This is a genomic window from Citrobacter freundii complex sp. CFNIH2 (assembly GCF_002880615.1).
Classification (GTDB): Bacteria; Pseudomonadota; Gammaproteobacteria; order Enterobacterales; family Enterobacteriaceae; genus Citrobacter_A; species Citrobacter_A amalonaticus_F.
In genome coordinates, this window is record NZ_CP025757.1 from 632,787 (window position 1) to 739,910 (window position 107,124).

The window sequence follows — 107,124 nt, forward strand, 5'->3', positions numbered from 1 at the left end:
ACAACTTGTATCCGTCGCGTATTGTCATCGGCGAGCGTTCTGAACGAGCAGAGCGGTTTGCCGCTTTGCTTCAGGAAGGGGCGGTGAAGCAAGATATCCCTACGCTGTTTACGGACTCTACCGAAGCGGAAGCGATAAAGCTTTTTGCCAACACCTATCTGGCGATGCGCGTGGCCTATTTTAACGAACTCGATAGTTACGCTGAAAGTTTAGGTTTAAATACCCGCCAGATCATCGAGGGGGTTTGTCTGGATCCACGTATTGGCAATCACTATAACAATCCCTCATTTGGCTACGGCGGTTATTGTCTGCCAAAAGATACCAAGCAGCTTCTGGCTAATTATCAGTCAGTCCCGAATAATATTATTTCAGCAATCGTTGATGCCAACCGCACTCGCAAGGACTTTATCGCTGATGCCATTCTCGCCAGAAAACCAAAGGTCGTGGGGATCTATCGTCTGATCATGAAAAGCGGCTCGGATAACTTCCGCGCATCTTCCATTCAGGGGATCATGAAGCGCATTAAGGCGAAAGGTGTGGAAGTGGTGATTTATGAACCCGTGATGCAGGACGAGACGTTTTTCAACTCGCGAATCGAACGTGATTTGACGCAGTTTAAACAACAGGCTGACGTCATTATCTCAAACCGCATGGCTGAAGAGCTCAAAGATGTCGCCGAAAAAGTCTATACCCGAGACCTTTTTGGCAGTGATTGATTAGTCAACTGAGGGGAAGGGAGTCCCTGATAATGGGTTAAAAACCTACCAGAATTTTCGCAATCCTACCAAATTTCCTATGGAATAAATTAAGTTTCCCGATAAACTGTGGCGAGTTTAGAGATTTCTTGTTTAGGGCAATGATGACAGTGGAAAATAACAACCTATCCGGGCGCAGCAACGAACCGGAACAGATTGATTTAATTGACTTAGTGATTCAGATTTGGCGCGGTAAAGTGACAATAATCATCTGCATTATTGTGGCTATCGCTCTGGCCGTGGGTTACCTGGCAGTGGCGAAAGAGAAATGGACCTCGACAGCGATTATTACTCAACCTGACGCAGGCCAGTTGGCGACGTATACCAATGCCATGAGTATCCTTTACGGTCAGGATGCGCCAAAAGTGAACGATGTTCAGTCCGGTGTGATTGGGCGTTTTAACTCGGCCTTTGCCGCGCTTTCTGAAACGCTCGATAATCAGGAAGAGCCAGAGAAATTGACCATTGATGCGTCTGTAAAAGGCCAGCCATTGCCATTGAAAGTTACCTATCAGGCAACATCCGCTGAAGCTGCGCAAAAAACGCTGGCGCAGTACATTCAACAGGTTGATGAAGCGGTCTCCAAAGAAATTAATACTGACCTCGCGATGAGCATTAAAACACGTGCATCTGACTTAGAGCATTCGCTCGTAGCGCAGGAAAAGGTCGCTCAGGAGCAAAAAGCACTGCGCATTGCGCAGATCACCCAGGCGCTTTCGGTCGCTAAACAGGCCAATATCAAGCTGCCGCAGGTCCAGCAGGCCGATCAGGTCTCTCAGGACACCATGTTTATGTTGGGTAGCGATGCGCTTTCATCAATGGTTAATAACGAAGCGACCCGCCCGTTAACGTTTTCGGATAACTACTACCAGACCCGTCAGAATCTGTTAGCCGTTAAGGCGCTGAAAGTGCAGCCTGACAGTATTCATGCCTATCGCTACGTGATGAAGCCGACGTTGCCGATTCGTCGCGATAGCCCGAAAAAAGCGATTACTCTGATACTGGCGACACTGCTTGGTGGAATGATTGGTGCAGGCGTAGTGCTGGGACGTAATGCACTGCGTAACTACAAACCAAAAGCGCAGTAACCTGATCCATGCAATAAAAAAACCGGGCCTCGCCCGGTTTTTTTACGCCTTACGATCACTGATGACGTTTGCGCAGATTCTCAATGACCGTCGTCAGGTCGAGATCCTGATCCTGCAGCAGGACCAACAGGTGATACATCAAATCCGACGCCTCGTTGGTCAGTTCGAAGCGGTCATGCACTGTGGCTGCCAGCGCGGTTTCGACACCTTCTTCACCCACTTTCTGCGCGATACGCTTGGTGCCGCTGGCATACAGTTTCGCGGTATAGGAACTTGCCGGGTCAGCCGTTTTGCGCCCGGCTAACAGTTGCTCAAGCTGATACAAGAACAGCCACTGATGACTGGTTTCGCCAAAGCAGCTACTGGTGCCTTTGTGACAGGTGGGCCCGATGGGATCCACCAGTACCAGCAAGGTATCGTTATCACAGTCTGGTGCAATGCTGACCACGTTCAGAAAGTTGCCCGACGTCTCGCCTTTGGTCCACAGACGCTGTTTGGTGCGCGAGAAGAAGGTGACTTTGCCGGTTGCCAGGGTTTTATCCAGCGCGTCTGGGTTCATATATCCCAGCATCAACACTTCACCGGACACCGCGTGCTGTACGACGACTGGCATCAGTCCGTCGGTTTTTTCCCAGTCCAGTTGGCTGCGTTGTTGCTCTGTTAACATATCCTGATCTCCACGCCCTGTGCTGCCAGGTACGCTTTTAATTCACCAATATTAATGATTTGTTTGTGGAAGACGGAGGCGGCAAGCGCACCGTCGACATCGGCATCGCGGAAAGCCTCGAAAAAGTGTTCCATGGTGCCCGCGCCACCGGAGGCGATCAGCGGTACGCGGCACACCGCACGTACCTTTTTCAACTGTTCGAGGTCGTAACCGTTACGCACGCCGTCCTGGTTCATCATGTTAAGGACGATTTCTCCGGCACCGCGCTTTTGCACTTCCTGTACCCAGTCGAGGGTTTCCCAGGTGGTGACGCGGGTGCGGCTTTCGTCGCCGGTATATTGATTGACATGATACTTGCCGGTTTCAGAGTCGTACCAGGTATCAATCCCCACCACAATACACTGTACGCCAAAACGGTCAGCCAGACGGGTAATCAGCGTCGGGTCAGCCAGCGCCGGCGAGTTGATGGAGATTTTGTCTGCGCCAAACGAGAGAATTTTGGCCGCGTCGTCAACTGACTTAATCCCGCCCGCCACGCAGAATGGAATGTCGATCACTTCCGCGACGCGCGAAACCCAGCTTTTATCGACCACACGACCGTCGCTGGACGCGGTGATATCGTAAAACACCAGTTCATCGGCACCTTCATCGGCGTAGCGTTTCGCCAGCGGGACGATGTCGCCGATGATTTCGTGATTACGGAACTGCACGCCTTTCACGACCTGACCATCGCGAACGTCGAGGCACGGGATTATACGTTTTGCCAGCATTGGATCGCCTCCTTAACGGTGAATTTGCCTTCCAGCAGCGCACGCCCGACGATCACGCCGCGCACACCGGTTCCGCGCAGTGCGGCGACGTCGTTGATATCACCGATCCCGCCAGAGGACTGGAAAGCCACCTGTGGATATTTCTCACACACTTCTTCATACAAAGAGACGTTTGAGCCCGCCAGCGTGCCGTCGCGAGAAATATCCGTGCAGAGTACATGTTTCAGTCCCACTGGCAGATAGGTTTCGACCAGTTCTTCGAGCGACACGCCGGAGTTCTCCTGCCAGCCGCTCACCGCCACCTGTTTGTTTCCCTGCTCATCAATACGCACATCCAGCGCGAGGACCAGTGCGTCGGCGCCAAAACGCGTGAACCAGCCTTTCACCATTTCTGGCGACTTTACCGCCGTGGAGCCAACCACCACGCGGGCGACACCCGCCGCCAGCAGGGCCGCAACGTCGTCTTCAGTGCGTACGCCGCCGCCGACCTGGACCGGCACGTTCACGCCAGCCACCAGGGTTTTAATCAGCGGGATCTGCCGTTTCGCCGGATCTTTCGCGCCGGTTAAGTCAACCAGGTGTAACACCTCGGCCCCCTGGGCGGCATAATCCTGCAGGCGTGGCAGCGGGTCGGTGCCGTAATCGCGCTGTTGTGCATAATCGCCCTGATGGAGACGCACGACGGTGCCGTCGATTAAATCTAAAGCCGGAATAATCATCACATCTCCAGAAAGTTTTTCAGCAACTGCGCGCCAGCGGCACCCGAACGTTCCGGGTGGAACTGTACGCCGAAGAAGTTATCTTTTTGTACGGCGGCGGTGAACGGCTCGCCGTAGTGGCACTGGGCGATGGTCCACGGATTGACCGGCATCGCATAGCTGTGCACAAAGTAGAAATACGCGCCGTCCTCAATGCCCTGAAAAAGACGATTCCCGGCCTGCGGATAAACGCGGTTCCAGCCCATATGCGGCAGCGGTAAACCGAAATCTGTCATCTTCGGTACGTCCTGATCGACAATACCCAACAGGTCGACGCCGTTCGTCTCCTCACTTCGCCGTCCGAGGATCTGCATTCCGAGGCAGATGCCGAGCACCGGTTGGGTGCAGGCTTTAATCAGATCGATCAGTTCGCGCTCGCGTAACTGGTCCATTGCCGCCTGCGCCGTGCCGACGCCGGGCAGAAACAGTTTATCCGCGCGTAAGACCACATCCGGGTCACGACTGACTGTCGGATCATAACCGTGACGTGCGACGGCGGATTTCACCGAGTTCAGGTTGGCGCAGCCGGTGTCGAGGATCACCACGTTCATCACAGCACTCCTTTGGAAGAGGGAAGGGTCTCACCCTCAACGCGAATGGCCTGGCGCAGCGTACGGCCGAAGGCTTTGAACAGGCTTTCCACGCGATGATGGTCGTTTTTGCCTTTGGTCTTCAGGTGCAGCGTCACACCCATGGTGTAGGAGAGTGAACGGAAAAAGTGTTCGATCATCTCGGTACTCAGATCGCCGACGCGCTGATAGGTGAACTCGGCGCGGTATTCGAGGTGCGGGCGCCCGGAGATATCCAGCGCGCAGCGCGCCAGGCATTCGTCCATCGGCAACACAAAGCCAAAACGGTTGATGCCGCGCTTATCGCCGAGCGCCAGTTTCAACGCCTCGCCCAGCGCCAGACCGGTGTCTTCCACGGTGTGGTGATCGTCGATATAGAGATCGCCTTTGACGGTAATCTCCATGCGGAACCCGCCGTGTGTCGCAATTTGATCGAGCATATGGTCGAAGAAGCCGACGCCGGTGTTAATTTTGCTGCCGCCTTCACGGTCCAGCCACACTTTGACGTCAATCTGCGTCTCTTTGGTGACGCGCTCGACGTGGGCGTAGCGGTCGCGTTTCGTCAGTTGCTCGCCAATCGCCGTCCAGTTCAGCGTCTCGCGATGGTAACGCAGCCCGGTAATCCCCATATTTTCAGCCAACTGGATATCGGTAGCGCGATCGCCAATGACGTAGCTGTTGGCGCTGTCCATCGCCTGCTCAGCGAGGTAGCGCTCGACCAGCTTCACTTTCGGCTTACGGCAGTCGCACTCCTCTGCGGGCAGGTGCGGACAGATCAGCACTTCATCAAACCGCACGCCCTGCGAGGTCAGGATTTGCATCATCAGATTATGCGGGCCGTCGAAATCCGCCTGCGGGAAGCTCTGCGTTCCCAGACCGTCCTGATTCGTGATCATCACCAGCTTAAAGCCCGCTTTTTGCAACTTCAGCAGCACCGGCACGACGTCCGGCTCGAAGGCCAGTTTGTCAAAGCGATCCACCTGGAAATCGCTCGGCGGCTCGGAAATCAGGGTTCCATCACGATCGATAAAGAGATACTTCTGGCTCATACTTGCTCCGCACGTAAAGCGTCAATGACGCGCTGGCTTTCTTCACGGGTACCAACAGTAATACGCAGACAGCCGCTTAAAGACGGTTGCTTGTTCTGGTCTCGTAAGATAATGCCCTGATCCCACAAAGATTTAAATACGCTACTGGAGGCGGTGAAGCGCGCCAGAATGTAGTTGGTTTCGGAGTCAAAAACCTGTTCAACGCAGGCAATCTCTTTAAGCGCTTTCACCAGGTATTGACGCTCAAGCAGGATCTGCGCCACGCGTTCGCGCATAGCAGTGATGCCCTGTGGGCTCAGCGCCTGTTCGGCAATGTCGGCAACGGGGGTAGAAAGCGGGTAGGGAGCGATCACTTTCAGCAGCAGGTTAATCACCTCCTCATTCGCCAGCGTAAAGCCGCAGCGCAGACCGGCGAGGGCAAACGCCTTGGACAACGTGCGCAGAATGACGAGATTAGGATATTCAGCAAGCCAACCCGCCAGCGTCGCCTGCGGACAAAACTCGATATAGGCCTCGTCGGCGACCACAATGGCTTTGCCGCGCGTCAGTTCCAACAACGTCCGCAGATCCTGCGGATGAATCAGCTGTCCGGTGGGGTTATTGGGACTGCACACGTAAACGACCTTTACGCCATCCAGATTGTCTGAAATGGCCTGCATATCCAGCTGCCAGTCGGCGAGCACCGGTACAGTACGGCATTCGACGCCAATGGTTTCGGCGCTGACGCTATACATCCCATAGGTGGGCGGGCAGAAGAGAATCGCGTCTTTCCCCGGTTCACAGAAGGCGCGGATAAGCAGTTCAATGCCTTCATCTGCGCCACGACTGACCAGCACCTGCTCCGGTTTGACCCCGGCGTACTGCGCATAATTTTCAATCACCGCTTTCGGCTGGCACTCCGGGTAGCGGTTCAGCGTTTGTCGGGTGAGTTGATATTCAACCGCCGTCGGGAATTCGTTGGCATTGAGCCAGACGTCGCCGTTGCCGCCCAGACGACGAGCAGATTGATACGGCGTCAGATTACGGACGTTTTCACGGGCTAAGTCGGTGACGCTGAACGTGTTTTCAGTGCTCATGCTTGCTCCTTCAGGGCGTTAACGCGCAGGGTGACGGCATTTTTGTGAGCGGTCAGGCGTTCCGCCGCCGCCAGTGTCTCGATGGTTGAAGCCAGCGCGGAGAATCCCGCTTTAGACAGTTCCTGAACCGTCATGCGCTTCTGAAAATCCGCCAGCCCGAGGCTGGAACAGGTGGCGGTATAGCCGTAGGTCGGCAGCACGTGGTTAGTCCCGGAGGCGTAATCGCCCGCTGATTCCGGCGACCAGTCGCCGAGGAACACCGAACCGGCACTGGTGATGTCATCAACCATGTCGCGGGCATTACGGGTTTGAATAATCAGGTGCTCAGGACCATAGAGGTTAGAGATGGCAATGCACTGCGCCAAATCTTTCGTCACGATTAATCGACTGGCGCTGAGCGCCTGACGCGCCGTTTCTGCACGCGGGAGTTCAGCCAGTTGACGTGCAACGGCTTCGGCAACGCGACGGGCGATATCGGCATCCGGGGTCAGCAGGATGACCTGCGAATCCGGACCGTGTTCCGCTTGCGAAAGCAGATCGGAGGCGACGAAATCCGGCGTGGCGCCGCTGTCGGCAATCACCAATACTTCGGACGGTCCGGCTGGCATGTCAATCGCTGCGCCGTCGAGACGCTGACTGACCTGACGCTTCGCTTCGGTCACAAACGCGTTTCCAGGGCCAAAAATTTTGTCCACTTTCGGCACGGATTCGCTGCCAAACGCCAGGGCGGCAATGGCCTGTGCGCCGCCAACGTTAAAGACTTCCTGCACACCGCACAGCTGCGCCGCGTAGAGAATTTCATCGGCAATCGGCGGCGGGGAACACAGCACCACCTTCTTACAGCCCGCAATACGCGCCGGCGTGGCGAGCATCAGTACGGTAGAAAAGAGCGGGGCGGATCCGCCGGGAATATACAAACCGACGGACGCCACCGGACGTGTCACCTGCTGGCAGCGTACGCCTGGCTGGGTTTCCACATCAACGGTCGGTAATTTCTGCGCGTTGTGGAAGGTTTCAATGTTTTGCACCGCGACAGCCATCGCTTGCTTGAGATCGTCGCTCAGTCGTGCGCTGGCGGCGGCTATCTCTTCCGCGGTCACCTTCAGCGCCGCAACCTCGGTTTTATCAAACTTCGCGCTGTACTCGCGCAGGGCGTCATCGCCACGGGCTTTGACGTTATCCAGAATCTCGCTCACGGTGCGGGTGATGCTGTCAGACGCGGAAATCGCCGGGCGCATCAGTAATTCACGCTGCTGTTCAGGGGAACACGTGTTCCAGTTAATGATTGTGCTAAAGCTCATGTCACTTTCCTTCTTATGCCGGATGACGCCTTGCTTATCCGGCCTACGGGTCCAGTAGGCCCGGTAAGCGAATGCGCCACCGGGCGCCGTCGCGCGCAATTATTCCATCATCTTCTCAATCGGCAGCACCAGAATTGAGCTGGCACCGAGCGCTTTCAGTTTTTCCATCGTCTCCCAGAACAGGGTTTCGCTGCTGACCATGTGCATCGCCACGCGCTGCTGATCGCCAGCCAGCGGCAGAATAGTTGGGCGTTCGGCGCCTGGCAGCAGCGCGATGACCTCTTCCAGACGCTCGCTTGGCGCGTGCATCATGATGTATTTCGATTCGCGAGCCTGGATAACCCCCTGAATACGGGTCAGCAGCTTATCGACCAGTTGCTGCTTGGCGTCTGTCATCTCACCGTCACGCTGGATCAGACAGGCTTTAGAACGGTAAATCACTTCCACTTCGCGCAGACCGTTGGCTTCCAGTGTCGCACCGGTCGAAACCAGATCGCAGATGGCGTCGGCGAGGCCCGCGCGCGGAGCCACTTCCACAGAACCGTTCAGCAAACAGGATTTAAAGGAAACGCCTTTCTGATCGAGATAACGTTTGAGCAGGTGGGGATAAGAGGTGGCGATGCGTTTGCCATCCAGCGCGGCGGGGCCATCCCAGGTTTCATCGACCGGCGTTGCCAGGGAAAGGCGGCAACCGCCGAAATCGAGGCGACGCAGCGTAAAGTAGCGCGGGTCTTCGCCCTGGGCACGGCGGTTCAGCAGTTCTTCTTCCAGAACGTTCTCGCCGATGATGCCCAGGTCAACGACGCCGTCCATCACCAGACCGGGGATATCGTCGTCACGCACACGCAGAATATCAATCGGCATATTCTCTGCCATCGCAATCAGACGCTGGGTGTGTAAGTTAATTTTAATCCCGCAGCGGGCGAGTAATTCACGTGAGTCATCGCTCAAACGACCTGATTTCTGAATAGCTATGCGTAAACGGCTGTTGTCTAACATTCTCTTTTCCTCTTTATCCTGTCTGAACCTGTCTGAATTTTGCGCCAAAAAAAAGCCCCCGGAAGAAATCTTCCGGGGGCTTTCTCATGCGTTCATGCACCACTGGAAGATCTGAATGTCTCCCAGCACACATCGCCTGAAAGACTAGTCAGGATGATGGTGATGATGGTGGTGTTTAAATTGAACGCGTGTCATAAAATTCTCGATGAATGCTTATTCATTTGATGCCTTTTAACCTAAACCACTTTAACGCCTTAAAGCAAGCGCTTTTTTTAATTCCTATTTATAGTATGAATTGTCAGTCTTAAAACGCTGGCGTAGCCTTATAGACATAGTGCTGGAGTCAGGAGAAAACGGATGAAAAAGGTCGCAGTTGTCGGTTTAGGATGGTTAGGCATGCCGCTGGCGATGTCGCTCACTGCCAGAGGCTGGCAGGTGACGGGGAGCAAAACCACCCAGGATGGCGTGGAAGCGGCCAGAATGAGCGGGATCGAAGGATATCCGCTACGGCTCGAGCCTGAGTTGGTGTGTGAAACAGATGATCTGGATGCGCTGATGGATGTCGATGCGCTGGTGATTACCTTACCGGCTCGTCGTAGCGGTCCGGGAGAAGACTTCTATTTACAGGCGATGCAGGAGCTGGTCGACAGCGCGCTGGCGTATCGTATTCCGCGCATTATCTTTACCAGTTCGACCTCCGTCTATGGTGACGTGCAGGGGACGGTCAAAGAGGGAACCGCGCGTAATCCGGTCACCGCCAGCGGGCGCGTATTAAAAGAGCTGGAAGACTGGCTGCATAATTTACCGGGTACTTCGGTCGATATCCTGCGACTGGCCGGGCTGGTGGGACCAGGGCGTCATCCAGGCCGTTTCTTCGCGGGCAAAACCGCCCCTGACGGCGAACACGGCGTCAATCTGGTCCATCTGGAAGATGTGATTGCCGCCATCACGCTGCTGTTACAGGCACCGAAAGGGGGACACATCTATAATATATGTGCGCCTTCGCATCCTGCCCGTAATGTGTTCTATCCGCAGATGGCGCGTCTGCTGGGAATGGAGCCGCCGCAGTTCCGTGATTCCGCGGCTAACAACAAAGGTAAAATTATAGATGGCAGCCGGATCTGTAATGAGCTTGGGTTTGAATACCAATATCCCGATCCGCTGGTGATGCCGTTGGAGTAATGCATGCCGCCAGCAGCTAGTCGCCATACACCGCAAGGGGGCGTGTATGAAACCACTGCTGGACGTGCTCATCATCCTTGATGCCCTTGAGAAAGAGGGCAGCTTCGCGGCGGCGTCCGCCAAACTGTATAAGACGCCGTCTGCCCTCAGCTATACCGTCCACCGTCTGGAAAGCGATCTCAACATTCAAATCCTCGATCGCAGCGGTCATCGCGCCCGGTTCACGCGCACGGGTCAAATGCTGTTAGAGAAAGGGCGGGAAGTCCTGCACACCGTGCGGGAGCTGGAAAAGCAGGCGATAAAACTCCACGAAGGTTGGGAAAATGAACTGGTGATCGGCGTGGACGATACCTTTCCTTTTTCCCTGCTCGCCCCTCTGATCGAATCCTTTTATCAGCATCACAGCGTCACGCGCCTGAAATTCATTAACGGCGTGTTGGGGGGATCGTGGGATGCGCTGATCCAGGGCCGGGCGGATATTATTGTCGGCGCGATGCATGAACCCCCTTCATCCAGCGACTTTAGCGTTGCGCGCCTGGGCGAACTGGAACAGATTTTTGCCGTTGCGCCACACCATCCGCTGGCTGAGGAAGCTGAGCCGCTGAGCCGCAGTACCATCAAACGCTATCGCGCGATTGTGGTCGGCGACAGTTCGCCTCTCGCTGCTGCAACGGCGACGCAACTGCTTGACGATCAGGAGGCGATCACCGTCTTCGATTTTAAGACCAAACTGGAACTGCAAATCAGTGGTCTGGGATGCGGTTATCTTCCGCGTTATCTGGCGCAGCGCTTCCTGGACAGTGGGGCGTTAATCGAAAAAAAAGTGGCTGCGCAAATCCTCTTTGAACCGGTATGGATGGGGTGGAATGAGCAGACGGCGGGGCTCGCCAGCGCCTGGTGGCGGGATGCGATTTTAGCAAATAGTGCTATCGCGGGGATCTACAAAAAAGACGATAGCGAAAAATCAAACATTTAAGAAAAAATAGTTCGCGACAACCCTCTCATTCTCTTGTCTTTTCGCCTCATTTTAGTGCACAATGCGCCGCTTGCAAAAAATGACATTAACCGACGTTTTCATACGCGTCGGTTATTTTTTTGCATCAAACCAATCATTCATACAAAGAGGCCGGGCTTCGTACCGGATAGATATTTACTAAAAACCGACAGTTGTTGTCGCTGAGGAATCCAGAAAATGGGGCAATTTTTTGCTTACGCGACGGCATTCGCCGTAAAGGGGAATGACCATGTCGCATAACGCTACTCCAAAAACCTCTCGCGTGGAATTACGTAAAACGCTTACGTTGATTCCGGTTGTCATGATGGGTCTTGCCTATATGCAGCCGATGACGCTGTTCGATACGTTTGGTATCGTTTCAGGCCTCACTGACGGTCACGTTGCAACGGCGTATGCCTTTGCGCTGATCGCTATTCTCTTTACTGCGTTGAGCTACGGTAAACTGGTTCGCCGTTTCCCGTCTGCTGGCTCGGCGTATACCTATGCCCAGAAATCCATTAGCCCGACCGTTGGCTTTATGGTGGGGTGGTCATCCCTGCTGGACTACCTGTTCATGCCGATGATCAACATCCTGCTGGCAAAAATTTACTTTGAAGCGCTGGTGCCGTCCGTACCGTCGTGGATCTTTGTTGTCGCGCTGGTGGCCTTTATGACCATCTCCAACCTGCGCAGCATCAAGACCGTGGCAAACTTCAATACCCTGATTGTGATCCTGCAGATGGGCATTGTGGCGGTGATTGTGGGTCTGATCATCTACGGCGTGTCGAACGGTGAGGGCGCCGGTACGCTGACCAGCACGCGTCCGTTCTGGTCGGAAGGCGCGCACGTCGTGCCAATGATTACCGGAGCAACGATTCTGTGCTTCTCGTTCCTGGGCTTTGACGGTATCTCTTCGCTGTCTGAAGAGACCAAAGATGCAGAGCGCGTGATCCCGAAGGCTATCTTCCTGACGGCGCTGATTGGCGGCCTGGTATTCATCGGCGCCTCTTACTTCCTGCAACTGTACTTCCCGGATATCTCTCGCTTTAAGGATCCGGATGCGTCTCAGCCTGAAATCATGCTGTACGTGGCAGGTAAAACCTTCCAGTGGGGCGTGCTGATTTTCTCCAGCGTGACCGTTCTGGCGTCCGGTATGGCGGCACACGCAGGCGTCTCTCGTCTGATGTACGTAATGGGCCGTGACGGCGTATTCCCGACGCGCTTCTTTGGTTACATTCATCCGAAGTGGCGTACCCCGGCATGGAACGTGCTGCTGGTGGGGGCAATTGCGCTGATGGCGATTAAATTTGACCTGGTGACGGCGACGGCGTTGATTAACTTCGGTGCGCTGGTGGCGTTTACCTTCGTGAACCTGTCTGTAATTTCACAGTTCTGGATCCGTGAAAAACGCAACAAGACGCTGAAAGACCACTTCAACTATCTGGTGCTGCCAGTATGTGGCGCGCTGACTGTTGGCGCGCTGTGGATCAACCTGGAAGAGAGCTCTATGGTTCTGGGTCTGATCTGGGCCGGTATCGGTCTGGTGTATCTGGCCTGCGTGACCAAAAGCTTCCGCAACCCGGTTCCGCAGTACGAAGATATCGCACAGTAATTCATAAGGTTTGTAGACCCGGTAAGCGAAGCGCCGCCGGGCAGGAAGCCGGAGTTAACCACTCCGGCTTTTTTTATGTCACTGGTTTATTTCCAGTCATTATTCATAACCATTCGTTCTAAATTAGAGAATTTGGTTATTGGTTCCCAGCCGCATGCTCAGGAATAATTTCCTGATTGATATTCTTCAGGCTAACGAATTTATGTTTTCAATGATTTTAAGCGGGGTTATCTGCGGCGCGCTGCTGGGCTTTGTGATGCAACGTGGACGATTCTGCCTGACCGGCGGTTTTCGCGATATGTATATCGCCAAAAACAACCGCATGTTTTATGCGCTGCTGATCGCGATCTCCGTGCAGAGCGTCGGTGCTTTTGCGCTGATTCAGGCGGGGGTGATTCGCTACGATGCGGGCGCGTTCCCGTGGCTCGGTACCGTTGTCGGCGGTTATATTTTCGGGATTGGGATTGTCTATGCGGGCGGATGTGCTACCGGAACCTGGTATCGTGCGGGTGAGGGGCTGATCGGCAGCTGGATTGCGCTGGCGACCTACATGGTGATGAGCGCGGTGATGCGTTCGCCTCATGCCAGCGGTTTAAATCAGACGCTAAAAACGTACAGCACGGAGCACAACTCCATGGCTGACACGCTGAACCTCTCCGTCTGGCCGCTGATTGCCGTTCTGCTGGTAGTGACGCTCTGGGTAGTCAGTAAAGAACTGAAAAAGCCAAAGCTGAAAGTCGCCTCTTTGCCGCCGCGTCGTACCGGGCTTGCGCATATTCTGTTTGAAAAACGCTGGCACCCGTTTGTGACGGCGGTGCTGATTGGTCTTATCGCGCTGCTGGCCTGGCCGCTGAGCGAAGCCACCGGGCGTATGTTTGGGCTCGGGATCACCTCGCCGACGGCTAACATTTTGCAGTTCCTGGTGGCGGGAGACAGCAAGTTCCTCAACTGGGGCGTTTTCCTGGTACTGGGGATTTTCCTCGGTTCGTTCATCGCGGCGAAAGCCAGTCGTGAATTCCGCGTGCGGGCTGCCGATGCGGCAACCACGCTACGCAGCGGCTTCGGCGGGATCCTGATGGGATTTGGCGCCAGTATTGCCGGCGGCTGCTCTATCGGTAACGGTCTGGTGATGACGGCGATGATGACCTGGCAGGGCTGGATTGGCCTGGTATTTATGATCCTTGGCGTCTGGACCGCGTCGTGGATTGTGTTTGTTCGACCGCAGCGTAAAGCCCGTCTGGCAACCGCTGCGGCAAATTAAGCGTAAGGATTAATGATGGCGATTAAAAAACTGGACGTGGTCACGCAGGTTTGCCCGTTCCCACTGATTGAAGCAAAAGCCGCGTTGGCTGAAATGGCGAGCGGTGACGAGCTGGTGATTGAGTTTGACTGCACCCAGGCGACCGAAGCGATCCCACAGTGGGCGGCTGAAGAAGGGCATGCGATTACGGACTATCAGCAGGTTGGCGATGCCGCCTGGAGCATCACCGTCCAGAAAGCGTGATAACAGGCCCTCCGCCGTGGCGCGGAGGGCGAATTTCAGACGATCTCTTCAGCGTATTGCCACAGCGCCTTCAGCAGTACCTGCTTCTCTTTATCATCTGCATATTCCTGATACAACATCTGCAACTCGTCGGCGTAGCGCTGCAAATATTCCGGGGTAAAGACCTGGCGACGATGCTCCAGCCAGCGCTGTTGCTCCGCTTCATCCAGCGTGCCGGGGAAATTACGCGCCCGATAGTTGAACAGCAGTTTCTCAATCCGCGGATCGACAAAGGTGATATCCAGCGCCGGCAGGTTCTGTGGATCGGTTTCCAGCACAATCTTCATTGCCGCCCGGTCAGCATCGCTGAAGAAACCATTATAAAGCTGGGCATCAACGTTGTCGGACGGCGTGAACGGTTCCGCTTCCGCAAAGATGGCGACCACTTTGTCACGCACCTGCGGATGTTCACGCAGGACTTTCAGATTATCGAGACAATGCTGGCGATTAATCCCCAGACGATCGGCATCTTCCGGGCGCAGCGTGTTCGCTTGCGCCAGTACCGGGCATTTGTTGATGTGCACCAGCTTCAGCGGCACGGCGGCGTTATCGCCCAGATCGGCTTTGGCGGTGTACAGACGTTCGCGCAGAGTATCGCTGTCCAGTTCCAGCAACGGTGAAATATCACCGGCCAGATCGACCATAATCACGGCATTACGGTTATCCGGATGCCAGGCCAGCGGCGCAACCCAACTGGTGTTGCCGCGCCATGCGCCAAACATGCCGGAAACATGCACCAGCGGTTTCATTTGCGGCACGTCAATCAGCGCGGCCAGCTTGTGTTTGTTACGGTGCGTGTAGAGATACTCAAACAGACGCGGCTGACGTGACTTCACCAGTTGCGCCATCGCAATGGTGGCATAGACATCCGCCATCGCATCGTGTGCGTTGCTGTGCTCGATGCCGTTCGCTTTCGTCAGATGCTCCAGGCGAAAACTGGGGAGGCCGTCGTCATTTTCCGGCCAGTTGATGCCTTCCGGGCGCAGGGCGTAGCAAGCGCGCATCACGTCCAGCAGATCCCAGCGCGAATTATCATGCTGCCAGCTCCAGGCGTAAGGATCGTAGAAGTTGCGGTAAAGCACGTTGCGCGTGACCTCGTCGTCGAAGCGCACGTTGTTATAGCCAATGATGCAGGTTTTCGGCACCGTAAACAGTGCGTGGATCCGCGCGGCAAACGCAGCCTCATTATCACCTTTTTCTCGCGCTTCCTGAGGGGTGATCCCGGTGACCATCACGGCGCCCGGCTGGGGCAAATAGTCATCCGATGGTTTGCAGTAAAAAACCTCAGGCTCACCGATGACGTTGAATTCGCTATCGGTACGCAGCGCGGCAAATTGCGCAGGCCTGTCGAGCGCCGGATGAATGCCAAAGGTTTCGTAATCGTGGAAGAGGAATGTGCTCTGTATGCTATCGTTTTTAACTGTCACCTGATGTACACGCCTGATGTTATATGTAGCTGATTTAAAGTGTTTTTATCGCTATGTTTGTCACTGGTTGATTATGACTGTACACGATTAGATATTGTTGTTTATGTTCGTACATGACATATTGAGTACAGATTAAGTACATAAACCTTAAAATCATTGAGTACAGAAAATTAAAATGGCGATCAGTGACACTAAGCTTCGCTCCATCTATGGTAAACCATATTCCGGCCCATCTGAAATTACTGATTCTGACGGGCTCGGTATACGCATTACGCCAAAAGGCATTATCAGCTTTCAGTTCCGTTTCCGCTGGGACGGGAAGCAGCATCGACTTGGACTTGGACGTTATCCTGCAATAATGCTTCGCGATGCCCGCAACATGGTTGCAGATTTAAGGGAGTCGGTCGACAAAGGAATTGATCCGCGTACTCTGTCCGGTGGCAGTAAGGCACAAAAAAAACCAACGGTAAAAGACTGCCTCGACTATTGGGAGAAGAACTACGTTGACATCGCGCTTCGTGAAAAAACGCAAGCGCTCTACAGGTCGACTGTCATCAAGCACATGAGCAATGCCTTCTCTGGAGTTCCGATTGAGGATATTTCCGTCAGGCTATGGGTTGAACGCTTCACAGAAGAAGAGCGCATTAACCCACGACGTGCGCGTCAGTTGCTGGTACAGCTTCGTTCCGCTATTGGCTGGTGCACCAGAAGGCAGTTCATCCGCCCTGTTGAGCTTATGATGCTGCAGCCGAAAGATGTCGGGATAAAATCCGCGGTCGGTGAGGTCACTCTCAGTTATAACCAACTTGCGAAGATATGGCTGGCAATAGAACGGAGTAGGGGATCAACATCTAACAAGCTTCTTCACCAGTTGCTGATGCTTTACGCCGCCAGAAACAGCGAACTTCGCCTGGCTGTTACTGATGAGTTTGATCGCGAGGAAGGCGTTTGGACTGTGCCGACAGAGAAAAGCAAAACCAACAGGATTATCCGGCGTCCAATATTCGGCGCGGCTGATGATTTGCTTAAGAAGGCGGAAATGACATACGGGAATATTCTTTTCCCGGGACCAGATCTGAAAAAATCCATGACTATTGCCGGCGCTAACAGATATCTCGGCAGGATTGAGGCGTCACTGGGTATTGGTGAATTTTCCGCACATGATTTCAGACGCACTCTGGCGACGAGGCTATCAGAGGAAGGTGTGGCCCCGCACGTTATTGAAAAAATGCTGGGGCATGAGTTGGGCGGCGTGCTTTCTGTTTACAACAAACATGACTGGATCGCCGAACAGAAAGCCGCCTATGACCTGTACGCCGAAAAAATATTCTGGCACATCAAAAAGATTTCTGGTTAATTCCGCCGTTTAAAATCCACGCTTCCACCTCAGATTGCAAGTACTGCTTGGGGTGGGTGCGGATCGGCTTCGGAAAGTTATGATGCTTCGTGTATTTCCAGATGGTCATACGAGACGAAACCCGGATCATTCGCATCACTTCTTTTTCGTTAATCATTTCAATATCACTCATACCCACCTCACGCTACGCTCAGGCCACGACAGTGGCACCACGTCTCAAACATTCGCTTAACCACTTCCCGGCAGTAGAATCCTTCCTGATCCCTCGAGAGGTCGTAGCGGTTTCCGTACCGCTGGCGCACCCACAATTCAAATGCTTTATTCACGGCCACCCCACATCAACATCACAGTGATACAGATGCACACAACGCAAATCACAATAGCTGTCGGCCAGTCCATCACTTCATCTCCACTCTGATCCCGGCTGAAATTAGCGCGGCTGTGCATTCCTCGCGCATGCTTCCGGCGCCGGCGGCAAATCCCTGATACCATTCCTCTTGAGAGCCGAGAACGGGAAGGGCAGGAAGGGTGATGGTCAGGCATTTCTTCTCGATGCCTCCAGAGCTTTCGCAAAAAGTCAATGCGTCGCGTAGCTCTTTAACGCACGCATAGTTTTCTGCTTTGTTTGGATCGCCAGTACGGTGTTCAGCTTCTTGCCTGCACCATTTGATGACCTTCTCAGCGGCTGCATGGAGGCGCTGGCGCTGCCAGTCGAAATCGTCGACAAGGCACTGCAGGTGAAGGTGTTTTGCTTCAGCCTGCTCCAGTTTTGCACGCAAACTTTCGATCTCCGCCGCCATGTAGTAGCCTGTTTTGCTCCAGGTATCGACATCATCGCCGATCATGTCAGGTTCCATGGTCGCCATCAGAACAGCGTCGTGATAGTCCTGGCTTCCATCGGTGATCGCGACAGCGTAGGTATCACTGTTTTCGCGTTTATGAATAAGCACAATCGGGTTTTTAATCTTGCTCACTGTGAAGTCTCCTTTTCGGCTTCAATGATGCTGTCGACCATCAACATCAGAGAGCCCGCCATGTCGTCGTAATCAGACCATGTACTACTTTCGAAGAACTGCGCAGCGACTACGGGGGCAAGCTGGCTAACCAGGTGCTGGCGATAAGTCATGCCGCGCGGTGTATCGAGACGCGGACATGGGTAAGCTGAATGCTGGCCTTTTTTCATTGTTAGCCTCAGTAATTCATCAAAAATTTATATTCAATCAACGCGCCGAAAACGACGGCCACCAGCAGCAGTCCAAACAGCATGGACAGGAGAAATGGTTTCATCGCTTAGCCTCCCGCCGTACGGTTTTGTAGGCCCGCAACATATCGCGGGATTTGCCGGACAAAACTGACTTCATGAAAAGCACTCCGCTGCGGGTTGCAATGATGCCTGGCGTGCAGAGCAAGGTGGCATCCACCACCCGGTTATGTTTACGGAACTCAAACACAGTGCTGGTGATCACGATGTTCGCCGCGGCGCCGTAGTCCTGGTATTGGATTTTCATGCCAGATGCTCCCCAGCAACTTTGAACGCATCATCACGGCATGGCATCACAACGAGCTCAGGGTTGCCGTATGTGGCGTTGATGGCCGGATCGAACTGAATGCGTACCGCGCCATGTTCGATGGAAGGACGTAACTGAACGGGAATAAACTTCCTCTCGCGACCAAACATCTTCTCCGGATAACCGAGGTATTCAGCCTGGATAACCGGATTGATGCCGAAATCCACTTCTTTCGGAATGACGCGCTCCAGGTCTGGAAACCGACCATCAACCAGCCGGATACCGGTGATCGAAATCCGGCGCTCGAATGCGTCACGGTGAATGGCAAAGGCTTCTTTGTTGAATACCAGCTCCGTAGTTTCCGCCTTCACCGGAACCGGCCCTTCAAACTGGATGATGATGTTTTTCTTCGTCCGGATGCCGTGCTCCATGCGCAACGCGACATGCCCGTTAGTTGCTTCAATATATTTCGGAGTGATATGCACCCCGTTCAGGTAGTAACGGACATCGTTTTTGGCAGCGCACACCAGGGCGGCACGGATAAGTTTTGACTGGATGATCATGCGTCTGCCTCCACGAAGACCTCTTTCGGATCTTTACGCAGAATGAAGCCGCCAAACTCAGGATGCTGCCAGCGCTTGCGCTTACCACTCGGACGGGACGATTCCTTCAGCAGCACCTGAAAGGCATGCAGGAATGATTCACGATGCACACACAGACCACGGACGCCAGGTAACTGTCTGGATGGCAGATTTGCGAACCGAACAAGGCGACGACAGGAAGGATCGGACAGACCGGTTTCCCACGAGATTTTATGCACCGGAACGAACTCAGTATCGGTATTCACGAATTCAGTCGAACCGATGCACTGTTGCGGTACTGTCGGGGATGCAGGCGCAGCAGTAATCAGGTTCGCACCGCTGACTTCCATTACCGCTTTCATCGTCGCTGATGCGGTAGCTTCGGCAACCACTCGGGCCAGCGAAAGAATATCGTTATTCATGCTGAGCTCCTGCTTGTGTGATTTAGTTACCGGCACTTCTTTGCTGTATGTGCCCGTGGTCATGATGGCCGGGAGTACATCCTCACAAACCCAGTCCTGCACACGTTCAGCGGACGGGAGCTGGCTGCGCAGGATCAGGCGGAACAAATCAGCCTGTCCGGCAAGTTGAGTGCCACGTGGTTTTTCACCAAAACCCAATTCTAACGATTCGTTATAATCAAGTTTAATCAGAGACTTGCAATGGTCTTTCAGCGCTTTGGCTGGATTTGTGTATCCGAGGGATTTAGCAAGTTCGACAGCATCAAATGCTGGCTTTCCCTCATAAAGAATTCCACTCATCGAGAAATTGAGCTCTTCTGAACTAAATGTCATCAGTTGGTTATTCATCATCAGTTCCCTCAGTGCATAACTGGCATTTCTGGCGTGCCGCTGGTTTTAATCATTCCGATGTAGTCATCGTGAAGCATCTCAAGCCCTTCTCGCCCAAAGGGTGACATCCTGAATCCGTCTCCGGGATCTGCAATCACCATGTCCTGATACATGCGAAGGGCCATCTTTGAACCCTTCTCCACGCCGTATTTCTCAATCGCGATACTTTCTACGTGGTTGGCGAGAGAAAAGCGCAGTGGGCCCGGATAGATACTAAGATCGCCTTTCTTACCCGAATAAATAACTGCGGTGTCGACTCCTCCGGACTCGTTAGGGATATCGATAGTGCCGTTCCTGTCCCTCTCTTCGTTGATGAACACTGTTGCCACAAGCCAGCGCCACAGGGTGAGTTCCTTCTTGACGTTCAAATCCACCCAGCCAGAAGCCTCGGCATCCATAATGCAGGCCAACCAACGCAACCCTTCCGATGGTCGGGAGTCAAAACGCGGACCATCGAACTGTTTAACCGCGCCAGACCAGCCAGTTACACGATTCCCGATTTTGATGCCGTTTGGCGTAGCTTCTGGAATTTCGTATTTACTGCTCATCGAATACCCTCCGGTTTGCTGGCTTGTAGCTCTGCCTGTTCTTTCACAACGCGATCATGAAAGGCGTCCCATTTCTCGCACCACTTCTGCATATCGCGCTTACGAGCAAGGATGCGGCGAAGACGTCGAACGCAGCGCTGGTGGGCGAAGTGATACTCTTTCGTGGCGCCACCGCGTTCCCATGCTTCACCGTGTACCGGATGAGAGACCTTTACGTCAGGATGGCGGCACATAAAGCCCGATGCCTCGAATGCCCATGTGGTCATGAAGAACGCCAGATAGCGGATCGCGGTATCGCGGCTGAAGCAGCGCTTCATGCGTCCATGCCGCATAGCGACGAACAAGTTGCCCACAGGCGTATGGTGAATCTGAAATGCCAGGTCAATGGCGCTGGCGGTGCGGTTGTCCTTCATCGTTTTATTTCCCCGTTATAAGTTTCATGACTCATTAATTCCCAGTTCCGGCCATCGTCTTTCGATAACAGTCTCCAGCGCGGATTAACCTTCAGGCTGAGATACCCGGTCCGTCGCATACGTCGTGCATATACTCGCTTCCGCCGGTATCGCAGCAGGACCTGCGTCGCCTGCAGGTGAACGCGCTCAGGTATTCGAATTGCTGTCAGTGCCACCGGTAACCTCTTCAATGCGTAGCTCCATTTCGCGAGCCATTTCGATAAAAGTGTCCAGAGCGCAAATGTGCTCATCTTCAAAAAGCCGGCGATCGCATGTAACACGGCCGTTTTCGATATAAAGAACAACACGCCCGGTGAAGTCCGGAAGGACGTGCAGATCCACGTTGAGGACTGGGGGGGGGGATCTGAATCCCGTGCATAATTGTTTGTTGTGAGGTCATCAGTTAATTCCTCCACATACGTATTTCTCTTTCGCGTGTTTAATTAATTCCGCAAAAATCTCGTCAACAATCATCTTCCCGGTTTCGGTCAGATATTCAGTGTGTCCATTGATATCGACACTTTTCATATACGTCTGGCGAATAAATGTTTCCGCCTCTGCTGCAAATTCAGTCCGTGCCTGTTTTTCGAAACGTTGCAAAAGTTTCAGCATTGATTCTTCGTCAATATCGATAAACTGGATATTGTCATCCGGCAATGAAACGGTAAGGCGATAAGCGCCTGTCTTGCGCTTCATTCGGTTTAACGCCGCAATGGCAATACGACGGCGATAAATTTCAATGGTGTTATTTTTCATTATTATTACCGTCCGTAAGCCTTGCGCAGAAAGAGGGTTGCAATATGCAGGTAGCTATTGCCATAAGAGGCAAGCAGCTTTGCTGTTGTATGTGCGGCTTTATCTTTCAGAAATGTCATTATTGCCCCCCCCTTCGAGGTGTTCTCCATTGTCATTTTGGTCATGAAACAAAGCTCATTAAGTAACGAGGTGAATCGTCCCGCCACCTTCACATCAGTGCGAGTGATTGCTGGCATCAGTAACTGGATAAACTCTGCACGAAGTTCATGCGCGTATTTATTGGCGCACTCTGCTGTTTTATGCGCCTTGTTTATATAAAGGAGGTCATCATCCTGGTTAACGGAATGAACCTTGCTATTTACGAGTTCACTTTTTACGATAATATTCATCTTCATTTCCTCAGGGTGAGCGATTCCCCCGCCAGTTAAGGCGTTAATTTTTTGTGTGTTAATTAAGGTTCTATTTTGTCGGCTTTCTTGCTGATTATTTCTTGTAGCTCGTCGAGTTTTTCAAAAACGATAGTCATAGTTCCGATTGCAGATAATTCTTGTGGCATGCAATCCATAGCATTGCAAAGTGCCATTTTGCAGTTTCCGGCATCAGTAGCCCAGGAATTAAGCATGTCAGATGTTAACCCCTTGTTTGCTTCTGAGGATGAATTATTAATGCTGGCGTTCACGACAATCATTTTCGGTGGTAGCTGTGAAATATATTCATTCACACCATCCAGCGTTTTCTGCATTGAGCGAATCAGGCATGCAATTGCATTATCGGCTTCTGGTGGAAATTCGTAATTGCGATAAATAACCTCAAGTAACGAGGTGTTTTCCACAATATCAGCCGCGACACTTTCGACTATTTCGACGGGAGTTTTCATTTGAGTTTCTCCAGTTCGTTCTTGTGAGCCTCATCGGCATAATTGCAAACAAATGCAAAGAGAACGTCACTGATTTCACTATACTCGTCACCGTCAACAGCAGATAACAAACTGGCAGCTTCAGTGATTAAGGATATATTCTTGAAGGCATCACATGGGCGGATGGACAACCCCTTGAATGTTTTTATCGGTTCAACCATTTTTTGTCACCTCAACGTTAACTTGATAGTTTGATGATAGAGGATGCTATTGGTTATTGCAATAGGTAATTCTATTTATAATGCTATTATTTTTTATGTGATTGATATAAAAATAAAAAAACAGCTATTAATGCTTTATGAATTTAGGTGGCGGACAATGCTGTGAAAGTGCAGGGGATCAGTCCTGATAACTAAAGGGAGGGGAATTAGGTGTTATGCGATTATGAGTTGCCTGGATTCCACGTATAGATCCGCTGGCTATACTATTCAAAAGCAATGCCCGCGGGATGCTGAAGAGGATGCGATGGAGGTAAATAAAAACCCGGAACGGTGGCCGGGTTGGTAACTATTCACTTTTGTTGCTGAAAACTTCATTGTCTTTGCACTGGTTTACCCATGCTTTCTGTACGTCTGTGGCATGCTACCGATCACCTTTCCAAATATGAATATTTTGTTCATCTCCTCTTTCTCGATCGGGTCCCATGGGCGATAGGTATGATTGTCGGAGATGACCAAAAGCTTATCTTTCATCTTTTGTAAACGCTTAACATGCGACGTATCGTCGTATATGAACGCGTAAATGCCGTCACCATCAAAGTGCTGAACGCTTATATCGACGAAAAGCAGGTCTCCAGGCTCAATTGTTCCAGACATGCTATCGCCACGAACGTTGATGATGCGTATCTGTTCCTGTTTTCGGCCATTAAACATTTGACGCGCATCTTCAACTGAGTACTCCACGGAGCGTAATACTTCCACGAATTCGCTGTTAATTATTCCTGGCCCCGCACTAACCGTGAGATCTAGTACGTCAACTCTGAAGATGTCTGGGTCTGTTTTGTTGGTAGTTATGGAAGTTGGTTGTTGGGCGTCAGCCCTCATCGGCCCAGTTCCGGTTGACAACCACTCCGAGCGAACACCCAGAGCATTCGCTATTTCAACGATTTTTGTTGTTCCTCTGGCATTGCCTGATGTTATGCGCCATATAGTTGGTTGCGCCATATCTGCTGCTTTGGCTAATTGCCCTTGGCTCATCCCCATCTCACTCATCGCATAGTTAAGTCTGTCAGCTAGCGTCTTAAGTTTACTCTCTTGCATTTTTATAGCCTCCGCTATCGCATTTTAGCCTCGCATGATAAACAAGTCTATTGCTCATTCAAATAGCAATTGCTATTATTTATCGATAGCAATCAAATGAAGCGGGTAAAAAAAAATGAAATCAGCAATTGAACGAGCTATTGATGCTGCTGGCGGGGTTAATGCTTTAGCCCGCGCAATAGGTGTCAAACAACCATCTGTTTCTCGCTGGAGAAAGGTTGGTGTTGTTGGGGTGGATCATGTCCCTGATGTTGCAGCTTTGACTGGGATTCCTGCCCATGAGTTGAGACCAGATAAACCAAAGCTTTTCCCACACCCAAGCGCAGAGGTGTGACATGTCACAGCAATTAACGATGTTTCGCGTATTTAAGCAGTCTTTCCACGGCATCAATAGCGGCGGGAATGTCAGGAATTCTGGTAACGGCTCCTGTCGTTTTGTCCTGCTTAACGTTGGCATGAAGGGCATCAAGATAGTCATCAACTGCCTGTTTATAGGGCTGGCGATGTCGATTTGGGAGGTGAGGGCTCAGTGCATTGAAGTCAAATTGCCGTTGCACAATAACAACTTTACCTTGCCTCAATCTCTCCAGTTCGGCGGTAAGGAAAAGTTCAATCGGGTCGGAAATCGCATTGAATTTATCAAGCCGGTACCGGGAGAGAGCTCGCTTATCGCCGTACCACAACCCAAAGCTGAAAGACACCAGTGTCCACATGAAAGTAATGAGTGCCGGGTTGGTGTTAAACATAAACACAAGCTCAATCCAGATATTTCCCATAAATTCTGGCAACTCCTTTTGATTCAGTTATCTGCTTTTGCGGTTGTTTTTCACTCAGGGGCTTATCTCTGTATGCGCGCAAATATTCGCCGCGACTGGCGTCAGCATATCCCGAAAGGGCGACTACCGAAAGCGCCTGTTATGGGAATGTTATCCATTTTGTGCTTGCCGAGGAGGATTAAGCCTCTTCAGTGGCAGTTGTGGGAACAGCGTTCGTGGTTTCTGGATATGAAGATTCGCCATGGCTTTGAGGTCGCATACCGGGATGCCTGGTATTGGAAAAAACTTATCGCGGAGAGGTGGTAAACGTGAACCCAACTCATTTCATACAGAAACATATCGCCGCGCAGCTGGCGGTGGAGGGATTTCCCGAGCAGGTGTGTCAGGGGGGTGCCCCTATAAAGTTGTCAAGCATGTTTATGATGCCGCAGGGGTATAAAAAGTACCGTCACGCATCATGGCGAACAGAACGTCACAGCGTCGTCTTGCCAGGGCGATAAGTGCCTGATTGTGTCGCTTTCCCTGCCTCATTTTGCGTGTGTAGTAAGCCCTGGAGAGCGGATCTCTTAGCGCCGCGAAGGCCGACAGGAACAGCGCCCGTTTGAGGGTTTTATTGCCTCGCCTTGATGGGTGTTCGCCACGTATTGACGAACCGGAGCGCCGGGTTACCGGCGCAAGGCCAGCATAAGCAGCGAGATGTGCGGCAGAGGCGAAGGCGCGGCAGGCGACCTCTGTGAGGAGTCTGGCTGCGGTCCTGACACCGACTCCGGGCATGCTGGTCAGGACCGGGTAAAGAGGGTGAGCAAGAACCCGCTGTTCCACCTCAAGGGCCACCTCGTCTCTTTGCTTACGCAGCGTGATGAGCTGGAGTGCCAGGCGTGGCAGAACGACGACAGCGGCATTCGTGCCGGGAACGACGACGGTTTGCTGTGTTAGTGCCTGGGTGATATCTGTAGCAAGGCGCTTTCCCAGACGGGGCGCGAGTTTGCAGAGCTGGGTTGCCAGTTTCTTCTCACCCAGCGAAGCAAGTTTATCGGGTGAGGGATATCTCTGGAGAAGATCGAGTACTGCCGGGTGATCCAGTCGCGGACCGATAACGCGCTCCAGTGCCGGATGTATCTGTGTCAGGAGACCGCGGATACGGTTGCTGGCCTGCGTTGTCTGTGCAGCAAGATCATCATCGAAGCCACAGAGCATGGAGAGCTCGGCGATTTGCTCGTCAGCCAGCTTCAGAGTGCGTAGCGCGTGAGGCAGAGTACGGGCAGCTTCGGCGATGATGGCTGCATCACGAGCATCGGTTTTGGCTTCACCGGCATGTAAGTCGGCGATACGGCGCATTGCCAGCCCGGGGAGGTATCCGACAAGGACACCTTCAGAACGGGCAACGGCGACGGGTAACGCACCGATGGTGGCAGGCTGGTCAACAACCAGCAGTATCTGACCATGTTGTTTCAGGTCAGATACCAGCGCTCTGAGTTTGTTTTCGTCGTTGGGTAATGCTTTGTCGAACAGGCGTTTACCTGAACGATTAACGGCAACGGCGTGATGGGTATCTTTACCGACATCAACGCCAATAAAGACCTGGACTGATTCGTAATCGCTGGATTCGGTCATTCTGTCTCCCTGTTTATACGGGTTAACCAGATAACCTCGGGGAGCAGGTACCGGCATCCACGTTACAGACGGTCCCGGCATAAAGTGCCTGACCTAGCCCCTATTAGCGGTTACCAGCGCCCCACCAGACCCGGTGACATCACCCCCCGGATCATGGACGACTGGGGGCAGTAATCATGCCGGGTCTGGCTGGCTAACACCCCTAGTATAAGGGGTTCGAATAAAGTAACGGGGCTGGTCGGCGTTGACCACTACCGCCAGGTGTCGCAGGCAACCCGCAAAGGCAGGGTGTATGACGACTGTCTTTACTACGCGCGCCAATGGGCTAAAGGACAGACGACTACAGCAGAGCAGAGAGCCGCAAAGAAAAAGCCCGGATGAGGGCGTGCTCAACCGGGCCTGTTCTTGCCTTGCTTGCATATCTGCGGAATAACACTGCGAGGAATCATTCCATGCAAAACAATACCAATAAACATCCGAACGTTTCAAGTGTTAATGTTGAAAGCCTACCTGTTATTGCAGGTGTTGAAATCACTACGGATGCCGCTGGGCGATTCAGTCTGAACTGCCTGCACCGGGCAAGTGGTGAAAGTGACAACAAGGCTCCGAATCAGTGGTTACGCACCAAGCAAGCTAAAGAGCTTATTGCGGAGCTTGAGTCTAAGTTATTGAAAAAGTTTCAGACTGCATATTTGCAGTCTGCTCAGAAAGTGATCGACGTGGTTAACGGCGGCACTAGTCCTGGCACCTACGCGCACGAGCTGATTGCAGTGTCCTATGCCGGATGGATTAGTGCTGATTTTCAGCTTGACGTTAACCAAACCTTTATCGATTTCCGCTCCGGTAAGCTGATACCAAACCCCGCCGGACTGCCAAACTTCGACGATCCTATTGCTGCCGCTGAGGCTTGGATTGAAGCAAGAAAAGCTGAGCGTCTTGCTATTGGTTACGTCGAGCGTCAGGCGCGCTATATCAATAAGCTCGAAAACCACCTTGCTGAAGGCATTACACCAGTGCAGTTCTGTAAGCAGCTTAACGGTGTCAATACACGCAAGATTAACGCCTTTCTGGAAGACCGGAACTGGCTATTTGACGATCGCCCGGAAGCTAAAAACCCGCGCTGGCGCGTCAAGCATTACGCCCGCGATCAGTACCTCACCGAGCGCTCGGGTCAGGTTGAGCAGGAAGACGGCGAGATGCGTGATATCTACAGACCGATCCTGAAACGCAAAGGCGCAGCCTGGCTTTACCGTCATTACCTGAACGGCGAGCTTCCAATGAAAAAATCATGGGACGGTCAGTATACCCACGAAACTGACCTGATGAACCTTCTGCAGGAGAAGAAATAATGCGCCCCTCCGATCTGTTACTGGATTTTGGCCGCCCGGTAGCCTATTACCCCGGACTCGTGAAAGTCATGGGTAGCCCGCACGCAGTGATTTTTTTCAGCCAGATATTCTACTGGCAGGACAAAGCGCATGCCGAAGAAGGGGTTCACAAGACCCGTGAGGCTATCGAATCCGAGACCGGTCTGACGTTTGACCAGCAGGCTACAGCCCGTAAGCAGCTTGTTTCTCGTGGCATTCTTAAAGAGACGCACAAGCGCCTTGAGCACAAAGTGTACTTCCTTGTCGATTGCGATCGCCTTGATGAAATTATCAATGAAAACAACAGTCTTTCCCGAAGTGGGAAATCCCGATTTCGGGAAGAGGGAAAAGCCGATTTCGGGAAACAGGAAAACCCTTCGCCGCGAACTCGGGAAAACCCTCGCCGCGAGTCGGGAGAATCCCATTTCGATCCTACAGAGATTACAACAGAGATTACTTCAGAGAATACAAACACTGGTGCATCCGCTGACGCTCCTGCACCAAAGCGCTCTTCCAGGGATGTTTATTCACCAGAGTTTGAAGAAGCCTGGCAGGCATACCCCAAACGCGCTGGTGGAAATTCAAAAGCAGCGGCCTACAAAGCCTGGAAAGCCCGCCTGAAAGAGGACGCTAAACCTGGAGACATGCTGGCAGGCGTTAAGCGCTATGCGGCCTACGTCAAAGTAACGGGCAGTGCTGGCACGCAGTACGTCAAGCAGGCGGCAACGTTCTTTGGACCCGATCGCCATTTCGAAGAAGCCTGGCAAACTCCATCCGCTCCCGGAGGTGGGCGTTGCAGTGCGCTTCCGGTATCTGGCTTCAGTGAACAGGATTACGGCCAATCAGACTGCAACTGGTGACAAGGGGAAATACAATGCTGAACATCAAACAACGCGAAGAAAGGGATTCACTGCTGGCGAAACGTGAAGGACTTCGTGAAGAACTGGCGTTTGCTGTAGAACATAAAAAACCGTGGCAGTGGGGAAACTGGGAGTCAGGCGAAGTCCGTACCGTCTCCTGCGAAAAGCATGGCGAATATGAGCGCATGTCGCTCACTGGAAAAGCGTTTCGTGGCGCCGAAAATGTTAAACATTCCCGGTGCCCGGAGTGCGTGAAAGAGGAACTTGCTGACATCGAATCTGGTCTGCGTGAATTACGCGTGGCTGATCTGATGGACAATGCCGGGATTGCGCGACGCTTTGAAGCATGTGAATTTGCTAACTACCAGGCTGTCAATCAGGATGCTGCCAAAAATCTCGCGGCCTGTCAGCGGTACACTACCAGTTGGCCAGATCGCCTGAAGGCTGGAACCGGGCTCGTCATGACGGGAAATTGTGGCACCGGGAAAAATCATCTGGCCATATCCATGGCAAAAAGCATCATCCGCAATCACCTTGCAAGTGTGGAAATCACCGACGTTATGCGTCTGACCCGGGCCGTGAAAAACACGTGGCGCCACGGTGCTGAAAGTACCGAAGAAGACGTTATTGAGCGTTTTGCATCACTGGATCTGCTGATTATCGATGAGGTGGGCGTTCAGTTTGGTAGTCCGACCGAAATGACTATCCTGCAGGAGGTTGTCAACGCCCGATATGAGAGCGTACTTCCTACAATCCTGATAAGTAACCTGACCTTTGAGCAACTCAAAGAGTCAATTGGCGAACGTATCGTGGATCGTGTGACTGATGGCGGACGTAACCGTCTCGCATTTGGCTGGGGAAGCTATCGTGCGATTGCTGGTGGAGTGGCTGCCTGATGATGCCGGTATGGAAAAACGATGATCTGGAAGGTGCGGTAATTGGCGCTATTTTTCTGCGAAATACCGATCCTGAGGTTCTGGGCATTCTTTCCCGCCTGCCGGCGAGCGCATTCTCGGTCCGTCAGTACCGTGAAATTTATTCCGGCATCTGTCGGCAGGCTCGCGGTACCGGAGTGACAGACCCATTGCTGCTTTGCGAAACCATGCCAGAGCACAGCGCAACCATCCTTGAATCCAGCCGTATCACCTGGGCAAAGTCAGCTCTGACTTATTACGTTTCCACACTGGAGCGTAATGCCGCCGTCCGGGATGCTGAGATGGTGATTGAAAAGGCACTGGCGGGGATCCGCAATGCGTCCAACGGTGATTGCGCTGTCGAGGCCCTGAAAAGTGCCCAGGATGCCATGGCCGCAATTTCTCTTACTCCCGATACCGTTCAGCCCGTACACATCGACGAGGTACTCACGGCCGTTGTCGAGCGTGCAGATGCCAGACACCAGGGGCTGGATGCAGCAAAACCCTTGCTTACCGGGATTGACGAACTGGACGCGAAAACCGGAGGGATTGAGCCAACCGATCTGGTCTTCATTGCCGCACGACCATCGATGGGAAAAACAGAACTGGCGCTGGATATTATCGACAAGGTTTCAGAGCAGGGACATGGCGTACTGTTTTTTAGTATGGAAATGGCAAATATCCAGATTGGTGAGCGCATGGTGTCAGCTGCTGGTGGTATGTCGGTATCCCGACTCAAAGAGGTAGCAAAATTCCAGGATGAAGACTGGGCGCGACTTTCAACCGGTGTTGGTCGCCTGACGGGCAGAAGTGTGTGGATGGTAGATGCCACAGATCTGACGCTTGAGCAGATCCAGCAAACGGCAACCAACCACCAGATAGCTCATCCGGAAATCGCGCTGGTGGTTATCGATTATCTGTTGCTCATCAAGATTCAGAGTTCGGCGCGCTATGACCTGGCTGTGGGTGAGTTGTCGAAGGGGCTAAAGCGACTCGCCAAAACAAACCGGACACCTGTTTTAGCTTTGAGTCAGCTTTCGCGTGGGGTTGAATCCAGACCGAACAAGCGCCCTATGAACTCAGACCTGAAGAACTCCGGCGAAATCGAGCAGGACGCTGACATTATCATGATGCTCTATCGCGACGAAGTCTATAACCCTGAATCTCCTGCAAAGGGGATTGCGGAAATCAACATCACCAAACAGCGCAACGGTGTTCTTGGGACGGTATATCGGCGCTTCTACAACGGGCATTTCCTGCCAATCGACCAGGAAGAAGCAAAACGAAAATCAGCACCGATGCCTAAATCACAACCGCGACGCTATTCAAAAGGTAATCAGACTGGCCATGCAGATTTTTAATATTACCCCGATGGGCAAGCCCCGAATGACCCGGGCCGACAAATGGAAATCGCGACCAGCAGTTATGCGTTACCGGGCGTTCTGTGATGAAGTCAGGATGAACAAGGTTGTTATGCCGGAAGCGGGTAGCCACATCATATTCGTATTACCAATGCCAAAAAGCTGGAGCCAGAAGAAACGCACCGCCATGAAAGGACAGGCCCACCAGCAGAAACCAGATGCCGACAACATGATTAAAGCGCTGATGGATGCCTTATTCGGTGATGATGCGCATATCTGGGACTTTCGCGTCACTAAGGTCTGGGGTGAAACCGGGCAGATTTTAATTTCTTCAATCGAGAGGGCCGCATAATGAAACTGGAAACATCACTCAAACATTTCAGCCCTCAGGGTATGCACATCAGCGACAACGTGAAAGGCACCTCTCCGGATCGGATAACCGGCACTGATGTTATGGCGGCCATCGGCACCACCAGCAGCCGTGCACGATTCGGCCTGGCTGCTTTCTTCGGTAAGGCGGGGATCAGTAAGGCGGATGAGCAGCTGGCGGTTCAGGCGCTGGCGCGTCACGCGATGGACGTTGCACCGAAAAATGTGCGCAAAGCAGCGGGTACTGAGTTTGGCTGGTGCATGCTGGTACTGGCGCAGTTTGCCTTTGCTGAATATTCCCGCTCGGCGGCCACCAGCGCGACGTGTCACAATTGTAATGGTTCCGGGCGCGTCACGGCGACCAGGACAATCCGCAAAGTGTCTTACCCATGGGGTAAAGCGCCATACTGGGCCAGTCGCTCTCGCGCCGTTCGTCCGTCAGACTGGGAGCAATGGACAGAGGTTACAGAGATTGTGCCAGTAGTATGTGAGGCGTGCGACGGCAAGGGAACTATAAGCGCTCGTTGTCGTTGCGGCGGTAAAGGTGAAGTGCTCGACCGTATTGCTACAAAAGAGCGTGGTGCGCCGGTGTTTAAAATCTGTGAGCGTTGCAGTGGTGAGGGGTATTCAAGGGTGTCTTCTGCCGCCGTTCACCGGGCTATCGTTAAACGTCTGCCGGACCTCCACCAATCATCCTGGTCTCGCAACTGGAAGCCATTCTATGAAATGCTGGTGGACGTGTTGCACAAAGGAGAGCGCCATGCAGCATCAGAATTTGAGAAGGCTACCAGTTATTAACACGATCGGAAAAGATAGCGACGATTTTTTGCACGTTAGCATTGACTTTGCATAAAACCGTCCTGTATGCTTCTAATCATGGATACGTACATCCAAATGAAACTGATTATGAACCCTGCCATTCGGCGGGGTTTTTCTTATACACGTCTCACTGGCGGCGGCTCATTACCCAACCTGCAGGCGCTTGCGCAGAGGCCGCTTTCTTTGGTTGCTAGCCCGTTCCCTCAACTGGCCTTGTCGTGAATGTTCCGGCGGTCAAAGCAACGGCATCGACGTGGTTGAGGTGAAGCGGGTTAATTGCATTTACCACTTGGTTTTTTTAGTGGCCCACATGAACTGTGATCAAAAATCTTGTAACCTTTTGCCTCCATACAATTTTCAAGTTTGAAAATGCGTTCATCATGTTGTTCCATGCTCTCTCCATCCAGGCTATTTCTTCGGAATGTTTCATCCCAGGAGTGAAGCGGGTGTGATTTCGATACTCCGCAGGCATACAAGTCTTTCCTGCGCTGCTGGACATCGGTATGCCCCATGCTTTGAGGTTTCTGGAACGTCTGGACGTAGGGTGGATACCTGTAATTACTTGAATCCATATCCGCAACTACGCAACCGTAGAGCGCAAAACTTAAAATCAGACTCATTTTTTTTATTTTATTCATTTGATTACTCGATCTTTTTTAAAATGATGTTGCTTTAAGTTTATGTGAAATCTTTCATTCTGAGCCAGTTTTTGATGTTAAAACCTTGCCATCGTGCAATGATGTACAACGCTCTTATGAAATTGTCCTAAACTTTATTTGAATATTTTGTTAGTGAAACAATAAAACTCAGCAAATGATGACCCCCTGTGCAGAGTGGTATAACTGGTGGTTCTTAAGCTGGAGAAGCATGCGGAACTTTGAGCCAAGTCGACGTTTCACCGGGAGGCACCCGGCACCACAATCTTAACCGCCACAGGCACATCGGGCAAACCATCAATAGCTCATCTGATAGCGCTGGTGGGTTAATCCCAGTCCTGACTGTACGGAAAGCACATTCGCATGAGCACTGGATGTTAGATATTTAACTGAATCGCACAATCAGTCCTGTCGACCGCACATCCAGTGCTCAGCCGAATGTTGCTGCTGCTCCCCTATGAAGGCTGTCTTATTGATGGAACGTAACAAAAGAACTCGCAGGTTGAAATCATAATGATGAATGCCTCCTGCCTCCTGCCTTCTGTGTAAAAGAACGTCAACTAAATCTTGCCTTACAGCCTCACATTGGGAATAATCTTGTAGCTTTTAGGATTTTTACGAAAATACAGATAAGGATGCGCTATGTATGCCCTGGCGTTAATTTTCACTCTTACGGCTAACGAAGTAAGCAGTGAGGTCATAGGTGTTTTCAAAACCCTTTCAGGATGTGAAGCTGCCTCTGAAGCGCAGTCATCAAGAACGAAATGCTTTTTCATCGATCCAGAAAAAGGTTTGGTTGATATAGAAAACCATGGCACTAGTGACGCATATAAAGAAGCGACAACGGTTGTTAACTAAGTAAAAAGTAGATATTCATCATATACAGGCTGCCATCCGGCGGCCTTTTTCATTTCAGGCTCACGGCTATCACTCACTGCGTGCTTTGTTGATAAATCCAGCCAGTGAAGCCTGACCCTACAACACACAGCTCCCGCATTTACCGCGAGGAGAGAGACTATGAAGATGGACGAAAGATACAGCAACGCGACATACGGCAGCGCTGGTCTTGCGGCTTTCTTTGCCAGCCTGTCATTGCAGGACTGGGGCTTCATCATTGGCGTCGCGTTCAGCATTATCCTCGGCGTCCTGACGTACAGGCTCAATAAGCGTGAGCAAATGAAGCGCACGAAGATACTGCAGGACATTCTGAACAAGACCGACTCAAGCAACCCATCGGCTACAGCTAAAGTCCTCGCCGATCTCGGACAGAAGGCCCCGAAGGAAATCTGATGAACAGCACCTTGCGAAATAAAATTGCTGCCAGTATCGGTGGCGGGGCGATCGCAATTGCCACCATGATGCTATCCGGAAATGATGGGATCGAGGGGCGCGAGTATGTGGCCTACCGAGATGTTGTCGGAGTGCTGACTGTCTGCGATGGCCACACCGGATCCGACATAATCCCCGGAAAGCGGTATACCGATAAGGAATGCGATGCTCTAACCCGGAGAGATTTAACGCGTATTGCCGCGCAGGTTGATCCACATATCAAAGTGCCGACTACTGAAACTCAACGAGCAGCGATTTACTCTTTCGCGTACAACGTTGGCGCTTCTGCGGCCATCAACTCAACACTGCTGAAAAAACTCAATACCAAAGAATACGCAGCGGCATGCGCAGAATTAAAGCGTTGGGTGTATGCCGGCGGTAAGAAGTGGAAAGGCCTGATGAATCGTCGCGATGTCGAGTATGAGGTTTGCACCTGGAGCCAGAAATGAGCAGGTTAACCGCAATCATCATCGCTTTTGTAGTCTGCATCATCGTATCTCTTGGCTGGGCTGTTAATCACTACCGCGGCAACGCCATCGCCTATAAAGACCAGCTCGATAAAGCCACTGAGAAACTCGCCCTGGCGAATGCCACCATCACCGACATGACAACCCGGCAACGCGATGTTGCCGCGCTGGATGCCAAATACACGAAGGAGTTGGCAGATGCAAAAACTGAAAATGATGCTCTGCAGCGCAAGCTTGATAATGGTGGCCGGGTGCTCGTCAAAGGCAAGTGTCCAGTGTCAGCCGCAACCAAGACCGCCGTCACCTCCAGCATGGGCGATGATGCCACCGTCGAACTCTCTGACATTGCTGGACGAAACGTTCTCGGTATCAGATCCGGCATCAAGCAAGACCAAACAGCCCTGAGAGCACTTCAGGAGTACATCAACACGCAGTGCCTCAAATAATTGCCTCGCAATAGCGGGGTTTTTTATTACCTCAGAGAAATCTCAATGTCAGATATCCATCTTCACCACGGCGACTGCCTTAATGTCCTTCGCGGTCTGGCTGACAACTCTGTGGACAGCATCGTCACTGACCCGCCATATGGACTGAGCTTCATGGGTAAAAAGTGGGACTACGACGTGCCATCACAGGACATCTGGGAAGAGTGTTTTCGTGTACTCAAACCCGGCAGTCATCTGCTGGCTTTCGCCGGAACCAGAACCCAGCACCGCATGGCAGTTCGTATTGAGGATGCGGGCTTTGAAATCCGCGACATGATTGCGTGGGTTTACGGGAGTGGCTTCCCGAAGTCTCATAACCTTAAAGGTGAACGGGAAGGCTGGGGCACAGCTCTGAAGCCTGCACTGGAGCCGATAACCGTTGCCCGTAAGCCATTCAAAGGCACCGTAGCGGCTAACGTGCTGGCGCATGGCACCGGCGCACTGAATATTGACGGGTGTCGGGTGGGGGCAGAGGGTTCGTGGACAAACAGCAGCCAGCCACGGGCTGAACGAAATGGGTTTGTGAAGGGTTTTGTTGAGGGTACTGAAACCGTTATTCGTGACCAGGGACGCTGGCCATCCAATCTTATTCATGATGGCAGCGATGAAGTGGTTTCTATGCTTCCGGGGAATTCGGTCCGGTTCTTTTATTGTGCCAAAGCCAGCCGCAAAGACCGCAATGAAGGACTGGAAGGCATGCCGTTACATCGCAGCGTTGATGATGACTGGGTCAGTGAAAGCCGCAAAAACACCGATGGCGGCGGCATTCCGTCACCACAGCAGAATCATCACCCCACAGTAAAACCCACCGACCTGATGCGTTACCTGTGCCGTCTCGTTACACCGCCCGGTGGCACTGTGCTTGACCCGTTCATGGGCAGTGGCAGCACAGGTAAAGCCGCTGTACTGGAAGGATTTCGGTTTATCGGCATTGAGCGAGAAGCGGAATATGTAGCAATAGCTGGAAACCGAATTGACAAAGCGTGTTGGCAGAACACATCCCGGACAGCGACCGCCAGACAATGTGGCGATTTTCTTCACAAACATCCGGAAAGCTTCTGAATGACAATAGGCGATGGCCCGGCATAACGGCACTCTGTCACTCTCGCACTCGCGGGGTTTTAACTAATGAGGCAACTAAATGAGCGAAGCAAAACCGCAGGACGGCAGCACCAGTGATATTGAGCGCATGAACCGCCTCAAGGGCGTCAGCCGTCACTTCTGCAATCTTATCGATACTGAGCGCGAAGTAGCTGCGGCTGAAGTTGTCGAGCGTGGCAGCCAGGCCGAAACAGATAGAGTAGAAGCTTTGCGTTGTTTAGCTATTGCGCGCACAAAAATGCAGGAAGCCTGCATGTGGGCATGTCGCGCTGTATCGCGTCCCGATGCTGACTGCTGAGGCATTACAGCAGGCATTCACTGAGTGCCTGTGATAAGGATTTTTCATCGCAACTAAAAGGTAAATAAATCATGAAAGTTATCATTGAACAAAACGGTGAAACTATCTGGATGCGTGATTCAGAGACGCTTGGAGGTATTGCCTGTACCAATTATGTAAAGGACGGCACGCAGAAACAAATTATTGCTGTCCTTGAAGATGCTCTATATCAGGCAAAGGCTCAATTACTGCTACCCGATTATGTTAATTGAGTAGTTGATGTTTGCTCTATGTCCTGGAGGCAGGGCCAGAATAATATTCCAGTTTCCTGAATTAGGAACTGAAATATTCGCAGGAAAGTGAGTGTAAAATCCACCATAAACCCGTGCACTCTGTCCATGCTTGTATTTGCTGAAGTTTGTATCATCCATGACTAATACGTTGATTTGGTGTGAGCACTGCACTGATACAATGCTCCCGGAATCGACCCACTTACGGCTATGAATGTAAGACATTTCCATTCCTTACCAGAGGTAATCAGCCATCCCCCTTTATCGATGGTGCACCAGCGTCCCACCACTGGTGGGCTGAATTGTTACATTACCAAGGATTAACGAGAAGTAAAAACCCAATATCTAGGTAGTAACTGATATGGCAACACTAAAAGATTTATCCAGTCAACTACGGCAACTACAAAAGCAGATCCCGTTTGCGACAGCGCAGGCCATGACAAAGGTTGTACGTCAGATTGAGGCGGCGCAGAGAACGGCTTTCGATCGTCACCTTGAAAACCCAACGCCATTCACTGTGAAATCAGTTGGTTCAGTCGGCGCAAAGAAAAATAATCTTCGGGCGAAGGTATTCGTCCGTGATACTGCCGCTGGATACCTGGAACCGTTTGAGTTCGGTGGTGAACACAAACTCAGTGGTAGCGTTTTGCTCAACCCTAAAAACATTAAGCTGAATAAATACGGCAACCTGCCACGCAATAAACTCTCGCAGCTCAAAGCAAAGCCAAATACCTTCATCGGTGATGTTGGCGGTGTTAATGCTGTCTGGCAGCGCAGAAAAGCAAAAACAAAAAAAGGGAAAAAGAGGGCGAAGCGTTCACCGAATGGATCGCGCAGGGATAGAGTCAAACAGCGGGCGCCAAAACTTCTCATCCGGTTTGGTGATGCGCTTCCGGTCAAACCTACGTTGGGCTATATGGACCGTGCTAACACTATGGCGAATGCACTGCTACCGTCTGCTCTTAATCAGGCGATAGCAGAAGCCATCAGAACAGCAAAATGAAAAGGGGAATTACTTCCCCAGTTGACCGGAGAGATTACAGGGTGATTTCGCAGGCTTTAATAAAATTGTTCACAGCTGCGGTTGAACCGGAAACATCGGCAGAAAATGAACTCTGGTTACCCCCATCTTTTGTCTGTACACCAACCAACACCTTCGATTTTGCGCCCTGAAGTTGTTTAAGTAGTTGAGTAATGTTTTCTGAGTCCTCAGATTTAATCTGGAGGCTTTGGGCGTTTCTTCTCGAAAGACTGGCATCCAGTTTTGTTGCTGCGTTTCCATCTACTTTAATGATTAGGTCCGTTGATAGATTGGGAACTTCATCAGATGATTTATCCTCCTCTACGTAGGACGCAGTTAATTTTTCCTTTGTGCAATCAAAAATAATTGCACCACTGGACGATGTAAGCGATCCGAGCATCATTGCTTTTTTACCGCCAGAGAAGAGGTCATCCTCGGTATTTGTGATCCATTGAGCATGCGCAATCGGTGATGCCAGCGATGCCACAATGAGAGAGATTTTAATTAAGTTGTTAGTCATTACATTCTCCTTGTATTGAACCGGAATAATCATAGACGGAGCTCATGGCAGAGGCCATACAAAAATGGGTCCTTCCTGTGGCTTTTGTAAAGCACGGGCATTGCGCGCCGCGGTGTTTTCCTAGCTACAAATTTTTATTTTGTGTCCCATGTCCCACCTCTGGCGATCATTACGGACACCGCGCCAGCTCTAGCTATTCCAGTTTATTCCAGTGGGACATTCTGGTGGGACATTGCAAAAATGTCCCAGGCAAATGTCCCACCCCTGAAAATGTCCCAGGTGATATGTCCCATGACCACGATGAATCAGAGTCAGTATGCGCAGCACTCGGGTGTCGATCGCAAGACTATTGGCCGCTGGATTAAGGCTGGTCGGTTTATCGTCATGGATGGTGACCTGATTGATGTTGAAGCGAGTGATGCAGCGCTGAAGAAAAACCGCGATGGAAAAGATCCGCGTGCATCAAATGCAAAGAAAAAGAAGGCGCAGACTGTACGCGATGACAGCAATGACATTGAAGACGCGGCCAGAAACATCATTCTTACTGAAGGTGCAAACCTTTCCAGGGAAGAAGCTGCGCGGATACGTGAAAACTATATGGCGCTGTTGGCAAAGCTTCAGTATGAAAAAGACAGCGGCCAGACAATTGAACTGGTCGCCGCTGAGGAGGTCCTGTTCAACGCTTTTCGCCAGCAGCGTGATGCCTGGCTGAACTGGCCTTCGCGCGTGGCTCCGCTGATAGCTGCCGATCTGGATGTGCCGGCAGACAGGATGACAGAGGTACTGATTGAACATGTCCACAAACATATCTCAGTCCTCGGAGAGCCAGAGTTCAACCCAACGGAAGATTGAGCGTCTTCTGCTGAGTGTCCGTAAGGGATGGACACCACCACCACGCATCAGTGTCCCACGATGGGCTGATGAATTTCGGAAGCTGGCAAAAGAAGCGGGGAGTACTTCCGGGAACTGGGAAACATCGACGGTAGAAATTGCCCGTGGACCGATGCTAGCCGCGACGGAGTCCGGGGTTCATATCATCACTGTAATGTGTTGCACCCAGTTGATGAAGACAGCGCTGTTGGAAAACCTGTTTGGTTATTTTGCCCACCTCGATCCCTGTCCCATTCTCCTTTTACAGCCCAAAGAGGAAGCCGCCGAGCAATTCTCGAAAGAGCGTATCAGCCCGTTGGTTCGCGTGACCCCGGTGTTACGTAACATCATCGGTGACTCAAAGCAGAAAAGTTCGAAAGAAACGATTCTGTATAAAGCTTTTACCGGTGGATTTCTTGCCCTTGCCGGTGCTGGAAGTCCAGATAACCTTGCGCGCCGGCCTATCCGTGTTTTGCTGGCGGATGAAGTGGATAAGTACCCTATAACGCGTGAGGGTGACCCCATTGCGCTTGCGGAAGAGCGAACTGCGACATTCGGCCTGAACTGGCTCTCTGTGCGAGCGTGTTCACCCACGGTAGAAGATGAAAGTCGTATTGCTGACAGCTACGCTGATTCCGATCAGCGGCGGGCGTCGGTAGTTTGTCCTCATTGCGGACATCGTCAGTTTCTGGATTTCTTTAAACATGTTCAGTGGCCGAAAGACGGGGATAAACATCTGACCAAATCAGCGATGCTCTATTGCGAATGCTGTGGGGCTGGCTGGTCAGAGGGACAGCGTCTCCGGGCACTACAGACCATCCGCTGGCATCAGACCCGTCCATTCGAGTGCTGCGGAGAGCGACATTCACCGCTGATGGACTATGACCTGGCCTGGCGGGTTGCTGACAATGGCAGCATTGAAAAGGTCTGGCAATGGTCCGAATCAGAACGCCATGCGGTATATCGGGCTGTTTGTCCGGACTGTGGAAAGGAGCCGGTCGATAACCACCATGCCGGATACCAGGCATCCAAACTGTTCAGTCCCTGGCAGAAAGACAAACCGTCTGATATCGCGAAAAAATATATCGATGCAAAGGGCGATCCGGATAAGGAACAGGCGTGGTGGAATACCCAGATGGGGCTACCACACCGACCCAACCACGGCAAGCAATTGCCGGTGGATATCCTGCTGGCACGTAGGGAGATATTTTCCGCGCCAGTTGATGACGGTGTGGCGGTGTTAACCGCAGGTGTTGATACGCAGGATGATCGCTTCGAAATCACGATCACCGGCTGGGGGAGAGATGAAGAATCGTGGTCGGTAGCACATGACGTTATCTATGGTGATCTGGAGACAGCGGAGCCATGGAAACGACTGGATGCTTACCTGAAACAAATCTGGCGTCGTAGTGATGGCTGTGGCCTGAACATTATGGCGACATGCATGGACTCCGGTGGACACCACACGCAAAAGGTTTATGAGTTTGCAAAAGAACGCCTGGGGCGTCGAATCTGGGCCATCAAGGGTGAATCGGCACAGCAAGGTAAGCGAAATCCGGTCTGGCCGACTAAACGTCTGACGTCGAAAAGTAAAGCCAGTTTCAGGCCGATTATTATCGGCGTGAACTCAGCTAAAGATATTGTACGTGGACGCCTCCATCTGGATCAGCCTTCTCCGGGAGTCGCTGCCGCAGGTTATATGCATTTCCCTGATGATCGGGACCTTGGGTATTTCAATCAGTTACTGGCTGAAAGACTGGTTTATAAAGTGGTGTCCGGACAGCGTTACAGTATCTGGGAGCAGATACCAGGAAGAGCGAACGAAGCTCTTGACTGCCTCGTTTACAGTTACGCCGCGTTGTGTGGACTGAAGCACATGGGGTTAAAACTCAACGTTCGGGCCGCCAACCTGAAAGCCAACCCAGATAAATTTCTGCCTGCGCCAGCCGAACCTGAAGAGAAAACCAGTTACGAATTGCCGGGTGCTGTCATTGTTGATCAGCCAGACGAAAAACCAAGGCGGAAGCCAATATCACAACTTTTGCCGTAAGGAGTCCCAGTGTCACAAATCACAACATTACTGACCGGAATGAGCGTGGAACAATTACAGCAGGCGCTTAACCAGGCACAGCAGGCATATATCGACCTGTCAACAGGTTCGAAAGGAGTCTCTTTTTCGTATACGCAAGGCGATGGAACCCGAACCGTAACCTATCAGCAGACAAGCCTTGGGGATTTGCTGGCTCTGATTCAAACGATACAGGCCATGCTTGGGATATCCAGACGGCGTCCAATACGCGTGAGGTACTGATGAGTGTACAAATCTTAGGAGCGGATGGTCGCCCTTTGCCTCCAGTGACGCCGAAGATGAAGTTTGGGGCACTGTCAGGTAGCGGCAGAGTCCCATACGATGCCGCTGACTCTTTCAGTGATCAAATGGCTAACTGGCAGCCTGCACTGTGGTCACCTGATAATGAAATTAATATCTATCGTGATCGCATTGTTTCCCGTATGCGGGACCTGGCGCGCAATGATGGCTGGGCGGCAGGAACGATAACCCGTGTATTAGATAATGCCATTGGTGCGAATTACCGCCCTATTTTTAAACCCGATTATCGGATGTTAAGGCTTATCACAGGCAATAAAGCTTTTGACGCCACCTGGGCGGATGAATACGGGAAAGTTATTGAAGCACACTGGCGATCATGGGCCAATGACCCGGGGCGATATTGTGACGTGGAGCGAAAGCAAACGGTGTCTCAGATGCTGCGGTTAGGTTTCCGTCATAAGTTGCTCGATGGCGATTCGCTACTGGTCCTACAGTACCGACCTGATCGTCTGGGACCCGGGAGAGGACAATACGCAACGACGGTACAAATTGTCGATCCTGATCGTCTGAGTAACCCCCAGCAAAATTTTGACATGCCAAATGTTCGCGGCGGTGTTGAGATTGATAATGATGGGGCGCCGGTCGCTTACTACATTCGTGAAGCGCATATTGGTGACTGGTGGAGTGGCGCTAAAACAATGACGTGGCAGCGCATCCCTCGGGAAACATCGTGGGGAAGACCAGTAGTGATCCATGATTTTGATATGGAGCGCGGGGCCCAGCACAGGGGGATTGGAATTCTGGCACCTATCGTACAGCGCCTGAAAATGCTGATTAAATACGATGAGTCAGAACTTGAAGCTGCAATCCTGAATTCCATCTTCGGTGCTTATATCGAATCGCCTTATGATGCTCAGATGGTGTCTTCAGCGCTTGGCGATACAGGGTTTGGTGATGGTGAAGAACTCAGTGCCTATCAAACGCAACGAACTGAATATTACCAGGATAAACGGCTGAATCTCCAGAATGGGGCCCGAATCCCCCATCTTTTCCCGAACGAAAAAATAGTCACCCTGGATGCAGCCCGACCGACGAGCAATTTTGATGGTTTCGAGAGCGCGGTATTGCGCAACATCGCCGCCGCGACGGGTTTATCAACCCAACAGGTTACGCAGGACTGGTCTGATGTTAACTACTCATCTGCACGTGCAGCCATGCTGGAAGCCTGGAAGACGCTTACCCGCCGTAGAGACGATTATGCCACCGGAACTGCTCAGCCAGTTGCCTCTGCATTTGTAGAAGAAATTCATAGTATCGAGTCGTTGCCCCTGCCTGCCGGTGCACCAGATTTTCTGGAGGCAAAGGCTGCGTATTGCCGTGCTCGCTGGATGGGACCTGGCCGGGGATGGATTGATCCTGTAGCAGAGAAAAAAGGCTCGATTCTCGGAATGAATGCAGGCCTTTCCACACTGGAAATGGAGGCTGCAGAAAATGCCGGGGAAGACTGGGAAGAAATGCTTGATCAGCGCGCGAGGGAAATCGAAGCATTTAAAGATCGTGATATCCCTCTACCTGAATGGGCTGAGTCATCTCCCGCGCCACAGTCTTTAAATAATACGGAGGCGAAGTGAATCTACCCCATTTGGCCCAGCGGCTGTTCAATACCCCGCTGGCTATTCACCCGAAAAAAGCCGAAGTCATCATGGCATCCGTTATGGACAGGTTTGGCATTTCCAGAATTGAATCCTCGCTGGCGATGGAGGATGACTTCGGCTATGACGACAGCCGGGCACGGGAAACACGGCGTGATCCCGGTTATGACACGGTAGCCGGAATTGCGGTCATCCCCATTTGCGGAACACTGGTGCAGAAGCTTGGCAGCCTGCGTCCCTACAGTGGCATGACCGGCTATGACGGCATACGTCAGGCATTTTTGTCAGCGCTGGCCGATCCAGAGGTGACAGGTATCTGCCTTGATATTGACTCTCCCGGCGGCGAAGTGGCGGGGTGTTTTGATCTGGTGGATGAGATCTATAACGCTCGTGGAGAAAAGCCAATTCACGCCATTCTTACTGAAAATGCCTACTCAGCCGCATATGCCATTGCCAGTGCTGCGGATCGGATTTCTGTTCCCCGTACAGGTGGTGTGGGGTCCGTCGGGGTGATTACCATGCACCTTGACTGGACACAGCGCATTAAAGAAGAAGGTCTGAAGGTAACGATCATTACTTTTGGTAGCAGAAAGGCAGAGGGGTCTCCTTACCGAGAGTTGTCAGAGGAGGCGTTTGCAGCTATCCAGCACGATATTAATACTATGGGAGAGATTTTCGTTAATACCGTAGCCCGCAACCGGGGTATTAGCCCAAAGATCATCAAAAATACGCAGGCTGCCTGTTTTATGGCGGCTGATGGTGTGGAACTTGGACTGGCGGATGAGGTATGTCCTCCTGATGCTGCGTTCAGACATTTACTTCAAGTAACAGGAGCCTGATATGGCGAAGAAACCCTTTATTTTTGCTCACCTCTTAGGCCGTGGCGCGACAGCAGCTTCCGAAGAGGAAGAGGATAAAAAAGCGAAAGGCCGTCGTGCAGAAGAAGAGGAGGAGGAAAACGCAGAGGAGGAGGAAGAGGAAACCACCGAAGAGGAAGAAGAAACGACCTCCGAAGAAGATAAAGAAGATGCGGCAGATGATGACGAAGATGATCGTAAAGAAAGTAAATCAGCTCGCCAGGCGCGCATTTCGGAGCGTAAACGTTGTGCCCGCATTTTTAGCAGCCCTCACGCTGCCGCGAATCCCGCACTTGCTGCATCGCTTGCTTTTAATACCGGCATGAGTTCCGCCGCGGCAATCAATGTCATGGCCTCTCAGGCTCCTGCTGTACCGCCCAAACGTGGACGTTCTCTGGATGAACGCATGCAGGACAGTCAACAGGTTCGTCTCAATCCAGATGGTGGACAGAAAGAAAGCGGTAAATCGACGCTGGTAAGCAAAATGACCGGCCTCTATAACTCTACCAGAGGAGATAAATAATGGATCAGTTTGGTCAAAATGCGTTTGCACCTGGTATGAAGAGCGCGTTGTTTGTTCCGGATCAGCTTGTCGCTGGCACGCTCCAACTGGTGACTGATGCCGGTATCATTACCGGCGGTGCCTTTAAGCGCGGCACGGTACTGGGCCTGGTAGCTGCCAGCGGGAAATATACGCAATGTGTGAAAACTGCTGACGATGGCAGCCAGGTACCCGTTGCTATTCTGGTTGATGATGTTGATGCCTCTTCTGCCGATCAGAATGGCGGTCTGTATCTGATGGGTGAATTCAACCAGAATCGCGTCATCATTGATGCATCATGGTCTATTGCTGATATTAAGTCTGCCCTTCGCCCGATGGCTATTTTCCTCAAAGACAGCGACCAGGCTCCTGTTACCACAGCCTGATTAATCCTTCACATCTCCTGACCATATGCTTTAACCGGCAGGGGCTGACACATTTCAATTAGTGCCAGCGAATAGCTGGCATCATCAAGAGACTGAATATGGAAAATATTTTTGATACCAGTGTGCTGGTGCAGGTCGTTCCTAACCTGAAAACCAGTCAGAACTGGCTGCTCGATCGCTTCTTCCCGAATGTCGTGACTTACGAGACTGAAGAAGTGGCGATTGATGTTGATGTCGGCCTGCGTCGTATGGCGCCGTTCGTCTCCCCGCTGGTTGAAGGTAAGCTGGTCGAATCCCGTAAATACCAGACCAACACCTTCAAACCGGCCTACATCAAAGATAAGCGCGCGCCGGACCTGCGCAAACCTATCCGCCGCCAGATTGGTGAGCGTCTTGGTGGGGAATATACTGCTGCCGAGCGCGAAATGTTGAACCTTCAGTTTGAAATGGCTGATCAGATTGACATGATCAACCGTCGCCTGGAATGGATGGCGGCCAGCGCGCTGGTGTCCGGCACCGTTACCGTAGCCGGGGATGGCTATGAAACTAAAGTGGTGGATTTCGGGCGTGCTTCGGACCTGACCATCACTCTTAGCGGCTCGGATAAATGGCCACTGACTGTTGCTGCTGGCGCTACCAATACCCAGCCATCAGATGACATTGAAATCTGGCAGACTACTTTCCTGAAAGAGTCCGGCTCTGTCGCCACGGATCTGGTCTTCACGAATAAGTCATGGCGTGCATTCCGACTGGATACCACCATCAAGGATAACGCCATTACGTTCCCGGCGCTGAGCCCGTTTGGTAACCAGATTAACGCCGGCCCACAGGCGATGAAGGGCGCAATTTATAAAGGGCGCTGGGGTAACTTTGACCTCTGGTTATATAACGACTGGTTTATTGACCCGCTGGACAACGTCGAGAAGCCAATGATCCCCGATGGCGCTGTCATTATGAGTGGTGCCGATCTGATGGGTACCCGCGCTTTTGGGGTTATCCTGGACCCGGCTTTCAACTACGGCCCGCTGGCCTATGCACCAAAATCCTGGGTGAAAGAAGATCCGGCCCAGCGTCTTATCCTGATGCAATCCTCCCCGCTGGTTATTCCGAGCCGGGTAAATGCCTCCCTTTGCGCAACGGTGGTCTGATATGGCTAAAAAACCTAATACAGGGCTGGCTGATGATCTGAATGCAGAAGGGTCTGCCAAAGACGAACTGAGCGTTGACGACCTGAATGCGGGCGCTAACACCCAGGACAAGCAGCAGTTAAACGAAACTGAGGATGCCGATTCATCCGTTGATGGCGATGATGGTGACGAAAAAACCGAAGACACTGAATCACAGGAGTACGTGGTGTTGAAAGGGAATTGTATTCGTCATGACGGGGAGATATACCGCGAAAATATGCGTATCCCTGTAACTGGCAAAGATGCTGATCGTCTTCTGCAGTCCGGCGTTATTGCTGATGTCGATGTGCTTCGTAATCGTGCTCTTGCTACTCAACCATCAGTTTCCGTAAAGGCAGGGTAATGACATGGGCGTGGACTGGGATTCACATCTTCTGAGCCCGCTGCACGATGTCTTTGGCGATGAGCACGAGTACCGTCCACGTAACGGTACTCCTTTTACAATTAACGGGATTTTTGACCGTGGCTACGCGCAGGTCGCCGAAAACCTTGATGGCGATTCAGAAATTAACACCTCCAGCCCGATGCTGGGGGTGCGCGATGCTGAATTTCGCAAGCTGGGTAAATCGCAACCTGCTGTATCTGACCGGGTATTTATAAAGGCGGTCGGTGGTCATGTCATCAATCAGTTATTTGTTGTGTCAAACGTAGAACCCGACAGTCATGGCGGCTCTCGTCTTGTCCTCAATGTGGTAAAACCGCGATGAATGCAGCAGCGATACGGCAAATGGTTGTCACTGCACTAACCGGGGCAACCAGCGCGGGCGACCGCGTTTTCTCACCACGCGACTGGTCAACTTCACCTGATATGTATCCTGTGTTGTTGGTTCAGACGCCTTTTGAACAGAAAAAATCACAGGGGCGTAATACCCCGGCCTTTACCACCCTCACTACTGTCAGGATCACCGGGCGCGTTCAGGAGTACGACGGAGATACAGTGGATGATGGAGCTATGCAGGCAGAGCTGGCGCTTGAAAGCCTTCGAGAGCAGGTGGAACGTGCGGTGATCAACAGCTACGAACTGACGCGGAACATTCAAAAATACGCGGAAGTTCGTTCAACCATCAATGTTGATTCAGAAGGAGATGCCCATATGGGGCAGCTTCTTTTTGAGATCGACATAGAGCATTACCAGGGGCCGGAAGATTTTTATCCTGTCCAGTCGGTTCCCCTTGAGGGCATAGATATTGCGGTCGACATGCCAGACGGCACAGTTAAACCGGGTATCAGCCTCAATCTTCAGGAGTAATCCATGTTTGTAAAGCCTAACAACGGACTCAGCGTTCGCTGCCCCGTCAAGGGTGCCCCATTACCTAAAGAGGGTGCTGAGGTACCTGACAATATTTTCTGGCGTCGCCGTCTGAGTGATGGCGATGTGATCCTCTCTAAAAAGGATGATGGTGTGCCAGAGAAACAATCCTTACCTAAAAAAGCGGGAGAAAATAAATGACCGTACCTTTCGCTCGAGTTCCTGATAACCTGCGGGTAGGGCTTTTCTTCGTTGAGTTTGATAACTCAATGGCGAATAACGCCACTGCCACGCAGCGCACCCTGCTTATCGGTGGGATGCTCAATACCGGCTCAACCCTTCCAGGTATTCCGCAGCGTGTTTCCTCTTCGGATACCGTCGGTGAGCTGGCCGGAAAAGGGGGAATTCTGCAGGCCATGATGGCGGCGTATCAGAAAAATGATACCTCAGCCGAAGTCTGGATCCTGCCGCTGGAGGAAGACTCCGATTCCATGGTGGCTGCAACCGGCACCATTAAAGTGAGCAGCGCACCGACGGCAACCGGAGTGATCTCCCTTTATATTGCTGGTGAACGCATTCAGTTGACCGTTGTAGCAACAGATACGGTGGCAGCGATCGCCACCTCTCTGGCCTCGGCGATTAACGCAAAAACCACGCTACCTGTAACCGCCAGCGCGGCTACGGATACCGTAACCCTGACCGCGAAGAACCTTGGTGCTACGGGTAACGGGATCGACATTCGCCTGAACTTCCTCGACTTACCGGGAGGCGAGTCGACACCTGCAGGCCTGGAACTGACGATTACTGCTATGTCTAACGGAGTCGGGGCTCCGGATATTACCGGCGCGCTGGCTAACCTGCAGGATCGGACATTCGATTTCATCATCAACCCTTACGACGATACAACCTCGTTGAATGTGATGAAGGAGTTCCTGTCAGACACGGGCGGTCGCTGGGCATGGGATAAGCAGCTTTATGGCCATTCCTTTGGTACCACCACAGGGACTTACGCCCAGCTTGGTACCAAAGGTGAGTTGCGCAATAACCAGCATGAGACCCTGCTGGGCGTAAATAAATCGCCGTCCCCTTCCTGGGCATGGTCTGCCGCTTACACCGGCGCAGCGGCGGTGAGTCTGCGTAATGACCCCGGCCGTCCGCTACAGTCGCTGGCTGTTCAGGGAGTACTTGCGCCAGAACTGCAGGATCGTTTTGAGCTGGCCGAGCGTAATAATCTGCTGTACAGCGGTATTTCGACATTTACGGTCGATGACGATGGCACGGTGCGTATTGAAAACCTGATCACCACCTACCAGAAAAACAGCTATGGCGATGCAGATGACAGTTATCTGGAAGTGGAGACGCTGTTCAGCCTGATGTTTGTGACCCGCTACTTGCGCACGGCAGTGACCAGCAAGTTTGGACGTATGAAGCTTGCTGCTGACGGGACCCGATTTGCACCTGGCGCGGCGATCGTCACGCCAAACATCATCAAGGCCGATCAGATTGCCGAGTACCAGACTCTGGTATGGAACGGTTATGCGCAGGATGCGGAGGCATTTGCAAAAAACATCATCGTCGAGCAGAACGCCAAAAATCCGAACCGCGTCGATGTGCTGTGGCCGGGAACCCTCATGAACCAGTTGCGCATTTTCGCGCTGCTCAATCAGTTCCGCACGCGGGCTGAATCAACAGGAGCTTAAACGATGGCAGGAGATACCTCTAACCGCCTGGCGGGAACCGCGTATGTCACTGTGAATGGTGTGACGGTAATGGTGGAGGGCTCGTTTAAATACCAGGCTGCCACCGTAAACCGCACCACCCTGACAGGGATGGATGGTGTGCACGGATATAAGGAAAAGCCTGTGGCGCCATACATTTCTGCCCGACTGCGTGACAGTGGCGGAACGAATGTGCAGGGCTTTAACCAGCAGACGAACGTCAACGTGATCGCCGAGCTGGCTAACGGGAAAACTATCATTGGCCGTTCACTCTGGACGGTGAATGTCCAGGAAGTGGAAAGCGAAGATGCTGTTTTTGATGTTCGCTGGGAAGGCCGCGACGTAACGGAGAATTAAGATGGCAGAAATTGAACGTGTAAAAATCATTCATCTCACGGTTCCGCTGGAAGATCAGGCAGAGAAAACCCGTTATGAGCAACTGGAGCTGAAGGCACCAACGCTCAGCCAGGCAGAGCAGTTTTATGAAAAACAGGCTGCATCCACGTCGCTGGCGGCAATGCGATTGCTTATTGCTCTGGTCTCCGGCACCCGCGAAAGTGTGCTTCAGCCGATGGATTTTATCGATTTTCGCAAATGTGAGGAGTACCTGCTCGGTTTTTTGACCTGGAAGTCCTGACCACGTGGCAGGAAATGGCTGCTGATGTGACATTTTATTTTAGGTGGTCTGAAGACAGGGCGTGGGGTATGACTCGCGCCCGCCTGAAATGGTGGGTAACACAGGCATCCCGTATCAATAAGCTCAGGAACCCTGACGACGATGAGTAACTCTTTTGATTTTGAGCTGGTGGCCAGCGACCAGGTCAGTGAGGCCATTGAACGGATCAATGAAGCCGTTCGTGATCTGGAACCTAAGCTGGAGAAAACCAAAGCGGGTCTCCAGTTAGGTGGTCAGGAGACAACTGACGGTCTGAATGGTTTCATCTCCCGCCTTGAGAATATGTCAAAAGGTGCTCGGGATAATGTGCAGTATATCGGTGATATGGTTCCCCCACTGAAAATGGTGGGGGAACTATCCGGAAAACTGAGCGCGCTGGGCATGGTTGGCGCAGCAGGTTACGGGCTAAAACAGGTAGCGTACAGTTTTCGTGAGGCCTCGCGTGAAGCCTATAATCTTGATGTATCTGCTAAAAATGCCGGGATGCGTATTGATGATTTCTCACGTCTTTCCGGTGCGATGCGTATTCTCGGTGCAGACAGTGAAAGTGCTCACACCTCAATTGAAGGAATGGCAAAAACACTGAAGGAGGCTAACAGCGGTTCAAATAGTCAGGTTCTGGGAGCGCTGGCACAGATTGGTGTGCAGATACAGAAAAATAATGATGGTTCCGTTGATACGCTGAAAACCTTGCAGGAGATTGCCAGGGTATTCCCGACATTGCGGCCAGAGCAACAGAAGTCCGTTGCGGATGCGATGGGGTTTACTCCAGAAATGCTGGCTCTGATGCGCGAAGGTGAGCGCATGAAAACGTTACTGGCAAAATCAGATGAGTTTGGTCTGACGGTAGACCCTGAGCTGAATAATCAGCTTTCAGACATCAATGGTACAATGAATGAGCTCAGTGCCGCATGGGACGGGCTGTGGCAGCGATCTAAAAATAAAACGATGGATTTTCTGCTTTCTGATGGCTCGGTGAAGGACGGGCTCGAAGGTGTGGCAGACTTGTTTACCAACGGCGATTTCACCGGGCTTTCTCACGCACTCGGTTTTGTCAGTAGCGATAATGCGAAAAAGCTGCGACGCATTCAGGGAGATAAGGAACTTTATAACAGCCTGACGCGAAGTGAGCGTGGCGCGGTGGATGCTGGCTTTTACACTGATGCTGTCAGTAAACGGTACGACGCTAATTACCGCGCGACAGATACTGCTTTTCAGTTGCAAAATGATCTGTTGGCGATCAACAGCCCCCCTTCTGGCGCAGCTCGTGGCAATGTACCTTACAGCCAGGAGAGAAATAATGCGATTGGTTTCAGAAACCATAACCCTGGTAATCTGAGGGAATCATCAAATTCGACAGGAAAGAATGGTGGGTTTTCTACATTTTCCAGTGACGAAGATGGACTGGAGGCAATGGCGAGGCAACTGATGCTGTACGGTGATCGTGGCAAGGACACGCTCGATCGTGTTATACACACCTACGCGCCAAACAATGAGAATAACACCCGTGCATATATTGATTCCGTCTCAGGGGCCACCGGATATGGGGCTGAAGAGCGAGTAAATCTGCACGATCCGGAAACATTAAAAACGATAATGGCAGCCATGATTAAACATGAGAATGGCGCACAACCTTATACTGAGGAACAACTGCTAAACGCCATCCAGACCGCCATTACTGATGATCGGTGGTCAGGAAAAAGAAATCCGGATGTGCTGGCCCAGCAGCGGTATGACATTATCTCTGGATCACGCGGCGTGGATCAAGAACCCACGATACTCAGAACACAACAAGGAAAAAGTGATGAAGCTGCCCTTAGTGAAAATCTGGCGCGGTCGTTTAAGGAGGCCATGTCCGATCAGTCTCTCAAGCTTGAAATTACGATGATTAATGATAAAGGTGAACGTAATGTTTATAACGTTGAGAATAATGGTAGGATTACCACACCTATGTCTTATTGACATTCTGGCGATACTGAAAAATTAATCTAAGGTAGCATTAAATGAACGAAAAGGTATTTGGCACAAAATCGACGCTAACCCCTAAGATATTTGGGGTTGTATATCTTGTTCTTGTGTTGTTTCTTTTTTATACACTCTTTCTTTTTAATATTGTAGCCTCTGTTTCTGTTATCGTTATTCTGCTTCTCTTGCGAGTGCTGTATGAGTTCCTGATGTCATCATTTAAGTCAACCGAACATCTATACCGGATTGCAGAATTACTGGACAAAAGAAATTCCTGATTCTGTAAAATAGTTACAGGTACAGACCCGCTTAATGGCGGGTTTTTTTATTTTGGGGGATCGTAATGCCAATTATTCAGGATGTGATTACATCCCTGATGGGCGGTGCTGCAAGCGATGACTGGCAGGGACTGATACGCGCCAGTTCTTTTCGTGGTGTTCCATTCGCCATGGTGATGGAAGAGGGGAGTCACGGAAGGCGCCAGGCTGTGCATGAATATCCTTATCGTGATACAGCATGGATTGAAGATCTTGGTCGGGGAACCCGGCGCTTCGTTCTTCGCGGTTTTCTCATTCAGAACAGTCAGGTTTACGGTGGTGGTGATGTTATCACCCAGCGCCAGTCGCTAATTGCTGCCTGTGAAGAAAAGGGCAGCGGTACGCTGATTCATCCAACGCTGGGTGAGTTAACAGTATCCGTTCCTGAAAATGGTCTCCGTATTACCGGGGCGATGGATAGCGGTCGGGTATTTGAATTTACCCTGATGGTCATTGAATCAGGTCTAAAAGTGTTTGCTGTGACAGACAGCACCACTGCTGGCGATTCGGTTGGTACAAATTATCTGAAACTTGTGAGTACAGCTGTGACCAGCACGCTTGCGCGAATCAAGGGTGAAATTCGGGGAGTCACGCAGGCTATTAATACCATTAAGGGAACAGTGACCTTCTGGACAAATATGGTGGATAACACCATCAGCGAAGTTACAAACGTAAGCAATGTTCTGAAGTCCACTTTTGGCAACAGTCGGTATGGGCGTTACAACAAAGGTGGTGTTGGGGGGAGCTCATCCGCTATTTCCGGTAATACCTCAACCACTGATATCGATAATGATCGGGACCTGACCGACTTAGTGACCGCACAATCAGTGATGGATCGCAAAAACATAACCGATACAGTTGGCATTCTGAATAATTCGTCAACTCCGGACTCGTTTGTTCAGGGAGTTGCTGATGTTGTAAATGCGATACTCAACAGCGCTGGCAGCGTCAATGATCGCATTTCTGCACTTGAGAAACTGGCTAAATCTGTCAGCACTGAGTACCAGCAATCAGACAGTAGCAAAGCCATTTCAGAAAGCATGAATACACTGATTGTCGTATTGTGTTCAGGCGCTATGGTTTGTGCAGCAGCTGATGCTAACCCGACAAGTCGTGAAGAGGCTGAACAGATAACACAGCGCGCAGCCAGGCAACTGGATACAGCACTGGTTCTTGCCGGTGACCGTGGTGATGATGATATGTACGTTTTGCTGCTTGGAGTAAGGGCATCATTTTTATCCACCATGAATGCTCGTTCATCCGGACTGAGTGAATTGATGCAGGTCACCACTATCAAGCCGCTTCCCGCTCTTACACTGGCAAATCGATTTTATCAGGATGTCTCCCGTGCTGATGAGCTGGTGCAGGAAGCTCGTGTTCCGCATCCGGCGTTTATGCCGATCACCATGAAGGTGTTAAAGCAATGAGTGCTGACAGCGATCAGGAAGCCGTCACGCTGACGGTGGGAGGGAAAGTGATTGAAGGGTGGGATTCTGTCCGTATCACTCGTGGTATTGAACGCTTTCCTTCCGATTTCGATCTTGGTCTGATGGATTACTTTCCCGGTAGTGATGAAAAACAACTCGTCGAAGAAGGGATGCCCTGCACCGTTCGAATTGGTAATGACCTGACAGTAACGGGATATGTGGATGACTGGGAGCCTGCAATATCGCGTTCCCGTCATGAGGTGCGTGCGACGGGAAGAAGCAAATGCCAGGACCTGGTAGATTGCTCCGCCGAGTGGCCAAACAATGTCATAAATGCCAGCAATGCACTGGATATCACATCCAGGCTGGCATCGTACTATGGTATTAGCGTTTCAACGGATGTTGATGACCTGGTGAAAGTTCCCCAGTTCACCATCAACTGGGGTGAGTCTCCGCAGGAAATTATTGATCGTGTGGCCCGCTGGTCAGCTCTACTTTATTACGATAAGCCAGACGGTAGCCTGTTATTAACTCGTGTCGGAACGCACCGCGCTGCCAGTGGTATATCTGAAGGTATAAACGTCGAGCAGGCTTATTTCCGCACATCTATGGCGGACAGATTTTCTGACTACGTTGGTGTCTCGATGAGTGTGTCACCGATTGCCGGATATTCCCCGGATAGTGCCTATGATGCAGTGACGCTGGCAACAGCCAGAGACCCGGAAGCGGCCAGAATGCGTTACAGGAAACACATTTCAATTGTGGAAAGTACGTTGATGGCCACGCAACAGGCGCAACGTGCGATTGACTGGGAAATGAATCGCCGGTATGGACGTTCAAAACAACTTACCGTGACAATTGATTCGTGGCGGGATAAAGACGGGAAGTTGTGGAAACCGAATACTCTGATCCCTGTCAACCTCCCGACACTCCGCCTCCCGGATACCGAAATGTTGTTGGCCGAAGTCACTTATATGCGGGATGACAATGGCACGCATGCGCGCATGACACTGATGCCGCCGGCGGCGTTTGCCGTCCAGCCATACGCATTTTACCAGCAGCTTGCGGGGTTCAATACATGAAGCAACTACTCAGGCATGCAGCGACCCGTATTGCAGGAATGCTGGGGATTGGGCGGATCACATCACAGAAAGACGGTGGTGTGGTACAGACGGTTCAGTACCAGACGCCACTGGAAGTGTCCATTTCGCCACGAATGGCGGAGTTTGGTTTCTCTTCCGCTTTGCCAGTTGGCTCTGATGTTGTTCTTGCTTTTATGGGGGGGGATCGATCGAGTCCTGTTGTCATCGCGTCAAACCACCAGGGGTTCAGGCGGATCGGGCTGAATTCTGGCGAAACGGTTATTTATAACCAGTGGGGTCTTGAAGTCCTTCTGACAGAAAAAGGCGTATTCATTGACGCTAAAGGTCAGGATGTGGAGGTCAATAACGCAACAACAGTGACCATCAATGCCAGTGAGGGGGTGATGGCCAAAACCCCATGGCTCAAATGTACTGGTGATATTGTGGATCATTGTGAAACTAATACCCGAACTCTGAAAGAACTTCGCGACGCCTATAACGAGCACGACCACAAAGTTAAAAGCATTCAGTCAGGCAACGACGATATATCCAGCGAGAAAACAGAGGAGCAGGTGTCATGAGTGATATTTCCTCATTCTGGAATGTAGATGAAATGCTGGCTGAGTGGGAGAAGGGGCCGGGGGCCCTTGTCACCGGCTTTGATCTGCAGACTGCGATTATTATAAGCCTGTTTACCGACCGTCTTGCGCGTGCTGATGACAATTATGAAGACAGTGATCGCCGTGGCTGGTGGGGGGATGCTGGTGAGGACGGGCAACTCGGATCCAGACTTTGGCTGTTGCGGCGAGAGAAACTGACAACAGATGTGGCGAAGCGGGCAGAAGAATATGCTCACGAAGCACTGACCTGGCTGAAAAATGACGGGGTAATCAGTGCTGTGCTCCCTGCTGCTCAAATTGTCATGCCAAACAGGCTCAATCTCATCATCCGGTATTTATCACCGGACAAGGGGTGGCAGGAACTCAGATTTTACTGGATATGGGAGCAACTTAAACATGCCGTTTAAACGACAGACGCTGAGCGAGCTGCGTGATGAAAACCGCAAATTTATGCAGGCAGAACTGAAAGATGTGGGGGCGTTGCTCCGTTTTGCCAATCTGAAGGTGCTCGCCGATATGGATGCCGGTATGGCGCATTTGCATTACGCTTACCTGGATTATATTGCACTCCAGACTAACCCGTTTACTGCCACCGATGAGAATCTTGCGGGATGGATGGCGATGAAGACGGTCTACCGTAAACCCGCTTCTGCTGCCAGGTCCCCACAGGCCCAGGCTTCAGGGACGCCAGATACAATTATTCCTGCGGGGACTGTCCTTAACCGGGGGGACGGGTATCAGTACAGGGCAGATACGGAGCTGAAAATTCAGGAGAACGGATATGGTTCCGTCGCGGTTACTGGTGTTTTACCGGATATATCCTCTGATGTGACTGGCGGTGGTGCCCGCGGGAATGCTGATGCCGGAACTATCCTGACTCTTGATGTCAACATTGCCGGAGTGGATACACAAGTGGTATTGCTGGCCGCTGCGACTGGTGGCGCGGACATCGAGGATGAAGAGGCGTTCCGTCAGCGTGGACTTCTGTCCTGGCAGAATCCTCCACAGGGTGGCAGTGATACAGATTATAAAAAATGGGCGCTGGAAGTCCCGGGTGTAACCCGCGCATGGGTAAAACGGCGCCTGAATGGAGCCGGTACGGTCGGGGTATACATCATGTGCGATGGAAATATTAACGACGGTTTCCCGGTTGGTACTGACGGAATATCGCAACTTGAGGAATGGGGGGCAGTGAAAGCAACGGGGGATCAACTGGCTGTTGCGGACCATATTTATCCTAAGCAAACCGATACAGCCATTATTTTTTTGTGTTCACCTGTCCGCAGAATCATTGATCTTGAAATCGAGGGAATCAAAGATGCCAGCAGTTCCACTGTACAGGCGATAAGATCCGCGCTGACTGATCTGTTTTTTGAAGAATCAAATCCCGATGGAACAGGGAAAATTTACCTCTCGGACATCAACAAAAGTATTGCGGCCGTGAATGGAACAACGGGATATATCCTGAACTCCCCTGCAGAAAATATTGCATTTGTCACAGGTGAAATTCCGGTGCTGGGGGAGGTTAATTTTGTATGAGTCGTTATTCGTATTCTGATTATTCTGATGCACTCAGCGCATTGCTACCAACAGGAAGGGCGTGGCCGCGTGCGACGAAAACGGTACAGGCTGCTGTCCTCCGGGCTCTCGGGCGTTCATTTCAGCGTTCTGATGAGGGGGCTGTTAATCTCATCGCAGGGGCATTCCCTCCAACAGCGACAGTTATGCTTTCTGAGTGGGAAAGCTCTCTTGGTTTACCGGATGATTGCTCGATTAGCGAAGTTGGGGGTATCAGCGATCGCCAGCGCGCTGTGGTGGCAAAATTAATCAGTACCGGTGGGCTGAATCGCGATTACTACATTCGTGTAGCAGCTGTGCTGGGATATGACATTACTATTACCCAGTTTCGTCCTGCAATGTGTGGGATGTCAGTATGTGGTGATGCTCTGAACAGAGACGAATGGCCGTTTACATGGCGAATCAATGCACCGGAGAGCACTATCAAATACGCGCTGGCAGGCGCATCTTACTGTGGTGACCCTCTGGCATCCTGGGGTAATAAACAACTGGAATGTGCGATCAGTAAAATTACCCCCTCTCATCTGAACATCATTTTTAACTATTCATAACGCATATATCTCCTGAAATATTTATCGCTTAATAAGAAGTGAGGATTAATCATGCTCAGAATCGGGCAAGTTGAAACTACCGCTACATCTGATGGTTTATACACAGATGGCAGTGTTGCTGGTGGTATTGCGGCTACACGCCTGCGCGCATCCGCCTTTAACGCAATGCAGGAGGAGTTGGCGCACATCGTTGAGGAGGGGGGGGATGCTCTTTCAATCGATGATATGACTCAGGTGCTGAAGGCTTTGAAAAAGCTTTTTCTGAGCCGTTCAAACCCATTCGGAGACATCGCTCTGGATGGTCCAGAGGCAATAGCAACGGCTCTCTCAAACCTTGGTATAGGAGAAGCGGCAAAACTTGGTGTTGCAAAAAATAGTGATATGCAGACCTCCCCCGGTTCTGTCGAGCTTTTAACAACGGTAGCGGCGGTAATGAGCGTGCTGCCGACAAGGGCAATGAGCCCGACAGATTATGTACGAATCCCGGACAAGCCAGGTGGTTTGATAATCCAGTGGGGAATAACTCCGATAATCCCCAAAGCCAGTTGGGTCGATGTAACTTTCCCCATCCCGTTCCCGTCCAGTTTTTTGAGTCTAATGGCGATATTCAAAGAGGCTAACTCCGGGTGTATTGAATACAGGCCTTACTCTGGAGCGTCACTGTTGACGGGATGCCAAATTGGTGAGGGTGGGGCTGCGCATTACAGTGGCTCGAATCGCGCGATATATATCGCCATTGGACAATAAGGAATAAGGCTATGAATGCAAAATTTAGCCCGTCTCTAAACGTAATATATCCAGAAAATATGATTGAAGACGGAAGTTATGGTGACTCATTGCCTTCTGACCTGACAGAACTGACCGAAGAGGAAATGAATTCTTACTGGAAAGTCTCTCCACCTGATAATAAAAGGTTAGGCAGTGAAAATGGACGTCCCGCGTGGGTTGATATTCCTCCACGCACCGCAGAAGAACTGGTTGTTATGGCTGAGCAGGAACGCAGTAGTTTACGTGCTATTGCTGACGCTGAGTTAGCCTGGCGGCAGGATGCAGTTGATGTTGGTATCGCGACGGATGAGGAAACCGCCGCACTGGTTGACTGGAAAAAATACCGGGTTCTGCTGATGCGTGTTGATACAGCAAAACCCATATGGCCTACGCCTCCTGGAGAGCAGGCCAGTTAATGTCCGGTGCGGTTGCTGTATCGGTTGCAGTAACCGCATCAATATAATCAAGCGTCATATTGAGTTTATTTTTTTCTGCGTCACTCAACGCTCGCCCTGCCTGCAATTTCAACTGAATGATACTGATAGACTGCATCGCAGAACTTATTAATTGTTGGCGCTGTAGTTCCGCTTCGGCTTTAGCAGCAGCCGGCTGCGCCTCAGTATCTGCCACCCATTTTTGCCCGTCCCATTTATCGAATGGTGACGTAGGGGCAACAACAACGAATCCATCACGTACCGGGCCAATATAATCAATGACTGACTCTTGTTTATTCTCAATCGAATAGACCGTAACGCCGCGATGATCCTCTTCCAGTCGCCAGTCAGTGCCAGTGAACAAAGAGACCTTTCCTGCAACCACTTCACCCGGATCAATATCGGTTGAGTTGCCCGGCATACTGACACCAACATTAATATATTCATCCGACCAACCGGTATATTCACCAGTCACTGAGTCAAAATAAAAACAGCGAATATCTCCGGACTGAGTCGCCAAACCATTTTCATCAAATACCGGTTTCATTATTTAGCCCTCACCAGAAAGTTGAATGCAATGTTGCGTGTTCTGAACTCTGAAGCCGTAGAAACCACTCGTGACACTTTAAAATCAGCATCATATCTATATCCTGTGGTTGTAGCGGCCCCAGCTCCAGAGGCAATGGTTGCCTTAAATGGACCGTCAACCCACGCGTCGGTCGTTGATTGGCTGGTTGAAGTCGTCATCACCCCGAATAGCCGCCCGGATATTTCTCGCATCGCATCGCCCTGGGCGGATAGCAACGCACGGCCACTATCCACTCCGCGCCCATCGTCCCAGATACGCAGGAATTCACCGCGCATTTCCGGGATAACCAGCCCTGTCCAGACCTTCGCCAGTTTTGGGTATTCGACGGCAGAGAATGATGCGCCATTGGGTTTCAGAAACACCATATCTGACCATTCATCCATGACGATATTTGGCATCGCCGCCAGAGGCCAGAAGAACGGAATTCCTATCGCTGGCGCGCCCGCTCCTAAACGAACATTTGAGAGACTTTAGCCAACTCATAATTTGCCGATAAAATCACCACCACAACATGTGAAGGAGTGATTGAAATTTATGCAATATGGGTATGCAAGGGTGTCAACATTTGACCAAAACCTCGAATTACAACTTGAAGCACTTAACAGGTTGAAATGTGACCAGATATTTGAGGATAAAATATCCGGTGCGAAATCGAAAAGACCAGGCCTGGACAAGATGATGAAGAAGTTACGCCCAGGAGATACCGTTGTTGTCTGGAAGTTAGATAGGTTAGGTCGTTCTCTAATCCACCTTGTGGATTTACTACGTTATTTCCGTGAGAACAACATTGAATTTATCTCCGTTACAGAGGGGGTAAGAATTAGCACCTCAATTGGGCGCTTCGCTTATACGATGCTGAGCGCAGCTGCCGAGATGGAAAGGGAAAACATAATCGAGCGAACTCGAGCTGGATTGGCTGTGGCAAGGGCAAAAGGACGAATAGGTGGACGAAGACCAAAGTTGACGCCTGAGCAATGGGCGCAGGCTGGAAGGTTAATCGCGGCCGGTGAGTCTCGTCAGCGCGTAGCGATAATCTACGATGTTGGTATATCGACGCTATATAAAAAGTTTCCGGCAGGTGGTAGGTAAAATACCGCCGCCCGTCGTATGCAAGAGCGAGCAGCGGCAGGCTGGCGTTCGTTCGATAGTGCGAGTATTGAATGATTGCCAGCCGAAGCAGAGTTTACCCGGTGATTACCGAACAAACCAGTCGTCCGCATTTTCCCAGGCGTCTTGCAGTGTTTCCTGAACAAACGCTTTAGCATCTTCTTTATCGGTGGATCGCAGAACTGACAATCCGTCGTTACTGGCTGATTTAACGATGACCTCCACATCTTCATAACGTTTACTGACCCGGCGCGTCATTTCCTGCTTTAATGCTTCTACAGATCCCTTCGGCATTTTGCTGATTTTCTCTTTGGCAATGCTGATTTCGATACGCATAACTGCCTTCCTTTTGCTGGTTGAATATACAGTATTATGCCTAAAATAGACTATCAGTCAAATGTGCAGATCACTGACTTAAGTACACAATTAAGTACATTATTTTTATTATTTTGTTTATGTCTTTAATAAAATCAGTGCGTTGACTATTTAGTTTATTAATCGTGGAAGAGAAAGGTGGGTTGTTGCTTGCCGTCATTCATAAATAAGTGGGTTCCGTGACTTCTGGTTGCGCGCTGCCTGGACAGCACAGAGTACCAAAGTTCGGCGCGGTAATCAGCCTGACTCGCCGCGAAGGACTAAAGAAACTCGCCATCAGGAACGCGCGCTGATCTTCTAAAGAGAGAAAACCATGCGATAAGTCACATTTTCTTGCAATTAATCCCTGTTTGTTTTGCCAAATTTCCGTAAAAAGGACGGCTCTTTTCGAACGTCTGAGGACATGCTGTTGAAACCCCGTCTGTTTATTACCGCTTCTTTACTCGCGATGCATCTCTCTTCTGCACTTGCTGCCGGTACGGCTGACTTTGCGCCACCGCCTCCGGGCATTGAAGCCGGTTCATGGGTGCTTATGGATTACACCACGGGGCAAATTCTCACTGCGGGTAATGAGCATCAACAGCGCAATCCTGCCAGTCTGACCAAGCTGATGACCGGTTACGTGGTTGACCGCGCCATTGACAGTCAGCGTATTACGCCGGACGACATCGTCACGGTGGGACGCGACGCGTGGGCGAAGGACAATCCGGTCTTCGTCGGCTCCTCGCTGATGTTCCTCAAAGAAGGTGACCGGGTATCCGTGCGCGATTTAAGCCGTGGGCTGATTGTCGATTCCGGTAACGACGCCTGCGTGGCGCTGGCTGACTATATCGCCGGAGGACAGCCGCAGTTTGTCGCGATGATGAATAATTACGTCAAGAAGCTCAATTTGCGGGATACCCATTTTGAGACGGTTCACGGACTGGATGCCCTAGGTCAGCACAGTTCAGCTTACGATCTGGCGGTGTTGTCCCGGGCAATTATTCATGGTGAGCCTGAGTTCTATCATATGTACAGTGAGAAAAGCCTCACCTGGAACGGCATTACTCAACAGAACCGTAACGGGCTGCTGTGGGATAAAACCATGAACGTTGATGGACTGAAAACCGGGCACACCTCAGGGGCCGGCTTCAACCTGATTGCATCTGCGGTGGACGGTCAGCGCCGACTGATCGCCGTGGTGATGGGGGCAAATAGCCCAAAAGGGCGTGAGGAGCAGGCACGTAAACTACTGCTCTGGGGACAACAACATTTCGACACGGTGCAGATCCTGCGCAGCGGTAAGCAGGTCGGAACGGAGCGCATCTGGTACGGCGATAAAGAGAATATCGCGCTAGGCACCGAACACGATTTCTGGATGGCGCTGCCGAAGGCGGAAATCCCGAACATCAAAGCGAAATACATCCTGGATAAGAAGGAACTGGAAGCGCCGCTTGCCGCACATCAACGGGTCGGGGAAATTGAACTCTACGACCGCGACAAACTGGTCGCCCACTGGCCTCTGGTCACGCTGGAAGCCGTCGGTAAGGGGGGCGTCTTCTCCCGTCTGAGCGATTATTTCCATCACAAAGTCTGAATCGTACTGACAGAGACTGGCAGGAGTTCGGCTACGCTCACATAATAACCACAAAGTGCTTGTGACGGCGGTTTAGTCTTCGTTATGCTGTATATAAATACAGTGTAACGATGGAGGCAACATGAACTACGAGATCAGAAACGCTGATAAGCGCACCGTTGCAGGTTTCCACCTGGTGGGACCGTGGGAGCAAACGGTGAAACAAGGCTTTGACCAGTTGATGATGTGGGTGGATGGCAAGCAGGTTGTGGCGCAGGAGTGGATCGCCGTTTATTTCGACAATCCGGATGAAGTACCCGCCGAAAAACTGCGCTGTAGTACGGTTGTTTCCGTGCCTGCTGATTTTGTCATACCGGAAAACAGCGAGGGCGTAACGCTCAGCGAAATCGAAGGCGGTCAATATGCGACGGCGGTTGCGCGTGTCGACAATAACGATTTTGCGACGCCGTGGTATCAGTTCTTCAATAGCCTGATGCAGGACAAGGCGTATGAAATGGCGTGTAAACCCTGCTTTGAAGTCTATCTGAATAACGGTTGCGAAGACGGTTACTGGGATATCGAGATGTATATCGCGGTACAACCTGCCACGAAGTAAGCCTAAAACCAGGCGGACCGGCGCTGAGCGACTACGCTTAGCGAGATGTCCTGTCCGCCGCGGTGATCTTCTGCGCGTAAAAACAGGTACAATCTGTTTTTTATTCTTGCCTGACGGAGTGCATGAGTGCGTGCCGACAAGTCACTGAGTCCCTTTGAAATCCGCCTGTATCGCCATTACCGCATTGTGCATGGTATTCGCATCGCGCTGGCCTTCATCCTGACCTTTTTGCTTGTTCGTTTGTTTAACATTCCGGAAGGCACATGGCCCTTGATTACGCTGGTGGTGATCATGGGGCCGATCTCGTTCTGGGGAAACGTGGTTCCCCGGGCCTGGGAGCGGATTGGCGGTACGATCCTCGGATCGGTGCTGGGGCTGGTGGCGCTGCGCCTTGAACTGTTCTCATTGCCGCTGATGCTGCTCTGGTGTGCGGCGGCGATGTTCCTGTGCGGATGGCTCGCGTTAGGGAAAAAACCGTATCAGGCGCTCTTAATTGGCATCACGCTCGCTGTCGTCGTGGGTGCGCCCGCTGGCGATATGGAGACCGCGCTCTGGCGCGGCGGCGATGTCATTCTGGGGGCGCTCCTCGCCATGCTGTTTACCGGGATCTGGCCGCAGCGCGCCTTCATTCACTGGCGTATTCAACTGGCGCACTGCGTGACGGCCTATAACCGGGTGTATCAGGCCGCGCTGTCGCCCAATCTGTTAGAACGTCCCCGTCTGGACAAGCATCTGCAACAGCTACTGAGTGACGTGGTAAAAATGCGCGGACTTATTACGCCGGCGAGCAAAGAGACGCGCATCCAGAAATCTATTTTTGAAGCCATTCAGACCGTCAACCGTAATCTGGTCTGCATGCTCGAATTGCAGATCAATGCCCTGTGGGCGACCCGTGAAAGCCATTTCGTCATGCTCAATGCCCATACGCTGCGCGAAACGCAGCACATGACTCAGCAGGCGCTGTTGACGATTGCCCATGCCTTGTTTGAAGGTAATCCGCAGCCGATTCTCGCCAACAGCGAAAAACTGAACGAGACCGTCAACGAATTGCGCATGCTGATCCGTCAGCATGATGAACAAAATGTGGCCGAAACGCCGATTCATGGCTATGTCTGGCTAAGCCTGGAAACCGCCCGTCAACTGGAGCTGCTGTCGCATCTTATCTGCCGCGCACTGCGCAAATAAAAAGCAGGTAAGGGGAATGCTGCCGCGGCTGCTTCGATTCAGCAAGGAATAAGGGTATGATGGAAACCAGAATGAAGCCATTGTCATTTGTGGCTGCGAAACGTAATGTTAGCCCTATCGTTTAAACGAATCCGACTCTCACATTATCAGGGGTGTAAAAATGGAAACTACCAAGCCATCTTTCCAGGACGTGCTGGAATTTGTCCGTCTGTTCCGTCGTAAAAACAAACTGCAGCGTGAAATCCAGGACGTTGAGAAAAAGATCCGTGACAACCAGAAACGTGTTCTGCTGCTGGACAACCTGAGCGATTACATCAAGCCGGGGATGAGTGTTGAAGCTATTCAGGGCATCATCGCCAGCATGAAAAGCGACTATGAAGATCGCGTTGATGACTACATCATCAAAAATGCTGAAATCTCCAAAGAACGTCGCGACATCTCCAAAAAGCTGAAAGCGATGGGCGAAATGAAAAACGGCGACGCGAAAGCGGAGTAACGTTTTGCCAGCAGTGAGGATCCGTCAGGCGATCCTCACTGTCGTTTCACGCCACCGCTGACCATCCGCAATAAATGCTGTTCCGGCCAGTGTTCGGTCAGTCTATTCCTTGCCAGTAACCACTTAACGTAATCGACATCGTGTCGCTGCCTGTCGAGCATCAGTCCGACGACGCTGCCGCTGTGCGCCACGTTCACGCCGTATAAATCACACTCTTCAACCAGCGACAATAGCGCATCGAAATCCGGTTTTGGCAACAGCATCTGGCTGGCGATGGCGCTCAGCGTCGCCGCTTCTCCCATACGATAAGGATTCTGCTCCGCACAGGCTTCCTGCACTTTTTCCCATGCCCGCTTCAGCGCCGGTGCGCCAGCATGTAAACCAGCCTGCCGCGGAATGCGGTGATAATCTGCAGTACGTAAAGTTTGCGGACTCTCCAGCACGAGGAGATCCAGCGCCGGTTGTGCATCGCAGGGGATTTGCGTCGATGCGTCGTTGTGGTCAAACAGCGTCAGTTGCTGAAAAACGGTGCTGTCCGTTGGCTCCAGCGAGACGCAAAGTTGCGCGAGGGTGGACTCATCCAGTTGATGACCGAGATGTTGTGCGGTGGCGACGGCGGTTGCGGCGATATCCGCCGTACTGCTGGCCATGCCTTTGGCAATCGGAATGGTTGAATGGATCGAAACACGGATATCCTGACTCAGGTGCGCAGGGTAGTCCCAGTGTTCAAGAAGTCGGTTGACCATCGCCCGTGAAAGAGGGCGCTCATCCGCCAGAGGGGAGCCGGTGCTGACCTCGACGGTGCTGTACCAGTCAACCGGGCAGGAGACCAGTTTCTCGCTGCCCATAATCCAGCCCTGAATAAGTTCGCCGCACGACGCGGGGCACTGCGCAACAGCCACGTTATCACCTTTCTGCTCTGCAATCCTCGGCGCATAGTGTCATGGTGATTGCGCTATTACCATGATTTGCCGCAATTTGCGCGGCGCGAACTCAGGCCGACACGGCGAAACTTTCTGATTCTGCGAGAGCAATCCGCATCACGTCCTGGGCTATCATCAGCTCTTCGTTGGTGTTGATGACCGCCACTTTGACAATGGCGTTTTCCGCCTGAATAAAGGTCGCATTCCGCTGATTCTTCTCTTCGTCTACGATCAGACCCAGGAAGTGCAGATTCTGGCAGATTGCCGTTCTGGCGCGCGCTGAGTTTTCCCCGATACCTCCGGTAAACACCAGCGCATCCAGGCCCCCCATCTGCATGACATAGCCGCCAATCGTGGCGCGAATACGTTCCGCAAACAATGACAGGGCGAGCGCGGCGCGGGGATTTCCGCCGTCAGCAGCCTGCTCAACGTCACGATAATCATGCGAGACGCCTGAAACGCCAAGCAGACCGGATTCATTGTTCAACAGGTGGTTGAGTTGCTGTGGGGTCTTGCCTTCACGCTGCGCAACCCATGGCAAGATGGACGGGTCGATATCCCCGCTGCGGGTACCCATCATCACGCCAGACTGCGGGGTGAAGCCCATTGATGTATTCACCGACTTGCCGCCTTTAATCGCGCAAATACTGCTGCCATTGCCCAGATGACAACACACGACGCGCAGCGCGCTGAGCGGGACGCCAAGTTTTTCGGCGAGCGTCGCGCTGACGTACTTATGGCTGGTCCCGTGAAAACCATAGCGACGGATACCAAACTCTGCGTAGTACCGCCACGGAAGCGGATAGATATAGGCTGGCTCTTCCAGCGTTTGATGAAACGCGGTATCAAACACGGCAACCGAAGGCACGTCGGGCAGCAACTGGCGAAACACGTTGATGCCGAGCAAGTTAACCGGGTTGTGCAAGGGCGCCAGTTCGGCAAGGCGTTCAATTTCCGCCAGTGATTCATCGGTCACGCGCGCAGAATCTTTAAATGATTCCCCGCCATGTGCCACACGATGGCCAACTCCCTCGATGTCCTGCAGGCTGGTGATAATGCCGTGGCTAATCAGCATTTCGAGAAGTAAGGTCACCGCCTCGCGATGGTCGGCAACCGGCGTGGTCTGCTGCCATTTTTGATCCTGCGCTTTCAGGGTGATCCGGGCATCCGGCAGGCCGATACGTTCAATCAGCCCCTGACACAGCAAATCACCCTGCGGCATGTCCAGTAACTGAAATTTAAGGGACGAGCTGCCCGCGTTGATCGCCATTATTTTGTGAGACATGAAGATTCCTTTTGGTTCAGAAAGGCAAACAGTTCATCGAGTCCGGAATGGTTGACGGCGCTGGTCACGAACACACGTTGTGCGCCAGCTTGTTCCAGCCAACCAGTGACCTGCGCAATTTTCTGCGGGTCCGCTAAATCAGATTTGGTCACAATGCCGAACGCCGGTCTGTTCATTGGTGCGGTAAAACCGGGGGAAAAAGGCGACCACTGCGCATCGCTATTGAGCACGAGCGCAATGACATCCGCCTCGCAGGCACTCGCCAGCAGTGCGCTGTAAAGACAGCGGTTTTCCAGATATTCGCCGGGCGTGTCGATGGTTTCGGCAGACCAGACAATCGCCTGCGTTTTCTGATACTCAAGAGCCTCGCCGCGCAGACATTGCGTCAGCGAGGTCTTACCGCACTGGCTGGGGCCAATTAACATCATGCGCTGCATCACGCTATGTCCGCGTGATGGAACAGGTTGTAAAGCGCATCATTTCGCCGAGCGTGCGCGTGACCTGTTTCAGGGCGTATTCCACCGCCGAAACGTCGCCGGTTAACACCACCGCACCGGTGAAGCGGTCAAGAAAGCCGATCTCGACCGCACCGGATTTCGTCGCGATGTCGCAGGCAATAATGGACGCTTCACTTGGTGTGATGGTGAGAATGCCAATCGCTGAGACGCTGTCCTGTAATCCCAGTTTCTTGAACAGGTCTTTGCCGGGGTTTGCAATCAGATGCGCCAGCGTGACCTGTTTGCCCGGTACGTACTCCTGGATCATGCGATCCGTGGTCGGTTGTCTTTCCATCATCCCTCCACCATCTGACGCCACATCGCTTCGTGCGGGCGTGGGATCACCGAACGATAAACCAGCAGGCCTTTTTCGCCCGCGCTCTCACTGGCAACCGCGACCGCGTTGTTGACGTCGGAGACATCACCCGCGACCACCATGTAGCATTTGCCTCCGATACCGAACGCCATATGAACGCGCACAAGCGTAACGTTGGACGCCTTTACCGCCCGGTCAGCCGCGCTGATACAGGCCGCTACGCTCCAGGTTTCAACAATCCCCACCGCCTGACGTTTGTCCACGCTGTTCAGTCCGCTGATCGCGGGAAGTACGCTGGCATGAATATTGGGCAATACCAGACTGTCGACCAGCATCTCGCCAGCAAGCGCATTTCCGGTCTCGATCGCCTGTTGTACTGCGCCGACGTCGCCGCCCAGCATGAGCAAAAATTTACCCGGACAAATAGTTTTGCTGACCAGCAGATCCACATTGGCGCTTTTCAGCATCGCATCGCCTGCTTCCATCCCTTTGGCAATGCTGGTGAGTTCTAAAATACCTATGGCCTGAGACATGGTTAACCTCTTACAACGATGATGGCCTGATCTGTTATCTCACAGACAATGCCGTCAATACTGGCGTGAACAGGCGCGCCGAGCGCACCTTGCGGAATTTCAGCAACGCACTGACCATGCGCGACGCGATCGCCTTTCTGAACGCAGGGCACCGCGCTGGCGCCGATGTGCTGGCGCAGCAGCAGCGTCGTTCTTTCAACAACGGGCTCACTGTCGACTAACGGCGCTTCCCGATACCACGGTGTCAGCCCCAGTTTGGCGATGAGTCGTTTTACCGGCACCAGACGGTATTTCGCCATCTCATCCGCCGGGTTGAGCGGACCCTCGTAGCGCTGATTCTGTGCGCGTAGCTCGCGCTTCAGCATGCGGTTAATCCGCATGGGCGAAATGCCTACCGGGCAGGCCACACTTTCACAGACATTACATTCAGAACAGGTGAGGGCGCTGAGCAGCAGCTGCGGCGTGGCGGCCTGATGGAAATTGACCGCGCGCACCAGCAGATGCGGAGAGAGTTCGTGACCGATGAGATGCCTCGGGCAGAGATCGGTGCACAGGCGACACTGTTCGCAGACCGTTCTCGCTACCGACAGCACAGTGCGCTCATCCTGCATACGTCGCTGAATCAGCGGATGTGTTTTCGGCAAAACCAGCAGTCCGCCGGTGGTTTTTGTGACCGGCGCATCCAGCGACGTCACCAGGCTTCCCATCATCGGTCCGCCGTTGATAAAGCCGGGATCGTCGATGGTCGCGCCGCCAGCCATCTCCAGCACGTCGCGTAAGGACATACCGATGGGGACGGTCACGGTCTGCGGACGCGCAACGGCGCCGTTGATAGTGAGCGTGCGGCGCGTCACGGGATATTGCTGTTCAACCGCCCGGGCGATATTCAGTACGGTTTGTACGTTGTTGACCACCACGCCCACGCTGACCGGCAGCGCAGCGGGGGGAACGCGGCGACCCGTCGCCATCCAGATGGTCAGCACTTCATCGCCCGCCGGATAGACGTCGGGCAGAATGTGCAGTCTGATAGCCGGGGGTAAAAGCGGCGTCAGGGCAGCCATCGCCGGCTGGTACTTTTCTTTCAGCGCGATAATCCCTTCGCGGGCGCCGGTGGCCTTCATGGCATACTGTACGCCGCGAACCAGGCGTGCCGCCTGCTGTGCCATGAGTTGTTGATCGACTTTCAGCATCGGCTCGCATTCGGCGGCATTGACGAGGAAAATTTCCACCTGAGCCTGGAGTTTGACATACGTCGGAAAGCCAGCGCCGCCAGCCCCCACAATGCCTGCCGCACGAACGCGTTCAACGAGAGTCGGCGCATCCAGTGCGCCAGGTTCATCATTCAGGGCGGTATTCATAACAATTCCTCAAGCAGTTCCTGAATGGCCCCGACATCCGCCGCTCTGGGGTTGGTTTTCAGCGTCACGTCCGCCAGCGCGGCCCGGACCATTGCCGGAATGCGCACTGACCAGTCCTGTTTCTGTTCTTTAAGCGCAACGGCGAGGGTTGGGATAGCACACGCTTTTTTCAGTTGCTCGATGTGCTGCACCAGCGCGTTCACGCTCGCCGTTTCATTGGCGCTGTCAGCACATAAATGACAGGCCTTAGCGAACCGGGCGTAACGTTTGGCCGCCCGTGGATCGTGCGCGTTGAAGCGGATCACCGACGCCAGCAGCAGGGCATTCGCCAGACCGTGTGGCAGATGGAACTGGCCGCCTAACTGGTGGGCGATGGCGTGGTTCAGCCCCAGCCCAGCCTGGCTGAATGCCATTCCTGCCAGCGTAGAGGCGTTGTGCATTTTGCCGCGCGTAGCGAGGCAGTCGCCTTTACGAACCGCGACAGGCAGATACTGAAAGACGATCTGAGCGGCTTTTTCCGCGAGTGCGTCGGTAAAGTCACTGGCGCGCGTGGACACGTAGGCTTCCAGCGCGTGCGTCAGAACATCCATTCCGGTATTGGCGGTAATGGCGGGGGGAACGCTGACGACCAGCATCGGATCAAGGATCGCCATGTCCGGGTAGAGCGCGTTGTTGAACAGCGGATATTTAATGCCTTTCTCTGGATCGCTTATCACGCAGGCGCTGGTCACTTCCGATCCGGTTCCGCTGGTGGTCGGGATCGCCACGCAGGTTTCAATATCAATATCAAATTGACGACTGAACCAGACAATGGCTTTCGCGGCATCCAGCGCGGAGCCGCCGCCGAAACCAATTACCACGTCGGGGCGCAGGGACTGCATTTGTGCAATTCCCTGAACGACGGTTCCGATAGTTGGGTCGGGCGTGATCTCACTGAAGACGCTGATCCGGTTATCTGCCGGTATCGCCTCGCGCAGCGTATCAATCAGCGGTGAACGGGCGAGAAAACCATCGCAGATTATCCAGATGTGCTTGTTCGTAAAACGGCCAAGCACCTTCAGGCTTCCAGGACCGCTGTACAAACGGGTTTGCAGTGAAAAAGTATTCATCACAACCTCATTAGCGGATTGAGAAACCGTTAGTCAGCACACAGCGACGGGAGCGGGCAAATGTGCGTGCCGACGTTGTCCCTTCACCGGTCGGCGTGGCGATGGTGAAGGTGGTAAACCCTTCGCCGCCGACGCCAATCCCCGCATAGGAGGGGCCGTTTTTAACAAAAATGGAGGTCTGCAGAGTTCGCGCCGCAAGGTTAAGACGAGAGACATTCTGCGAATGCATGATGGCGGTGTGGTGTAATCCTTCTTCCACTTTCAGCGCCAGCGACAACGCGGCGTCAAAATCTTTCACCTTCACCACTGGCAGCATCGGCATTAACTGCTCGCTGGTTACCCAACTGTCGTCTGCGTTGACGACGCCAATCAGCAGGCGCGGTGCTTTTGCCGGCAGCGGAATACCGGCGGCTTCAAGCATGGCGCAAGGACTCTTACCGACCAGTTTTTTATTGGCTACCCCCTCTGGCAGGCAGGCCGCACGCAGCTTCTCGGTATCGGCCTCGCTTAACAATAGCGCGCCGAAATTTTGCATTTGTTGGATCAACGGTTGTGCAACCGACTCCACCACAATCAGGCTTTTCTCCGCGATGCAGGGCAGGTTGTAGTCGAATGATGCGCCGTTGATGATATCTTCCGCCGCTTTCACCAGATCGGCCGTCTCATCGACGATGCAAGGAGGATTCCCCGCGCCTGCGCCAATCACTTTCTTCCCGCTCTTCATACCCATCGCCACAATGCCCGGGCCGCCGGTAATCGCCAGAACGGCAATTTTCGGGTGCGCCATCATTTGCTGGGTGGCTTCAAACGTGGGTTCGGCAACAGTCACCACCAGATTGCGAATGCCGCAGCTGCGAAACGCGATATCTTCAATCATGGCGATAAGCTTCAGTGACACGGCTTTGGCACCCGGATGCGGGCTGAAATAGACGCTGTTGCCCGCCGCCAGCATGCTGATGCTGTTGTTAATAATGGTTTCTGTCGGGTTAGTGCTGGGAGCGACGGAACCAATCACGCCAAACGGTGAATACTCAAACAACACCATGCCTCCGTCGCCGGTGAGCGCGGTGGTGGTCAGGTCTTCAATGCCCGGCGTGTTGTCCAGCGCCGCTTTGTTTTTAAGGAATTTGTCCTCTTTGTTACCCATTCCGGTTTCCGCAGCGCTCTCTGCCGCCAGCGCAGCCAGCTGTGGCGCCAGCTCTTCCCGGATAGCGCTAATAATGGCGCTGCGCGTTTTCAGTGGTGATTGCTGATAACGCAAGAACGCCTGGTGGGCAGCATCGACAGCTTCGCCAACAGACTGAAAGATTCCATTCCCTTTGATTTCAGTTTTTGCGGGAGTCAGTTGCTCGCTCAAAATAGTGCGGATGAGGGTTTCCAGTTCGGTCGTATTCATTGATGTGTTCTCACGTTTATTGCCGCAATGGCAGCCTGTGCAATGTCCATGTCCTGTTCAACGCTTCCACCGCTGATACCAAGACCCCCAATAAGCAATCCATCACGCCATAGCGCGTAGCCGCCGCCAAAGGTGACGACTTTTCCCTGCATATGACTTTCCAGCCCGTACAGCGGCGCGCCGGGCTGAACTACCGACGCGAGTTCGTGTGTCGCGGTTTTCATCGCCACCGCGGTCCAGGCTTTTTTCGGCGCCAGTTCACTGCTGACCAGCAGGGCATCCGGCATCCGCCAGGTGACGGCTTCGGTACCGTTGGCATCAACAATGCTGACGACCACCGGAACGTTTAAGGCTTGTGCCCGCTCGACGGCGGCACGGGTTAACTGGTGGAGATCGCCAAAAGAGAGCGACATCGCAGATTCCTTTTTGACAGGGGCGTGATCGGCAGCCAGATAGCGCTTCGTCACTTCCCGGATAATCGTGTCCTGATGGGCGTCGTGATCTTCCGCGCGCGCCAGTGCATACAAGCAGTCTGACAGGCGATTGATATAGCGCATCAGTACATGCCTGACAGTGACCTCGGCAGCGAGTTCCACCAGACGGCGTTCGGCCCGGCGCGCCAGCGTGCGGGCAAAATGCAGGCGGCTTGCGGCTTCGCAGCGGCCAGGCAAAATGAAACTGTGCAAGGGGGCAACGCGTCCCATCGCGGTGTCGATAGCCGCTTCCAGCGCGGCAATTTCCTCAGAGCTGATATAGCGCTGGTCCGCAGACGGTTGCTCGCTTTCGCTGGCAAGCTCAGCGCTGAACCAGAAAATTTGTAGCTGAATAGCCTCCAGCAGCGCGCGATGCTGTGCGCTACGGGTGGCGCAGACGCACAGGCTCAGCGCGGCGTTAAGCTCATCGAGTGTGCCATACGCTTCCACGCGGGGGTGTGTTTTACTGACGCGCTGTCCGGTAAAGAGCGCGGTTGTGCCTGCGTCGCCTGTGCGGGTATAAATCGCCATAACTCCCCCTTAGCGAGAAAGCGTGTCGACAATGCCGACAACGGCCAGATCGATGGCCTCATTCGGCCCGGAAAAAACATGTCTGGCGCTGGAGCCGCTACTCAGGAGCACCAGTTCGCCAACGCCTGCGCCGACGGAGTCAACGGCGACTTCATCGCCCGCCGTCGGACTTGCCGGCAATTCACCGTCGGCACTCACCCGGCGTACCAGCAGAAGTTTTTTTCCGACCAACGAGGGCGATTTTTGCGTGGATACCACCGCGCCTGTAACACGTGCCAGATGCATGGTTCACTCCTGCTTCATCAATTGGATGTGGCGCGTGCTCGCGGTCTCGCGAGCCAGCGCGGTAACAACACATTTGCGATGCAGCACCAGCAACCCTGCAGGTAACGGGGCAACATCGGCATAACTTAACAGTCGGGTAGGATGCAGCATGATTGGCTGCCCCTGTTCGTCGCAGAGAATCAGTGGTAGTCGGGCCAGTTTTTTTACCGGCACGGCGGGCAGTAACCGACGTTGCAGCGAGAGTTGCACCCGCAGGCCAAATGCCAGCGCCTCATGGATCGTGACGGCGGCGGCATGCGACGAATCGTTGTCGGCGATCTGCTCCAGCAGGGGCAGATCGACCTGTAAAATATGCACAGAGGCATACTGAGAAAACAGGGCGCGGGACGGTGTTTCCCGCAGTTGCGCGACGCTCAGCGTGACGGTGCTTTGCGCACGACGTTGCAGGCGGGAGACCACCTCCTCGACGATTCGCTGCAACAGCTCGCCGTTCATCGTGCGGTCACCAGTGTGACGAAAGCATTGGGATCATCTGCCCCGGCGGCATTGGCCTCGTCGGTATCAATATGCATCTCCAGACGCATGTCGGGGGAAACGCGAACCGCAACGTTGTCGAAGATCAGCCGACGATCGGTGCCCTCAATGGCGACACTGACGCTATCGCCGTGAGCAACGCGCAGGATCAGCGCATCCAGAGGCGACATGTGAATGTGGCGCTGGGCGACGATCACCCCGGAGGGGAGTTCGAGTTCACCAAAGGGGCTCACGAGGCGAATACCCGGCGTACCTTTGAGATTTCCGGACATCCGCAACGGCGCGGCAATACCCAGCGTTCTGGCATCCGTGCGCGAAATCTCCACCTGGCTGGTGCTACGCAGCGGCCCCAGCAGGCGGACATTTTTCAGTTGACCTTTTGGCCCCACTAACGTGACGGTTTGCTCAGCCGCATACTGTCCCGGTTGCAGGAGCCCTTTTTTCTCACTAATCGGATGTCCCGGAAACAGACGGGCATAATCCTCAGCGCTAAGGTGGATATGACGGTTGGAAACGCCCAGTGGAATGGGGCGATCCCGTAATTCATTCAGCACTTTGCTGACCGTCGTTTCCAGAAGTTGCTTATCCATTACGCTTAACCTCGTTTACCTGAATGCAGGCAGAGCGACCGGGGTTCGCCTTTCTGGCGCTTACAGGCCGGGTCCAGACACAAATTGCAGCTGATAATCCCGTCTTCAGGCGCCGCTTCCGGTGCTAATTCTTCTGCTACGACTTCAGTTTCAGGTTCTTCGATGGGGGCTGGCACGGGTTCCGGTGCAGACACCGTTGCGGGTGCAGGCACAGGCGCCGGAGTGGCAGCCATCGCGCGGGAAAGAATGCCCTCGCCAGGTCTGGCGATCACTTTATGCGCGACCAGGCCATCTTGCTGTTCGGCGAGATGAGCACCGGTGATAATGGCAGACTGCACTGATGCCACATCACCGGTGATCTTGATCACCGTCCAGCCTGAACCGTTGGTTTTTTCAAGGCCAACCAGCGTGATGGAAGCCGCTTTCGCCATGGCATCTGCGCAACAGATGGCTAATGCCAGACCACTAACTTCGAGTAATCCCAGTGATTGCTTCACGCTGTGCTCCTTTTCGATAATGCTCAGGCCGATTTCGGTAAAATAGCCTCAACGTCGCTGTGCGGACGCGGGATAACGTGGCTGGATTTCACCTCACCCACGACGCTTGCCGCCGCGCAGCCTGCATCAACGGCGGCTTTAACGGCGCCGACGTCACCGCGAACCATGACGGTCACCAGGCCGGAGCCGATTTTTTCGTAACCGACCAGTTGCACGTTGGCGGATTTCACCATGGCATCTGCGGCTTCAATCGCGCCGACCAACCCTTTTGTTTCAACCAGACCCAGTGCGTTATTCATACTGCAATTCTCCTGTGGATTAAGCATTGAGATCCCGGAAGGGGATCCCTTTGACTAACCTTGCCGCGTTGTTTCCAGTACTCCGCCGGTCAAGGCTGTTTTGGCGATACGTCAGCGTAAAAAGCGGCGCTGAAGTGGGTAAATTCTTGTAGTGCACGACCAGGGTTTCTTCGTTGCAGGCGATGCCGACCAGCAGCGGAGACTGGCGGGCAGCCTGCCATGCGCTCTGAACGACGTCTCCCGCCGCCTGATTTTGAATCACAAACGGGATGCCTTCTTCTTCAATGCCGAGCAGCACCTCTTTCCAGACCGAAAGGCAGTCGCCGATGGTCGAAATCACAATGGCAGGCGTGGTGACGCTACTGTCCATGGGCAAACTCCTTGTGCCAGGAGAGGATGAGGCCCGTCGCTACCGCGTTTCGTGGACCTTCGGTGCCGCGAATATTTCCACGTCCGGCAACCAGGCGATAATGCGCCAGGGCGTCCGTCACCAGTTGCGGCACTTCAAAGTCCAGCGAGGAGCCGCCCACCAGAACGACAAACGGAATATCGCGGATATTGCCCGTCGGGCTGACCTGGCGCAGTGCGCGCAGGGCGTTAGTGACAAACACACGCTCTTTGGCGCTGCGGCGAATGGCGCGAACTTTCTCCAGCGCGAGATCGCCGGGCAGGGGCACCAGTTCATCCGGCTTGACCACACAGACGCGGGCAAACACCGCAGGGGGAAGTGGCGTCGGGAAGAACTGAACGCTGCCGTCTTCGTGGCGCAGATGGAACAGGCTTTCGACCTTGGCTAACGGATATTTTTTGATCTCTTCCGCCAGATAGCGGTCATCAAGTCCCAGTTCACGGGCGATGATCATGGTAACCATGTCGCCAGCCCCGGCGAGGTGGGTGGCGATAATTTCGCCTTTGGGATTGATAATGGAGGCGTCGGTCGAGCCCGCGCCTAAGTCCAGAATCGCCAGCGGACGCGTGGTCCCGGGCGTGGTGAGTGCGCCCAGAATCGCTGCTTCGGCTTCTGCGCCGCCAACCTGCACGTCCACGTTCAGCTTTTCTTTGATTTCGCTGGCGATCATCGCCATCTGCAGACGGTCTGATTTCACCATTGAGGCGATACCGACGGCCTGTTCCAGAGAAAACTCACCGGCCAGTCCACCGGTGACGCTGACCGGAACGGAGGTATCTACGGCCAGTAAATCCTGGATAAAAATTTCGTTGCTTGGCTTATTGGTCAGTTCTGCCATCGTCTGACGAACGTGTTCCAACATGCCGCCAATATTGGTGCCCGCTTCACCGGTAACGTTGTCCAGTTTCGGGCATTCACCGACCGCTTTCATAATGGCGTCAGCGCCTGCAGCGACATCAACGCGTAGCGTACGTCCCTGTGACTGCAGTTCAATGTTTCCGGCAGGAATGGCGCGTGCTTTAACATCTCCCGACGGGGTTTTCACCACCACGGCGGAACGATTGCCAATCAGCGCTCGCGCCATCGGGACAATGTTTTTGGTCTCGTCCGCATTGAGGTTAAACACCGTTGCGATGCCATAAGGGTTTGACAGCGTTTCGATGACTTTACCGGGCACGGCGACCTCAATGGCGGCCAGCATTCCGAGCGGGATACGGTCGATGTACAGCACTTCGTCAACGATGGGCAGGGGTTTTTCCAGTCGGTTACTGACCAGAACGCCATCGTCCTGTTGCAAAATGACGCCGGTTAACTGGTAACCGGCACGGACAGAGGCGTTAATCATGGTGGCGACATCAGCGAAATCGAAAGCAGATGACACCACCAGAATTAACGGGGTATCCGCCGGTCGGGTAAGTAACTCTTCCGGCGTGATAGTGATCCCCACACCCAGACCGACACCGCCCGGTGTTTTCGGGTTATGACCGATCATGGTGGATTCGGTGATGATGGTTTCCGTGATGGTTTCCATCGCGACATCACCAATCACCGGAGTGGCTTCGTTGATACGGATAAGCGAGATATCGCTGACATTGATGCCTGCATTGTTAGCCGCAAGCGTGAGCGCCTCCTGAATCCCAAACACATTACGCAATGTGCCTTTTATCCCGGTGGTTTCTGCCAGCGCGCTACCGGTAATGGTGAGCGCGCCAGTGCCATCCAGCGTCGCCAGCGCGACTTCTGTGGATGAGTTGCCGATATCAATGCCAGCTATATATCTCATGACCTTTCCTTAGTCGTCGCCTTTCAGTTTCTTACGCTCGACGTACAACACCGCAGCTTCACGAACAAACGCGGCGCAGATTTTGGCCTGATAGCGGTTTTCAAGATCGTCCGCGATCGCGAGCAGTTCTTCTTTCGTTGAACGGTAAGGACGCAGGGCGTTATAGATCTCGAGGATTCGATCGTCCGGCACCGCCGTCAGTTCTGCGGCGCGCTCAAAGTTCATTGCCAGGCGGTCACGTCCGGCATCTTTGGCGATAGCCGCCTGAATGCGCAGCGTTTCCGGTGTGATACGCATATCCTGCGCGGTCACTTTGTTGCTCAGAACGTTTTCGAGGGTGAACTCATCCAGCGTTTTGTTGGTGGCCGTTTTAACCCACTCAGGGTGCTTACTGGCGAGCGGATAGTCGGTCACTTTTGCGGTCTGGGTCGTAGTGCTCGAAGCTGCTGCCGGGGCAGATGTGTCGCCCTGCAGGCTGTTCATGCGGCTCAACACATCCCGTACCATCGATTCAATTGCATCGGTATTCATAAAGGGATCCTTATTAAAGCGCCACGCGCAGTTCCTGCGGTTTTTTGCCCGTCACGACGTACTTCGTCTCTTTAATGTGCAAGATGGCGGATTTAGCCTGATATTTCGGGCGTGCCATCTGATCGTTCAACGTCGGGACTGGCTGCGGTGATTCACGCTTGGCATAACGCGCGGCGTTTTTACCAATCTGACGATAGGTTTCCAGCGTCAGCAGCGGGGCCTGCGGGAACAGCTCCAGGTTGGACAGCGGCGGCAGTCCCTGTTGATGGATGACCGTCGTGCCTTTTGACTGGATGCCGATAGAGATGCCGGAACCACTCAGACGGTTACCCTCAACGGCAACAAACGCCACGTCGGATGATTTAAAGCAGCGAATCACACGCGCTTTAATCCCTTCCTCTTCAATCCCGGCAATCACTTCGCGCAGAATGTTTTTATGCGGCAGACCAACGATATTCACGGTCTGAGAGAGGCCAAATGCCGGGCCGACAGCAATGATCACTTCATCCTGTTGCGTGCCTTGTTTCGCCTCGCCAATTTCCGTCAGAAAACTGTCACCGGCCGGTGCAGCCGCCGCGGCTGACGTTCCCGGCGCGCGAAATGAGACGGGTTTATCGCTGGTCTGCATTTCGGACAGCACGTCTTCAATAATCTGGCGCAGCAATTTTTCATTAATTTCCATTGTTCACCCCTTAGCCAAGCTCGTTGGGATCAAGTGCGCCAGGGATGTTTTTAATTTCTTCCCAGCGTTCGCCTTGCAGGCGATAACCTGTTGCCGGACCGGCATAATCGTTGACGTCATTGACGGCAGAGAGCACTTGTCCATCGCCGACGATAATGGCGGAGGTATGCAGATAGTCCCCGGTTAACTTGGCTTTCTGGATGTTGAGCATGTCCTGCGCGACATCGGTAAAGCCGCCCTGAGCCAGCGCTTTCACCACTTCCAGACCGTTGCGGTTCTTGTTGATGATTTCCTGCGCAAACTTGATGTCCTCAACGATGTTACGTTCAGGCATGTCTTTCGACCCGTGTGCGTAGGTTGCGGCTTCAACTTCTTCATCCGTAATTGGCGGCAGACCCATGCCGGCGAAAACCGCCTGCAGAGCGCGTGCTGCTTTGTTACGAATGGCGATAACGTCCTCTTCACGTACCGGACGCAGACCACCGTCCACTTTCAGGTCGCGCTGGATAACGTTGTAGTCATCGAAGTCTTCTGCATCTTCGTTGGAGCCCGCGAACATGTTGTCGTAGTTCGGCACGGCGGAATAACCCGAAGAGATAAAGTCGGTACCCGGCAGGAACTGCATCAGCAGACGCGCGGTACGACGCATATCGGAGTGGGTGAAGGTCTGGTCGTTACTGGAGGCGCATTCCAGATCCAATGATGAGCAGATCAGGTTTTCTGCCAGTACCGCTCGGATCCCTGATGGAACCGCAGACGGAACGCCGATGCAGCTCACAGAGCCGTTTTGCAGACCCTGCACGCCCGCCGCTTTGGTGATGTAAATGCAGCGTGCTTCCAGATACAACATGGATTTGCCTTCGGCATAACCCATCTGTACTTCGGAACCTGAACCGGAGGTGAAGCGCATTTTCAAACCGCGAGAAGCGTAAGAAGAGGCGAGGAAACCTTTTGACCACGGCGTATCATCGCCATCGGTAAAGACCGGTTCGGTACCGTAGACGGAGATGGTTTCGGCGTAGCAGGTATGGCCCAGCATGCCGAGTTTCAGTTCGGTGGCTTCTTCCAGCGAACATTGCGTCAATACGCCCGGACGACCCACCTGGGAACCGACCAACAGCGCAATGGCGTTAAACGGAGCATAACGCGCCACGGCCACCGTGGTTTCTTGCTCATCAAACCCACGCCATGCGCCTTCAGCGGCGTCAGCAGCAATCTGCACCGGGTTATCTTTGACGTTGGTGACGTGAGCCTGTTGGGAAGGAGTACGACGCGCGCGCATTTTTTGCATCGCCATCATCATCTCAACCACGTTCATGTGCGATACCACTTCGACAATTTTTGCCGGGGTCATCGCTGTGGTCAGTGGCACAATGTCGCGACGTTTCACGTTAGGATCGCACAGCATGTTGGCGAGCTTAACGGAGTCCATCGCCATCACTTCTTCTGCGCGCGCCAGGTTGATGCCGTAGCGGGCAATGAAGTGGTCAATCAGATCAAACTGGCTGACCGATTTGCCATCGAGTTCGGTGACGGCGCCGTTAACGATTTTAATCGACGGCTTAGGATCGTTCGGGCTTTCCATCGCAATGAAGCCTTCTTCGATCCACTCCTTAACGAATCCGTCCTGGTTGACAGGGCGTTTCGCCAGTGCTTCAAATCTTTTCGATCTCATGAATGAGCCTCACGGATATCAGATGTAGGACGGGCGATCGTTTTTCGGTTCTGAACCGAGGGTCGCAAGGACGGTTTTACCGATTTCTCGCGCGGAGATAACCGCCTGACGTACTGCGCCGGAATCGCCGGAGATCACCAGGATCGCTTCGTTACTGAAGCTGGTGCCATGCGCCGGAGAGCTGTATGCCACGACTTCAACGTTCGCGGCTTTCAGAGCGGTATCCGCCATCAGAACGCCGACGGAAGCCGGAGCGCCCACAATCACGCCGCAGGCTCGGCCAACCGGCGCACCAAACGCTTTTTCCAGCGCGTAGCTGGCGCGTGCGGTGTACTGCAGTTCGATGTGTCCGGCTTCGTTGCCATAAACATCACCGAAGGTACGGTCAAGCTCTTTCAGCGCCACTTCAATTCCGCGCTTCACGTCGGAAACGTCGTTACCGCCGATAATGATGAGTGAACCGTGACCCGCGCCGCCTTTGGTATCGCGAGGGAGTTCAATGCTTACTACTTCGGTATTGGTGGCTTTGACCGCTTCGTCAGCCGCCATAATGTGCGGACCCGCGCCGGTACGCGCGCCCAGGATGCCAATGGAGCGATAGCGCTTCTCAAGCTTCATTGCTTCCAACAGGGCACTGTCTACGTTTGCAATCACCAGACCTACGGTGTCGCCAATCGCGGTGCCAACAAATTCCGTTAAACTGCAGCTCTTCTCTGCCATAGCCGTCTCTCGTTTTGGATGGGTTTTATCAGGGGTACCCGCTTGATCAGGCGTTGCCACACGGGCAATGACCTGCGCCATGATCTGTTCAACCAGTTCATTGCTGCTCATGGGTTAATTCCCTTCGGTAAGATTTTTTCTACATCGGTATGAGGGCGTGGAATCACGTGTACGGCTTTCACTTCTCCCACGTTGCGCGCAGCGGCAGCACCGGCATCGGTCGCCGCTTTTACGGCACCGACATCACCGCGAACGATGACGGTTACCAGCCCTGAGCCAATTTTTTCGTAGCCGACCAACATGACATTGGCTGACTTCACCATTGCATCTGCGGCCTCTATGGCTGCAGTTAAGCCTTTGGTTTCTACCATTCCTAATGCTTCTTGTTGCATAAAGACCTCGCCTGGGTTGTCCCGATATTCATGACTATAAAAAGAAGCGAGGAAAAAGAATGGCTGACTTGAAAGTCTGGGTGAAAAATTAGTGGGCTGTGAATATGACAAACTTGCTGTTTTTTTATTTTATCTCTTTGTTTTTATTGTTTTTGTTAATTTTTATTAATGTGATATTTTGGCTTTTGCTATTCCATATTTACATTTTAGAGGATGACAGGGTTAATTTAATTTGCTATGCGGGAAAACCAATTTGTGACGTTGATTGGAAAAGGGAAATCTTCAAATAACCAATTTTTGCTATCACGAATCGTCCTGGTTAATTACACTCAGGCACTCTACACGCTGCCTTTGAATAAATAGATGGCAAGAAATTGCTATAACAACACGATTTTTCCAGGTCTCAGAATGCGCAGTTTGCCAACAATTTTCAGCGGCCTCTTCCTATAGTAGGTGTCGTTGTACTCTACGACCAGCAAGGGTCCGCTGGTAAGGACACGAACGCTTCTAAGAAGGTGTCACAATGAATGATTCACTGAAAGCGCAATGCATTGCCGAGTTTTTGGGTACCGGATTGTTTTTGTTTTTTGGTATCGGCTGCCTTAGCGCACTGAAAGTCGCAGGCGCCAGTCTGGGTCTCTGGGAAATTTGTATTATTTGGGGTCTGGGTATTTCGCTTGCGGTTTATCTGACGGCGGGAATTTCCGGAGCGCATCTGAACCCGGCAATCACGGTCGCACTCTGGATGTTTGCCTGCTTCCCGGGACGTAAAGTTCTGCCTTACATCATCGCGCAGGTTGCGGGGGCGTTTGGCGGTGCGGTGCTGGCCTATCTGCTCTACGGCAATTTATTTATTGAGTATGAAACTGCCCACAACATGGTTCGCGGCAGTGTCGATAGCCTCTATCTGGCCAGTATTTTCAGTACGTATCCGGCGGCTGCGCTGAGCGTGTGGCAGGCGGCAGGGGTCGAAATCGTCATCACCTCTATCCTGATGGGGTTGATTATGGCGCTGACCGACGATGGTAACGGTGTGCCTAAAGGACCACTGGCGCCGCTGCTGATCGGTATTCTGGTCGCGGTAATTGGTGCATCTACAGGCCCGTTAACCGGGTTTGCCATGAATCCGGCGCGTGATTTTGGTCCTAAACTGTTCGCCTGGATGGCAGGTTGGGGAGATATTGCGATGACCGGCGGACGTGATATTCCGTACTTTATTGTGCCGATTATTGCGCCATTGATTGGTGCGTGTGCAGGCGCGGCTATCTATAAGTACCTTATTGGTAAAAATTTGCCCTGTAATACGTGTAAAATCGAAGAGACGGACGCGTAATTTTGACTCGCGTGGCTAATATCACGTCTTTAATTTCTATTTCGTGATCTGCTTTCACGAACTGACTAAAAAGTCTCCCCACCCAGGGAGACTTTTGTTATTGTCCCTTGTGCTTTCTGTCATTTACACACAAGGATAGGGGATGATAAGAAGTAAATGTAAAATTTATGTTTTCATTATAACAATGGATTAACTGAGGGATTTTATCATGATTTCTGCGAGTACCCTGAACTCAGAACTCATTAATAAAATCGCACAGGATTTTGCGCAAGCGACCAGCCTGGCTGTTGTGGTTGTCAATATTCACGGTGATGAGATTTCTGAGCTGTTTAATTTCACGCCTTTTTGCCAACTGATGCGTCAGCATCCGCAACACAGTACCCGGTGTCGTATGAGCGATCGCTGTGGGGGACTGGAAGCGTCAAAATCGGATCAACCCTGTATTTATCGCTGCCATGCCGGGCTTACCGATTTCTCTATTCCTCTCGTGATCGCAGGCCATCTTGTTGGGTTCGTCCTGTGCGGCCAGGTGCGTTTACGTAACGATGATGGTGCCGATCTGCTCGATATCATGAAGGTTGACGATCGCTGGCAGGCCGATCCTGAACTGCTCAATGAGTTCAGTAATGTCCCGGAAATGGACTATTCACGCGTGATGGCCTCGGCGGATCTGCTCAAACTCATTGTTGAAAACTGCCTCAAAAAGCAACTCAATTTCGTGGTGATCAAAGACAGCACACAACCTGCTGAACCTGCGCGCCCGGCACGCGCCGCCAGCCCTCATGACAGCAAAATGAAGAAGGCGTTACGCTATATTGATGCACACCTGTCAGACGATCTTCGCCTTGAAGATGTGGCGTCGCACGTTTATCTGAGTCCGTACTACTTCAGCAAACTGTTCAAAAAATATCAGGGCATTGGTTTTAACGCATGGGTCAATCAGCAGCGCATGGCCAGTGCCAGAGAGCTGCTTTGTCACAGTGACTGGAGCATTGCCAGCATTGCCCGCAATTTAGGTTTTTCGCAAACTAGCTATTTTTGCAAAGTGTTCCGTCAGACTTATCAGGTTACGCCGCAGGCCTATCGGCAAAAAATAAATGAAAACTTGCCGGCTGAATCGGCATAAATAGCAATATTTTGCTATTGCCGATTTTTGATATTCTCGCGTAATCCGGTCATTTATAATGGTTAAGTATTTTTAGTACAGCAATAAATTGTCATAGCGCAATAAAATATCGCTCTTTGCGGAATAAACTTCACCAGTTTTTATTTCTGTGATGAGATACAGTGTCATCGTTAAGAGGTTTCATTATTCTCTTGCATGACATTTCATTCAGAATCGTTTTATTGCGACATTTCTTGTTGATAAAAAATGCGCAACGAATAAGTAACGAAAAAGTATTGTTGTGATGAGGAGAATTCATTCTGTTCATCATTTAAGCCGACAGGTTTGACACAATTGTGTCTGGGAAGGGGGTGAAAATCCCCCGCAGCCCCCGCTGCTGTGATGCTGACAACCCCGTGAAGACCACTGATCGCAAGATTGGGAAGGACGGGCGAGGACGACGCTAAGCCAGAAGACCAGCCTGTCGGATACTACCAACAACTTCGGTGGGAAGTGGGTTGCTCAGATACGTACAGTCGGAAGACTGGGTGTCAGTACATCCCTACCACCCTGAACAGGATCAGGGTCATGGCGGCAAAGCAGTACGCGTTTGTTCTGGCTGGTACCGGTAGCGGCTGTGGTAAAACCACGGTGACGCTGGGCTTGCTGAACGTGTTGAAACAACGTGGTTTACGCGTCCAGCCCTGCAAAGTCGGCCCTGATTATCTGGATACCGCCTGGCATACGGCCGTCAGCGGTATCGCCTCCCGCAATCTCGACAGTTTCATGCTCCCCGAGCCGGTGCTTAATGCGTTGTTCCGCGAACAGATGCAGGACGCGGATATGGCGGTGATCGAAGGGGTGATGGGACTGTACGACGGCTACGGTACTGATCCTGACTACTGCAGCACCGCCGCGATGGCAAAACAGTTGGGCTGTCCGGTGATTCTGCTGGTTGACGGGAAAGCTGTTTCTACCTCCATTGCCGCCACGGTGATGGGCTTCCAGCATTTTGACCCGACGCTGAACATTGCCGGCGTTATCGTTAACCGCGTCAACAGCGAGTCCCATTTCCAGTTGCTGAAAACCGCTATCGAGCACTACTGCGCTGTGCCGGTGCTGGGTTACGTCCCGCGCGTTGACGGTGTCGCGCTACCTGAACGGCATCTGGGACTGGTGACCGCGCGCGAGTCCGTCGTTAATCAACAATCATGGCAGGATTTCGCCGCCCGGCTGGAAAGCACGCTGGATATCGATCGGTTGCTGGCATTAAGCCACCTTCAGGCATTGCCGCAAGGCGAATGGACAGAATGTCCTGCGCCCAACGCCGGAGAAGGACTGACGCTGGCGATGGCTGTTGATGAGGCCTTTAATTTTTATTATCCCGATAACGTGGCGCTGCTGGCGCGTACCGGCGTCAACATTGTTCGCTTCAGCCCGATCCACGATCGCGAATTACCCGATTGTCAGATGGTCTGGCTGGGCGGTGGTTATCCGGAACTGCACGCGGCCGCGCTGGCGGCCAATACCACAATGCTGGCAAGCCTGCGTGATGCGCACCTGCGCGGCGTCGCCATTTATGCCGAGTGCGGCGGATTAATGTACCTCGGTAGCCTGCTGGAAGATGCCGACGGGGTTGAGCATCGCATGGCCGATATCCTACCCGGTCGCAGTAAAATGGGTAAACGACTGACCCGCTTCGGCTATTGCGAAGCGCAGGCTCTGCAGCCCACGCTGCTGGCCGCGGAAGGCGATGTGCTGCGCGGTCATGAGTTCCATTACTCCGATTTTTCCCCTGAAACGCCCGCCGTGCTGGCATGCCGTAAAGTCCGTGACGGTCAGACGGTGCAGGCGTGGTCCGGCGGCTGGCAAATCGGCAACACTTTCGCCAGCTACCTGCACGTTCACTTTGCTCAGCGTCCGTTAATGCTTAATCACTGGCTGAATGCCGCGCGGGAGGCGTTATGACGCTACTGGCATGGTGCGTGGCCTGGCTTCTCGACATCGTGATTGGCGACCCGCCAGACTGGCCGCATCCGGTGCGCTGGATAGGCAATCTGATCAATGCCGTGCAGCGGCTTATCCGCCGCTACTGCCACAGTGACCAGGCGTTACGCATCGGTGGTGGGGTGATGTGGCTGGTGGTTGTGGGCTTAACGTGGGCGGTTGCCTGGGGCGTGTTACATCTGGCGACGCTGATTCATCCGTGGCTCGGTTGGGCCGTTGAAGTCTGGATGATTTTCACCGTGCTGGCGGGGCGCTGTCTGGCAACGGCGGCGCAAGAGGTTGAACGTCCGCTACGCGAAGGCAATCTTGCACAAAGCCGTGAAAAGCTCTCGTGGATTGTGGGTCGCGACACATCGCAACTTCAGCCGGAACAGATCAACCGGGCGGTCGTGGAAACCGTAGCGGAGAATACGGTTGACGGCATTATCGCGCCGCTGTTCTTCCTCTTAATCGGCGGCGCGCCGCTGGCGATGGCCTACAAAGCGGTGAATACCCTGGATTCCATGGTGGGTTATAAACACGAAAAATACCGGGCGATTGGCATGGTCAGCGCTCGCATGGACGACGTCGCGAACTACATTCCTGCGCGACTGAGCTGGCTGCTGCTGAGCGCGGCAGCGGTGCTGTGCCGCCGTGACGGCTCCCGGGCGCTCTGCGTGGGGTGGCGGGATCGCTACAACCACAGCAGCCCGAACTGTGCCTGGGCGGAGGCTTCCGTTGCCGGTGCGCTGGGTATTCGACTGGGCGGCCCGAATGATTACTTTGGCGAGCGCGTTGAAAAACCGTGGATCGGCGACGCGCAGCGCACCATTTCTGTAGACGACATTTCCCAAACAATTCGACTGATGTGGGTTGCCTCAACGCTGGCTCTGGCGCTGTTCCTTGTGACGCGCTGGCTGGTGGTGGGTGTGGCCTGAGGATAAATGACAATGCAATACATCCAGCAACCCCAGGCGATTGAAGCCAAAAGTTTTGACATCATTGGCGAGATCATCCATGAAACGCGCCCGGAGTACCAGTTTGCCAGCCCGCTACATGAAGCCATCATCAAACGGGTGATTCACACCACCGCTGACTTCGACTGGCTGGATATTCTCTGGTTTTCGAATGATGCGCTAGAACAGCTTTGCGCAGCGCTGAGTCGCCCGACGGTTATCTATACCGACACCACCATGGCGCTTTCGGGAATCAACAAAACCCTGCTGGCGAAGATGGGGGGCGAGTGTCGCTGCTATATCAGCGATCCGCGCGTGGTAGCGCAAGCGAAAGCGCAGGGCATCACTCGCTCAATGGCGGCTGTCGATATTGCCGTGACGGAAGCGTGTGAAAAAGTGTTTGTCTTTGGCAACGCCCCCACTGCGCTGTTTCGGCTGTTGGAAAAGGACGTGGCGGTAAGCGGCGTGGTGGGGGTGCCGGTGGGATTTGTCGGCGCGGCGGAATCCAAAGAGGCGCTGACGCACAGCCAGTTGCCCGCCATTGCCGCCCTCGGACGCAAAGGCGGCAGTAACGTGGCGGCGGCGATCGTGAACGCCATGCTGTATCACATGCAGGGGGCGCGATGAGCGATCAGACTTTCGACGCGCCCGTCTGGCATAACGGCAAAGCGCTGCGCAAAGGTTACACCACCGGTTCGTGCGCCACGGCGGCGGCAAAAGTCGCCGCGCTGATGGTTCTGCGTCAGCATTTGATCCATCAGGTATCGATTGTCACACCGTCCGGCGTCACCCTGTGTCTGAACGTAGAATCTCCACACATTGAAGGACAGCAGGCCATTGCCGCGATCCGCAAAGACGGCGGCGATGATGTCGACGCCACCCACGGAATGTTGATTTTCGCCCGCGTCACGCTGAATGACAGCGGTGAAATTGTTCTGCTCGGCGGCGAAGGTGTCGGCACGGTCACCCGCAAGGGGATTGGTCTGCCTGTCGGCAGCGCGGCCATTAATCGCACTCCGCGTCATACCATTGAATCCGCCGTGCGTGAGGCGATAGGCCCGGTACGCGGGGCGGAAATCGAAATTTTTGCCCCGGAAGGCGAAGAACGGGCGCAAAAAACCTACAACTCGCGTCTCGGTATTCTGGGTGGCATTTCCATTATTGGCACCACCGGTATCGTGACCCCCATGTCCGAAGAGAGCTGGAAGCGGTCGTTATCGCTGGAGCTGGAAATCAAACGTGCCGCCGGACTGGAGCGGGTGGTTCTGGTGCCGGGTAACCACGGTGAGCGTTTCGTCCGCGAACAGATGGGCATTGACACCAACGTAGTGGTCACCATGAGCAACTTTGTCGGCTACATGATTGAAGAGGCGGTGCGGCTGGGATTTCGCCAGATCGTGCTCGTCGGTCATCCTGGAAAGCTGATCAAAATTGCCGCCGGGATCTTCCACACCCACAGCCACATAGCCGATGCACGGATGGAAACGCTGGTGGCGCATCTGGCGCTGCTCGGCGCGCCGCTGGAGTTGCTGACGCTGGTGAGCGATTGCGACACCACTGAAGCGGCAATGGAGCATATCGACGCGTACGGCTTTCAGCACATCTACAACCACCTTGCCGAACGCATCTGTCAGCGCGTGATGCAGATGCTGCGCTTTACCAAAACGCCACCGACCTGCGACGCGATCATGTTCTCGTTTGATAACCAGGTATTGGGTAGCAACCGCTCCGTCGAGGCTATCGCCCGGGAGATGCAATGCTGACGGTCGTGGGGATGGGGCCAGCCGGTCTGCACCTGATGACGCCGGCGGCGCGCGCGGCGGTTGAAGAGGCCGATGTGCTGGTCGGCGGTAAGCGCCATTTGCAGCAGTTCCCGGACTTTCGCGGCGAGCAGTTTGCGCTGGGCGCCAACATTCCCGAACTGCTGGCGTGGATTGCGGCGCATCAGGATCAGCGGGTGGTGGTTCTGGCCTCCGGCGATCCGCTGTTTTACGGCATTGGTACGCGGATGGTGGCGCATTTTGGCGTTGCGCGGGTACGCATCATTCCTGGCATCAGCGCGGTGCAGTATCTGTGCGCGCAGTCGGGAATCGACATGAATGACATGTGGCTCACCAGTAGCCACGGGCGCAGCGTCTGTTTCGATACGCTGGCGCAGCATAACAAGGTGGCAATGGTCACCGACGGTCAGTGCGGGCCGCGTGAAATTGCCGCGCAACTGGTTGCACGAGGAAAGGGCGATCGCTGGATGGTGATTGGCGAAAACCTGGCGATGGAAAACGAACGGATCCACTGGCTGCGCGTCAGCGAGGTCCATGCCGAATATGAGATGAATGCAGTGGTGATCCTTGATGAAAGATGAGCTTTTCCTGCGCGGTGAGAAGGTGCCGATGACCAAAGAAGCGGTACGTGCGCTCGCTCTCGCAAAACTTGAACTGCACCGGGCCAGTCACCTGATTGATATCGGGGCCGGAACCGGCAGTGTGTCCATCGAAGCCGCGCTACAGTTTCCGTCGCTGCACATCACGGCTATCGAGCGCAATCCGGCGGCGCTGCGTTTACTCGATGAAAACCGTCAGCATTTCGCCTGCGCGAATATCGATATTCTGCCTGGCGAAGCGCCGATGATGATGACCGAAAAAGCCGATGCCGTCTTTATGGGCGGCAGTGGGGGGCATCTCACGGAGCTGATCGACTGGTCGATGCGCCAGTTGCACGTTGGCGGGCGTCTGGTGATGACCTTCATCCTGCAGGAAAACCTCAACACTGCGCTGGCTCATCTGCAACAGCGCGGTGTACAGGATGTGGACTGCCTACAAATGCAGATTTCGTCGCTGACCACGCTGGGTGCGGGTCACTATTTCAAACCGAACAATCCCGTTTTTGTCATCGCCTGTCAGAAGGAAGAACTCCATGTCTGAGACATTTGATCCCCGTTGTGTGTGGTTTGTCGGCGCAGGCCCGGGTGACCGGGAGCTGATTACCCTCAAGGGTTACCGGCTGTTGCAACAGGCGCAGGTGGTGATTTACGCCGGATCGCTGATCAACACCGAACTGCTGGAGTATTGCCCGGAGGGCGCGGAGTGCCACGACAGTGCGGAACTACACCTGGAGCAAATCCTCACGCTGATGGAAGAGGGTGTGAAGGCCGGGAAAACGGTGGTGCGCCTGCAAACCGGCGACGTATCGCTGTATGGCTCGGTGCGCGAACAGGGTGAAGAGCTGAGCAAACGCGGCATCCCCTGGCAGGTGGTGCCGGGCGTCAGCGCTTTCCTCGGCGCGGCGGCGGAGCTGGGCGTTGAGTACACCGTGCCGGAAGTCTCGCAAAGCCTGATTATCACGCGACTCGAAGGCCGCACGCCGGTGCCGGAACGTGAACAACTGGAATCTTTCGCCAGCCACCAGACCTCAATGGCGATTTATCTCTCCGTCCAGCGCATCAACCGGGTTGCGGAACGGTTGATTGAGGGCGGTTACCCGGCGACCACGCCGGTGGCCGTGATCTACAAAGCGACCTGGCCGGAAAGTCAAACCGTGCGTGGCACGCTGGCGGACATCGCCGATAAAGTGCGCGACGCCGGGATCCGCAAAACGGCGCTCATCCTGGTCGGGAATTTCCTCGGAGATGAGTATCACTACTCCAGACTCTATGCCGCGGACTTTAGCCATGAATACCGTAAAGCCTGAATCAATCGCGCTGTTTTGCCTGACGCCCGGCGGTGTAACGCTGGCGAAACGGCTGGCAGCGATGTTACCGCTGACCTGTTTTACCAGTGAAAAACTGCTGGAGGACGGTTTCTTACCGTTCGACGGCGGGTTCGCCCACGCCGCGCGCGACGCGTTTTCGAACTATTCCGCGCTGATTTTTATCGGGGCGACCGGCATCGCGGTGCGCGTGCTGGCCCCGCTGGTGAATGACAAGTTCAGCGATCCGGCGGTGGTGGTGATCGACGAGCGCGGCCAGCACGTGATCAGCCTGCTTTCCGGCCATGCGGGCGGCGCGAACGCGCTGACCCGTTATCTTGCCGGCATGCTGGGCGCCGATCCGGTGATTACCACTGCCACCGACGTCAATGAGATGGCGGCGCTGGACACCCTCGCATTTCAGCTCAACGCCCGTATGACCGACTTTCGCGCAGCGGTAAAAGTGGTGAATCAGATGCTGGTGAGCAACCAGCGCGTGGGGCTGTGGTGGGATGAAGAACTGGATGAAGACGTCCGCCACTGCGATCGCCGTGGGTTCATTACCGTTACCGATCTCCAGCAACTGCCTGAACTGGATGCGCTGGTGTGCGTCACGTTACGTAACGAATTGCCGGATATTCCGGTTCAACACTGGAAACTGGTGCCGCAGCGGGTGGTCGCTGGCATTGGCTGTCGTCGCGATACGCCGTTCCCACTACTGGCAGCGCTGCTGGCGCGTCAGCTTGAAGCGCAGCGCTTTGATCCGCTGGCGCTGAAAGCCATCGGTAGCGTGTCGCTCAAGAAAGATGAAGAGGGGCTGATCCAGCTTGCCTCCTGCTGGCGCGTGCCGTTTGAAACCTTTACCGCTGACGCGCTGCGTGAGCATGAACATCACTTTCCGGCTTCGCCGTTTGTTCGCCAGACGGTCGGCGTCGGAAGCGTCTCGGGTCCGGCAGCGTGGCTGCTGAGTCATGGGCAATTGACCGGCGAAACCTTGCGTGAGCAGGGCGTCACTATCACTTTGGGAGTTTCACACTGATGTTAACCGTAATCGGAATCGGCCCCGGCTCACAGGCCATGATGACCATGGAAGCCGTTGAAGCACTGCAGGCGGCAGAAATTATTGTGGGATACAAAACCTACACCCACCTCGTCAAAGCGTTTACCGGTGACAAGCAGGTGATCAAAACCGGCATGTGCAAAGAGATCGAGCGCTGCCATGCGGCGATTGAACTGGCGCAGGCCGGGCACAACGTGGCGCTGATCAGCAGCGGCGACGCCGGTATTTACGGCATGGCGGGGCTGGTGCTGGAGCTGGTCAGCAAACAGAAACTGGACGTTGAAGTGCGCCTGATCCCGGGGATGACCGCCAGTATCGCGGCGGCGTCGCTGCTCGGCGCGCCGCTGATGCACGATTTTTGCCATATCAGCCTGAGCGATCTGCTGACACCGTGGCCGGTTATCGAAAAACGCATTATCGCCGCCGGGGAAGCGGACTTCGTGATCTGTTTCTATAACCCGCGCAGCCGGGGCCGTGAAGGGCATCTGGCGCGCGCATTTGAACTGCTTTCCGCCAGTAAGAGCGGGCAAACGCCGGTGGGGGTGGTGAAATCTGCCGGGCGCAAAAAGCAGGAGAAATGGCTGACCACGCTGGGTGAGATGGATTTTGAACCGGTGGACATGACCAGTCTGGTGATCGTCGGTAACAAAGCGACCTATGTGCAGGATGGTCTGATGATCACGCCACGAGGTTACGTGTTGTGAGTTTTGGTGAGGTTCTGGTCATGGGCGGCACCAGCGATGCCCGTGCGCTATGCCAGCAACTGGATGCCGCCAACGTGGCTTACACCCTGTCGGTGGCGACGCCGACCGGGAAGCAACTGGCTGGCGACATCAAGGGTCAGGTGCGTTGTGGACGGCTTGAGCAGGATGAAATGGTGAACTGGCTGAAGGAGAACGGAACGCGATGGGTGATCGACGCTTCGCACCCGTATGCCGAAGTGGTGAGCCGCAACATTCTGCGCGCCTGCGAACGGGCTGGAGTACTGCTCAGTCGCTACCAGCGCCCGGAACAGCTCAGTGAACTGACGCATCCGCTGCTCTTCACCGTACAGAGCATTGCCGGGGCGTGCGACGTCGCGCGGCGTTTTGGCGAGCGCGTACTGCTGACTACCGGGAGTAAGGATCTGGCGATATGGCGCGCGGGGTTACCGGAAAAAACGCTGCTCGCCCGCGTGTTGCCCGTACCCGAGGTGATTCAACAATGTGCCGATCTGGGCTTTGGCGTGGGCGAGACGTTCGCGCTGTGCGGACCGTTCAGCGCCGAGTTCAACGCCGCGTTTTATCGTCAGTGTCAGGCTGACGTCGTGATAACCAAGGCTTCTGGCGCAGAGGGCGGTTATCAGGAAAAGGTTCAACCCTGTCTGGATGCAGGCATTCCCTGCATCGTGATTACCCGCCCGGCGCCGCTGGTGACGGGAGATGAGTTACTGGAAAGTCAGGCCGCATTTGCGCAGCGTTTGGCGCGCTGGCTGGCCGCTGCTTAAGGAATCAGAAAATGAAAAAAGCGCTTCTGGTGGTTAGCTTTGGCACCAGCTATCACGATACCTGCGAGAAGAACATTGTGGCCTGCGAGCGCGATCTGGCCGCCAGCTGTCCTGACCGCACCTTGTTCCGTGCCTTTACCTCGGGAATGATTATTCGCAAGCTTAAACAGCGTGATGGTATTGAGATCGATACCCCGCTGCAGGCGCTGCAAAAGCTTGCTGAGCAGGGATATCAGGATGTGGCGATTCAGTCGCTGCACATCATTAACGGCGACGAATATGAAAAAATTGTCCGTGAAGTGCAGACACTGCGTCCGCTGTTTACTCGCCTGACGCTGGGGGTACCGCTGTTGAGCAGTCATGACGATTACGCGCAGTTAATGCTGGCCCTGCAACAGCAGATGCCTGCGCCTGCCGACAATGAAAAAGTGGTGTTCATGGGCCACGGCGCCAGCCATCACGCGTTTGCCGCCTATGCCTGCCTTGACCACATGATGATGGCGCAGGGCTTTCCGGCGCGCGTCGGCGCGGTGGAGAGCTATCCGGAAGTCGATATTCTGATTGAGAGCCTGAGCAAAGAGGGGGTCAAAGCCGTCCATCTGATGCCGCTGATGCTGGTGGCGGGGGATCACGCCATCAACGATATGGCTTCGGACGACGATGATTCGTGGAAAACGTTGTTCACCGCAGCGGGGATCACGGCAACGCCGTGGCTGAGCGGTCTTGGCGAAAATCCGGCGGTGCGGGCGATGTTCGTCGCGCATCTGCAGCAGGCGCTGAGCGTGGCGATGGAGGAAGCGGCATGAGCGGCAAACTGTATGCCCTGAGCACCGGCCCGGGAGCGGCCGATCTGATTACCGTTCGCGCCTCCCGCATCCTGGGTTCACTGGATATTCTCTATGCCCCGGCGGGACGTAAGGGCGGCGACAGCCTCGCGCTTTCCATCGTGCGGGAGTACATCGGCGAAAACACGGAACTGCGCTGCTGTCATTTCCCCATGAGCGCGGACAGTGCGGAAAAAGAGGCGGTCTGGGACGAAGTGGCTGCTGCGCTGGTTAAGGAAGTGAAGGCAGGCAAACAGGTGGGATTTATCACCCTGGGTGACGCCATGCTGTTCAGCACCTGGGTCTTTTTACTACAGCGCATCGGGTGTCCTGACTGGCTGGAGATTGTCCCTGGCGTGACGTCGTTTGCCGCCATTGCCGCACGATCCAAAACGCCGCTGGCGATGGAACAACAGTCACTGGCGGTGATCTCTTGTACTGCGCCGGAAGCGGAAATCGCTCAGGCGCTACGCCAACACGACAGTCTGGTGCTGATGAAGGTCTATGGTCGCTTCGCGCGGATTAAAGCGCTACTGGATCAGGCCGGATTACTGGATTGTGCACTGATGATGTCCGAAGCCACGCTCCCTGGAGAGCAGTGCTGGCGGCATCTCAACGAGGTCAGCGACGATCAGCCGTTGCCTTATTTCTCGACCATCCTGGTCAACAAACAGTGGGAGTATGCAGAATGAAACTCGAACAACAGCTGAAACAGCTGTCATTCAGTGGTCTGGCTGCGGCGCTATTGCTGATGATTGTGCCGGAGCAGGCGTTCGCCATGCACATCATGGAAGGGTTTTTACCGCCGATGTGGGCGCTGGCCTGGTGGCTGCTGTTTTTACCGTGCCTGTGGTATGGACTGGTGCGCCTGCGACACATCGTGATGGATGACAGCCATCAGAAAGTGCTGCTGGCGCTGTGCGGGGCGTTTATTTTTGTGCTGTCGGCACTGAAGATCCCGTCGGTTACCGGTAGCTGCTCACATCCGACAGGCGTCGGGCTGGCGGTGATCCTGTTTGGCCCGGGCGTGGTGGCGGTTCTCGGCGCTATTGTACTGCTGTTCCAGGCGCTGTTGCTGGCGCACGGTGGCTTAACCACCCTGGGCGCGAACGGCATGTCGATGGCGGTGATTGGTCCGGTTGTCGGCTATATGGTGTGGAAGATGGCCTGCCGTGCCGGGATCCGTCGTGATGTCGGCGTCTTCCTCTGCGCCATGCTGGCGGATCTGGTGACCTACTTTGTCACGTCGGTGCAGTTGGGTGTGGCCTTCCCGGACCCCGAAGCGGGTGCGACAGGGTCTGTCGTCAAGTTTATGGGGATTTTCTGCCTGACGCAGATCCCGATTGCTATCGCCGAAGGCTTGCTGACCGTGATGATCTACGACCAGCTGACAAAACGGCAACTGATTACCGCGCAAGGACATTAACATGAAAAAGACGCTGATATTGTTAGCCATGGTGATTGCTTTGGTCGTATTGCCGTTCTTTATCAATCACGGCGGAGAATACGGTGGTTCGGACGGTGAAGCGGAAAGCCAGATTCAGGTGGTGGCTCCGCATTATGAACCGTGGTTCCAGCCACTGTACGAACCGGCGAGCGGGGAAATTGAAAGCCTGTTGTTTACGTTGCAGGGCTCGCTCGGCACCGCGGTGATTTTCTATATTCTGGGCTACACCAAAGGCAGACAACGCCGTGATGACCGGGCTTGATCGACTGAGCTATCAGAGCCGCTGGTTTCATGTCGCACCAGAGCGTAAGTTCCTGTTCTGGCTGCTGCTGATGACCCTGGCGTTTACCCTGCCTGCCTGGGGGCAAGGTATCGAGCTGGCGCTGATTGCCGGGCTGACCTGCTGGCTGCTACGCATCTCCCTGCGCCGCTGGTGTCGCTGGATGGCGCTGCCGTTTGGCTTCCTGCTGGTCGGCGTGGTGACGATCTTGTTCAGCGTCAGCCGCGACCCACAAACGCTGCTGGTCAGTTTTCCGATTGGCAGTTACTGGCTGGGCGTAACGGCGTCCGGGCTGCATACCGCGAATGAGACGTTCTGGCGTAGTCTGGCGGCGCTGGCCGCTACGTTCTGGCTGGTGCTTAACCTGCCGTTTCCGCAGTTGATTTTACTGCTCAAGCGGGCGCGGGTGCCGCGACTGCTGACGGAGCAGATCCTGCTGACCTGGCGCTTTATTTTTATTCTGTTAGATGAAGCGATGGCCATTCATCGCGCGCAAACGCTGCGTTTTGGCTATCGTAGTCTGCCGATTGGCTATCGCTCGCTGGCGATGCTGGTGGGCGTTTTGTTTACCCGGGTGCTGATTCGCTATCAGCAAATGGCAGCGATGTTAGATATCAAATTGTATCAGGGTGATTTTCACCTGTAAGGAAAAGCATGCTTGCCACCACCGACCTCTGGTTTCGTTATCAGGATGCGCAGGTACTTAAAGGGCTGACGCTGGATTTTTCGCAGCATGCCGTCACCGGACTGGTGGGCGCCAACGGCTGTGGGAAATCCACCCTATTTATGAATCTGAGCGGATTACTGCGACCACAACAGGGCGCGGTACTGTGGCAGGGAAAACCACTGGACTACAGTAAGCGCGGCCTGCTGGCGCTGCGTCAGCAGGTCGCGACAGTGTTTCAGGATCCCGATCAGCAAATTTTCTACACCGATATCGACAGCGATATCGCCTTCAGCCTGCGCAATCTTGGCGTGGAGGAGGGCGAAATTGCCCGACGAGTCGACGAGGCGTTAACGCTGGTGGATGCCCAACATTTTCGCGAGCAGCCGATTCAGTGCTTAAGCCACGGGCAGAAGAAGCGGGTGGCCATCGCCGGTGCGCTGGTGTTACGGGCGAAATACCTGTTACTGGATGAACCCACGGCGGGGCTTGATCCTTCAGGGCGCAGCCAGATGATCGACATCATCAAACGGATTGTGGCGCAGGGAAACCACGTGGTGATCTCCAGCCATGACATTGATCTGATTTATGAAGTCAGCGATGCCGTCTACGTGTTACGTCATGGCGAAGTGCTGGCGCACGGTGAGCCGGGTGAGGTTTTTGCCCATACGGAACTGATTGAAGAGGCCGGGTTAACGCAACCCTGGCTGGTAAAACTGCATGCAGAGCTAGGCATGCCGCTGTGCAAAACCGAAGATGAATTTTTCAGTTGTATGCGACAACGCGCAATCAAGGAGGCGTCATGACGCAGGCCATTATGTTGCAGGGAACGGCGTCTGACGTCGGCAAGAGCGTTCTGGTGGCGGGACTGTGCCGCATTTTTTATCAGGATGGTCGGCGGACCGCACCGTTTAAGTCGCAGAATATGGCGCTCAACTCCGGCATCACGCCGGAGGGGAAAGAGATGGGGCGCGCGCAGATTTTCCAGGCCGAAGCGGCGGGCATTGTGCCGGATGTCCGCATGAATCCGGTGCTGTTGAAACCGACCAGCGATCGCAAGGCGCAGGTGGTGCTGATGGGACAGGTGGCGACCGATATGGATGCGGTCAGCTATCACGAATACAAGCCGCGCCTGCGTGAGCAGATCCTTTCCGTTTACACCAGTCTGGCGCAGGAGTTTGATGTACTGGTGCTGGAAGGGGCGGGCAGTCCGGCGGAGATCAACCTGCGTGACCGCGACATCGTCAATATGGGGATGGCTGAGATGGCGCAGTGCCCGGTGATCCTGGTCGCCGATATCGATCGCGGCGGGGTGTTCGCCTCCATCTACGGTACGCTGGCGCTGCTGCATGAACACGAGCGTGCGCGGGTGAAAGGGGTGATCATCAATAAGTTTCGTGGTGATGTGGCGTTGCTTAATCCCGGTATTGAACAGATTGAAAGCCTGACTGGCGTTCCCGTGCTGGGCGTGATGCCGTGGCTGGATGTCGATCTTGAAGATGAAGATGGCGTGGCGTTACAAAAAGGAAAATACCTGCGCACGGAAAAACGCGACATCAACATTGCCGTGGTGCAGATCCCGCATATCTCCAATTTCACCGATTTTAACGCGCTGGCCGCACAACCCGATGTGCGCGTGCGTTATGTGCGCCATCCGCAAGAACTGGCGGACGTTGACCTGGTGATCCTGCCAGGCAGTAAAAATACGCTCGGCGATCTGGTGTGGCTGCGTGAAAGCGGCATGGCCCACGCGGTGTTGCAGGCGCACCAACAAAACATCCCCATTGTTGGGATCTGCGGTGGCTATCAGATGCTCGGCGAGACCATTATTGATGAAGTCGAGTCGGGACTGGGAACGCTACCGGGGCTGGGGTTGCTCGATACGGTAACGCATTTTGCCCAGCGGAAAACCACAACCCAGGTCACGGCGACGATGTCGTCGACACTGCCGGACTGGCTGTCTGCGGCGTCCGGGTTGCCGGTGCGCGGCTATGAAATTCACATGGGCGAAACGACGCTGAACGGTGATTGTCAGTCGGTGATGCAACTGCAGAAGCACGGTGAAAACGTCGCGGATGGCGCCGTCACCGCCGACGGACGGGCGTTGGGGACCTATCTGCACGGCCTGTTCGACAGTGATGATTTTACGCGAGCGCTGGTCAATGGCCTGCGCGTGCGTAAAGGGCTGGCTCCCCTGGATCCCACCTTCCAATACGCGCAATATAAATCGCAGCAGTTTGATCTGCTGGCGGATGCGATGCGGCAACACATCGATATTGAGAAAATTTATACCATCATGCAGCAACACCGGGAGCCCGTATGATGATTCTGGTCACTGGCGGCGCGCGCAGCGGTAAGAGTCGTCATGCCGAAGCCCTGATCGCTGATTTCCCGCAGGTGCTGTACATCGCGACATCGCAGATTTTTGATGACGAGATGGCAGCGCGTATTCAGCATCATCGTGATGGACGTCCAGCGCACTGGCGTACCGCCGAGCGCTGGCAGCATCTTGATGCGCTGATCACCGCGGATAACGCGCCGGATGAAGCCATTCTGCTGGAGTGCATCACCACCATGGTCACTAACCTGTTGTTTGCCTTTGGCGGCGACGGTGACCCGGATAGCTGGGATTACGCCGCGCTGGAAACGGCGGTTGAGGCGGAGATCCAGGCGCTGATCGCGGCCTGTCAGCGATGCCCGGCCAGGGTGGTGCTGGTGACCAACGAAGTCGGGATGGGGATCGTGCCGGAAAACCGTCTGGCGCGGCACTTTCGGGATATCGCCGGGCGCGTGAATCAGCGTCTGGCGGTGGCGGCCGATGAGGTGTGGCTGGTGGTATCGGGTATTGGAGTCAAAATTAAATGAGTAAGTTGTTCTGGGCAATGCTCTCTTTTATTACGCGTTTGCCCGTTCCGGGTCGCTGGTCGCAGGGACTGGAATTCGACCAGTATTCACGCGGTATTGTGACTTTCCCACTCATTGGCCTGCTGCTCGGCGCGTTGAGTGGGCTGGTGTTTATGCTCTTCCAGGCCTGGTGCGGTGCACCGCTGGCGGCGCTTTTCACCGTGTTAGCGCTGGCGCTGATGACCGGGGGCTTTCACCTCGATGGTCTGGCCGACACCTGTGATGGCGTTTTTTCTGCCCGCAGTCGGGAACGTATGCTGGAGATTATGCGTGACAGCCGCTTGGGAACGCACGGCGGTCTGGCGCTCATTTTTGTTCTGCTGGCGAAAGTGCTGGTGATCAGCGAACTGGCGCTACGTGGTACCCCTATGCTGGCCGCGCTGGCGGCTGCCTGTGCCGTTGGACGTGGAACAGCCGTGCTGTTGATGTATCGCCACCGCTACGCCCGTGAAGAGGGGTTAGGTAACGTCTTTATCGGCCATGTCACCGGGACGCAAACCTGCTTTACCCTTGGCCTGGCCGCGATTCTGGCGGCGGTCTTGCTACCTGGAATGCAGGGGGTGGCGGCGCTGGTCGTAACGATGGTGTCTGTCTTCCTGCTGGGACAACGGTTAAAACGGACGTTGGGTGGGCAAACCGGCGATACGCTGGGTGCGGCAATAGAACTTGGCGAGTTGATATTCCTGCTGGCTCTGCTGTGAGTCAGCCAACACAATGAGAACGCATATGCAAACGTTAACCTCTTTACTCCGCGAAATTCCGCCGCCAGACCGCGGCGCGATGACACGCGCTCAACAGCATATTGATGGCCTGCTTAAGCCGCCCGGTAGCCTGGGCCGACTGGAGGCGCTGGCGGTACAGCTGGCCGGTATGCCAGGTCTGAACGGTGTACCGCGTGTCGGTGAGAAAGCGATACTGGTGATGTGCGCCGATCACGGTGTCTGGGATGAAGGGGTTGCCGTTTCGCCTAAGGTGGTGACCGCGATTCAGGCGGCAAATATGACGCGCGGTACGACGGGCGTTTGTGTGCTTGCCGCTCATGCCGGTGCAAAGGTTCATGTGATCGACGTGGGGATTGATGCTGAACTTATCCCCGGCGTGGTGAATATGCGCGTCGCGCGAGGGTGTGGAAACATCGCCACCGGCCCGGCAATGAGTCGTACACAGGCGGAAGAACTGCTGCTGGAAGTCATTCGCTACACGCGCGAACAGGCGCAGCGCGGTGTGACGCTGTTTGGCGTTGGCGAGTTGGGGATGGCGAATACCACGCCTGCCGCGGCGATTGTCAGCGTCTTGACAGGCAGCGAGGCTGAAGCGGTTGTAGGAATTGGCGCTAACCTGCCGCTTTCTCGCGTAGGCAATAAAGTGGAGGTGGTTCGCCGGGCGATTGCCGTCAACCAGCCCAATCCGCATGATGGGGTGGACGTGCTGGCAAAAGTCGGAGGTTTTGACCTGGTGGGCATGGCGGGCGTTATCCTGGGCGCAGCGTCCTGCGGTTTACCGGTGTTGCTGGATGGCTTCCTGTCCTACTCGGCAGCGCTGGCCGCCTGTCAGATTGCGCCGGAGATCAAACCGTATCTCATCCCTTCGCATTTCTCAGCCGAAAAAGGCGCACGGATTGCGCTGGAGCACCTGGAGCTCGAGCCTTATCTCAACATGGGGATGCGTCTGGGGGAGGGGAGCGGTGCTGCACTGGCGATGCCAGTTGTAGAGGCTGCCTGCGCAATGTACAGCAATATGGGGCAACTGGCCGCCAGCAATATCGTGCTGCCGGATGGTAAAGAAACCGCCTGATGCGCTTCGGATCTGGCCTGCGTGTCATGCTGTTCGCCGGCCAGTTTCAGAAGACGGCAGTGGGTGTAGGTTTACGACCGCTAAAAAAGCTATAATTTCCCTACATCTGCCGCGACTGAGGAAAGGGAAATGTTACCTCGTGTAAAATTGTTTTGTTCATTATTTATGCTGCTTGCAAGCCAGAGCGCGCTGGCTGTCAGCTATCCACTGCCACCTGAAGGAAGTCGTCTGGTTGGAAATCCGCTGACGATTACCGTTCCCGATAAGAATACGCAACCACTTGAAGCATTTGCCGCTCAGTACGGGCAGGGGCTGAGTAATATGCTGGAAGCGAATCCGGATGTGGATGTGTACCTGCCGAAGTCGGGTTCCACGCTGGTTGTGCCGCAGCAAATCATTCTGCCTGCTACCGTTCGTCAGGGCATTGTCGTGAACGTGGCGGAGATGCGTCTTTACTACTATCCAAACGGCAGCAATACGGTTGAGATTTTCCCTATTGGTATTGGCCAGGCAGGGCGAGAAACGCCGCGTAACTGGGTGACGAAAGTCGAGCGTAAGCAGGAAGCGCCGAGCTGGACGCCGACGGCGAATACCCGTCGTGAATACGCAAGCAGGGGAGAAAGCCTGCCCGCCTTCGTTCCTGCCGGGCCGGATAACCCGATGGGTCTGTACGCCATCTATATTGGCAAGCTGTACGCTATTCATGGCACCAACGCGAATTTCGGCATTGGGCTGCGCGTAAGCCAGGGCTGTATCCGCTTACGCAACGACGATATCGAATATCTGTTCCAGAGCGTGCCAGTCGGTACCCGCGTACAGATTATCGATCAGCCGGTGAAAACCGCGACGGAGCCGGACGGCAGTCGCTGGATAGAAGTGCATGAACCACTGTCCCGCAACCGCGCAGAATATGAATCTGACAGAAAAGTCCCGCTGCCGATCACGCCTGTGATGCGTAGCTTTATGAGCGGTGAAGGGGTCGATATGAACCGCGTCAGCGAAGCGCTCGAACGCCGTTCGGGGATGCCCGTCAACATCAGCCACGGACAAACCAGCATTTAATGGCGCCGGAATGGTTATCTGAAAAGCAAAAAGCCCGCTAAAAAGCGGGCTTTTTAAATCTGGCTCCTCTGACTGGACTCGAACCAGTGACATACGGATTAACAGTCCGCCGTTCTACCGACTGAACTACAGAGGAATCGTTGTGAACGGGGCGCATATTAGCGATGCCCACTGCCGTTGTCAAAGCCTGAATGCGCCATCGCGATTGTTTGTCGAAATATTCCTCATTTCGCCGTTTATTCAGACGCAACGGGTGATTTTGTCAGCTTTTCATGTTCCGGACGCGGGTATTTCCACAGCCAACGTCCGCTAACCATACGCCAGTAAAACAGCACTGCACGTACCGCCCAGTCGAAGAACATCCCCATCCAGACCCCGACAACTCCCCAGCCAAGAACAATCCCCAGCGTATAGCCAGCGACGACACGACAGCCCCACATTCCCAGCATCGATACCCACATGGCGAAACGTGCGTCACGTGCGCCTTTAAAGCCTGAAGGTAAAACCCAGGAAGCAGCCCAGATCGGCATAAACGCCGCGTTGAGCCAAATCAGGATGACAACAACGTCTTTTACCTCCTGATCGCGGGTGTAAAACGATGCCATCAGCCCGGCAAACGGCGCGCTCAGCCAGGCGATAGCGGTCAGGCCAATCGTGGAAAGCCAGAACACATGGCGCAATTGAATCTCCGCCTGGGCAATCTGTCCGTTTCCCAGACGTCTACCGGTAATGATGGTGGATGCCGACCCCAGCGCGTTCCCCGGCAGGTTAATCAGCGCGGCGATGGAGAATGCGATGAAATTACCCGCAATGACGCTGGTGCCCATCCCGGCGACAAACATCTGCGTTAATAACTTGCCGCCGTTGAACAGTACCGATTCAATGCTGGCCGGAATACCGATCCCCATCACTTCCCAGATAATGGCGAAGTTCAGCGGTTTAAAGTAACTTTTCAGCGGAATGCGCAGCGCCGGGTTAAAGCCAATCATCAGCACCCAGATAATGGCAACCGCGCCGATATAGCGCGAAATGGTCAGCCCCAGTCCGGCACCGACAAAACCGAGCCCTTGCCAGGAGAAAACCCCGTAAATCAGGATGCTACTGATAATGATATTGAGGATATTCATCCCACCATTTATCAGCAGCGGAATTTTCGTATTGCCCGCGCCGCGCAACGCGCCGCTGCCAATCAGAGCAATCGCCGCGGCAGGATAACTAAGGACCGTTAATTCCAGATAAGTCAGCGCCAGCGCTTTCACTTCCGCTGTCGCTTCGCCTGCCACCACATTGATAATCTGCGCGCCAAAGTAATGAATCACCGCCGCCAGAATCACGGCAAACAGCGTCATAATCACCAGAGATTGCCGGGCCGCAGCACGGGCGCGTCGGCGGTCACGTTTACCAAGGCTAAAGGCCACCACGACCGTCGTCCCCAGATCGATAGCAGCAAAAAAGGCCATAATCACCATGTTGAAGCTGTCAGCCAGACCGACGCCCGCCATCGCTTCTTTCCCCAACCAACTGACCAGAAACGTACTGAGTACGCCCATCAGCAAAACACAGGTATTCTCCAGAAAAATAGGCACAGCAAGTGGGGTAATTTCGCGCCAGAAAAGTACCTTATAACTCTTGCGTTTGGCATACCAGGGCGTGCGGGTGACGACCTGGCGTAGGGCAGCGGAGACGTTCAAAATGGACCTTAGAGAAGAAAGTTGAAACCTCATTTCAAATGATGAGGGAGAAACGGAAAAGCTGCAAAGTTTTTTCCCGATTAAATCTCCGCAATTGCAACAAATTGTTGAGAGAAGCGCCAATTAACCGTGAATGTCGGAAATGTGGTTTGACAAAAGATTTTTCGCCGCTAAGATAAGCCTCCACAACGATTCCTCTGTAGTTCAGTCGGTAGAACGGCGGACTGTTAATCCGTATGTCACTGGTTCGAGTCCAGTCAGAGGAGCCAGATTTAAGAAGCCCGCTTATTAGCGGGCTTTTTGCTTTTCTGCCTTTAGTCCTTCTTAACGGAATGGCGGCTCGTTGAAGGTGCGCAGTTTGCGGGAGTGCAGACGGTCGCCTTCAGCACGCAGCAGGTCAATGGCGCGAATACCAATCTGCAGGTGTTCGGAAATGGCCCCCTCGTAGAAACGGTTTGCCTGGCCGGGCAGTTTGATCTCGCCGTGCAGCGGTTTGTCAGAAACGCACAACAAGGTGCCATAGGGGACTCGGAAACGGTAACCCTGTGCGGCAATGGTGGCGCTTTCCATATCAATCGCCACGGCGCGACTCAGGTTAAAACGTAGCGCTGAGGCGGAGTAGCGCAATTCCCAGTTGCGATCGGAGGTGGTCACCACCGTTCCGGTACGCAGGCGCTGTTTGACCTCTTCACCGGGCATGCCGCTGACCATCTTCGTAGCGTCATACAGGGCGCGTTGCACTTCTGCAATGCTTGGAATCGGGATATCCGGCGGCAGCACCGCATCCAGCACCTGATCGTCACGCAGATAGGCATGGGCAAGCACGTAATCGCCAATCGTCTGGCTTTCACGCAGGCCGCCGCAGTGACCAATCATCAACCAGACATCCGGGCGCAGGACCGCCAGATGGTCGCAAATTGTTTTGGCGTTAGACGGGCCTACGCCAATATTCACCAGCGTGATCCCCTGACCGTCGGCTGTGATCAGATGCCAGGCTGGCATCTGGTGTTTCTTCCAGGCCAGATCGGAAATGGCTTCTTCGGGCGCTTCCGTTTCAGCGGTGATCCAGATGCCTCCGGCGCAGGAGAGCGCAATATACGGGCTGTCCGGATCCAGAATCTGACTGCATCCCCAGCGCACAAACTCATCCACATAGCGGGTGTAGTTGGTGAACAACACGAACGGCTGAAAATGTTCCACCGGCGTGCCGGTATAGTGACGCAGCCGGGCGAGTGAGAAATCGACCCGTCGTGCGTCAAAGTGCGACAGGGGAGAATACTCGACGGGATGATAGATGCCATCTGCGGTTTCATCGCCAATTTGCGCCAGTTCGGTGGTTGGGAAATGGCGGGTTAGCCCGGCGCTCATTGAGCGGTCAAGCGTAAGCTCAGAACCGTCAATCACGTAGGGATAGGGGATCTCATGCTGTGAGGGCTCGACGGTGATCTGTGCGTCGTAATCCTGATACAACAGTGTGAGCTGTTCTTCCAGATAAGGGCGGAACAGTCCCGGACGGGTGATGGTCGTGGTATAGCAACCCGCATGAGTAAAGCGCCCATAAGCACGGGTTTTCGGGGGATTGGTGGCATTGCCATCCCAGGTAACAGAAAGCGATGGATAAACAAAAAGACCTTTACTCCGGGCGGTGAGATCGGGAAGCTCCCCCGTTTCAATGTACTTGCCAATGGCACTGCGTAGCGCCTGAACCGACTGCTCGTAGAGTGCGTCAAGTTTTTCCAGCGCTTGTGCAGGCGTCAGGCTGGAGCCCTTACTCTTCATCTGTGTCTCCTTGTTCTACAGGTGTACTGCTCACCCGATAGTATGTCACCGGAATGTGAAACAAAAGTCAGAGTTTTAGCGAAGAGGCGAGAGCCGAATGGCCCTCGCAGAGAACTCAGGCGTGTTGCTTATCTTTCATCAACAATGCAGTGGCGGCCGAAATCAGACAACCTGCCAGCAAGTAGATAGCCACGCTGTGCCAGTCACCACCCGAGAAGGTAACCAGCGCCGCGGCGATGAAGGGGGTGAATCCGCCGCCCACCACGCTGGCGACCTGATAACCCACGCCAGCCCCGCTGTAGCGATATCCCGCACCGAACATGCCGGTGAACATCGGTTGCTGCACACAGACCACCATGTCATGCGCGATGTTAGCAAGCATGATCGAGAAGAACACAATCCAGAATATTGATTGCGCTTCCAGCGCCATAAAGAACGGGTATGCGCTGAGTGTGCCAATCAACGCACCGGTAATATAGACGCGCCGACGGCCAAAGCGGTCTGCCAGCCAGGCAAAACAGGGGATGGTCAGGCAGCTTAGCCCACCGACCAACAGGCCGATATTCAGAAAGAGCTCACGCGGCAGGCCGAGGTTTTGCGTCGAGTAGTTCAGGGCGAATGCGGTAACGATGTACATCGTCAGCAGTTCGCACAGACGGAGCGCAATAATCTTTAAAAAGGCGCCCGGATGGCGTGCGAGCGCTTCCATCACCGGCAGGCGCTTTTTCTCATCGGGTGCCTGTTGTTTCTGCTGTTCAAATTCTGCTGACTCTTCCATCCCGTTTCTCACCCATAGCGCGCCGAGCACCAGGACGATACTGAACAGGAACGGAATACGCCAGCCCCAGCTCAGGAACTGCTCGTCGGTCGTCAGATAACTGATCAATGACACAAGACCAGTGGAAAGTAGCAGGCCGACGCCGTAGCCCACCTGAACACCGCTGCTGTAGAACGCTTTTTTGTTTTCCGGCGCGCTTTCTACGGAGAGTAGCGCGGCACCGCCCCATTCACCGCCGACGGCAAATCCCTGAATCGCGCGCAGCAGTACTAACAGTACCGGCGCCCACCAACCGATCGCGGCGAATGAAGGAAGAATGCCAATCAATGCTGTGGCAATACCCATCATCCAGACGGTGAGCATCAGCATCCGCTTACGGCCTAAGCGATCGCCGAAGTGGCCGAAGATCACGCCGCCCAGCGGACGGAACAGAAAACCGACGCCAAAGGTGGCAAACGCGGCAAGCGTACCCATTGCCGGGCTGACCTGCGGGAAAAACTCACGGTTAAAGACCAGCGCGGCGGTAATGCCATAAAGTAGAAAATCGTACCAGTCGACGACGGCACCAGCAAAGCTGCCCAGTGCGGCGCGTCTGGCGCGATTTAGCGATGGCGTTTCCTCTGCGGAGGGGGGGGAAATGAGGGTGGAGTCCATAGTAATCCTGTCTGTACTGATTTTATTATTAGTATGGGAATAAGAGTCACACACATTGCGGCCAATCTATAAGTGGCTGTTATGAGACTACCGCGACAGACAGGAAGAGAAAACGATTTTTAATCCGCTGAGGGCAGAACAGGAAAATGAAGCGGATATGGCGTCTGGAAAAGCAAAAAGCCCGCTAAAAAGCAGGCTCTTCAAAATTTGGCTCCTCTGACTGGACTCGAACCAGTGACATACGGATTAACAGTCCGCCGTTCTACCGACTGAACTACAGAGGAATCGTGTGAACGAGGCGCATATTAGCGACGACGATTGGGGTTGTCAAAGGGGGAAATGCGATTGTGCGTCTGTTTGCTGACAAAACCAGCAAAGCGGCGAACTTTCGGTCTCCGGCAGGTTTTGCCCCATTCTGGTGCGAGCCTACCCCGGATGGGGCAGA

At 53.6% G+C, this 107,124-nt stretch carries 133 protein-coding genes, 3 tRNA genes, 1 pseudogene, 1 riboswitch and 1 other annotated feature (1 of these 139 cut by a window edge); of the genes and pseudogenes, 78 read left to right on the plus strand and 59 right to left on the minus strand.

The genetic code is table 11. The features are described 5' to 3' along the window. Together ugd and wzzB are read left to right on the plus strand one after the other, a co-directional pair. Window positions 1-716 carry the 3' portion of a UDP-glucose 6-dehydrogenase gene (gene ugd, locus WM46_RS02995; protein ID WP_102601379.1) on the plus strand. Its footprint begins 451 nt before the window's first position, so only the last 716 of its 1,167 coding nucleotides appear in the window; its start codon lies beyond the left edge, outside the window; it ends in the stop codon at window positions 714-716. Window positions 717-859: 143 nt separating this feature from the next. Further along, window positions 860-1,843, plus strand: coding sequence for an LPS O-antigen chain length determinant protein WzzB (gene wzzB / locus WM46_RS03000; protein ID WP_102603765.1), 984 nt, complete (start codon window positions 860-862; stop codon window positions 1,841-1,843). Window positions 1,844-1,898: 55 nt separating this feature from the next. Here the strand turns inward: wzzB and hisIE are convergent, their stop codons facing one another. The 9 genes from hisIE to hisL form a co-directional block, all read right to left on the minus strand. Further along, window positions 1,899-2,510 (minus strand): bifunctional phosphoribosyl-AMP cyclohydrolase/phosphoribosyl-ATP diphosphatase HisIE, encoded by a 612-nt coding sequence (gene hisIE, locus WM46_RS03005; protein WP_042318146.1) that lies wholly within the window; start codon window positions 2,508-2,510, stop codon window positions 1,899-1,901. Next, window positions 2,504-3,280, minus strand: coding sequence for an imidazole glycerol phosphate synthase subunit HisF (gene hisF, locus WM46_RS03010; protein WP_102601380.1), 777 nt, complete (start codon window positions 3,278-3,280; stop codon window positions 2,504-2,506). Before hisF ends, hisIE begins: the two co-directional genes overlap by 7 nt. Then, a complete protein-coding gene (gene hisA, locus WM46_RS03015) occupies window positions 3,262-3,999 on the minus strand; it encodes a 1-(5-phosphoribosyl)-5-[(5-phosphoribosylamino)methylideneamino]imidazole-4-carboxamide isomerase (protein WP_102601381.1) in 738 nt (245 codons plus the stop codon). The genes hisF and hisA overlap by 19 nt, the downstream gene beginning before the upstream one ends. Next, on the minus strand, window positions 3,999-4,589 hold the full coding sequence (hisH, locus tag WM46_RS03020; protein ID WP_061074624.1) for an imidazole glycerol phosphate synthase subunit HisH: 591 nt from the start codon (window positions 4,587-4,589) through the stop codon (window positions 3,999-4,001). Before hisH ends, hisA begins: the two co-directional genes overlap by 1 nt. Then, on the minus strand, window positions 4,589-5,656 hold the full coding sequence (gene hisB, locus WM46_RS03025) for a bifunctional histidinol-phosphatase/imidazoleglycerol-phosphate dehydratase HisB (protein ID WP_102601382.1): 1,068 nt from the start codon (window positions 5,654-5,656) through the stop codon (window positions 4,589-4,591). Before hisB ends, hisH begins: the two co-directional genes overlap by 1 nt. After that, the gene (gene hisC, locus WM46_RS03030) at window positions 5,653-6,732 is read right to left on the minus strand and encodes a histidinol-phosphate transaminase (protein ID WP_102601383.1); all 1,080 of its coding nucleotides are present in this window, start codon (window positions 6,730-6,732) and stop codon (window positions 5,653-5,655) included. The genes hisB and hisC overlap by 4 nt, the downstream gene beginning before the upstream one ends. Then, entirely contained in the window at window positions 6,729-8,033 is a 1,305-nt protein-coding gene (gene hisD, locus WM46_RS03035) for a histidinol dehydrogenase (RefSeq protein ID WP_102601384.1), read from the minus strand. Before hisD ends, hisC begins: the two co-directional genes overlap by 4 nt. 99 nt (window positions 8,034-8,132) lie before the next feature. Continuing rightward, entirely contained in the window at window positions 8,133-9,032 is a 900-nt protein-coding gene (gene hisG, locus WM46_RS03040; protein ID WP_061074620.1) for an ATP phosphoribosyltransferase, read from the minus strand. Between the two features lie 46 nt (window positions 9,033-9,078). Continuing rightward, window positions 9,079-9,201, minus strand: a sequence feature (His leader region). Next, window positions 9,177-9,227: a his operon leader peptide gene (hisL, locus tag WM46_RS03045; protein ID WP_001364200.1), complete on the minus strand. Its 51-nt coding sequence runs from the start codon at window positions 9,225-9,227 to the stop codon at window positions 9,177-9,179. Its footprint overlaps the feature before it by 25 nt. Before the next feature lie 162 nt (window positions 9,228-9,389). On the opposite strand from hisL, the gene WM46_RS03050 reads away from it, so the two are divergent. From WM46_RS03050 to tsuB, 6 genes are all read left to right on the plus strand, one after another. Next, the gene (locus WM46_RS03050) at window positions 9,390-10,214 is read left to right on the plus strand and encodes an SDR family oxidoreductase (RefSeq protein WP_061074619.1); all 825 of its coding nucleotides are present in this window, start codon (window positions 9,390-9,392) and stop codon (window positions 10,212-10,214) included. A 46-nt stretch (window positions 10,215-10,260) separates the two neighbouring features. Next, window positions 10,261-11,190 carry a LysR family transcriptional regulator gene (locus WM46_RS03055; RefSeq protein WP_061074618.1) on the plus strand — a complete coding sequence of 310 codons (930 nt, stop codon included), beginning with the start codon at window positions 10,261-10,263 and terminating at the stop codon, window positions 11,188-11,190. 216 nt (window positions 11,191-11,406) lie between these two features. Continuing rightward, a complete protein-coding gene (yoeI, locus tag WM46_RS03060) occupies window positions 11,407-11,469 on the plus strand; it encodes a membrane protein YoeI (RefSeq protein ID WP_099433339.1) in 63 nt (20 codons plus the stop codon). Beyond that, complete coding sequence (locus tag WM46_RS03065; protein ID WP_042318166.1) at window positions 11,459-12,820, plus strand: APC family permease; 1,362 nt, start codon at window positions 11,459-11,461, stop codon at window positions 12,818-12,820. Before yoeI ends, WM46_RS03065 begins: the two co-directional genes overlap by 11 nt. Window positions 12,821-13,022: 202 nt before the next feature. Continuing rightward, a complete protein-coding gene (gene tsuA, locus WM46_RS03070) occupies window positions 13,023-14,081 on the plus strand; it encodes a thiosulfate utilization transporter TsuA/YeeE (RefSeq protein WP_102603766.1) in 1,059 nt (352 codons plus the stop codon). A 15-nt stretch (window positions 14,082-14,096) separates the two neighbouring features. After that, a complete protein-coding gene (gene tsuB, locus WM46_RS03075) occupies window positions 14,097-14,324 on the plus strand; it encodes a thiosulfate utilization sulfurtransferase TsuB/YeeD (RefSeq protein ID WP_000985275.1) in 228 nt (75 codons plus the stop codon). A 35-nt stretch (window positions 14,325-14,359) separates the two neighbouring features. Here tsuB and sbcB read toward each other — a convergent pair whose 3' ends face one another. Continuing rightward, complete coding sequence (gene sbcB, locus WM46_RS03080) at window positions 14,360-15,790, minus strand: exodeoxyribonuclease I (protein ID WP_102601385.1); 1,431 nt, start codon at window positions 15,788-15,790, stop codon at window positions 14,360-14,362. A 175-nt stretch (window positions 15,791-15,965) separates the two neighbouring features. On the opposite strand from sbcB, the gene WM46_RS03085 reads away from it, so the two are divergent. Beyond that, complete coding sequence (locus WM46_RS03085) at window positions 15,966-17,147, plus strand: tyrosine-type recombinase/integrase (RefSeq protein WP_102601386.1); 1,182 nt, start codon at window positions 15,966-15,968, stop codon at window positions 17,145-17,147. Here WM46_RS03085 and WM46_RS03090 read toward each other — a convergent pair. The 15 genes and pseudogenes from WM46_RS03090 to WM46_RS03155 form a co-directional block, all read right to left on the minus strand. Continuing rightward, a complete protein-coding gene (locus WM46_RS03090) occupies window positions 17,128-17,319 on the minus strand; it encodes a helix-turn-helix transcriptional regulator (RefSeq protein ID WP_044257011.1) in 192 nt (63 codons plus the stop codon). The two genes, WM46_RS03085 and WM46_RS03090, sit on opposite strands and share 20 nt — an antisense overlap. A 7-nt stretch (window positions 17,320-17,326) precedes the next feature. Then, a complete protein-coding gene (locus tag WM46_RS26270) occupies window positions 17,327-17,473 on the minus strand; it encodes a hypothetical protein (RefSeq protein WP_187394436.1) in 147 nt (48 codons plus the stop codon). A 72-nt stretch (window positions 17,474-17,545) separates the two neighbouring features. Continuing rightward, entirely contained in the window at window positions 17,546-18,121 is a 576-nt protein-coding gene (locus WM46_RS26560) for a hypothetical protein (protein WP_262360447.1), read from the minus strand. Further along, window positions 18,118-18,330 (minus strand): hypothetical protein, encoded by a 213-nt coding sequence (locus WM46_RS03100; protein ID WP_102601387.1) that lies wholly within the window; start codon window positions 18,328-18,330, stop codon window positions 18,118-18,120. Before WM46_RS03100 ends, WM46_RS26560 begins: the two co-directional genes overlap by 4 nt. Before the next feature lie 100 nt (window positions 18,331-18,430). Then, window positions 18,431-18,655, minus strand: coding sequence for a hypothetical protein (locus tag WM46_RS03105; RefSeq protein ID WP_102601388.1), 225 nt, complete (start codon window positions 18,653-18,655; stop codon window positions 18,431-18,433). Continuing rightward, entirely contained in the window at window positions 18,652-19,218 is a 567-nt protein-coding gene (locus tag WM46_RS03110; RefSeq protein ID WP_102601389.1) for a hypothetical protein, read from the minus strand. The genes WM46_RS03105 and WM46_RS03110 overlap by 4 nt, the downstream gene beginning before the upstream one ends. Beyond that, window positions 19,215-20,045, minus strand: coding sequence for a Bro-N domain-containing protein (locus tag WM46_RS03115; protein WP_102601390.1), 831 nt, complete (start codon window positions 20,043-20,045; stop codon window positions 19,215-19,217). The genes WM46_RS03110 and WM46_RS03115 overlap by 4 nt, the downstream gene beginning before the upstream one ends. An 11-nt stretch (window positions 20,046-20,056) precedes the next feature. Beyond that, window positions 20,057-20,635 carry a hypothetical protein gene (locus tag WM46_RS03120; RefSeq protein ID WP_102601391.1) on the minus strand — a complete coding sequence of 193 codons (579 nt, stop codon included), beginning with the start codon at window positions 20,633-20,635 and terminating at the stop codon, window positions 20,057-20,059. Beyond that, entirely contained in the window at window positions 20,632-21,048 is a 417-nt protein-coding gene (locus tag WM46_RS03125) for a hypothetical protein (protein ID WP_102601392.1), read from the minus strand. Before WM46_RS03125 ends, WM46_RS03120 begins: the two co-directional genes overlap by 4 nt. Before the next feature lie 186 nt (window positions 21,049-21,234). Then, window positions 21,235-21,487 (minus strand): annotated as a pseudogene (locus tag WM46_RS26740) (hypothetical protein). Beyond that, the gene (locus WM46_RS03135) at window positions 21,487-21,843 is read right to left on the minus strand and encodes a hypothetical protein (RefSeq protein ID WP_102601394.1); all 357 of its coding nucleotides are present in this window, start codon (window positions 21,841-21,843) and stop codon (window positions 21,487-21,489) included. The pseudogene WM46_RS26740 and the gene WM46_RS03135 overlap by 1 nt, the downstream one beginning before the upstream one ends. Window positions 21,844-21,848: 5 nt before the next feature. Then, a complete protein-coding gene (locus WM46_RS03140) occupies window positions 21,849-22,232 on the minus strand; it encodes a hypothetical protein (RefSeq protein ID WP_187394519.1) in 384 nt (127 codons plus the stop codon). A gap of 62 nt (window positions 22,233-22,294) precedes the next feature. After that, window positions 22,295-22,720 (minus strand): hypothetical protein, encoded by a 426-nt coding sequence (locus WM46_RS03145; protein WP_102601395.1) that lies wholly within the window; start codon window positions 22,718-22,720, stop codon window positions 22,295-22,297. Next, on the minus strand, window positions 22,717-22,920 hold the full coding sequence (locus tag WM46_RS03150; RefSeq protein WP_102601396.1) for a hypothetical protein: 204 nt from the start codon (window positions 22,918-22,920) through the stop codon (window positions 22,717-22,719). Before WM46_RS03150 ends, WM46_RS03145 begins: the two co-directional genes overlap by 4 nt. Window positions 22,921-23,310: 390 nt before the next feature. Next, the gene (locus WM46_RS03155; protein ID WP_102601397.1) at window positions 23,311-24,018 is read right to left on the minus strand and encodes an XRE family transcriptional regulator; all 708 of its coding nucleotides are present in this window, start codon (window positions 24,016-24,018) and stop codon (window positions 23,311-23,313) included. Window positions 24,019-24,133: 115 nt separating this feature from the next. On the opposite strand from WM46_RS03155, the gene WM46_RS03160 reads away from it, so the two are divergent. Further along, window positions 24,134-24,352 carry a transcriptional regulator gene (locus WM46_RS03160; RefSeq protein WP_102601398.1) on the plus strand — a complete coding sequence of 73 codons (219 nt, stop codon included), beginning with the start codon at window positions 24,134-24,136 and terminating at the stop codon, window positions 24,350-24,352. Window position 24,353: 1 nt separating this feature from the next. Further along, window positions 24,354-25,100, plus strand: a complete 747-nt coding sequence (locus WM46_RS03165) for a hypothetical protein (protein WP_102601399.1) — start codon at window positions 24,354-24,356, stop codon at window positions 25,098-25,100. Between the two features lie 111 nt (window positions 25,101-25,211). Here WM46_RS03165 and WM46_RS03170 read toward each other — a convergent pair whose 3' ends face one another. After that, window positions 25,212-26,408, minus strand: a complete 1,197-nt coding sequence (locus WM46_RS03170) for an IS110 family transposase (protein WP_102601400.1) — start codon at window positions 26,406-26,408, stop codon at window positions 25,212-25,214. Between the two features lie 452 nt (window positions 26,409-26,860). Here WM46_RS03170 and WM46_RS03175 point away from each other — a divergent pair, with 452 nt between their 5' ends. The 6 genes from WM46_RS03175 to WM46_RS03200 are packed head-to-tail and all read left to right on the plus strand — an operon-like array spanning window position 26,861 to window position 32,077. Further along, window positions 26,861-27,757: a KilA-N domain-containing protein gene (locus tag WM46_RS03175; RefSeq protein ID WP_102601401.1), complete on the plus strand. Its 897-nt coding sequence runs from the start codon at window positions 26,861-26,863 to the stop codon at window positions 27,755-27,757. Continuing rightward, complete coding sequence (locus WM46_RS03180) at window positions 27,757-28,635, plus strand: DNA-binding protein (RefSeq protein WP_102601402.1); 879 nt, start codon at window positions 27,757-27,759, stop codon at window positions 28,633-28,635. The genes WM46_RS03175 and WM46_RS03180 overlap by 1 nt, the downstream gene beginning before the upstream one ends. A gap of 14 nt (window positions 28,636-28,649) precedes the next feature. Further along, window positions 28,650-29,531 (plus strand): ATP-binding protein, encoded by an 882-nt coding sequence (locus WM46_RS03185; RefSeq protein ID WP_102601403.1) that lies wholly within the window; start codon window positions 28,650-28,652, stop codon window positions 29,529-29,531. Next, a complete protein-coding gene (locus WM46_RS03190) occupies window positions 29,531-30,910 on the plus strand; it encodes a replicative DNA helicase (protein WP_187394437.1) in 1,380 nt (459 codons plus the stop codon). The genes WM46_RS03185 and WM46_RS03190 overlap by 1 nt, the downstream gene beginning before the upstream one ends. After that, window positions 30,897-31,262 carry a RusA family crossover junction endodeoxyribonuclease gene (locus WM46_RS03195; protein ID WP_102601405.1) on the plus strand — a complete coding sequence of 122 codons (366 nt, stop codon included), beginning with the start codon at window positions 30,897-30,899 and terminating at the stop codon, window positions 31,260-31,262. Before WM46_RS03190 ends, WM46_RS03195 begins: the two co-directional genes overlap by 14 nt. Further along, window positions 31,262-32,077, plus strand: coding sequence for an antitermination protein (locus WM46_RS03200; RefSeq protein ID WP_102601406.1), 816 nt, complete (start codon window positions 31,262-31,264; stop codon window positions 32,075-32,077). Before WM46_RS03195 ends, WM46_RS03200 begins: the two co-directional genes overlap by 1 nt. A 293-nt stretch (window positions 32,078-32,370) precedes the next feature. Here the strand turns inward: WM46_RS03200 and WM46_RS03205 are convergent, their stop codons facing one another. After that, on the minus strand, window positions 32,371-32,736 hold the full coding sequence (locus WM46_RS03205; RefSeq protein WP_102601407.1) for a hypothetical protein: 366 nt from the start codon (window positions 32,734-32,736) through the stop codon (window positions 32,371-32,373). Between the two features lie 660 nt (window positions 32,737-33,396). On the opposite strand from WM46_RS03205, the gene WM46_RS03210 reads away from it, so the two are divergent. From WM46_RS03210 to WM46_RS03240, 7 genes are all read left to right on the plus strand, one after another. After that, the gene (locus WM46_RS03210) at window positions 33,397-33,612 is read left to right on the plus strand and encodes a hypothetical protein (RefSeq protein ID WP_102601408.1); all 216 of its coding nucleotides are present in this window, start codon (window positions 33,397-33,399) and stop codon (window positions 33,610-33,612) included. 159 nt (window positions 33,613-33,771) lie between these two features. After that, complete coding sequence (locus tag WM46_RS03215) at window positions 33,772-34,044, plus strand: hypothetical protein (protein ID WP_048224292.1); 273 nt, start codon at window positions 33,772-33,774, stop codon at window positions 34,042-34,044. After that, a complete protein-coding gene (locus WM46_RS03220) occupies window positions 34,044-34,532 on the plus strand; it encodes a lysozyme (protein ID WP_102601409.1) in 489 nt (162 codons plus the stop codon). The genes WM46_RS03215 and WM46_RS03220 overlap by 1 nt, the downstream gene beginning before the upstream one ends. Next, complete coding sequence (locus tag WM46_RS03225; RefSeq protein ID WP_102601410.1) at window positions 34,529-34,996, plus strand: lysis protein; 468 nt, start codon at window positions 34,529-34,531, stop codon at window positions 34,994-34,996. Before WM46_RS03220 ends, WM46_RS03225 begins: the two co-directional genes overlap by 4 nt. Before the next feature lie 45 nt (window positions 34,997-35,041). Continuing rightward, the gene (locus tag WM46_RS03230; protein WP_102601411.1) at window positions 35,042-36,097 is read left to right on the plus strand and encodes a DNA-methyltransferase; all 1,056 of its coding nucleotides are present in this window, start codon (window positions 35,042-35,044) and stop codon (window positions 36,095-36,097) included. A gap of 79 nt (window positions 36,098-36,176) precedes the next feature. Then, window positions 36,177-36,434, plus strand: coding sequence for a hypothetical protein (locus tag WM46_RS03235; RefSeq protein ID WP_102601412.1), 258 nt, complete (start codon window positions 36,177-36,179; stop codon window positions 36,432-36,434). 71 nt (window positions 36,435-36,505) lie between these two features. Continuing rightward, window positions 36,506-36,685 (plus strand): Rrf2 family transcriptional regulator, encoded by a 180-nt coding sequence (locus tag WM46_RS03240; protein WP_102601413.1) that lies wholly within the window; start codon window positions 36,506-36,508, stop codon window positions 36,683-36,685. On the opposite strand, the gene WM46_RS03245 is transcribed toward WM46_RS03240, so the two are convergent. Further along, window positions 36,665-36,934, minus strand: a complete 270-nt coding sequence (locus WM46_RS03245) for a DUF1883 domain-containing protein (protein ID WP_316245627.1) — start codon at window positions 36,932-36,934, stop codon at window positions 36,665-36,667. The genes WM46_RS03240 and WM46_RS03245 overlap by 21 nt on opposite strands. A 130-nt stretch (window positions 36,935-37,064) precedes the next feature. Here WM46_RS03245 and WM46_RS03250 point away from each other — a divergent pair, with 130 nt between their 5' ends. Further along, on the plus strand, window positions 37,065-37,706 hold the full coding sequence (locus WM46_RS03250) for a hypothetical protein (protein WP_102601415.1): 642 nt from the start codon (window positions 37,065-37,067) through the stop codon (window positions 37,704-37,706). Between the two features lie 34 nt (window positions 37,707-37,740). On the opposite strand, the gene WM46_RS03255 is transcribed toward WM46_RS03250, so the two are convergent. After that, window positions 37,741-38,244, minus strand: a complete 504-nt coding sequence (locus tag WM46_RS03255) for a hypothetical protein (RefSeq protein WP_102601416.1) — start codon at window positions 38,242-38,244, stop codon at window positions 37,741-37,743. Window positions 38,245-38,535: 291 nt separating this feature from the next. Here WM46_RS03255 and WM46_RS03260 point away from each other — a divergent pair, with 291 nt between their 5' ends. The 24 genes from WM46_RS03260 (at window position 38,536) to WM46_RS03380 (ending at window position 58,433) form a co-directional block, all read left to right on the plus strand. Further along, window positions 38,536-39,096, plus strand: a complete 561-nt coding sequence (locus WM46_RS03260; RefSeq protein ID WP_102601417.1) for a hypothetical protein — start codon at window positions 38,536-38,538, stop codon at window positions 39,094-39,096. Then, a complete protein-coding gene (locus WM46_RS03265; protein WP_102601418.1) occupies window positions 39,038-41,164 on the plus strand; it encodes a phage terminase large subunit family protein in 2,127 nt (708 codons plus the stop codon). The genes WM46_RS03260 and WM46_RS03265 overlap by 59 nt, the downstream gene beginning before the upstream one ends. Window positions 41,165-41,203: 39 nt before the next feature. Continuing rightward, a complete protein-coding gene (gene gpW / locus WM46_RS03270) occupies window positions 41,204-41,425 on the plus strand; it encodes a gpW family head-tail joining protein (RefSeq protein WP_187394492.1) in 222 nt (73 codons plus the stop codon). After that, window positions 41,425-43,074, plus strand: a complete 1,650-nt coding sequence (locus WM46_RS03275; RefSeq protein ID WP_410374620.1) for a phage portal protein — start codon at window positions 41,425-41,427, stop codon at window positions 43,072-43,074. The genes gpW and WM46_RS03275 overlap by 1 nt, the downstream gene beginning before the upstream one ends. Continuing rightward, window positions 43,071-43,934, plus strand: a complete 864-nt coding sequence (locus tag WM46_RS03280) for a S49 family peptidase (protein ID WP_102601420.1) — start codon at window positions 43,071-43,073, stop codon at window positions 43,932-43,934. Before WM46_RS03275 ends, WM46_RS03280 begins: the two co-directional genes overlap by 4 nt. Window position 43,935: 1 nt before the next feature. After that, the gene (locus WM46_RS26285; RefSeq protein WP_187394438.1) at window positions 43,936-44,475 is read left to right on the plus strand and encodes a hypothetical protein; all 540 of its coding nucleotides are present in this window, start codon (window positions 43,936-43,938) and stop codon (window positions 44,473-44,475) included. Next, window positions 44,475-44,879, plus strand: a complete 405-nt coding sequence (locus tag WM46_RS03290; RefSeq protein WP_102601422.1) for a head decoration protein — start codon at window positions 44,475-44,477, stop codon at window positions 44,877-44,879. The genes WM46_RS26285 and WM46_RS03290 overlap by 1 nt, the downstream gene beginning before the upstream one ends. Window positions 44,880-44,977: 98 nt before the next feature. Then, on the plus strand, window positions 44,978-46,027 hold the full coding sequence (locus tag WM46_RS03295) for a major capsid protein (RefSeq protein WP_102601423.1): 1,050 nt from the start codon (window positions 44,978-44,980) through the stop codon (window positions 46,025-46,027). A gap of 1 nt (window position 46,028) precedes the next feature. Then, window positions 46,029-46,409 (plus strand): hypothetical protein, encoded by a 381-nt coding sequence (locus WM46_RS03300; RefSeq protein ID WP_262360448.1) that lies wholly within the window; start codon window positions 46,029-46,031, stop codon window positions 46,407-46,409. Between the two features lie 4 nt (window positions 46,410-46,413). After that, window positions 46,414-46,773: a hypothetical protein gene (locus WM46_RS03305; RefSeq protein WP_102601425.1), complete on the plus strand. Its 360-nt coding sequence runs from the start codon at window positions 46,414-46,416 to the stop codon at window positions 46,771-46,773. After that, entirely contained in the window at window positions 46,770-47,315 is a 546-nt protein-coding gene (locus WM46_RS03310; protein ID WP_102601426.1) for an ATP-binding protein, read from the plus strand. Before WM46_RS03305 ends, WM46_RS03310 begins: the two co-directional genes overlap by 4 nt. 3 nt (window positions 47,316-47,318) lie before the next feature. Next, window positions 47,319-47,516 carry a DUF2635 domain-containing protein gene (locus WM46_RS03315; protein ID WP_102601427.1) on the plus strand — a complete coding sequence of 66 codons (198 nt, stop codon included), beginning with the start codon at window positions 47,319-47,321 and terminating at the stop codon, window positions 47,514-47,516. Next, window positions 47,513-49,015, plus strand: coding sequence for a phage tail sheath subtilisin-like domain-containing protein (locus tag WM46_RS03320; protein WP_102601428.1), 1,503 nt, complete (start codon window positions 47,513-47,515; stop codon window positions 49,013-49,015). The genes WM46_RS03315 and WM46_RS03320 overlap by 4 nt, the downstream gene beginning before the upstream one ends. A gap of 3 nt (window positions 49,016-49,018) precedes the next feature. Then, the gene (locus WM46_RS03325; RefSeq protein ID WP_102601429.1) at window positions 49,019-49,390 is read left to right on the plus strand and encodes a phage tail tube protein; all 372 of its coding nucleotides are present in this window, start codon (window positions 49,019-49,021) and stop codon (window positions 49,388-49,390) included. A 1-nt stretch (window position 49,391) separates the two neighbouring features. Continuing rightward, a complete protein-coding gene (locus WM46_RS03330) occupies window positions 49,392-49,670 on the plus strand; it encodes a phage tail assembly protein (RefSeq protein ID WP_102601430.1) in 279 nt (92 codons plus the stop codon). A 141-nt stretch (window positions 49,671-49,811) separates the two neighbouring features. Beyond that, a complete protein-coding gene (locus WM46_RS03335; RefSeq protein ID WP_102601431.1) occupies window positions 49,812-51,671 on the plus strand; it encodes a hypothetical protein in 1,860 nt (619 codons plus the stop codon). A gap of 346 nt (window positions 51,672-52,017) precedes the next feature. Continuing rightward, on the plus strand, window positions 52,018-53,418 hold the full coding sequence (locus WM46_RS03345) for a DNA circularization protein (RefSeq protein ID WP_102601433.1): 1,401 nt from the start codon (window positions 52,018-52,020) through the stop codon (window positions 53,416-53,418). Then, window positions 53,415-54,500 carry a phage baseplate assembly protein gene (locus WM46_RS03350; protein WP_102601434.1) on the plus strand — a complete coding sequence of 362 codons (1,086 nt, stop codon included), beginning with the start codon at window positions 53,415-53,417 and terminating at the stop codon, window positions 54,498-54,500. The genes WM46_RS03345 and WM46_RS03350 overlap by 4 nt, the downstream gene beginning before the upstream one ends. After that, window positions 54,497-55,081 carry a phage baseplate assembly protein gene (locus WM46_RS03355; protein WP_262360449.1) on the plus strand — a complete coding sequence of 195 codons (585 nt, stop codon included), beginning with the start codon at window positions 54,497-54,499 and terminating at the stop codon, window positions 55,079-55,081. Before WM46_RS03350 ends, WM46_RS03355 begins: the two co-directional genes overlap by 4 nt. Then, window positions 55,078-55,527, plus strand: coding sequence for a phage GP46 family protein (locus WM46_RS03360; RefSeq protein ID WP_102601435.1), 450 nt, complete (start codon window positions 55,078-55,080; stop codon window positions 55,525-55,527). Before WM46_RS03355 ends, WM46_RS03360 begins: the two co-directional genes overlap by 4 nt. Beyond that, the gene (locus WM46_RS03365; protein WP_102601436.1) at window positions 55,517-56,659 is read left to right on the plus strand and encodes a baseplate J/gp47 family protein; all 1,143 of its coding nucleotides are present in this window, start codon (window positions 55,517-55,519) and stop codon (window positions 56,657-56,659) included. The genes WM46_RS03360 and WM46_RS03365 overlap by 11 nt, the downstream gene beginning before the upstream one ends. Continuing rightward, the gene (locus tag WM46_RS03370) at window positions 56,656-57,249 is read left to right on the plus strand and encodes a YmfQ family protein (protein ID WP_102601437.1); all 594 of its coding nucleotides are present in this window, start codon (window positions 56,656-56,658) and stop codon (window positions 57,247-57,249) included. The genes WM46_RS03365 and WM46_RS03370 overlap by 4 nt, the downstream gene beginning before the upstream one ends. Window positions 57,250-57,300: 51 nt before the next feature. Further along, window positions 57,301-57,996 (plus strand): gp53-like domain-containing protein, encoded by a 696-nt coding sequence (locus WM46_RS26570; protein ID WP_262360450.1) that lies wholly within the window; start codon window positions 57,301-57,303, stop codon window positions 57,994-57,996. 11 nt (window positions 57,997-58,007) lie between these two features. Further along, entirely contained in the window at window positions 58,008-58,433 is a 426-nt protein-coding gene (locus tag WM46_RS03380; protein WP_102601438.1) for a tail fiber assembly protein, read from the plus strand. Here WM46_RS03380 and WM46_RS03385 read toward each other — a convergent pair. Further along, window positions 58,405-58,998 (minus strand): tail fiber assembly protein, encoded by a 594-nt coding sequence (locus WM46_RS03385; protein WP_102601439.1) that lies wholly within the window; start codon window positions 58,996-58,998, stop codon window positions 58,405-58,407. The two genes, WM46_RS03380 and WM46_RS03385, sit on opposite strands and share 29 nt — an antisense overlap. Beyond that, on the minus strand, window positions 58,998-59,438 hold the full coding sequence (locus WM46_RS03390) for a phage tail protein (RefSeq protein WP_102601440.1): 441 nt from the start codon (window positions 59,436-59,438) through the stop codon (window positions 58,998-59,000). The genes WM46_RS03385 and WM46_RS03390 overlap by 1 nt, the downstream gene beginning before the upstream one ends. Before the next feature lie 136 nt (window positions 59,439-59,574). On the opposite strand from WM46_RS03390, the gene WM46_RS03395 reads away from it, so the two are divergent. Continuing rightward, window positions 59,575-60,129 carry a recombinase family protein gene (locus tag WM46_RS03395; RefSeq protein WP_102601441.1) on the plus strand — a complete coding sequence of 185 codons (555 nt, stop codon included), beginning with the start codon at window positions 59,575-59,577 and terminating at the stop codon, window positions 60,127-60,129. 105 nt (window positions 60,130-60,234) lie between these two features. Here WM46_RS03395 and WM46_RS03400 read toward each other — a convergent pair whose 3' ends face one another. Beyond that, a complete protein-coding gene (locus tag WM46_RS03400) occupies window positions 60,235-60,483 on the minus strand; it encodes a DinI-like family protein (protein ID WP_061069946.1) in 249 nt (82 codons plus the stop codon). Window positions 60,484-60,925: 442 nt separating this feature from the next. Between WM46_RS03400 and dacD the strand changes: the two genes are divergently transcribed. From dacD to WM46_RS03420, 4 genes are all read left to right on the plus strand, one after another. Further along, window positions 60,926-62,098, plus strand: a complete 1,173-nt coding sequence (gene dacD / locus WM46_RS03405; RefSeq protein ID WP_102601442.1) for a serine-type D-Ala-D-Ala carboxypeptidase DacD — start codon at window positions 60,926-60,928, stop codon at window positions 62,096-62,098. Between the two features lie 121 nt (window positions 62,099-62,219). Continuing rightward, window positions 62,220-62,693, plus strand: coding sequence for a DNA gyrase inhibitor SbmC (gene sbmC, locus WM46_RS03410; RefSeq protein ID WP_102601443.1), 474 nt, complete (start codon window positions 62,220-62,222; stop codon window positions 62,691-62,693). Window positions 62,694-62,819: 126 nt separating this feature from the next. Further along, on the plus strand, window positions 62,820-63,878 hold the full coding sequence (locus tag WM46_RS03415) for an FUSC family protein (RefSeq protein WP_102601444.1): 1,059 nt from the start codon (window positions 62,820-62,822) through the stop codon (window positions 63,876-63,878). A 160-nt stretch (window positions 63,879-64,038) separates the two neighbouring features. Continuing rightward, window positions 64,039-64,374, plus strand: a complete 336-nt coding sequence (locus WM46_RS03420; protein WP_042318175.1) for a DUF496 family protein — start codon at window positions 64,039-64,041, stop codon at window positions 64,372-64,374. A 35-nt stretch (window positions 64,375-64,409) separates the two neighbouring features. Here WM46_RS03420 and WM46_RS03425 read toward each other — a convergent pair whose 3' ends face one another. From WM46_RS03425 to pduA, 21 genes are all read right to left on the minus strand, one after another. Then, entirely contained in the window at window positions 64,410-65,276 is an 867-nt protein-coding gene (locus WM46_RS03425; protein ID WP_061074614.1) for an L-threonine kinase, read from the minus strand. A gap of 91 nt (window positions 65,277-65,367) precedes the next feature. Continuing rightward, a complete protein-coding gene (locus WM46_RS03430) occupies window positions 65,368-66,582 on the minus strand; it encodes an acetate/propionate family kinase (protein WP_102601445.1) in 1,215 nt (404 codons plus the stop codon). Continuing rightward, on the minus strand, window positions 66,567-67,019 hold the full coding sequence (gene pduV / locus WM46_RS03435) for a EutP/PduV family microcompartment system protein (protein ID WP_102601446.1): 453 nt from the start codon (window positions 67,017-67,019) through the stop codon (window positions 66,567-66,569). Before pduV ends, WM46_RS03430 begins: the two co-directional genes overlap by 16 nt. 4 nt (window positions 67,020-67,023) lie before the next feature. Then, window positions 67,024-67,374 (minus strand): propanediol utilization microcompartment protein PduU, encoded by a 351-nt coding sequence (pduU, locus tag WM46_RS03440; protein WP_042318179.1) that lies wholly within the window; start codon window positions 67,372-67,374, stop codon window positions 67,024-67,026. Beyond that, entirely contained in the window at window positions 67,374-67,928 is a 555-nt protein-coding gene (gene pduT, locus WM46_RS03445; RefSeq protein WP_043000226.1) for a propanediol utilization microcompartment protein PduT, read from the minus strand. Before pduT ends, pduU begins: the two co-directional genes overlap by 1 nt. 2 nt (window positions 67,929-67,930) lie before the next feature. After that, on the minus strand, window positions 67,931-69,286 hold the full coding sequence (locus WM46_RS03450) for a 4Fe-4S dicluster domain-containing protein (protein WP_102601447.1): 1,356 nt from the start codon (window positions 69,284-69,286) through the stop codon (window positions 67,931-67,933). Further along, window positions 69,283-70,395 (minus strand): 1-propanol dehydrogenase PduQ, encoded by a 1,113-nt coding sequence (locus WM46_RS03455; RefSeq protein ID WP_102601448.1) that lies wholly within the window; start codon window positions 70,393-70,395, stop codon window positions 69,283-69,285. Before WM46_RS03455 ends, WM46_RS03450 begins: the two co-directional genes overlap by 4 nt. Before the next feature lie 10 nt (window positions 70,396-70,405). Further along, window positions 70,406-71,791 (minus strand): CoA-acylating propionaldehyde dehydrogenase PduP, encoded by a 1,386-nt coding sequence (pduP, locus tag WM46_RS03460; RefSeq protein WP_102601449.1) that lies wholly within the window; start codon window positions 71,789-71,791, stop codon window positions 70,406-70,408. Further along, window positions 71,788-72,795, minus strand: a complete 1,008-nt coding sequence (gene pduO / locus WM46_RS03465) for a two-domain cob(I)yrinic acid a,c-diamide adenosyltransferase PduO (RefSeq protein ID WP_102601450.1) — start codon at window positions 72,793-72,795, stop codon at window positions 71,788-71,790. Before pduO ends, pduP begins: the two co-directional genes overlap by 4 nt. 9 nt (window positions 72,796-72,804) lie before the next feature. Beyond that, entirely contained in the window at window positions 72,805-73,080 is a 276-nt protein-coding gene (gene pduN, locus WM46_RS03470; protein WP_061074607.1) for a propanediol utilization microcompartment protein PduN, read from the minus strand. Window positions 73,081-73,083: 3 nt separating this feature from the next. Further along, window positions 73,084-73,575, minus strand: a complete 492-nt coding sequence (pduM, locus tag WM46_RS03475; RefSeq protein WP_102601451.1) for a microcompartment protein PduM — start codon at window positions 73,573-73,575, stop codon at window positions 73,084-73,086. Beyond that, the gene (locus tag WM46_RS03480) at window positions 73,572-74,204 is read right to left on the minus strand and encodes a phosphate propanoyltransferase (RefSeq protein WP_061074605.1); all 633 of its coding nucleotides are present in this window, start codon (window positions 74,202-74,204) and stop codon (window positions 73,572-73,574) included. Before WM46_RS03480 ends, pduM begins: the two co-directional genes overlap by 4 nt. 5 nt (window positions 74,205-74,209) lie before the next feature. After that, the gene (locus tag WM46_RS03485) at window positions 74,210-74,701 is read right to left on the minus strand and encodes a BMC domain-containing protein (protein WP_061074604.1); all 492 of its coding nucleotides are present in this window, start codon (window positions 74,699-74,701) and stop codon (window positions 74,210-74,212) included. Window positions 74,702-74,724: 23 nt separating this feature from the next. Next, window positions 74,725-75,000, minus strand: a complete 276-nt coding sequence (gene pduJ / locus WM46_RS03490; RefSeq protein ID WP_042318188.1) for a propanediol utilization microcompartment protein PduJ — start codon at window positions 74,998-75,000, stop codon at window positions 74,725-74,727. Between the two features lie 19 nt (window positions 75,001-75,019). Beyond that, a complete protein-coding gene (locus tag WM46_RS03495) occupies window positions 75,020-75,370 on the minus strand; it encodes a glycerol dehydratase reactivase beta/small subunit family protein (protein ID WP_102601452.1) in 351 nt (116 codons plus the stop codon). After that, entirely contained in the window at window positions 75,360-77,192 is a 1,833-nt protein-coding gene (locus tag WM46_RS03500) for a diol dehydratase reactivase subunit alpha (protein ID WP_061074602.1), read from the minus strand. The genes WM46_RS03495 and WM46_RS03500 overlap by 11 nt, the downstream gene beginning before the upstream one ends. A gap of 9 nt (window positions 77,193-77,201) precedes the next feature. Beyond that, the gene (gene pduE, locus WM46_RS03505) at window positions 77,202-77,723 is read right to left on the minus strand and encodes a propanediol dehydratase small subunit PduE (RefSeq protein ID WP_061074601.1); all 522 of its coding nucleotides are present in this window, start codon (window positions 77,721-77,723) and stop codon (window positions 77,202-77,204) included. A 13-nt stretch (window positions 77,724-77,736) separates the two neighbouring features. Continuing rightward, on the minus strand, window positions 77,737-78,405 hold the full coding sequence (pduD, locus tag WM46_RS03510) for a propanediol dehydratase medium subunit PduD (RefSeq protein ID WP_102601453.1): 669 nt from the start codon (window positions 78,403-78,405) through the stop codon (window positions 77,737-77,739). Window positions 78,406-78,415: 10 nt separating this feature from the next. Next, window positions 78,416-80,080 (minus strand): propanediol dehydratase large subunit PduC, encoded by a 1,665-nt coding sequence (pduC, locus tag WM46_RS03515; RefSeq protein WP_042318193.1) that lies wholly within the window; start codon window positions 80,078-80,080, stop codon window positions 78,416-78,418. Window positions 80,081-80,098: 18 nt separating this feature from the next. Then, window positions 80,099-80,911, minus strand: a complete 813-nt coding sequence (pduB, locus tag WM46_RS03520) for a propanediol utilization microcompartment protein PduB (protein WP_061074599.1) — start codon at window positions 80,909-80,911, stop codon at window positions 80,099-80,101. Further along, the gene (gene pduA / locus WM46_RS03525) at window positions 80,908-81,192 is read right to left on the minus strand and encodes a propanediol utilization microcompartment protein PduA (protein ID WP_012906330.1); all 285 of its coding nucleotides are present in this window, start codon (window positions 81,190-81,192) and stop codon (window positions 80,908-80,910) included. Before pduA ends, pduB begins: the two co-directional genes overlap by 4 nt. 523 nt (window positions 81,193-81,715) lie before the next feature. Between pduA and pduF the strand changes: the two genes are divergently transcribed. The 23 genes from pduF (at window position 81,716) to ldtA (ending at window position 101,777) form a co-directional block, all read left to right on the plus strand. Continuing rightward, window positions 81,716-82,525 carry a propanediol diffusion facilitator PduF gene (pduF, locus tag WM46_RS03535; RefSeq protein ID WP_102601455.1) on the plus strand — a complete coding sequence of 270 codons (810 nt, stop codon included), beginning with the start codon at window positions 81,716-81,718 and terminating at the stop codon, window positions 82,523-82,525. 208 nt (window positions 82,526-82,733) lie between these two features. Beyond that, entirely contained in the window at window positions 82,734-83,651 is a 918-nt protein-coding gene (gene pocR / locus WM46_RS03540; protein WP_061074597.1) for a transcriptional regulator PocR, read from the plus strand. Between the two features lie 303 nt (window positions 83,652-83,954). Continuing rightward, window positions 83,955-84,130, plus strand: a riboswitch (cobalamin riboswitch). An 88-nt stretch (window positions 84,131-84,218) separates the two neighbouring features. Next, entirely contained in the window at window positions 84,219-85,598 is a 1,380-nt protein-coding gene (locus tag WM46_RS03545) for a cobyrinate a,c-diamide synthase (protein ID WP_102601456.1), read from the plus strand. Next, window positions 85,595-86,554 carry an adenosylcobinamide-phosphate synthase CbiB gene (cbiB, locus tag WM46_RS03550; protein WP_102601457.1) on the plus strand — a complete coding sequence of 320 codons (960 nt, stop codon included), beginning with the start codon at window positions 85,595-85,597 and terminating at the stop codon, window positions 86,552-86,554. The genes WM46_RS03545 and cbiB overlap by 4 nt, the downstream gene beginning before the upstream one ends. Window positions 86,555-86,566: 12 nt before the next feature. After that, the gene (locus tag WM46_RS03555) at window positions 86,567-87,199 is read left to right on the plus strand and encodes a cobalt-precorrin-8 methylmutase (RefSeq protein WP_102601458.1); all 633 of its coding nucleotides are present in this window, start codon (window positions 86,567-86,569) and stop codon (window positions 87,197-87,199) included. After that, window positions 87,196-88,335 (plus strand): cobalt-precorrin-5B (C(1))-methyltransferase CbiD, encoded by a 1,140-nt coding sequence (gene cbiD / locus WM46_RS03560; protein WP_102601459.1) that lies wholly within the window; start codon window positions 87,196-87,198, stop codon window positions 88,333-88,335. Before WM46_RS03555 ends, cbiD begins: the two co-directional genes overlap by 4 nt. Further along, window positions 88,329-88,934 carry a cobalt-precorrin-7 (C(5))-methyltransferase gene (locus WM46_RS03565; protein WP_102601460.1) on the plus strand — a complete coding sequence of 202 codons (606 nt, stop codon included), beginning with the start codon at window positions 88,329-88,331 and terminating at the stop codon, window positions 88,932-88,934. Before cbiD ends, WM46_RS03565 begins: the two co-directional genes overlap by 7 nt. Next, window positions 88,924-89,493, plus strand: coding sequence for a decarboxylating cobalt-precorrin-6B (C(15))-methyltransferase (locus tag WM46_RS03570; protein WP_102601461.1), 570 nt, complete (start codon window positions 88,924-88,926; stop codon window positions 89,491-89,493). The genes WM46_RS03565 and WM46_RS03570 overlap by 11 nt, the downstream gene beginning before the upstream one ends. Next, window positions 89,486-90,259, plus strand: a complete 774-nt coding sequence (locus WM46_RS03575; RefSeq protein ID WP_061074590.1) for a cobalt-precorrin-4 methyltransferase — start codon at window positions 89,486-89,488, stop codon at window positions 90,257-90,259. The genes WM46_RS03570 and WM46_RS03575 overlap by 8 nt, the downstream gene beginning before the upstream one ends. Next, window positions 90,240-91,295 carry a cobalt-precorrin 5A hydrolase gene (gene cbiG / locus WM46_RS03580; protein ID WP_061074589.1) on the plus strand — a complete coding sequence of 352 codons (1,056 nt, stop codon included), beginning with the start codon at window positions 90,240-90,242 and terminating at the stop codon, window positions 91,293-91,295. Before WM46_RS03575 ends, cbiG begins: the two co-directional genes overlap by 20 nt. Further along, a complete protein-coding gene (locus WM46_RS03585; RefSeq protein ID WP_042318211.1) occupies window positions 91,295-92,020 on the plus strand; it encodes a precorrin-3B C(17)-methyltransferase in 726 nt (241 codons plus the stop codon). Before cbiG ends, WM46_RS03585 begins: the two co-directional genes overlap by 1 nt. Further along, the gene (locus WM46_RS03590; RefSeq protein WP_061074588.1) at window positions 92,017-92,802 is read left to right on the plus strand and encodes a cobalt-precorrin-6A reductase; all 786 of its coding nucleotides are present in this window, start codon (window positions 92,017-92,019) and stop codon (window positions 92,800-92,802) included. Before WM46_RS03585 ends, WM46_RS03590 begins: the two co-directional genes overlap by 4 nt. An 11-nt stretch (window positions 92,803-92,813) precedes the next feature. Beyond that, entirely contained in the window at window positions 92,814-93,608 is a 795-nt protein-coding gene (gene cbiK, locus WM46_RS03595) for a sirohydrochlorin cobaltochelatase (protein WP_061074587.1), read from the plus strand. Next, window positions 93,605-94,318: a cobalt-factor II C(20)-methyltransferase gene (locus WM46_RS03600; protein ID WP_061074586.1), complete on the plus strand. Its 714-nt coding sequence runs from the start codon at window positions 93,605-93,607 to the stop codon at window positions 94,316-94,318. Before cbiK ends, WM46_RS03600 begins: the two co-directional genes overlap by 4 nt. Continuing rightward, a complete protein-coding gene (cbiM, locus tag WM46_RS03605; RefSeq protein ID WP_042318216.1) occupies window positions 94,315-95,052 on the plus strand; it encodes a cobalt ECF transporter S component CbiM in 738 nt (245 codons plus the stop codon). The genes WM46_RS03600 and cbiM overlap by 4 nt, the downstream gene beginning before the upstream one ends. A 1-nt stretch (window position 95,053) precedes the next feature. Then, window positions 95,054-95,335 (plus strand): energy-coupling factor ABC transporter substrate-binding protein, encoded by a 282-nt coding sequence (locus WM46_RS03610; RefSeq protein ID WP_102601462.1) that lies wholly within the window; start codon window positions 95,054-95,056, stop codon window positions 95,333-95,335. After that, complete coding sequence (locus WM46_RS03615; RefSeq protein WP_102601463.1) at window positions 95,322-95,999, plus strand: energy-coupling factor ABC transporter transmembrane protein; 678 nt, start codon at window positions 95,322-95,324, stop codon at window positions 95,997-95,999. Before WM46_RS03610 ends, WM46_RS03615 begins: the two co-directional genes overlap by 14 nt. Window positions 96,000-96,007: 8 nt before the next feature. Next, window positions 96,008-96,823, plus strand: coding sequence for an energy-coupling factor ABC transporter ATP-binding protein (locus tag WM46_RS03620; protein WP_102601464.1), 816 nt, complete (start codon window positions 96,008-96,010; stop codon window positions 96,821-96,823). Then, complete coding sequence (locus tag WM46_RS03625; RefSeq protein ID WP_061074583.1) at window positions 96,820-98,340, plus strand: cobyric acid synthase; 1,521 nt, start codon at window positions 96,820-96,822, stop codon at window positions 98,338-98,340. Before WM46_RS03620 ends, WM46_RS03625 begins: the two co-directional genes overlap by 4 nt. Then, window positions 98,337-98,882, plus strand: a complete 546-nt coding sequence (cobU, locus tag WM46_RS03630; RefSeq protein WP_102601465.1) for a bifunctional adenosylcobinamide kinase/adenosylcobinamide-phosphate guanylyltransferase — start codon at window positions 98,337-98,339, stop codon at window positions 98,880-98,882. The genes WM46_RS03625 and cobU overlap by 4 nt, the downstream gene beginning before the upstream one ends. Then, entirely contained in the window at window positions 98,879-99,622 is a 744-nt protein-coding gene (cobS, locus tag WM46_RS03635) for an adenosylcobinamide-GDP ribazoletransferase (RefSeq protein ID WP_061074581.1), read from the plus strand. The genes cobU and cobS overlap by 4 nt, the downstream gene beginning before the upstream one ends. Window positions 99,623-99,647: 25 nt before the next feature. Beyond that, entirely contained in the window at window positions 99,648-100,715 is a 1,068-nt protein-coding gene (gene cobT / locus WM46_RS03640; RefSeq protein WP_061074580.1) for a nicotinate-nucleotide--dimethylbenzimidazole phosphoribosyltransferase, read from the plus strand. 129 nt (window positions 100,716-100,844) lie between these two features. Next, the gene (ldtA, locus tag WM46_RS03645; protein WP_102601466.1) at window positions 100,845-101,777 is read left to right on the plus strand and encodes a L,D-transpeptidase; all 933 of its coding nucleotides are present in this window, start codon (window positions 100,845-100,847) and stop codon (window positions 101,775-101,777) included. 60 nt (window positions 101,778-101,837) lie between these two features. On the opposite strand, the gene WM46_RS03650 is transcribed toward ldtA, so the two are convergent. From WM46_RS03650 to WM46_RS26795, 3 genes are all read right to left on the minus strand, one after another. Beyond that, window positions 101,838-101,913 (minus strand) — tRNA-Asn (locus tag WM46_RS03650). A 100-nt stretch (window positions 101,914-102,013) separates the two neighbouring features. Beyond that, window positions 102,014-103,501: an EmmdR/YeeO family multidrug/toxin efflux MATE transporter gene (locus WM46_RS03655; RefSeq protein WP_187394439.1), complete on the minus strand. Its 1,488-nt coding sequence runs from the start codon at window positions 103,499-103,501 to the stop codon at window positions 102,014-102,016. Window position 103,502: 1 nt separating this feature from the next. Continuing rightward, a complete protein-coding gene (locus WM46_RS26795) occupies window positions 103,503-103,655 on the minus strand; it encodes a DUF5951 family protein (RefSeq protein WP_222859958.1) in 153 nt (50 codons plus the stop codon). A 6-nt stretch (window positions 103,656-103,661) separates the two neighbouring features. Here WM46_RS26795 and WM46_RS03660 point away from each other — a divergent pair. Next, window positions 103,662-103,737: transfer RNA gene (locus tag WM46_RS03660), tRNA-Asn, on the plus strand. Between the two features lie 55 nt (window positions 103,738-103,792). Here the strand turns inward: WM46_RS03660 and WM46_RS03665 are convergent. The 3 genes from WM46_RS03665 to WM46_RS03675 form a co-directional block, all read right to left on the minus strand. Continuing rightward, window positions 103,793-105,247, minus strand: a complete 1,455-nt coding sequence (locus WM46_RS03665) for an AMP nucleosidase (protein ID WP_102601468.1) — start codon at window positions 105,245-105,247, stop codon at window positions 103,793-103,795. Window positions 105,248-105,362: 115 nt separating this feature from the next. Continuing rightward, complete coding sequence (gene shiA / locus WM46_RS03670; protein WP_102601469.1) at window positions 105,363-106,679, minus strand: shikimate transporter; 1,317 nt, start codon at window positions 106,677-106,679, stop codon at window positions 105,363-105,365. Between the two features lie 208 nt (window positions 106,680-106,887). Further along, window positions 106,888-106,963: transfer RNA gene (locus tag WM46_RS03675), tRNA-Asn, on the minus strand. Window positions 106,964-107,124 lie beyond the last annotated feature (161 nt).

What these genes read in the sequence shown, in the direction of transcription:
- WM46_RS03390 (WP_102601440.1), bottom strand. Translation starts at nt 59,438, where the DNA reads ATGCCAAATATCGTCATGGATGAATGGTCAGATATGGTGTTTCTGAAA.
- WM46_RS03140 (WP_187394519.1), bottom strand. Translation starts at nt 22,232, where the DNA reads ATGAATATTATCGTAAAAAGTGAACTCGTAAATAGCAAGGTTCATTCC.
- WM46_RS03325 (WP_102601429.1), top strand. Translation starts at nt 49,019, where the DNA reads ATGGCAGGAGATACCTCTAACCGCCTGGCGGGAACCGCGTATGTCACT.
- pduE (WP_061074601.1), bottom strand. Translation starts at nt 77,723, where the DNA reads ATGAATACCGATGCAATTGAATCGATGGTACGGGATGTGTTGAGCCGC.
- pocR (WP_061074597.1), top strand. Translation starts at nt 82,734, where the DNA reads ATGATTTCTGCGAGTACCCTGAACTCAGAACTCATTAATAAAATCGCA.
- WM46_RS03420 (WP_042318175.1), top strand. Translation starts at nt 64,039, where the DNA reads ATGGAAACTACCAAGCCATCTTTCCAGGACGTGCTGGAATTTGTCCGT.
- WM46_RS03180 (WP_102601402.1), top strand. Translation starts at nt 27,757, where the DNA reads ATGCGCCCCTCCGATCTGTTACTGGATTTTGGCCGCCCGGTAGCCTAT.
- WM46_RS03570 (WP_102601461.1), top strand. Translation starts at nt 88,924, where the DNA reads ATGAAAGATGAGCTTTTCCTGCGCGGTGAGAAGGTGCCGATGACCAAA.
- WM46_RS03655 (WP_187394439.1), bottom strand. Translation starts at nt 103,501, where the DNA reads ATGAGGTTTCAACTTTCTTCTCTAAGGTCCATTTTGAACGTCTCCGCT.
- WM46_RS03625 (WP_061074583.1), top strand. Translation starts at nt 96,820, where the DNA reads ATGACGCAGGCCATTATGTTGCAGGGAACGGCGTCTGACGTCGGCAAG.
- WM46_RS03145 (WP_102601395.1), bottom strand. Translation starts at nt 22,720, where the DNA reads ATGAAAACTCCCGTCGAAATAGTCGAAAGTGTCGCGGCTGATATTGTG.
- tsuB (WP_000985275.1), top strand. Translation starts at nt 14,097, where the DNA reads ATGGCGATTAAAAAACTGGACGTGGTCACGCAGGTTTGCCCGTTCCCA.
- WM46_RS03310 (WP_102601426.1), top strand. Translation starts at nt 46,770, where the DNA reads ATGAATGCAGCAGCGATACGGCAAATGGTTGTCACTGCACTAACCGGG.
- WM46_RS03315 (WP_102601427.1), top strand. Translation starts at nt 47,319, where the DNA reads ATGTTTGTAAAGCCTAACAACGGACTCAGCGTTCGCTGCCCCGTCAAG.
- WM46_RS03120 (WP_102601391.1), bottom strand. Translation starts at nt 20,635, where the DNA reads ATGAGCAGTAAATACGAAATTCCAGAAGCTACGCCAAACGGCATCAAA.
- WM46_RS03245 (WP_316245627.1), bottom strand. Translation starts at nt 36,934, where the DNA reads ATGGAAATGTCTTACATTCATAGCCGTAAGTGGGTCGATTCCGGGAGC.
- WM46_RS03220 (WP_102601409.1), top strand. Translation starts at nt 34,044, where the DNA reads ATGAACAGCACCTTGCGAAATAAAATTGCTGCCAGTATCGGTGGCGGG.
- hisIE (WP_042318146.1), bottom strand. Translation starts at nt 2,510, where the DNA reads ATGTTAACAGAGCAACAACGCAGCCAACTGGACTGGGAAAAAACCGAC.
- cobU (WP_102601465.1), top strand. Translation starts at nt 98,337, where the DNA reads ATGATGATTCTGGTCACTGGCGGCGCGCGCAGCGGTAAGAGTCGTCAT.
- WM46_RS03500 (WP_061074602.1), bottom strand. Translation starts at nt 77,192, where the DNA reads ATGAGATATATAGCTGGCATTGATATCGGCAACTCATCCACAGAAGTC.
- WM46_RS03305 (WP_102601425.1), top strand. Translation starts at nt 46,414, where the DNA reads ATGGGCGTGGACTGGGATTCACATCTTCTGAGCCCGCTGCACGATGTC.
- pduT (WP_043000226.1), bottom strand. Translation starts at nt 67,928, where the DNA reads ATGTCTCAGGCCATAGGTATTTTAGAACTCACCAGCATTGCCAAAGGG.
- WM46_RS03175 (WP_102601401.1), top strand. Translation starts at nt 26,861, where the DNA reads ATGCAAAACAATACCAATAAACATCCGAACGTTTCAAGTGTTAATGTT.
- WM46_RS03255 (WP_102601416.1), bottom strand. Translation starts at nt 38,244, where the DNA reads ATGACTAACAACTTAATTAAAATCTCTCTCATTGTGGCATCGCTGGCA.
- wzzB (WP_102603765.1), top strand. Translation starts at nt 860, where the DNA reads ATGACAGTGGAAAATAACAACCTATCCGGGCGCAGCAACGAACCGGAA.
- cbiG (WP_061074589.1), top strand. Translation starts at nt 90,240, where the DNA reads ATGAATACCGTAAAGCCTGAATCAATCGCGCTGTTTTGCCTGACGCCC.
- pduU (WP_042318179.1), bottom strand. Translation starts at nt 67,374, where the DNA reads ATGGAAAGACAACCGACCACGGATCGCATGATCCAGGAGTACGTACCG.
- cbiM (WP_042318216.1), top strand. Translation starts at nt 94,315, where the DNA reads ATGAAACTCGAACAACAGCTGAAACAGCTGTCATTCAGTGGTCTGGCT.
- pduJ (WP_042318188.1), bottom strand. Translation starts at nt 75,000, where the DNA reads ATGAATAACGCACTGGGTCTGGTTGAAACAAAAGGGTTGGTCGGCGCG.
- WM46_RS03610 (WP_102601462.1), top strand. Translation starts at nt 95,054, where the DNA reads ATGAAAAAGACGCTGATATTGTTAGCCATGGTGATTGCTTTGGTCGTA.
- WM46_RS03250 (WP_102601415.1), top strand. Translation starts at nt 37,065, where the DNA reads ATGGCAACACTAAAAGATTTATCCAGTCAACTACGGCAACTACAAAAG.
- WM46_RS03495 (WP_102601452.1), bottom strand. Translation starts at nt 75,370, where the DNA reads ATGGACAGTAGCGTCACCACGCCTGCCATTGTGATTTCGACCATCGGC.
- WM46_RS03395 (WP_102601441.1), top strand. Translation starts at nt 59,575, where the DNA reads ATGCAATATGGGTATGCAAGGGTGTCAACATTTGACCAAAACCTCGAA.
- ldtA (WP_102601466.1), top strand. Translation starts at nt 100,845, where the DNA reads ATGTTACCTCGTGTAAAATTGTTTTGTTCATTATTTATGCTGCTTGCA.
- WM46_RS03085 (WP_102601386.1), top strand. Translation starts at nt 15,966, where the DNA reads ATGGCGATCAGTGACACTAAGCTTCGCTCCATCTATGGTAAACCATAT.
- hisH (WP_061074624.1), bottom strand. Translation starts at nt 4,589, where the DNA reads ATGAACGTGGTGATCCTCGACACCGGCTGCGCCAACCTGAACTCGGTG.
- WM46_RS03205 (WP_102601407.1), bottom strand. Translation starts at nt 32,736, where the DNA reads ATGAATAAAATAAAAAAAATGAGTCTGATTTTAAGTTTTGCGCTCTAC.
- WM46_RS03105 (WP_102601388.1), bottom strand. Translation starts at nt 18,655, where the DNA reads ATGAAAATCCAATACCAGGACTACGGCGCCGCGGCGAACATCGTGATC.
- WM46_RS03170 (WP_102601400.1), bottom strand. Translation starts at nt 26,408, where the DNA reads ATGACCGAATCCAGCGATTACGAATCAGTCCAGGTCTTTATTGGCGTT.
- WM46_RS03555 (WP_102601458.1), top strand. Translation starts at nt 86,567, where the DNA reads ATGCAATACATCCAGCAACCCCAGGCGATTGAAGCCAAAAGTTTTGAC.
- WM46_RS03115 (WP_102601390.1), bottom strand. Translation starts at nt 20,045, where the DNA reads ATGAATAACCAACTGATGACATTTAGTTCAGAAGAGCTCAATTTCTCG.
- WM46_RS03345 (WP_102601433.1), top strand. Translation starts at nt 52,018, where the DNA reads ATGCCAATTATTCAGGATGTGATTACATCCCTGATGGGCGGTGCTGCA.
- WM46_RS03370 (WP_102601437.1), top strand. Translation starts at nt 56,656, where the DNA reads ATGAGTCGTTATTCGTATTCTGATTATTCTGATGCACTCAGCGCATTG.
- cbiD (WP_102601459.1), top strand. Translation starts at nt 87,196, where the DNA reads ATGAGCGATCAGACTTTCGACGCGCCCGTCTGGCATAACGGCAAAGCG.
- WM46_RS03065 (WP_042318166.1), top strand. Translation starts at nt 11,459, where the DNA reads ATGTCGCATAACGCTACTCCAAAAACCTCTCGCGTGGAATTACGTAAA.
- WM46_RS26570 (WP_262360450.1), top strand. Translation starts at nt 57,301, where the DNA reads ATGCTCAGAATCGGGCAAGTTGAAACTACCGCTACATCTGATGGTTTA.
- hisA (WP_102601381.1), bottom strand. Translation starts at nt 3,999, where the DNA reads ATGATTATTCCGGCTTTAGATTTAATCGACGGCACCGTCGTGCGTCTC.
- pduO (WP_102601450.1), bottom strand. Translation starts at nt 72,795, where the DNA reads ATGGCGATTTATACCCGCACAGGCGACGCAGGCACAACCGCGCTCTTT.
- WM46_RS03135 (WP_102601394.1), bottom strand. Translation starts at nt 21,843, where the DNA reads ATGAAAAATAACACCATTGAAATTTATCGCCGTCGTATTGCCATTGCG.
- pduA (WP_012906330.1), bottom strand. Translation starts at nt 81,192, where the DNA reads ATGCAACAAGAAGCATTAGGAATGGTAGAAACCAAAGGCTTAACTGCA.
- cbiK (WP_061074587.1), top strand. Translation starts at nt 92,814, where the DNA reads ATGAAAAAAGCGCTTCTGGTGGTTAGCTTTGGCACCAGCTATCACGAT.
- WM46_RS03600 (WP_061074586.1), top strand. Translation starts at nt 93,605, where the DNA reads ATGAGCGGCAAACTGTATGCCCTGAGCACCGGCCCGGGAGCGGCCGAT.
- shiA (WP_102601469.1), bottom strand. Translation starts at nt 106,679, where the DNA reads ATGGACTCCACCCTCATTTCCCCCCCCTCCGCAGAGGAAACGCCATCG.
- cbiB (WP_102601457.1), top strand. Translation starts at nt 85,595, where the DNA reads ATGACGCTACTGGCATGGTGCGTGGCCTGGCTTCTCGACATCGTGATT.
- WM46_RS03350 (WP_102601434.1), top strand. Translation starts at nt 53,415, where the DNA reads ATGAGTGCTGACAGCGATCAGGAAGCCGTCACGCTGACGGTGGGAGGG.
- WM46_RS03400 (WP_061069946.1), bottom strand. Translation starts at nt 60,483, where the DNA reads ATGCGTATCGAAATCAGCATTGCCAAAGAGAAAATCAGCAAAATGCCG.
- WM46_RS03055 (WP_061074618.1), top strand. Translation starts at nt 10,261, where the DNA reads ATGAAACCACTGCTGGACGTGCTCATCATCCTTGATGCCCTTGAGAAA.
- WM46_RS03190 (WP_187394437.1), top strand. Translation starts at nt 29,531, where the DNA reads ATGATGCCGGTATGGAAAAACGATGATCTGGAAGGTGCGGTAATTGGC.
- dacD (WP_102601442.1), top strand. Translation starts at nt 60,926, where the DNA reads ATGCTGTTGAAACCCCGTCTGTTTATTACCGCTTCTTTACTCGCGATG.
- hisC (WP_102601383.1), bottom strand. Translation starts at nt 6,732, where the DNA reads ATGAGCACTGAAAACACGTTCAGCGTCACCGACTTAGCCCGTGAAAAC.
- WM46_RS03260 (WP_102601417.1), top strand. Translation starts at nt 38,536, where the DNA reads ATGACCACGATGAATCAGAGTCAGTATGCGCAGCACTCGGGTGTCGAT.
- hisG (WP_061074620.1), bottom strand. Translation starts at nt 9,032, where the DNA reads ATGTTAGACAACAGCCGTTTACGCATAGCTATTCAGAAATCAGGTCGT.
- WM46_RS03225 (WP_102601410.1), top strand. Translation starts at nt 34,529, where the DNA reads ATGAGCAGGTTAACCGCAATCATCATCGCTTTTGTAGTCTGCATCATC.
- WM46_RS03240 (WP_102601413.1), top strand. Translation starts at nt 36,506, where the DNA reads ATGAAAGTTATCATTGAACAAAACGGTGAAACTATCTGGATGCGTGAT.
- WM46_RS03455 (WP_102601448.1), bottom strand. Translation starts at nt 70,395, where the DNA reads ATGAATACTTTTTCACTGCAAACCCGTTTGTACAGCGGTCCTGGAAGC.
- WM46_RS03360 (WP_102601435.1), top strand. Translation starts at nt 55,078, where the DNA reads ATGAGTGATATTTCCTCATTCTGGAATGTAGATGAAATGCTGGCTGAG.
- WM46_RS26285 (WP_187394438.1), top strand. Translation starts at nt 43,936, where the DNA reads ATGGCGAAGAAACCCTTTATTTTTGCTCACCTCTTAGGCCGTGGCGCG.
- WM46_RS03335 (WP_102601431.1), top strand. Translation starts at nt 49,812, where the DNA reads ATGAGTAACTCTTTTGATTTTGAGCTGGTGGCCAGCGACCAGGTCAGT.
- WM46_RS03620 (WP_102601464.1), top strand. Translation starts at nt 96,008, where the DNA reads ATGCTTGCCACCACCGACCTCTGGTTTCGTTATCAGGATGCGCAGGTA.
- WM46_RS03545 (WP_102601456.1), top strand. Translation starts at nt 84,219, where the DNA reads ATGGCGGCAAAGCAGTACGCGTTTGTTCTGGCTGGTACCGGTAGCGGC.
- WM46_RS03385 (WP_102601439.1), bottom strand. Translation starts at nt 58,998, where the DNA reads ATGAAACCGGTATTTGATGAAAATGGTTTGGCGACTCAGTCCGGAGAT.
- pduV (WP_102601446.1), bottom strand. Translation starts at nt 67,019, where the DNA reads ATGCAGCGCATGATGTTAATTGGCCCCAGCCAGTGCGGTAAGACCTCG.
- WM46_RS03155 (WP_102601397.1), bottom strand. Translation starts at nt 24,018, where the DNA reads ATGCAAGAGAGTAAACTTAAGACGCTAGCTGACAGACTTAACTATGCG.
- hisB (WP_102601382.1), bottom strand. Translation starts at nt 5,656, where the DNA reads ATGAGCCAGAAGTATCTCTTTATCGATCGTGATGGAACCCTGATTTCC.
- WM46_RS03090 (WP_044257011.1), bottom strand. Translation starts at nt 17,319, where the DNA reads ATGAGTGATATTGAAATGATTAACGAAAAAGAAGTGATGCGAATGATC.
- WM46_RS03275 (WP_410374620.1), top strand. Translation starts at nt 41,425, where the DNA reads ATGAGTGTACAAATCTTAGGAGCGGATGGTCGCCCTTTGCCTCCAGTG.
- WM46_RS03290 (WP_102601422.1), top strand. Translation starts at nt 44,475, where the DNA reads ATGGATCAGTTTGGTCAAAATGCGTTTGCACCTGGTATGAAGAGCGCG.
- WM46_RS03380 (WP_102601438.1), top strand. Translation starts at nt 58,008, where the DNA reads ATGAATGCAAAATTTAGCCCGTCTCTAAACGTAATATATCCAGAAAAT.
- WM46_RS03565 (WP_102601460.1), top strand. Translation starts at nt 88,329, where the DNA reads ATGCTGACGGTCGTGGGGATGGGGCCAGCCGGTCTGCACCTGATGACG.
- WM46_RS03235 (WP_102601412.1), top strand. Translation starts at nt 36,177, where the DNA reads ATGAGCGAAGCAAAACCGCAGGACGGCAGCACCAGTGATATTGAGCGC.
- WM46_RS03050 (WP_061074619.1), top strand. Translation starts at nt 9,390, where the DNA reads ATGAAAAAGGTCGCAGTTGTCGGTTTAGGATGGTTAGGCATGCCGCTG.
- WM46_RS03330 (WP_102601430.1), top strand. Translation starts at nt 49,392, where the DNA reads ATGGCAGAAATTGAACGTGTAAAAATCATTCATCTCACGGTTCCGCTG.
- pduB (WP_061074599.1), bottom strand. Translation starts at nt 80,911, where the DNA reads ATGAGCAGCAATGAACTGGTTGAACAGATCATGGCGCAGGTCATTGCC.
- WM46_RS03295 (WP_102601423.1), top strand. Translation starts at nt 44,978, where the DNA reads ATGGAAAATATTTTTGATACCAGTGTGCTGGTGCAGGTCGTTCCTAAC.
- WM46_RS03195 (WP_102601405.1), top strand. Translation starts at nt 30,897, where the DNA reads ATGCAGATTTTTAATATTACCCCGATGGGCAAGCCCCGAATGACCCGG.
- WM46_RS03355 (WP_262360449.1), top strand. Translation starts at nt 54,497, where the DNA reads ATGAAGCAACTACTCAGGCATGCAGCGACCCGTATTGCAGGAATGCTG.
- WM46_RS03575 (WP_061074590.1), top strand. Translation starts at nt 89,486, where the DNA reads ATGTCTGAGACATTTGATCCCCGTTGTGTGTGGTTTGTCGGCGCAGGC.
- WM46_RS03430 (WP_102601445.1), bottom strand. Translation starts at nt 66,582, where the DNA reads ATGTCTCACAAAATAATGGCGATCAACGCGGGCAGCTCGTCCCTTAAA.
- tsuA (WP_102603766.1), top strand. Translation starts at nt 13,023, where the DNA reads ATGTTTTCAATGATTTTAAGCGGGGTTATCTGCGGCGCGCTGCTGGGC.
- WM46_RS03585 (WP_042318211.1), top strand. Translation starts at nt 91,295, where the DNA reads ATGTTAACCGTAATCGGAATCGGCCCCGGCTCACAGGCCATGATGACC.
- WM46_RS03210 (WP_102601408.1), top strand. Translation starts at nt 33,397, where the DNA reads ATGTATGCCCTGGCGTTAATTTTCACTCTTACGGCTAACGAAGTAAGC.
- hisF (WP_102601380.1), bottom strand. Translation starts at nt 3,280, where the DNA reads ATGCTGGCAAAACGTATAATCCCGTGCCTCGACGTTCGCGATGGTCAG.
- WM46_RS03615 (WP_102601463.1), top strand. Translation starts at nt 95,322, where the DNA reads ATGACCGGGCTTGATCGACTGAGCTATCAGAGCCGCTGGTTTCATGTC.
- WM46_RS03450 (WP_102601447.1), bottom strand. Translation starts at nt 69,286, where the DNA reads ATGAATACCGCCCTGAATGATGAACCTGGCGCACTGGATGCGCCGACT.
- sbmC (WP_102601443.1), top strand. Translation starts at nt 62,220, where the DNA reads ATGAACTACGAGATCAGAAACGCTGATAAGCGCACCGTTGCAGGTTTC.
- WM46_RS03160 (WP_102601398.1), top strand. Translation starts at nt 24,134, where the DNA reads ATGAAATCAGCAATTGAACGAGCTATTGATGCTGCTGGCGGGGTTAAT.
- WM46_RS03230 (WP_102601411.1), top strand. Translation starts at nt 35,042, where the DNA reads ATGTCAGATATCCATCTTCACCACGGCGACTGCCTTAATGTCCTTCGC.
- pduM (WP_102601451.1), bottom strand. Translation starts at nt 73,575, where the DNA reads ATGAACGGCGAGCTGTTGCAGCGAATCGTCGAGGAGGTGGTCTCCCGC.
- WM46_RS03150 (WP_102601396.1), bottom strand. Translation starts at nt 22,920, where the DNA reads ATGGTTGAACCGATAAAAACATTCAAGGGGTTGTCCATCCGCCCATGT.
- WM46_RS03165 (WP_102601399.1), top strand. Translation starts at nt 24,354, where the DNA reads ATGTCACAGCAATTAACGATGTTTCGCGTATTTAAGCAGTCTTTCCAC.
- hisD (WP_102601384.1), bottom strand. Translation starts at nt 8,033, where the DNA reads ATGAGCTTTAGCACAATCATTAACTGGAACACGTGTTCCCCTGAACAG.
- WM46_RS03365 (WP_102601436.1), top strand. Translation starts at nt 55,517, where the DNA reads ATGCCGTTTAAACGACAGACGCTGAGCGAGCTGCGTGATGAAAACCGC.
- WM46_RS03300 (WP_262360448.1), top strand. Translation starts at nt 46,029, where the DNA reads ATGGCTAAAAAACCTAATACAGGGCTGGCTGATGATCTGAATGCAGAA.
- pduF (WP_102601455.1), top strand. Translation starts at nt 81,716, where the DNA reads ATGAATGATTCACTGAAAGCGCAATGCATTGCCGAGTTTTTGGGTACC.
- WM46_RS03320 (WP_102601428.1), top strand. Translation starts at nt 47,513, where the DNA reads ATGACCGTACCTTTCGCTCGAGTTCCTGATAACCTGCGGGTAGGGCTT.
- WM46_RS03125 (WP_102601392.1), bottom strand. Translation starts at nt 21,048, where the DNA reads ATGAAGGACAACCGCACCGCCAGCGCCATTGACCTGGCATTTCAGATT.
- WM46_RS03215 (WP_048224292.1), top strand. Translation starts at nt 33,772, where the DNA reads ATGAAGATGGACGAAAGATACAGCAACGCGACATACGGCAGCGCTGGT.
- pduC (WP_042318193.1), bottom strand. Translation starts at nt 80,080, where the DNA reads ATGAGATCGAAAAGATTTGAAGCACTGGCGAAACGCCCTGTCAACCAG.
- cobS (WP_061074581.1), top strand. Translation starts at nt 98,879, where the DNA reads ATGAGTAAGTTGTTCTGGGCAATGCTCTCTTTTATTACGCGTTTGCCC.
- WM46_RS03265 (WP_102601418.1), top strand. Translation starts at nt 39,038, where the DNA reads ATGTCCACAAACATATCTCAGTCCTCGGAGAGCCAGAGTTCAACCCAA.
- pduD (WP_102601453.1), bottom strand. Translation starts at nt 78,405, where the DNA reads ATGGAAATTAATGAAAAATTGCTGCGCCAGATTATTGAAGACGTGCTG.
- WM46_RS03100 (WP_102601387.1), bottom strand. Translation starts at nt 18,330, where the DNA reads ATGAAAAAAGGCCAGCATTCAGCTTACCCATGTCCGCGTCTCGATACA.
- pduN (WP_061074607.1), bottom strand. Translation starts at nt 73,080, where the DNA reads ATGCATCTGGCACGTGTTACAGGCGCGGTGGTATCCACGCAAAAATCG.
- pduP (WP_102601449.1), bottom strand. Translation starts at nt 71,791, where the DNA reads ATGAATACGACCGAACTGGAAACCCTCATCCGCACTATTTTGAGCGAG.
- WM46_RS03110 (WP_102601389.1), bottom strand. Translation starts at nt 19,218, where the DNA reads ATGATCATCCAGTCAAAACTTATCCGTGCCGCCCTGGTGTGCGCTGCC.
- WM46_RS03185 (WP_102601403.1), top strand. Translation starts at nt 28,650, where the DNA reads ATGCTGAACATCAAACAACGCGAAGAAAGGGATTCACTGCTGGCGAAA.
- gpW (WP_187394492.1), top strand. Translation starts at nt 41,204, where the DNA reads ATGAGCGTGGAACAATTACAGCAGGCGCTTAACCAGGCACAGCAGGCA.
- WM46_RS03480 (WP_061074605.1), bottom strand. Translation starts at nt 74,204, where the DNA reads ATGGATAAGCAACTTCTGGAAACGACGGTCAGCAAAGTGCTGAATGAA.
- WM46_RS03665 (WP_102601468.1), bottom strand. Translation starts at nt 105,247, where the DNA reads ATGAAGAGTAAGGGCTCCAGCCTGACGCCTGCACAAGCGCTGGAAAAA.
- WM46_RS03200 (WP_102601406.1), top strand. Translation starts at nt 31,262, where the DNA reads ATGAAACTGGAAACATCACTCAAACATTTCAGCCCTCAGGGTATGCAC.
- cobT (WP_061074580.1), top strand. Translation starts at nt 99,648, where the DNA reads ATGCAAACGTTAACCTCTTTACTCCGCGAAATTCCGCCGCCAGACCGC.